General features: G+C 69.7%; 99 protein-coding genes, 2 tRNA genes and 4 pseudogenes (1 of these 105 running past the window's edge). 30 read left to right on the top strand and 75 right to left on the bottom strand.

Annotation, left to right across the window (positions count from 1 at the left end; genetic code table 11):
* The 20 genes and pseudogenes from ACZ4WH_RS19195 to ACZ4WH_RS19100 all read right to left on the bottom strand — a co-directional run.
* Positions 1–194, bottom strand: partial view of a F0F1 ATP synthase subunit B gene (locus ACZ4WH_RS19195; protein WP_468181848.1) — the start only. The gene continues 355 nt to the left of window position 1, outside the view; the window shows 194 of its 549 coding nt (coding positions 1–194); its start codon is at positions 192–194; its stop codon lies beyond the left edge, outside the window.
* Between the two features lie 39 nt (positions 195–233).
* Complete coding sequence (gene atpE / locus ACZ4WH_RS19190; RefSeq protein ID WP_030656107.1) at positions 234–473, bottom strand: ATP synthase F0 subunit C; 240 nt, start codon at positions 471–473, stop codon at positions 234–236.
* A 77-nt stretch (positions 474–550) separates the two neighbouring features.
* Positions 551–1,321: a F0F1 ATP synthase subunit A gene (gene atpB, locus ACZ4WH_RS19185; protein WP_468181858.1), complete on the bottom strand. Its 771-nt coding sequence runs from the start codon at positions 1,319–1,321 to the stop codon at positions 551–553.
* A gap of 273 nt (positions 1,322–1,594) precedes the next feature.
* Positions 1,595–2,032 carry a hypothetical protein gene (locus ACZ4WH_RS19180; protein ID WP_468181846.1) on the bottom strand — a complete coding sequence of 146 codons (438 nt, stop codon included), beginning with the start codon at positions 2,030–2,032 and terminating at the stop codon, positions 1,595–1,597.
* Between the two features lie 300 nt (positions 2,033–2,332).
* Positions 2,333–3,658: an MraY family glycosyltransferase gene (locus ACZ4WH_RS19175; RefSeq protein WP_468181844.1), complete on the bottom strand. Its 1,326-nt coding sequence runs from the start codon at positions 3,656–3,658 to the stop codon at positions 2,333–2,335.
* Between the two features lie 128 nt (positions 3,659–3,786).
* Positions 3,787–5,025, bottom strand: coding sequence for a serine hydroxymethyltransferase (locus ACZ4WH_RS19170; RefSeq protein WP_468181842.1), 1,239 nt, complete (start codon positions 5,023–5,025; stop codon positions 3,787–3,789).
* A gap of 85 nt (positions 5,026–5,110) precedes the next feature.
* Complete coding sequence (locus ACZ4WH_RS19165; RefSeq protein ID WP_468181840.1) at positions 5,111–5,788, bottom strand: arsenate reductase/protein-tyrosine-phosphatase family protein; 678 nt, start codon at positions 5,786–5,788, stop codon at positions 5,111–5,113.
* Positions 5,785–6,432, bottom strand: coding sequence for an L-threonylcarbamoyladenylate synthase (locus ACZ4WH_RS19160; protein WP_014675003.1), 648 nt, complete (start codon positions 6,430–6,432; stop codon positions 5,785–5,787). The genes ACZ4WH_RS19165 and ACZ4WH_RS19160 overlap by 4 nt, the downstream gene beginning before the upstream one ends.
* Before the next feature lie 52 nt (positions 6,433–6,484).
* Complete coding sequence (gene prmC / locus ACZ4WH_RS19155) at positions 6,485–7,330, bottom strand: peptide chain release factor N(5)-glutamine methyltransferase (RefSeq protein WP_468181838.1); 846 nt, start codon at positions 7,328–7,330, stop codon at positions 6,485–6,487.
* Positions 7,331–7,381: 51 nt separating this feature from the next.
* Positions 7,382–8,449: a peptide chain release factor 1 gene (gene prfA / locus ACZ4WH_RS19150; protein ID WP_468181835.1), complete on the bottom strand. Its 1,068-nt coding sequence runs from the start codon at positions 8,447–8,449 to the stop codon at positions 7,382–7,384.
* 104 nt (positions 8,450–8,553) lie between these two features.
* Positions 8,554–8,778 carry a 50S ribosomal protein L31 gene (gene rpmE, locus ACZ4WH_RS19145; protein WP_030944953.1) on the bottom strand — a complete coding sequence of 75 codons (225 nt, stop codon included), beginning with the start codon at positions 8,776–8,778 and terminating at the stop codon, positions 8,554–8,556.
* Between the two features lie 150 nt (positions 8,779–8,928).
* A complete protein-coding gene (locus tag ACZ4WH_RS19140; protein ID WP_468181834.1) occupies positions 8,929–10,062 on the bottom strand; it encodes an LCP family protein in 1,134 nt (377 codons plus the stop codon).
* A gap of 195 nt (positions 10,063–10,257) precedes the next feature.
* Positions 10,258–12,006, bottom strand: a complete 1,749-nt coding sequence (locus ACZ4WH_RS19135) for a trypsin-like serine protease (RefSeq protein ID WP_468181832.1) — start codon at positions 12,004–12,006, stop codon at positions 10,258–10,260.
* A 200-nt stretch (positions 12,007–12,206) separates the two neighbouring features.
* A complete protein-coding gene (gene rho, locus ACZ4WH_RS19130; protein ID WP_468181830.1) occupies positions 12,207–14,207 on the bottom strand; it encodes a transcription termination factor Rho in 2,001 nt (666 codons plus the stop codon).
* A gap of 403 nt (positions 14,208–14,610) precedes the next feature.
* Positions 14,611–15,528 carry a homoserine kinase gene (gene thrB, locus ACZ4WH_RS19125; RefSeq protein ID WP_468181828.1) on the bottom strand — a complete coding sequence of 306 codons (918 nt, stop codon included), beginning with the start codon at positions 15,526–15,528 and terminating at the stop codon, positions 14,611–14,613.
* 345 nt (positions 15,529–15,873) lie between these two features.
* Positions 15,874–16,932, bottom strand: coding sequence for a threonine synthase (gene thrC / locus ACZ4WH_RS19120; RefSeq protein ID WP_468181826.1), 1,059 nt, complete (start codon positions 16,930–16,932; stop codon positions 15,874–15,876).
* A gap of 6 nt (positions 16,933–16,938) precedes the next feature.
* Complete coding sequence (locus ACZ4WH_RS19115; protein ID WP_468181856.1) at positions 16,939–18,228, bottom strand: homoserine dehydrogenase; 1,290 nt, start codon at positions 18,226–18,228, stop codon at positions 16,939–16,941.
* Between the two features lie 159 nt (positions 18,229–18,387).
* The gene (gene lysA / locus ACZ4WH_RS19110; protein ID WP_468181824.1) at positions 18,388–19,779 is read right to left on the bottom strand and encodes a diaminopimelate decarboxylase; all 1,392 of its coding nucleotides are present in this window, start codon (positions 19,777–19,779) and stop codon (positions 18,388–18,390) included.
* Positions 19,780–19,832: 53 nt separating this feature from the next.
* Positions 19,833–21,350, bottom strand: coding sequence for an ArgS-related anticodon-binding protein NrtL (gene nrtL / locus ACZ4WH_RS19105; protein ID WP_468181822.1), 1,518 nt, complete (start codon positions 21,348–21,350; stop codon positions 19,833–19,835).
* 485 nt (positions 21,351–21,835) lie between these two features.
* Positions 21,836–22,375, bottom strand: a pseudogene (locus ACZ4WH_RS19100) (response regulator); the annotation flags it as partial.
* 118 nt (positions 22,376–22,493) lie between these two features.
* Between ACZ4WH_RS19100 and ACZ4WH_RS19095 the strand changes: the two are divergent.
* A tRNA-Arg gene (locus tag ACZ4WH_RS19095) sits at positions 22,494–22,565 on the top strand.
* A gap of 257 nt (positions 22,566–22,822) precedes the next feature.
* Here ACZ4WH_RS19095 and ACZ4WH_RS19090 read toward each other — a convergent pair.
* The 8 genes and pseudogenes from ACZ4WH_RS19090 to ACZ4WH_RS19055 all read right to left on the bottom strand — a co-directional run bounded on the left by ACZ4WH_RS19090 (position 22,823) and on the right by ACZ4WH_RS19055 (position 28,328).
* A pseudogene (locus tag ACZ4WH_RS19090) lies at positions 22,823–24,198 on the bottom strand (tyrosine-type recombinase/integrase).
* Entirely contained in the window at positions 24,195–24,407 is a 213-nt protein-coding gene (locus ACZ4WH_RS19085) for a helix-turn-helix transcriptional regulator (RefSeq protein ID WP_398726797.1), read from the bottom strand. Before ACZ4WH_RS19085 ends, ACZ4WH_RS19090 begins: the two are co-directional and overlap by 4 nt.
* Positions 24,397–25,767, bottom strand: coding sequence for a replication initiator (locus tag ACZ4WH_RS19080; protein WP_468181820.1), 1,371 nt, complete (start codon positions 25,765–25,767; stop codon positions 24,397–24,399). The genes ACZ4WH_RS19085 and ACZ4WH_RS19080 overlap by 11 nt, the downstream gene beginning before the upstream one ends.
* Positions 25,764–26,024, bottom strand: coding sequence for a hypothetical protein (locus ACZ4WH_RS19075; RefSeq protein WP_468181818.1), 261 nt, complete (start codon positions 26,022–26,024; stop codon positions 25,764–25,766). Before ACZ4WH_RS19075 ends, ACZ4WH_RS19080 begins: the two co-directional genes overlap by 4 nt.
* Positions 26,025–26,128: 104 nt before the next feature.
* Positions 26,129–26,419, bottom strand: coding sequence for a hypothetical protein (locus ACZ4WH_RS19070; RefSeq protein WP_468181816.1), 291 nt, complete (start codon positions 26,417–26,419; stop codon positions 26,129–26,131).
* 32 nt (positions 26,420–26,451) lie between these two features.
* Positions 26,452–26,646 carry a hypothetical protein gene (locus ACZ4WH_RS19065; protein ID WP_468181814.1) on the bottom strand — a complete coding sequence of 65 codons (195 nt, stop codon included), beginning with the start codon at positions 26,644–26,646 and terminating at the stop codon, positions 26,452–26,454.
* 12 nt (positions 26,647–26,658) lie between these two features.
* The gene (locus tag ACZ4WH_RS19060) at positions 26,659–27,981 is read right to left on the bottom strand and encodes an FtsK/SpoIIIE domain-containing protein (RefSeq protein WP_468181812.1); all 1,323 of its coding nucleotides are present in this window, start codon (positions 27,979–27,981) and stop codon (positions 26,659–26,661) included.
* Positions 27,981–28,328 carry an SCO3933 family regulatory protein gene (locus ACZ4WH_RS19055; protein ID WP_468181810.1) on the bottom strand — a complete coding sequence of 116 codons (348 nt, stop codon included), beginning with the start codon at positions 28,326–28,328 and terminating at the stop codon, positions 27,981–27,983. The genes ACZ4WH_RS19060 and ACZ4WH_RS19055 overlap by 1 nt, the downstream gene beginning before the upstream one ends.
* 201 nt (positions 28,329–28,529) lie before the next feature.
* On the opposite strand from ACZ4WH_RS19055, the gene ACZ4WH_RS19050 reads away from it, so the two are divergent.
* On the top strand, positions 28,530–29,270 hold the full coding sequence (locus ACZ4WH_RS19050; RefSeq protein WP_468181808.1) for a GntR family transcriptional regulator: 741 nt from the start codon (positions 28,530–28,532) through the stop codon (positions 29,268–29,270).
* Positions 29,271–29,625: 355 nt separating this feature from the next.
* On the opposite strand, the gene ACZ4WH_RS19045 is transcribed toward ACZ4WH_RS19050, so the two are convergent.
* The 6 genes from ACZ4WH_RS19045 to ACZ4WH_RS19020 form a co-directional block, all read right to left on the bottom strand.
* Positions 29,626–32,844: a DEAD/DEAH box helicase gene (locus ACZ4WH_RS19045; protein WP_468181806.1), complete on the bottom strand. Its 3,219-nt coding sequence runs from the start codon at positions 32,842–32,844 to the stop codon at positions 29,626–29,628.
* 119 nt (positions 32,845–32,963) lie between these two features.
* Positions 32,964–33,851, bottom strand: coding sequence for a hypothetical protein (locus ACZ4WH_RS19040; protein ID WP_468181804.1), 888 nt, complete (start codon positions 33,849–33,851; stop codon positions 32,964–32,966).
* Positions 33,848–34,033: a hypothetical protein gene (locus ACZ4WH_RS19035; RefSeq protein ID WP_468181802.1), complete on the bottom strand. Its 186-nt coding sequence runs from the start codon at positions 34,031–34,033 to the stop codon at positions 33,848–33,850. The genes ACZ4WH_RS19040 and ACZ4WH_RS19035 overlap by 4 nt, the downstream gene beginning before the upstream one ends.
* A 452-nt stretch (positions 34,034–34,485) precedes the next feature.
* A complete protein-coding gene (locus tag ACZ4WH_RS19030) occupies positions 34,486–34,707 on the bottom strand; it encodes a hypothetical protein (protein WP_468181800.1) in 222 nt (73 codons plus the stop codon).
* 106 nt (positions 34,708–34,813) lie between these two features.
* Positions 34,814–35,140, bottom strand: coding sequence for a hypothetical protein (locus ACZ4WH_RS19025; RefSeq protein WP_468181798.1), 327 nt, complete (start codon positions 35,138–35,140; stop codon positions 34,814–34,816).
* Positions 35,140–35,667 (bottom strand): bifunctional DNA primase/polymerase, encoded by a 528-nt coding sequence (locus ACZ4WH_RS19020; protein ID WP_468181796.1) that lies wholly within the window; start codon positions 35,665–35,667, stop codon positions 35,140–35,142. Before ACZ4WH_RS19020 ends, ACZ4WH_RS19025 begins: the two co-directional genes overlap by 1 nt.
* Before the next feature lie 415 nt (positions 35,668–36,082).
* Here ACZ4WH_RS19020 and ACZ4WH_RS19015 point away from each other — a divergent pair, with 415 nt between their 5' ends.
* Positions 36,083–37,330: a hypothetical protein gene (locus tag ACZ4WH_RS19015; protein WP_468181794.1), complete on the top strand. Its 1,248-nt coding sequence runs from the start codon at positions 36,083–36,085 to the stop codon at positions 37,328–37,330.
* An 18-nt stretch (positions 37,331–37,348) separates the two neighbouring features.
* Here ACZ4WH_RS19015 and ACZ4WH_RS19010 read toward each other — a convergent pair whose 3' ends face one another.
* Positions 37,349–38,278, bottom strand: a complete 930-nt coding sequence (locus ACZ4WH_RS19010; RefSeq protein WP_468181792.1) for a phosphotransferase enzyme family protein — start codon at positions 38,276–38,278, stop codon at positions 37,349–37,351.
* An 89-nt stretch (positions 38,279–38,367) separates the two neighbouring features.
* On the opposite strand from ACZ4WH_RS19010, the gene ACZ4WH_RS19005 reads away from it, so the two are divergent.
* Positions 38,368–38,456: transfer RNA gene (locus ACZ4WH_RS19005), tRNA-OTHER, on the top strand.
* 82 nt (positions 38,457–38,538) lie between these two features.
* On the opposite strand, the gene ACZ4WH_RS19000 is transcribed toward ACZ4WH_RS19005, so the two are convergent.
* The 13 genes and pseudogenes from ACZ4WH_RS19000 to ACZ4WH_RS18940 form a co-directional block, all read right to left on the bottom strand.
* Entirely contained in the window at positions 38,539–39,081 is a 543-nt protein-coding gene (locus ACZ4WH_RS19000; protein ID WP_468181790.1) for a hypothetical protein, read from the bottom strand.
* A 111-nt stretch (positions 39,082–39,192) separates the two neighbouring features.
* On the bottom strand, positions 39,193–40,566 hold the full coding sequence (locus ACZ4WH_RS18995; protein WP_468181788.1) for a tyrosine-type recombinase/integrase: 1,374 nt from the start codon (positions 40,564–40,566) through the stop codon (positions 39,193–39,195).
* Complete coding sequence (locus ACZ4WH_RS18990) at positions 40,563–40,757, bottom strand: helix-turn-helix transcriptional regulator (protein ID WP_353601161.1); 195 nt, start codon at positions 40,755–40,757, stop codon at positions 40,563–40,565. The genes ACZ4WH_RS18995 and ACZ4WH_RS18990 overlap by 4 nt, the downstream gene beginning before the upstream one ends.
* Positions 40,733–42,040 (bottom strand): replication initiator, encoded by a 1,308-nt coding sequence (locus ACZ4WH_RS18985; protein WP_468181786.1) that lies wholly within the window; start codon positions 42,038–42,040, stop codon positions 40,733–40,735. The genes ACZ4WH_RS18990 and ACZ4WH_RS18985 overlap by 25 nt, the downstream gene beginning before the upstream one ends.
* Before the next feature lie 144 nt (positions 42,041–42,184).
* The gene (locus ACZ4WH_RS18980) at positions 42,185–42,433 is read right to left on the bottom strand and encodes a SpdD protein (RefSeq protein WP_451210085.1); all 249 of its coding nucleotides are present in this window, start codon (positions 42,431–42,433) and stop codon (positions 42,185–42,187) included.
* A 175-nt stretch (positions 42,434–42,608) separates the two neighbouring features.
* Complete coding sequence (locus ACZ4WH_RS18975) at positions 42,609–42,800, bottom strand: mobile element transfer protein (protein WP_364825160.1); 192 nt, start codon at positions 42,798–42,800, stop codon at positions 42,609–42,611.
* On the bottom strand, positions 42,800–43,000 hold the full coding sequence (locus tag ACZ4WH_RS18970; protein ID WP_468181784.1) for a hypothetical protein: 201 nt from the start codon (positions 42,998–43,000) through the stop codon (positions 42,800–42,802). Before ACZ4WH_RS18970 ends, ACZ4WH_RS18975 begins: the two co-directional genes overlap by 1 nt.
* A gap of 18 nt (positions 43,001–43,018) precedes the next feature.
* Complete coding sequence (locus ACZ4WH_RS18965; RefSeq protein ID WP_468181782.1) at positions 43,019–43,642, bottom strand: DUF2637 domain-containing protein; 624 nt, start codon at positions 43,640–43,642, stop codon at positions 43,019–43,021.
* A 297-nt stretch (positions 43,643–43,939) separates the two neighbouring features.
* Positions 43,940–45,313 (bottom strand): annotated as a pseudogene (locus ACZ4WH_RS18960) (FtsK/SpoIIIE domain-containing protein); the annotation flags it as partial.
* Between the two features lie 5 nt (positions 45,314–45,318).
* Complete coding sequence (locus tag ACZ4WH_RS18955; RefSeq protein ID WP_058081256.1) at positions 45,319–45,669, bottom strand: SCO3933 family regulatory protein; 351 nt, start codon at positions 45,667–45,669, stop codon at positions 45,319–45,321.
* A gap of 126 nt (positions 45,670–45,795) precedes the next feature.
* Positions 45,796–46,524 carry a GntR family transcriptional regulator gene (locus tag ACZ4WH_RS18950; protein WP_468181780.1) on the bottom strand — a complete coding sequence of 243 codons (729 nt, stop codon included), beginning with the start codon at positions 46,522–46,524 and terminating at the stop codon, positions 45,796–45,798.
* 89 nt (positions 46,525–46,613) lie between these two features.
* Positions 46,614–47,051 (bottom strand): ATP-binding protein, encoded by a 438-nt coding sequence (locus ACZ4WH_RS18945; protein ID WP_468181778.1) that lies wholly within the window; start codon positions 47,049–47,051, stop codon positions 46,614–46,616.
* Positions 47,052–47,326: 275 nt separating this feature from the next.
* Positions 47,327–48,067: a GntR family transcriptional regulator gene (locus ACZ4WH_RS18940; protein ID WP_468181777.1), complete on the bottom strand. Its 741-nt coding sequence runs from the start codon at positions 48,065–48,067 to the stop codon at positions 47,327–47,329.
* A gap of 81 nt (positions 48,068–48,148) precedes the next feature.
* On the opposite strand from ACZ4WH_RS18940, the gene ACZ4WH_RS18935 reads away from it, so the two are divergent.
* On the top strand, positions 48,149–49,243 hold the full coding sequence (locus ACZ4WH_RS18935) for a DUF1152 domain-containing protein (RefSeq protein WP_468181775.1): 1,095 nt from the start codon (positions 48,149–48,151) through the stop codon (positions 49,241–49,243).
* 393 nt (positions 49,244–49,636) lie between these two features.
* Here ACZ4WH_RS18935 and ACZ4WH_RS18930 read toward each other — a convergent pair whose 3' ends face one another.
* Entirely contained in the window at positions 49,637–52,309 is a 2,673-nt protein-coding gene (locus tag ACZ4WH_RS18930) for an ATP-binding protein (RefSeq protein ID WP_468181772.1), read from the bottom strand.
* Between the two features lie 46 nt (positions 52,310–52,355).
* Positions 52,356–53,540, bottom strand: a complete 1,185-nt coding sequence (locus ACZ4WH_RS18925) for a hypothetical protein (protein WP_468181770.1) — start codon at positions 53,538–53,540, stop codon at positions 52,356–52,358.
* A gap of 564 nt (positions 53,541–54,104) precedes the next feature.
* On the opposite strand from ACZ4WH_RS18925, the gene ACZ4WH_RS18920 reads away from it, so the two are divergent.
* The 3 genes from ACZ4WH_RS18920 to ACZ4WH_RS18910 all read left to right on the top strand — a co-directional run bounded on the left by ACZ4WH_RS18920 (position 54,105) and on the right by ACZ4WH_RS18910 (position 56,317).
* The gene (locus tag ACZ4WH_RS18920; protein ID WP_468181768.1) at positions 54,105–54,833 is read left to right on the top strand and encodes a hypothetical protein; all 729 of its coding nucleotides are present in this window, start codon (positions 54,105–54,107) and stop codon (positions 54,831–54,833) included.
* 45 nt (positions 54,834–54,878) lie between these two features.
* On the top strand, positions 54,879–55,238 hold the full coding sequence (locus ACZ4WH_RS18915; RefSeq protein WP_468181766.1) for a hypothetical protein: 360 nt from the start codon (positions 54,879–54,881) through the stop codon (positions 55,236–55,238).
* A 623-nt stretch (positions 55,239–55,861) separates the two neighbouring features.
* Positions 55,862–56,317: a GNAT family N-acetyltransferase gene (locus ACZ4WH_RS18910; RefSeq protein ID WP_468181764.1), complete on the top strand. Its 456-nt coding sequence runs from the start codon at positions 55,862–55,864 to the stop codon at positions 56,315–56,317.
* 461 nt (positions 56,318–56,778) lie between these two features.
* On the opposite strand, the gene ku is transcribed toward ACZ4WH_RS18910, so the two are convergent.
* Positions 56,779–57,891 carry a non-homologous end joining protein Ku gene (ku, locus tag ACZ4WH_RS18905; protein ID WP_468181762.1) on the bottom strand — a complete coding sequence of 371 codons (1,113 nt, stop codon included), beginning with the start codon at positions 57,889–57,891 and terminating at the stop codon, positions 56,779–56,781.
* A gap of 54 nt (positions 57,892–57,945) precedes the next feature.
* Here ku and ligD point away from each other — a divergent pair, with 54 nt between their 5' ends.
* The gene (gene ligD / locus ACZ4WH_RS18900; protein WP_468181760.1) at positions 57,946–58,833 is read left to right on the top strand and encodes a non-homologous end-joining DNA ligase; all 888 of its coding nucleotides are present in this window, start codon (positions 57,946–57,948) and stop codon (positions 58,831–58,833) included.
* A gap of 105 nt (positions 58,834–58,938) precedes the next feature.
* Here the strand turns inward: ligD and ACZ4WH_RS18895 are convergent, their stop codons facing one another.
* Positions 58,939–59,742 (bottom strand): nuclease-related domain-containing protein, encoded by an 804-nt coding sequence (locus ACZ4WH_RS18895; RefSeq protein WP_468181758.1) that lies wholly within the window; start codon positions 59,740–59,742, stop codon positions 58,939–58,941.
* Between the two features lie 100 nt (positions 59,743–59,842).
* Between ACZ4WH_RS18895 and ACZ4WH_RS18890 the strand changes: the two genes are divergently transcribed.
* The 5 genes from ACZ4WH_RS18890 to ACZ4WH_RS18870 all read left to right on the top strand — a co-directional run bounded on the left by ACZ4WH_RS18890 (position 59,843) and on the right by ACZ4WH_RS18870 (position 65,409).
* A complete protein-coding gene (locus ACZ4WH_RS18890) occupies positions 59,843–60,349 on the top strand; it encodes a protein-tyrosine phosphatase family protein (protein WP_468181756.1) in 507 nt (168 codons plus the stop codon).
* 81 nt (positions 60,350–60,430) lie between these two features.
* Positions 60,431–61,156, top strand: coding sequence for a hypothetical protein (locus ACZ4WH_RS18885; RefSeq protein WP_468181754.1), 726 nt, complete (start codon positions 60,431–60,433; stop codon positions 61,154–61,156).
* Positions 61,156–62,400 carry an ATP-binding protein gene (locus ACZ4WH_RS18880; protein WP_468181752.1) on the top strand — a complete coding sequence of 415 codons (1,245 nt, stop codon included), beginning with the start codon at positions 61,156–61,158 and terminating at the stop codon, positions 62,398–62,400. The genes ACZ4WH_RS18885 and ACZ4WH_RS18880 overlap by 1 nt, the downstream gene beginning before the upstream one ends.
* A gap of 157 nt (positions 62,401–62,557) precedes the next feature.
* Positions 62,558–63,919 carry an FtsW/RodA/SpoVE family cell cycle protein gene (locus ACZ4WH_RS18875; protein WP_468181750.1) on the top strand — a complete coding sequence of 454 codons (1,362 nt, stop codon included), beginning with the start codon at positions 62,558–62,560 and terminating at the stop codon, positions 63,917–63,919.
* Between the two features lie 32 nt (positions 63,920–63,951).
* Positions 63,952–65,409 (top strand): penicillin-binding transpeptidase domain-containing protein, encoded by a 1,458-nt coding sequence (locus ACZ4WH_RS18870; protein ID WP_468181854.1) that lies wholly within the window; start codon positions 63,952–63,954, stop codon positions 65,407–65,409.
* Between the two features lie 3 nt (positions 65,410–65,412).
* Here ACZ4WH_RS18870 and ACZ4WH_RS18865 read toward each other — a convergent pair whose 3' ends face one another.
* Positions 65,413–66,243, bottom strand: a complete 831-nt coding sequence (locus tag ACZ4WH_RS18865) for a hypothetical protein (protein ID WP_468181748.1) — start codon at positions 66,241–66,243, stop codon at positions 65,413–65,415.
* A 53-nt stretch (positions 66,244–66,296) separates the two neighbouring features.
* A complete protein-coding gene (locus ACZ4WH_RS18860) occupies positions 66,297–67,406 on the bottom strand; it encodes a ferritin-like domain-containing protein (protein WP_468181746.1) in 1,110 nt (369 codons plus the stop codon).
* A 123-nt stretch (positions 67,407–67,529) separates the two neighbouring features.
* On the opposite strand from ACZ4WH_RS18860, the gene ACZ4WH_RS18855 reads away from it, so the two are divergent.
* The 4 genes from ACZ4WH_RS18855 (at position 67,530) to ACZ4WH_RS18840 (ending at position 70,678) form a co-directional block, all read left to right on the top strand.
* Positions 67,530–68,468 (top strand): AurF N-oxygenase family protein, encoded by a 939-nt coding sequence (locus ACZ4WH_RS18855; RefSeq protein ID WP_468181744.1) that lies wholly within the window; start codon positions 67,530–67,532, stop codon positions 68,466–68,468.
* 93 nt (positions 68,469–68,561) lie between these two features.
* Complete coding sequence (locus ACZ4WH_RS18850; RefSeq protein WP_468181742.1) at positions 68,562–69,212, top strand: TetR/AcrR family transcriptional regulator; 651 nt, start codon at positions 68,562–68,564, stop codon at positions 69,210–69,212.
* A 10-nt stretch (positions 69,213–69,222) separates the two neighbouring features.
* Positions 69,223–69,525 (top strand): hypothetical protein, encoded by a 303-nt coding sequence (locus ACZ4WH_RS18845; RefSeq protein ID WP_468181740.1) that lies wholly within the window; start codon positions 69,223–69,225, stop codon positions 69,523–69,525.
* 112 nt (positions 69,526–69,637) lie between these two features.
* The gene (locus tag ACZ4WH_RS18840; protein WP_468181738.1) at positions 69,638–70,678 is read left to right on the top strand and encodes a C40 family peptidase; all 1,041 of its coding nucleotides are present in this window, start codon (positions 69,638–69,640) and stop codon (positions 70,676–70,678) included.
* Here ACZ4WH_RS18840 and ACZ4WH_RS18835 read toward each other — a convergent pair.
* The 6 genes from ACZ4WH_RS18835 to ACZ4WH_RS18810 all read right to left on the bottom strand — a co-directional run bounded on the left by ACZ4WH_RS18835 (position 70,675) and on the right by ACZ4WH_RS18810 (position 76,963).
* Positions 70,675–71,184 (bottom strand): hypothetical protein, encoded by a 510-nt coding sequence (locus ACZ4WH_RS18835; protein WP_468181736.1) that lies wholly within the window; start codon positions 71,182–71,184, stop codon positions 70,675–70,677. The genes ACZ4WH_RS18840 and ACZ4WH_RS18835 overlap by 4 nt on opposite strands.
* An 87-nt stretch (positions 71,185–71,271) precedes the next feature.
* On the bottom strand, positions 71,272–72,525 hold the full coding sequence (locus ACZ4WH_RS18830) for a styrene monooxygenase/indole monooxygenase family protein (protein ID WP_468181734.1): 1,254 nt from the start codon (positions 72,523–72,525) through the stop codon (positions 71,272–71,274).
* A 41-nt stretch (positions 72,526–72,566) separates the two neighbouring features.
* The gene (locus tag ACZ4WH_RS18825) at positions 72,567–73,223 is read right to left on the bottom strand and encodes a GTP-binding protein (protein ID WP_468181732.1); all 657 of its coding nucleotides are present in this window, start codon (positions 73,221–73,223) and stop codon (positions 72,567–72,569) included.
* Positions 73,204–73,629: a DUF742 domain-containing protein gene (locus ACZ4WH_RS18820; RefSeq protein ID WP_468181730.1), complete on the bottom strand. Its 426-nt coding sequence runs from the start codon at positions 73,627–73,629 to the stop codon at positions 73,204–73,206. The genes ACZ4WH_RS18825 and ACZ4WH_RS18820 overlap by 20 nt, the downstream gene beginning before the upstream one ends.
* Positions 73,626–74,129: a roadblock/LC7 domain-containing protein gene (locus ACZ4WH_RS18815; protein WP_468181728.1), complete on the bottom strand. Its 504-nt coding sequence runs from the start codon at positions 74,127–74,129 to the stop codon at positions 73,626–73,628. The genes ACZ4WH_RS18820 and ACZ4WH_RS18815 overlap by 4 nt, the downstream gene beginning before the upstream one ends.
* The gene (locus tag ACZ4WH_RS18810) at positions 74,126–76,963 is read right to left on the bottom strand and encodes a sensor histidine kinase (RefSeq protein WP_468181726.1); all 2,838 of its coding nucleotides are present in this window, start codon (positions 76,961–76,963) and stop codon (positions 74,126–74,128) included. Before ACZ4WH_RS18810 ends, ACZ4WH_RS18815 begins: the two co-directional genes overlap by 4 nt.
* A gap of 384 nt (positions 76,964–77,347) precedes the next feature.
* Here ACZ4WH_RS18810 and ACZ4WH_RS18805 point away from each other — a divergent pair, with 384 nt between their 5' ends.
* Entirely contained in the window at positions 77,348–78,136 is a 789-nt protein-coding gene (locus tag ACZ4WH_RS18805; protein ID WP_468181724.1) for a protein phosphatase 2C domain-containing protein, read from the top strand.
* Positions 78,137–78,284: 148 nt separating this feature from the next.
* Here ACZ4WH_RS18805 and ACZ4WH_RS18800 read toward each other — a convergent pair whose 3' ends face one another.
* Positions 78,285–78,776 (bottom strand): MarR family winged helix-turn-helix transcriptional regulator, encoded by a 492-nt coding sequence (locus ACZ4WH_RS18800; RefSeq protein ID WP_468181722.1) that lies wholly within the window; start codon positions 78,774–78,776, stop codon positions 78,285–78,287.
* A 255-nt stretch (positions 78,777–79,031) separates the two neighbouring features.
* Between ACZ4WH_RS18800 and ACZ4WH_RS18795 the strand changes: the two genes are divergently transcribed.
* Together ACZ4WH_RS18795 and ACZ4WH_RS18790 are read left to right on the top strand one after the other, a co-directional pair.
* Entirely contained in the window at positions 79,032–79,883 is an 852-nt protein-coding gene (locus ACZ4WH_RS18795; protein WP_468181720.1) for a lysozyme, read from the top strand.
* Positions 79,884–80,025: 142 nt separating this feature from the next.
* A pseudogene (locus ACZ4WH_RS18790) lies at positions 80,026–82,421 on the top strand (SpoIIE family protein phosphatase).
* 103 nt (positions 82,422–82,524) lie between these two features.
* On the opposite strand, the gene lon reads toward ACZ4WH_RS18790, so the two are convergent.
* Positions 82,525–84,945 carry an endopeptidase La gene (gene lon / locus ACZ4WH_RS18785; RefSeq protein WP_468181718.1) on the bottom strand — a complete coding sequence of 807 codons (2,421 nt, stop codon included), beginning with the start codon at positions 84,943–84,945 and terminating at the stop codon, positions 82,525–82,527.
* 183 nt (positions 84,946–85,128) lie between these two features.
* Entirely contained in the window at positions 85,129–85,929 is an 801-nt protein-coding gene (locus ACZ4WH_RS18780) for a rhomboid-like protein (protein WP_468181715.1), read from the bottom strand.
* A 194-nt stretch (positions 85,930–86,123) separates the two neighbouring features.
* Here ACZ4WH_RS18780 and ACZ4WH_RS18775 point away from each other — a divergent pair, with 194 nt between their 5' ends.
* From ACZ4WH_RS18775 to ACZ4WH_RS18760, 4 genes are all read left to right on the top strand, one after another.
* The gene (locus tag ACZ4WH_RS18775; RefSeq protein ID WP_468181713.1) at positions 86,124–86,801 is read left to right on the top strand and encodes a spermine/spermidine synthase domain-containing protein; all 678 of its coding nucleotides are present in this window, start codon (positions 86,124–86,126) and stop codon (positions 86,799–86,801) included.
* 112 nt (positions 86,802–86,913) lie between these two features.
* A complete protein-coding gene (locus ACZ4WH_RS18770) occupies positions 86,914–87,654 on the top strand; it encodes a response regulator transcription factor (RefSeq protein WP_014674952.1) in 741 nt (246 codons plus the stop codon).
* Complete coding sequence (locus tag ACZ4WH_RS18765; protein ID WP_468181711.1) at positions 87,651–88,775, top strand: HAMP domain-containing sensor histidine kinase; 1,125 nt, start codon at positions 87,651–87,653, stop codon at positions 88,773–88,775. The genes ACZ4WH_RS18770 and ACZ4WH_RS18765 overlap by 4 nt, the downstream gene beginning before the upstream one ends.
* A 302-nt stretch (positions 88,776–89,077) precedes the next feature.
* Entirely contained in the window at positions 89,078–92,899 is a 3,822-nt protein-coding gene (locus tag ACZ4WH_RS18760; protein ID WP_468181709.1) for a multifunctional oxoglutarate decarboxylase/oxoglutarate dehydrogenase thiamine pyrophosphate-binding subunit/dihydrolipoyllysine-residue succinyltransferase subunit, read from the top strand.
* A 154-nt stretch (positions 92,900–93,053) separates the two neighbouring features.
* On the opposite strand, the gene fxsT is transcribed toward ACZ4WH_RS18760, so the two are convergent.
* From fxsT to ACZ4WH_RS18720, 8 genes are all read right to left on the bottom strand, one after another.
* Complete coding sequence (gene fxsT / locus ACZ4WH_RS18755; protein ID WP_468181707.1) at positions 93,054–96,056, bottom strand: FxSxx-COOH system tetratricopeptide repeat protein; 3,003 nt, start codon at positions 96,054–96,056, stop codon at positions 93,054–93,056.
* Positions 96,057–96,140: 84 nt separating this feature from the next.
* Positions 96,141–97,472 (bottom strand): aKG-HExxH-type peptide beta-hydroxylase, encoded by a 1,332-nt coding sequence (locus tag ACZ4WH_RS18750; RefSeq protein ID WP_468181705.1) that lies wholly within the window; start codon positions 97,470–97,472, stop codon positions 96,141–96,143.
* A complete protein-coding gene (locus ACZ4WH_RS18745) occupies positions 97,469–97,747 on the bottom strand; it encodes a hypothetical protein (protein WP_468181703.1) in 279 nt (92 codons plus the stop codon). Before ACZ4WH_RS18745 ends, ACZ4WH_RS18750 begins: the two co-directional genes overlap by 4 nt.
* 92 nt (positions 97,748–97,839) lie before the next feature.
* On the bottom strand, positions 97,840–101,691 hold the full coding sequence (locus tag ACZ4WH_RS18740; RefSeq protein WP_468181701.1) for an SAV_2336 N-terminal domain-related protein: 3,852 nt from the start codon (positions 101,689–101,691) through the stop codon (positions 97,840–97,842).
* Positions 101,692–101,698: 7 nt separating this feature from the next.
* Positions 101,699–102,712, bottom strand: coding sequence for an AAA family ATPase (locus ACZ4WH_RS18735; RefSeq protein ID WP_468181852.1), 1,014 nt, complete (start codon positions 102,710–102,712; stop codon positions 101,699–101,701).
* A gap of 186 nt (positions 102,713–102,898) precedes the next feature.
* Entirely contained in the window at positions 102,899–105,385 is a 2,487-nt protein-coding gene (locus ACZ4WH_RS18730; RefSeq protein ID WP_468181850.1) for a VMAP-C domain-containing protein, read from the bottom strand.
* A 14-nt stretch (positions 105,386–105,399) separates the two neighbouring features.
* Positions 105,400–105,810: a CU044_2847 family protein gene (locus ACZ4WH_RS18725; protein ID WP_468181699.1), complete on the bottom strand. Its 411-nt coding sequence runs from the start codon at positions 105,808–105,810 to the stop codon at positions 105,400–105,402.
* A gap of 100 nt (positions 105,811–105,910) precedes the next feature.
* The gene (locus ACZ4WH_RS18720; protein WP_014674941.1) at positions 105,911–106,090 is read right to left on the bottom strand and encodes a DUF6104 family protein; all 180 of its coding nucleotides are present in this window, start codon (positions 106,088–106,090) and stop codon (positions 105,911–105,913) included.
* 196 nt (positions 106,091–106,286) lie between these two features.
* Between ACZ4WH_RS18720 and ACZ4WH_RS18715 the strand changes: the two genes are divergently transcribed.
* Positions 106,287–107,240: a DUF4097 family beta strand repeat-containing protein gene (locus ACZ4WH_RS18715; protein ID WP_468181697.1), complete on the top strand. Its 954-nt coding sequence runs from the start codon at positions 106,287–106,289 to the stop codon at positions 107,238–107,240.
* 1 nt (position 107,241) lies between these two features.
* Complete coding sequence (locus tag ACZ4WH_RS18710) at positions 107,242–108,276, top strand: PadR family transcriptional regulator (RefSeq protein WP_468181695.1); 1,035 nt, start codon at positions 107,242–107,244, stop codon at positions 108,274–108,276.
* Positions 108,277–108,600: 324 nt separating this feature from the next.
* Here the strand turns inward: ACZ4WH_RS18710 and ACZ4WH_RS18705 are convergent, their stop codons facing one another.
* The 4 genes from ACZ4WH_RS18705 to ACZ4WH_RS18690 form a co-directional block, all read right to left on the bottom strand.
* On the bottom strand, positions 108,601–109,185 hold the full coding sequence (locus tag ACZ4WH_RS18705) for a Clp protease N-terminal domain-containing protein (RefSeq protein ID WP_468181693.1): 585 nt from the start codon (positions 109,183–109,185) through the stop codon (positions 108,601–108,603).
* Positions 109,185–109,394 carry a helix-turn-helix domain-containing protein gene (locus ACZ4WH_RS18700; protein ID WP_030339104.1) on the bottom strand — a complete coding sequence of 70 codons (210 nt, stop codon included), beginning with the start codon at positions 109,392–109,394 and terminating at the stop codon, positions 109,185–109,187. The genes ACZ4WH_RS18705 and ACZ4WH_RS18700 overlap by 1 nt, the downstream gene beginning before the upstream one ends.
* A 118-nt stretch (positions 109,395–109,512) precedes the next feature.
* Positions 109,513–110,478 carry a zinc-binding dehydrogenase gene (locus ACZ4WH_RS18695; RefSeq protein WP_468181691.1) on the bottom strand — a complete coding sequence of 322 codons (966 nt, stop codon included), beginning with the start codon at positions 110,476–110,478 and terminating at the stop codon, positions 109,513–109,515.
* 237 nt (positions 110,479–110,715) lie between these two features.
* The gene (locus ACZ4WH_RS18690; RefSeq protein WP_468181689.1) at positions 110,716–111,939 is read right to left on the bottom strand and encodes an NAD(P)-dependent malic enzyme; all 1,224 of its coding nucleotides are present in this window, start codon (positions 111,937–111,939) and stop codon (positions 110,716–110,718) included.
* Between the two features lie 566 nt (positions 111,940–112,505).
* Between ACZ4WH_RS18690 and ACZ4WH_RS18685 the strand changes: the two genes are divergently transcribed.
* The 3 genes from ACZ4WH_RS18685 to ACZ4WH_RS18675 are packed head-to-tail and all read left to right on the top strand — an operon-like array spanning position 112,506 to position 115,241.
* On the top strand, positions 112,506–113,465 hold the full coding sequence (locus ACZ4WH_RS18685; RefSeq protein ID WP_468181687.1) for an ABC transporter substrate-binding protein: 960 nt from the start codon (positions 112,506–112,508) through the stop codon (positions 113,463–113,465).
* Positions 113,466–113,502: 37 nt separating this feature from the next.
* Positions 113,503–114,438: an amino acid ABC transporter permease gene (locus ACZ4WH_RS18680; RefSeq protein ID WP_468181685.1), complete on the top strand. Its 936-nt coding sequence runs from the start codon at positions 113,503–113,505 to the stop codon at positions 114,436–114,438.
* Entirely contained in the window at positions 114,435–115,241 is an 807-nt protein-coding gene (locus tag ACZ4WH_RS18675; protein WP_468181683.1) for an amino acid ABC transporter ATP-binding protein, read from the top strand. The genes ACZ4WH_RS18680 and ACZ4WH_RS18675 overlap by 4 nt, the downstream gene beginning before the upstream one ends.
* Positions 115,242–115,343 lie beyond the last annotated feature (102 nt).

Genomic DNA, 115,343 nt, shown 5'->3' with positions numbered 1-115,343 from the left:
TCGGCCTCTTCGATGCCGCCTTCGATCGCCGCGCGACGCTCCTCCAGAACCTTGTTGATGTTCGGAAGCAGCTTCTTCCAGAAGAAGAAGAACACGATGGCGAAGGCGATGGTGCCGACGAGCAGCTCGGGACCAGCCGGGACGAGCGGGTTCTGCTCCTCCTCGGCCGCCAGCTGTACCAGGTTGGCGATCACATCAGTGCCTTTCGTCGATTCGTGCCAGGTAAGGGGTGATTACTTACCGAACACGAACGGCATAACGATGCCGATGAGGGCGAGCGCCTCACAGAACGCGAAGCCCAGGATCTGGTTGGCGCGGATCAGACCGGCGGCCTCGGGCTGGCGGGCCAGGGCCTGAGTACCGTTACCGAAGATGATGCCGACGCCGATGCCGGGGCCGATGGCCGCGAGGCCGTAGCCGATGGAACCGAGGGAACCGGAGACGCCGGCGGCGAGGTCGATGGCAGCGGACATGCCGTTTCTTCCTTCTCTTTTACGGACCGGTGGGGGTTGGCCACCGGACGACTGGGGGTTGGGGCGGGTGGTTCGGCTCAGTGGTGCTCGGCGAGAGCGCCCTGAATGTAGGAGCAGGCCAGCAGTACGAAGACGTACGCCTGGACGGCCTGCACGAAAAGCTCGAAGCAGATCATGGCCATGGTCATCACGAAGGAGACACCGGCGGCCGGGATCATCCAGCTGTTCAGCAGGTACCAGGAGGCGACGGTGAACATCACCAGCATCAGGTGACCGGCGAACATGTTGGCGAAGAGTCGCACCGCGTGCGTGAACGGGCGGACGATCAGGTTCGAGAGGAACTCGATGACCATGACCAGCGGAAGGACCGCGCCCAGCGACTTGTCGTAGCCCGTGACGTTCTTGAAGAAGCCGACGAAGCCGTGGCGCTTGAAGGTCAGCCCGACCCAGAGGATCCACACGAGCGCGGCCAGGACGACCGGGAAGGCGAAGACCGACGAGACCGGGAACTGGGCCAGCGGGATCACGGACCAGATGTTCATGATCCAGATGAAGAAGAAGAGGGAGACCATGAGCGGCACCCACTTCTCGCCCTCGCGCTTGCCGAGGGTCTCGTACACGATGCCGCGGCGGACGAAGTCGTAGCCGGCCTCGCCGATCATCTGGAGCTTGCCCGGGACGACCCTGGCCTTGCCGAAGGCGACCGAGAAGAACAGAACGACGAGCAGCGAGGTGACGAGCGCGAGCAGCATCACCTTGTTGAACTCGAAGCCCCCCACCGTGGCGAGCGGCTTGAACAGGAAGGAGTGCAGGCCCGGAGCCGGGAAGCCACACCCGTTGTCGGACATGATCCGACAACTCCAGTCGAAGGCGAGCTGGGTCTGGTCAGCACTCACCGCGGGCTCCTTCGGCGTGACGCATGGGTTCGGCAACCTCGTTGTGTCGGCGCGGCACACGGCCGCGGATCGGCACCGGACTGGTGTTACGGATGTGGGGGCGGCTGGGGGGCATCGAGCCTCGCGATCGAACAGGCGTCAGCTCAGATGCCCGCGCCCGCGATGCCGCAGTTGGCACCGGACGATAGCAGGAGATCTCACAAGCCTTTATCCCGCCCCTACTCCTCACGACTTCGGCCCTGTCTTCTCGGGCTTCTCACTCTTCGCGGAGTCCGGGTCGATGTAGAAGATCTTGGCCTTCATGTGCGCGCGTGCCTGCGCGGCCATCCACACGACGGTCGCGACGACGAGCGACACGGCGAACGTCTTCGCGTTGAAGAGGGAGGTGTCCTTGAAAACAGCGACGAAGATCAGGAGGAGCAGCAGCTGGGCGACGTAGAGCAGCAGCCCCATCGCCTGGAACAGCTGCGGGAGCGTTTTTGCCGTCCACTGGAGCACGTAGAGGCCGATTCCCATGAACAGGATGGCCAGCACCGTGCCGACGACCGCGCCGAGCGCGCCCTTGCCCCCCGCGACCGCGGCGCTCACGGCGACGGCGATCACGCCGGCAGCCGCTGTGGGCACAGCGATCTGCGCAAGGTTCCGGACGTCATTGGACGGCATGGCGGCAACTCCGCTTTCACAGGGGGGCAGGTGTCGTCATGGACGAGCGTAGTCCCGGGCTGAGTGATCGAGACCTCACACCAATGGACCGTCGCACTCGGGTCCTTCGGCTCTATCCGGGGTTCTCGTGAACCGTATCACAAACTATTTGATGAGGTCTTTACCTGGTGGGTGTGCTTGCTGTCACACATGAGAGTGACAGTGCGCGTCTGTGCAAAAACCGCGCCCACTTGTCTGGTATTAGGGGCCTTTGTTCCCCCACGAGTTGGCAATGCTCTAGTCAGATTCTTACCTTGGCCGTCAACGGCGATCGAGGAATCGTGACCTGGCGCCGATCGCGGTCGCCCCGTTGACGCCCGAGACACCCGCCGTGACCGGGGACCGGTCCCCGCTGTCCGGAGCCTCCGGTTCCGTGGCGGTGGCGCTCTCCGTCGCCGCGGCGGCCTCCAAAGCCCGGCGCCGCCTCCGGTACCGCGGCGGCACGAACCGCTGGGCCCACACCGGCACGCGCGGGGTGAAGCGCGGGAGCAGCAGCAGGACCAGACCGACCGCGCTCAGGAAGACCACGCCCAGCACGATCCACATCGACGCCGAGTTGACCGAGTACGCCAGCGCCCCGAAGCCGATCAGCGCCGACCAGAAGTACATGATCAGCACCGCCCGGCTGTGCGAGTGGCCGATCTCCAGCAGCCGGTGGTGCAGATGGCCGCGGTCGGCGGCGAACGGGGACTGACCGCGCCAGGTGCGGCGGACGATCGCCAGCACCAGGTCGGCGGCCGGTACGGCGATGATCGTCAGCGGGAGCAGCAGCGGGATGTAGACCGGGACCGTCTGGTGGACCGCCGCCTTCTCCGAACCCGTGAACAGCGCCAGCGCGTCCGGGTCGACCTGGCCGGTGATCGAGATCGCGCCGGCCGACAGCACCAGGCCGATGAGCATCGAACCCGAGTCGCCCATGAAGATCCGCGCGGGGTGCATGTTGTGCGGCAGGAAGCCCAGGCACATGCCCATCAGGATCGCGGCGAACAGCGTGCCGGGGGCGGCGGCCTCGATGCCGTACGAGTACCAGATCCGGTAGGCGTACAGGAAGAACGCGGCCGCCGCGATGCACACCATGCCGGCCGCGAGGCCGTCCAGACCGTCCACGAAGTTCACCGCGTTGATCGTGATGACCACCAGGGCGACCGTCAGCAGCGTGCCCTGCCACTGGGTCAGCGCGACATTGCCGACGCCCGGGATGGGCAGCCACAGGATCGTCAGACCCTGCATGACCATCACGCCCGCGGCGATCATCTGACCGCCCAGCTTGATCAGCGCGTCGATCTCGAACTTGTCGTCCAGGACGCCGATCAGCCAGATCAGGGCCGCCCCGGAGAGCAGCGCCCGCGGCTCGTTCGACTTCGCGAAGACCTCGTTGAGGTTGGTCAGGTGGTCCGCGACCAGCAGGCCCGCGCACAGCCCGAAGAACATCGCGATACCGCCGAGGCGCGGAGTGGGTTCCCGGTGCACGTCCCGTGCCCGGATCTCCGGCATCGCCCCGGCCACGATCGCGAACTTCCGTACCGGCCCCGTCAGGAGGTACGTCACCGCAGCCGTGATGCAGAGCGTCAGGAGGTATTCACGCACGGGCTTCCCCACAGGTCTCGCTGGCCATCACAGCCCCACACCCTAGCGACGGACGCATATGGATGAGGACTTCCGGGTAGCGACGATGGTTGCACGGGTGGCTGTGCACCCTGGTCGCCTACCCCGGTTCAGCCGGGATACGGCGGAAACTGGCCGGTGAGCGCGCGCACCTCCTCCCGCGCCGGGGCCGGCGCCGTCTCGCCGCGCAGCACGGCCGCCAGCAGCGCCGCGATCCGCACCATCTCCGGCTCGCCCATGCCCTGGGTGGTCACCGCGGCCGTGCCCAGGCGCAGGCCGCGGCCGTCGCCGTGCGGCAGCGCGCAGCAGTCCAGCACCAGGCCGGCCGCCAGCAGCCGGCCGCGCGCGGTGCGGCCGTCCACGCCGAGCGGGGACGGGTCCGCGGTGATCAGGTGGGTGTCGGTGCCGCCGGTGGTCACGACCAGCCCCTCCGCGGCCAGATGACCGGCCAGCACGCGCGCGTTGGCGACCACCTGATGGGCGTACACGGTGAACGCCGGTGTCGCCGCCTCGCCGAACGCGACGGCCTTGGCGGCGATGGTGTGCATCTGCGCGCCGCCCTGGGTGAAGGGGAAGACGGCCCGGTCCACGCGCTCGGCCAGCTCGGCACCGCACAGGATCATCCCGCCGCGCGGGCCGCGCAGCACCTTGTGGGTGGTCGCGCACACGATGTCCGCGTACGGCACCGGGTTCGGCGCCGCTCCCCCGGCGACCAGCCCGATCGGATGCGCCGCGTCCGCGATCAAATAGGCCCCGACCTCGTCGGCGACCTCACGGAAGAAGGCGTAGTCGATGTGGCGGGGGTAGGCGATGGAGCCGCAGACGATGGCCTTGGGCCGGTGGTTGCGGGCCAGGTGGCGCACCTGGTCGTGGTCGATCAGCCCGGTCTCGGCGTCGACGCCGTAGCCGACGAAGTCGAACCAGCGGCCGGAGAAGTTCGCCGGTGAGCCGTGGGTGAGGTGGCCGCCGTGGGGCAGGCCGAGCGCGAGCACGGTGTCACCGGGACGCAGCAGGGCCGCGTAGGCGGCCAGGACGGCCGAGGAGCCGGAGTGGGACTGGACGTTCGCATGCTCGGCGCCGAAGAGGGCCCTGGCCCGGTCGATGGCGGCGCGTTCGGCGACGTCGACGATCTCGCAGCCGCCGTGGTGCCGGGCACCGGGGTAGCCCTCGGCGTACTTGTTGGCGAGCGCGGACCCGAGGGCGGCGAGCACGGCCGGCGAGCAGAAGTTCTCGGCGGCGATCAGCTGGAGCGTGGTCGACTGCCTCTCCAGCTCGGTCAGGAGGATCTCGGCCATCGCCGGGTCCTGCCGGCGCAGGACGTCGGTCTGTGGGGGATGGGTGACCGACATGGCGGGCTCCCGGGGCGGTCGACGGTGACGTATCCCCAATGTAGGCCGGGGATGTGCGGGACGCCCGGTATTGCGGCCACGCGCCCTACGTCCGTGCCGGAACCCCGGTCAGCGCCGTCACCACCGGGTCCAGGGCGTCCCGTATCTCGTCACCGATCGACCGGAAGAAGGTGAGCGGGGCGCCGTACGGGTCGTACACCTCGTCCGCCTCGGCGGTCGGGGCGAGCAGCCAGCCGCGCAGCGCCGCCGCCGCCCGCACCAGCGCCCGGGCCCGCATGACCACGCCGTCCTCCAGGGGCGGCAGGGTGGCCGGATCTATCGCCCGGACCAGCCGGGTGAACTCCTTCAGGGTGAAGGTGCGCAGGCCCGCCGAATGGCCCATGGAGATGACCTGGGCGCGGTGGTCGCGGGTGGCGGTCAGCACCAGGTCGGCCCTGATCACGTGGTCGTCCAGCAGCTCGCGGCCGACGAAGCCGGAGGCGTCCGCCCCGAACTCGCCCAGCACGGTCTCCGCGTGGGACTCCATGGGCGCGCCCTCGTGACCCCAGGTGCCGGCGCTCTCCACGATCAGCCCGCCGCCGAGTACGCCGAGCCGCTCCGCGACGAAGTGGCGGGTCAGCCGCTCGGTGATCGGCGAGCGGCACACGTTGCCGGTGCTGACGTGGAGGATGCGGAAGGTGTCGCGGGGGAACCCGAACGTCGTCGTCTCCTCCGCGCTGTAGCCCCCGCCGCCTATGCCACGCCCCGCTTCAGGGGCCGTCAATTCGCCACCTCAAGGTCGGGTACGACCTTGCGCAGCTCCTCCGCGGACAGCGCGCCCGCGCGGAGCAGCACCGGCACCTCGCGGGAGACGTCCACGATGGACGACGGCACGTTGCCCGGGGTGGGGCCGCCGTCGAGGTAGACGGAGACGGAGTCGCCGAGCATCTCCTGCGCGGCGTCGCAGTCCTCCGGCGCCGGGTGGCCGGTGAGGTTGGCGGAGGACACGGCCATCGGGCCGACCTCGGTGAGCAGTTCGATGGCGACCGGGTGCAGCGGCATGCGGACGGCGACCGTGCCGCGGGTGTCGCCGAGGTCCCACTGGAGGGACGGCTGGTGCTTGGCGACGAGCGTCAGGGCGCCCGGCCAGAACGCGTCGACCAGCTCCCAGGCCAGCTCGGAGAAGTCCGTGACGAGGCCGTGCAGGGTGTTCGGGGAGCCGATGAGGACAGGGGTGGGCATGTTGCGGCCCCGGCCCTTGGCGGCGAGCAGGTCGGCGACGGCCTCCGAGGAGAACGCGTCGGCGCCGATGCCGTACACCGTGTCGGTCGGCAGCACCACCAGCTCGCCCCGGCGGACGGCGGACGCGGCCTCGCGCAGACCCGTCACGCGGTCGGTCGCGTCGTTGGTGTCGTATCGCCGTGCCATGTCTAGCTGGCCTCCTCGTACACGTACTGCGGGGTTGAAGACTGCGGGGTGCTCACGGCAGCGCCTTGCGGGCGGTGGCGAACCGCGGGCGGTTGTTGAGGTCGGGGTGGTCGGCCGCGTCGGCCCAGCCCCGCTCCTCGGTGAAGATCCACGGCACCTGGCCGCCCTGGGTGTCGGCGTGCTCGATCACGACGACCCCGCCCGGGCGCAGCAGCCGGTGCGCGGTGCGTTCGATGCCCCGGATCAGGTCGAGGCCGTCCTCGCCGGAGAACAGCGCCATCTCCGGGTCGTAGTCGCGGGCCTCCGGGGCGACGTACTCCCACTCGGTGAGCGGGATGTACGGCGGGTTGGAGATGACCAGGTCGACATGGCCGTCGAGGTCCGGGAAGGCGGTCAGCGCGTCGCCCTGGCGCAGGTCGACGCGGGAGCCGGCCACGTTCTTCCGGGTCCACACCAGGGCGTCCTCGGACAGCTCCACGGCGTGCACGCGCGAGCGCGGGACCTCCTGGGCGAGGGCGAGCGCGATGGCGCCGGAGCCGGTGCACAGGTCGACGATGCAGGGCTCGACCACGTCCATGGCACGCACGGCGTCTATGGCCCAGCCGACCACCGACTCGGTCTCCGGCCGGGGCACGAACACCCCCGGCCCTACCTGGAGCTCCAGGTACCGGAAGTAGGCCCGCCCGGTGATGTGCTGGAGCGGCTCGCGCTGCTCGCGCCGGGCGATGACCTCCCAGTACCGGGCGTCGAAGTCGGCGTCCTTCACGGAGTGCAGTTCGCCGCGCTTCACGCCGTGCACGAACGCGGCCAGCTCCTCCGCGTCGTTGCGCGGCGAGGGCACGCCGGCGTCGGCCAGCCGCTGGGTGGCCTGGGCCACCTCCGCGAGCAGCAGGTTCACGCGAGTCCTCCGTGTCGTACTCGTACTCGTGCTCGTGCGTGCGTACGGCTCTTACGCGGCGGCGAGCTTCGCCGCCGAGTCGGCGTCGACACAGGCCTGGATCACCGCGTCGAGGTCGCCGTCCAGGACCTGGTCCAGGTTGTACGCCTTGAAGCCGACGCGGTGGTCCGAGATGCGGTTCTCCGGGAAGTTGTAGGTGCGGATCTTCTCGGAGCGGTCGACGGTGCGGACCTGGCTGCGGCGGGCGTCGGCGGCCTCCCTCTCCGCCTCCTCCTGCGCCATGGCGAGCAGCCTGGAGCGCAGGATACGCATCGCCTGCTCCTTGTTCTGCAACTGGCTCTTCTCGTTCTGGCAGGAGGCGACGACTCCGGTCGGGATGTGCGTGATGCGCACGGCGGAGTCGGTGGTGTTGACGGACTGGCCGCCCGGGCCGGAGGACCGGTACACGTCGATGCGGAGATCGTTGGGGTTGATCTCCACGTCCACCTCCTCGGCCTCCGGGGTCACGAGGACACCGGCGGCGGAGGTGTGGATACGGCCCTGGGACTCGGTGGCCGGGACGCGCTGCACGCGGTGCACCCCGCCCTCGTACTTCATCCGGGCCCACACGCCCTGGCCGGGCTCGATCTGCCCACGGGCCTTCACCGCGACCTGGACGTCCTTGTAGCCGCCCAGCTCGGACTCGGTGGCGTCGATGATCTCGGTCTTCCAGCCGACGCGCTCGGCGTAGCGCAGGTACATGCGCAGCAGGTCACCGGCGAACAGCGCCGACTCGTCACCGCCGGCGCCCGCCTTGATCTCCAGGATGACGTCCTTGTCGTCACTCGGGTCACGCGGGACGAGCAGCAGGCGCAGCTTCTCGGTCAGCTCCTCGCGCTGCTTCTCCAGCTCCTTGACCTCGGCGACGAAGTCGGGGTCGTCGGCGGCGAACTCGCGCGCGGTCTCGATGTCGTCGCCGTTCTGCTTCCAGGAGCGGTACGTGGCGACGATCGGGGTCAGCTCGGCGTAGCGCTTGTTCAGCTTGCGCGCGTTCGCCTGGTCGGCGTGGACCGACGGGTCGGCGAGCTTCTTCTCCAGGTCGGCGTGCTCGGCGACGAGTTCCTCGACGGCCTCGAACATCTTGGGCTCCTGTACTGCGGTGAGGGGAAGGGCGGCGACCAAAAACGCCGGTCCCGGGCACACCCCCGCGAGGGCGTGACCGTGGACCGGCGAAATGGGGCTCGCTACTTCTTGGAGCCGGCGGCAGCCTTGCCGAAGCGGGCCTCGAAGCGGGCCACACGGCCACCGGTGTCGAGGATCTTCTGCTTGCCCGTGTAGAACGGGTGGCACTCGGAGCAGACCTCGGCCCGGATGGTGCCGGACGCGATGGTGCTGCGGGTGGTGAACGACGCGCCGCAGGTGCAGCTGACCTGCGTCTCGACGTACTCGGGGTGGATGTCGCGCTTCAAGGTGTCTCCTAGGTTCGGGAGGGCGCCGGGTCGCTGCCGCGGGATGCGGAGGCGTGAACCGGAGCCGACGTACCAGTCTGCCAGGACTGGGGCCATCCCCCAAAACCGGGGGTGCGGTTGTTCTATTCCGGCGCGCGGCCCCCCGCGTCCCTAACCGGCGCTGACGACGCCCTTCGCCCCGCCCGTGGCCGTTCCCTTCGTGGCCGAGGCCGGGATCGGCCGGTCGTTCTTCAGGGCGTTCCACACCAGCTGGGCCTTGGTCTTCGCCAGGAGGACCCGGTTGGGGTTGGCCGGGTCGTACTGGACCGGCATCGTGACCATCTTCATGTGGGACGAGCTGATGCCCTTGAGACCGTCGGCGAAGTCGATCAGGGAGTTGACCGAGCCCAGCTCGGAGTCGGTGGTGACGGCCTTGGTGGCGGTGTCGGCGAGGTCGTACAGCTTCTTCGGGTTCGAGAAGACGCCGACGTGCTTGACCTGGTCGATCAGGGCCTTGACGAAGGCCTGCTGGAGCTGGATGCGGCCCAGGTCCGAGCCGTCGCCCACGCCGTGCCGGGTGCGGACCAGGCCGAGGGCCTGCTCGCCGTTCAGGGTGTGGGTGCCGGCCTTGAGGTCCAGGTGGCTCTGCGGGTCGTCGATGTTCTCGGTGGTCGTGACCTGGACCCCGCCCAGGTCGTCGATGAGCTTCTGGAAGCCCTCGAAGTCGACCTCCAGGTAGTGGTCCATGCGGATGCCGGTGATCGACTCGACGGTCTTGACCGCGCAGGCGGCGCCGCCGGTGGAGTACGCCTCGTTGAACATCACTCCGGAGGCGGCGGGGTGGGTGGTGCCCTTGGTGTCGGTGCACCGGGGGCGGTCCACGAGGGTGTCCCGGGGGACGGAGACCACGCTGGCCCGCTTGTGGCCCTCGTACACGTGGACGATCATCGCCGTGTCGGAGCGGGCGCTGCCGTCGTCCGTGCCGCCGCCGAGCTTCTTGTTCCTGCCGGAGCGGGTGTCCGAGCCGAGGACCAGGATGTTCTGGGAGCCGTTGTCGATCTTCGAGGGCCGGTCGGTGCCGAGGGCCTGGTTGATGTCGACGCTGTGGAGGTTGCCGTTGAGCTTGAAGTACAGGTAGCCGGCGCCCGACCCGCCCAGCACGACCACGCCGGCCGCCGTCCAGGCGGTCGCGCGCAGCGCCCTGCGTCCCGTGCTGGGCGCCTTGCGGCGGCGGCCCTTGCCCCGGCGGCGCGAGGTCGTGCCCGGCTCGGTTATGGCGGGCTGAGGCGTGCTCTCGGCGGCCACATCGCTCCTAGGTCTCGTCGGTCGGTTACCCCCTGCGGTCAGGGTCAGGCACGGTCGTCACCGCTCCATCGTCGCTCCGCCCGGTCAGACGGAGAAACCCGGGAAAGGGTTGCACAACGCACAGTGCCCATCGCGTACAGCGATGGGCACTGTCTGTAGTCACTCAGTACGGATTCACCGCGCTCACCTGCGGGTTCAGCCCCACAGGTCGTACGCCTGGAAGCCGGTGCCCACGGAGACCCTTGTGGCAAAGATCTCGCTTGTGGCCTTTGCGGTCCCCTTGTACAGGTACAGCGTGCCGCCGGAGGTGCGGGCCAGGAAGTCGGCCTTGCCGTCGCCGCTCACGTCGCCGACCGCGTCGAAGGCGTTGTAGCCCGTCCAGGCGCTGCGCACCTTGATCCGCGCCGAGAAGGCGCCGGTGCCGGACCTGCCGGTGCCCTTGTACAGGTACAGGTCGCCGGTGCTGGACTTGCGGGCGAGCAGGTCGGCCCTGCCGTCGCCGGTGAAGTCGCCGTGCCCGCGCACCATGTTGTACTGGTTCCAGCCCGTGCCGACCTGCACCCGGGAGCCGAAGGTGCCGTTGCCCTTGCCCGGGTAGATCCACAGCGCGCCGGCGGAGTCCACGGAGAGCACGTCGGGCAGGTAGTCGCCGGTGACGTCGCCCGGGGTGATGATCCGGGTGCGGGTCTTCCAGCCGGTGAAGATCTTCGTCGACGCCCAGGAGCCGCTCGTACGGGCGCTGTTGAGCACGAAGTGCTCCCAGTAGACGTCACCGGTGGAGCTGACCCGGTAGATCAGGTCCTGGTAGCCGTCCCGGTTGAGGTCCGTCTGGAGGACCAGGTTGACGCCGCTCCAGTCGCCCCAGGAGGCCCGGGCGCCGAACGAGGTACCGCTCGAGTCCTTCTCGTAGCCGGTCTTCGTGGAGGAGGCCCGCACGAACAGGTCGGCCTTGCCGTCGGACTTGTTGTTGAAGAGGCTCAGGTTGGTGTCGTCGATCTGCGGATAGGCGGAGCCGACGTAGGCGCCGACCCTGGTGAAGACGCTGTAGTAGCCCTTCTCCACACAGTCCCGGATGCCCCAGGAGACCACTCCGGCGATACGGCCACCCACCACGAGCGGGCCGCCGGAGTCGCCGTTGCAGGTCGCGGTGGTACCGGTGTCGCTTCCGCTCTGCGTGCCCGCGCAGACCATGCGCCCCGCGACGTAGGCGGAGTCGTAGACGCCGGAGCAGGTGCTGTCGGACCGCAGGGTCAGCGTGGCCGACTTGAGCGTCTGGGAGATGTCCTGGCCGGTGGAGCTGGTACGGCCCCAGCCGTAGACCTTGGCCTGGGTGCCGGCGGCGTACGAGGCGGTGTCGCCGGAGGTGACCATGCGGATCGGCGTGGCCTTGACCGGGACGGCCAGGGTGAGCAGGGCGAGGTCGCTCTCGTACTTCCCCGCCTCCTTGTCCACCGGGTCGTACCCGGGCTGCCACCACTGGCGCAGCACGGCCGTGGCCTGGCCGCCGTGCAGGTCCGCGGCGCCGGTGGAGTCGGTGGTGGGCAGCTGGTCGGTACCCGTGACGACGGCGCCGTGGGCCTGCCAGTCGTAGTTCCTGTTGTCCTCCCTGACACAGTGCGCGGCGGTCAGGATCTTCGTCGGCGAGACGACCGTGCCACCGCAGAAGAAGTTCACGTCGTCGCTGGTGTCGGTGGTGTTCCTGGTGTCGTGGTACCAGAGCTGGGCCATCCAGGGCGCCGAGGAGATGGTGGTCCCGGTGCCGCCGATGATCTTCGGCGAGACGGCGGAGGGGCTGCTGCTGCTCGCCGTCCCGTCGGCGGCGAGGGCGCCCGCGATCCGCTTCTCCAGGGTCGCCTGGGAGGGCTGGCTGACAACAGGAGCGGCGCTCGGCTTCGGCAGCGCGGTGGCCGCACCGGCGGAGGTGGTCAGGAGAGCCGCGGTCACGGCGCCGGCGACACCGACGGCGGCGAGCGGAAGGGCAAGACGTGTCCGACGTCTGTGCCGCCCGGACAGGGGCGTGCGCAAGAGAGTCCCCCAGGGAGAGGTGAGAAGGAAGGGACTTCTGAGGCGTCCCGTATCTCTCAGCGCCAAAAGCCCGCCCCCCGTCACTGTGGACGGGGGGCGGGCTTCTGTTGAAGGAACCGTCAGTCGCCGTTGCCGGGCGTCGGCGTCGTCTTCTGGATCTGCATCAGGAACTCGGCGTTCGACTTCGTCTGCTTCATCTTGTCGAGGAGCAGTTCGACCGCCTGCTGCTGGTCGAGGGCGTGCAGCACCCGGCGCAGCTTCCAGACGATGGCGAGCTCGTCGGGGGCGAGCAGGATCTCTTCCTTACGGGTGCCGGACGCGTCGACGTCCACCGCCGGGAAGATGCGCTTGTCGGCGAGCTTCCGGTCGAGCTTCAGCTCGGCGTTGCCGGTGCCCTTGAACTCCTCGAAGATCACCTCGTCCATGCGGGACCCGGTGTCCACGAGAGCCGTGGCCAGGATGGTCAGCGAACCGCCGTCCTCGATGTTGCGCGCCGCACCGAAGAACCGCTTCGGCGGGTAGAGCGCGGTCGAGTCGACACCACCGGACAGGATGCGGCCGGAGGCGGGCGCCGCCAGGTTGTAGGCGCGGCCCAGACGCGTGATCGAGTCGAGCAGCACGACCACGTCGTGACCCAGCTCGACCAGGCGCTTGGCCCGCTCGATGGCCAGCTCGGCGACGGTCGTGTGGTCCTCGGCCGGACGGTCGAAGGTCGAGGAGATGACCTCGCCCTTGACCGACCGCTGCATGTCGGTGACCTCTTCCGGACGCTCGTCGACCAGGACGACCATCAGGTGGCACTCGGGGTTGTTGCGCGTGATCGCGTTGGCGATCGCCTGCATGATCATGGTCTTACCGGTCTTCGGCGGGGCCACGATCAGTCCGCGCTGGCCCTTGCCGATCGGCGAGACCAGGTCGATGATGCGGGTGGTGAGGACACCCGGGTCGGTCTCCAGACGGAGCCGATCCTGCGGGTAGAGCGGGGTCAGCTTGTTGAACTCCGGGCGGCCACGGCCGTGTTCGGGCGCCATGCCGTTGACGGAGTCCAGGCGGACCAGCGCGTTGAACTTCTCGCGGCGCTCACCCTCCTTCGGCTGCCGGACGGCACCGGTGATGTGGTCACCCTTGCGCAGGCCGTTCTTGCGGACCTGGGCGAGGGAGACGTACACGTCGTTCGGGCCGGGCAGGTAGCCGGAGGTCCGGATGAAGGCGTAGTTGTCGAGGATGTCCAGAATGCCCGCGACCGGGATCAGGACGTCGTCCTCGGCGACCTGCGGCTCGGCGATCTCGTCGCGGCCACGACGGCCCCGGCGGTCGCGGTAGCGGCCACGACGGCCGCGACGGCCGCCCTCGAAGTCGTCCTCGTCCTGCTGGCGGTCCTGCCGGCCGCCCTGCTGCTGGCCCTGCTGCTGACGCTGCTGGCCGCCCTGCTGCTCGTCGCCCTTGTTACGGCGGTCACGGTCGCGATCACGGTCGCGGTCACGGTCACGGCCGCGCTCGCGGCGGTCCCGGCGGCCACGGCCCTCACCGTCGGCGTCACCCTTGGCCTCGCCCTGCGGCTGCTGCTGCGCGGGCGTCTCGGCCTTGGGCTCGCTCTTGGCCTCGGCGGCGACGGTCTCGGCGCCGTTTCCGGCCGGGCTGCCCGCCTCGGCGGTGGCGCGGCGGCGACGGCGCTCGGTCGGGGCGTCGTCGGAGGCCGGCTGGCCGGGGATCTCGATCTGCTGCTGGGCCACGGCCTTCTCGGCGGGCGCCTCGGTCTTGGCCTCCGCCTTCTTCGCCGTGCTCTCGCCGCTCTCGGCGGACTCGCCGGTGCGGGCCTTGGAGGTGGCCCGGCGCTTCGGCTTGGTCTCGGTGGCGGTGTCGGCCTTGGCGGCGGGGGCTCCCCCGGCGGCCTGCGCCTCCTTGATGACCTCGATCAGCTGGCTCTTGCGCATCCGCGCGGTGCCCCTGATCCCGAGGCCCGAGGCAACCTGTTGCAGCTCGGCCAGCACCATGCCCTCGAGGCCGGTACCGCGGCGCCGCCGGGAGCCGGCACCGGTGGCAGGCGCGGAGGCGTCCGTGGCGGGCGCGGCAGCGGTCTCCTCGACACGTGCGCCCATCAGATCGGTGGTGTCGCTCACGAAGGGTCCTTCCCTGGAGCGGACGTCGGCCTGTCTGGCTCGGCGACCGGTTGTGCTGTCCGGCTACGGTTCTGTCTTCTGTGAACCGTGCCGGGGCGGTGGTCCGCCAAAGCGGCGGAGGAAATGTGCGGTGATGGCGCTTCCGCGAGCCGTGGCACCCAGTGTCACGTGGCGTGGTAGCACCGATTCCGAAGCGTGCCCGGCGGCCCGCTCAGTGCCCGCATACGACGTACTGCCCAGGTACGGCGCAAGGAACACGGAGTGGCGCGGGAGGCTCCCGGAAGAATGTCTGTCCCGGACGGGGACACGAGGCACCTCGCCATGGTGAGGTCGGGTGCAGACTTGAGATTAACACTACCGGATCCAACAAACATTCCCCCTCTCCAAATCCGGCAAGCGTGTGTCAGGTCGCAAGCGGCAGCACGCTCGCTCCCTGGACGTCCAGGTCCAGCCGGTTGGCGGCCCAGCCCTCACCCGCGAGGTGGGACACCTTGTCGGCGCTGTCGGCGTCGGCGAGCGCCATGACGGTGGGCCCGGCGCCCGAGATCACGGCCGGAATCCCGTCGCCGCGCAGCCGCTCCACCAGCGCGGCGCTCTCCGGCATCGCCGGGGCGCGGTACTCCTGGTGCAGACGGTCCTCGGTGGCGGGCAGCAGCAGCTCGGGGCGCCTGGTCAGGGCCTCGACGAGCAGGGCGGCGCGGCCCGCGTTGGCGGCGGCGTCGACGTGCGGCACGGAGCGCGGGAGCAGGCCGCGCGCGGTCTCGGTCAGGACCGGCTTTCCAGGCACGAAAACCACCGGAACGATGGAATGATGCGGCTCCATCCTGATGGCCCGGGCGGCGCCGGCCTCCATCCAGGACAGGGTGAAACCGCCGAGCAGACAGGCGGCCACGTTGTCCGGGTGGCCCTCGATCTCGGTGGCCAGCTCCAGCAGCGCGGCGTCGTCCAGCCGGGCCTCGCCGCCTATGGTCACCGCGCGGGCGGCGACGATGCCGGCGCAGATGGCGGCGGAGGAGGAGCCGAGGCCGCGGCCGTGCGGGATGCGGTTGGCGCAGACGATCTCCAGGCCGCGGGGCTGTCCGCCCAGCAGGTCGAAGGCGGTGCGCAGGGAGCGGACGAGGAGGTGGCTCTCGTCGCGCGGCAGGGTCTCGCTGCCCTCTCCCGCGATGTCGATGTGCAGCCCGGAGTCGGCCACCCGGACGACCACGTCGTCGTACAGCCCCAGCGCGAGGCCCAGGGCGTCGAAACCCGGACCGAGGTTGGCGCTGGTGGCGGGAACGCGCACCCGGACGGCGGCGGCGCGGAACGCTGGACCGGCCATCGCTCGTTGACTCTCCTTGAGCTGCGTGACTGTCGAAGACATTCGATACGTACGGGAGACCCTCAGGCCGCGCGGCCGGCGCGGCGTCGCCCATGTGCGAGGGCATGTGCAACGGGCGGGGTTCGGTACAGCCTATCGAAGGAAGGTTCTGTGGCGACATAGGGCGCACAGGAGGCGCACGATGCGTGTCGTAAGCCCCCTGTGCACCCTGTCAGGGATTTCCCGGCCCTGGAGCGCTGTGCCCGGCGTGGAGCGCCGTGCCCGGCCGCTCAGGCTCTGGCGCCGGAGCGCTCAGCCCAGGCGCCAGGGCTCTCAAGCTCCGGCTCCGGCTCCGGTCCGGCCCGCTCAGGCGAGGCCGAGGCGCTCGGCCGCGGTGGCCGCGTCGACCGGGACGGTGACCGGCTGCGGGGCACCGGCGACGGCCCAGTCGGGGTCCTTCAGGCCGTTGCCGGTGACGGTGCACACGATGCGCTGGCCCGGGTCCACCTTGCCCTGCTCGGCGGCCTTCAGCAGACCGGCCACGGACGCGGCGGAGGCGGGCTCCACGAAGACGCCCTCCTGCGCGGCCAACAGCCGGTAGGCGCGCAGGATCTCACGGTCCGTCACCTCGTCGATGGCGCCGCCCGACTCGTCCCGCGCGGCCAGGGCGTACTGCCAGGACGCGGGGTTGCCGATGCGGATGGCGGTGGCGATGGTCGACGGGTCCTTGACGACCTCGCCCCGCACGATCGGGGCACTGCCGGACGCCTGGAAACCCCACATACGGGGGGTTTTGCCGGCGATGCCGTCGGCGGCGTACTCCTGGTAGCCCTTCCAGTAGGCCGTGATGTTGCCCGCGTTGCCGACCGGCAGGACATGGATGTCGGGCGCGTCACCGAGCATGTCCACGATCTCGAAGGCGGCCGTCTTCTGGCCCTCGATGCGCACCGGGTTGACCGAATTCACCAGCGCCACGGGGTAGTTCTCGCTCAGTGCGCGCGCGAGGGTGAGGCAGTCGTCGAAGTTGCCGTCGACCTGGAGGATCTTGGCGCCGTGCACGAGGGCCTGGCCCATCTTGCCGAGGGCGATCTTGCCCTGCGGCACGAGGACGGCGGAGACCATGCCGGCCCGCACGGCGTACGCGGCGGCGGAGGCGGACGTATTGCCCGTGGAGGCGCAGATGACGGCCTTCGCCCCCTCCTCCTTGGCCTTGCTGATGGCCATGGTCATGCCGCGGTCCTTGAAGGACCCGGTGGGGTTGGCCCCCTCCACCTTCAGGTGGACCTCACAGCCCGTGCGCTCGGAGAGCACCTGCGCGGGCACGAGGGGCGTGCCGCCCTCGCGGAGCGTCACGACCGGCGTGGTGTCGGAGACCGGCAGCCTGTCCCGGTACTCCTCGATGATTCCGCGCCACTGGTGGGTCATTGCTGGTTACTCTCCTTCAACCCGCATGATGCTGGCGACACCCCGCACGGTGTCGAGCTTGCGCAGTGCCTCGACGGTCCCGGAGAGGGAGGCGTCGAAGGCCCGGTGGGTGACGACGACGAGGGAGGCCTCGCCGTCCTTGCCCTGCTGCCGAACGGTGTCGATCGACACGCCGTGCTCGGCGAAGACGGTGGCGACCTGGGCGAGCACGCCCGGTTTGTCGGCCACGTCGAGGCTGATGTGGTAGCGGGTGACGACCTCGCCCATCGGGGAGACGGTCAGGTCGGCGTACGCCGACTCGCCGGGCCCGGTGGCGCCGTTCAGCCGGTTGCGGCAGACGGCGACCAGGTCGCCGAGGACGGCCGAGGCCGTGGGTGAACCGCCGGCGCCCGGGCCGTAGAACATCAGCTGCCCAGCGGCGTCGCTCTCCACGAAGACGGCGTTGTACGCGCCGCGCACGGAGGCGAGCGGGTGGCTGAGCGGGATCATCGCGGGGTGCACGCGCGCGGTGACGGACGTACCGTCCGCGGAGCGCTCGCAGATGGCGAGCAGCTTGATGGTGCAGCCCATCTCCTTGGCGGAGCGGAAGTCGGCGGAGGTGACCTCGGTCATGCCCTCGCGGTGGACGTCGTCGAGGCGCACGCGCGTGTGGAAGGCGATCCCGGCGAGGATGGCGGCCTTGGCGGCGGCGTCGAAGCCCTCGACGTCGGCGGTCGGGTCGGCCTCGGCGTACCCGAGGGCGGTGGCCTCGTCGAGCGCCTCCTGGTACCCGGCCCCGGTCGAGTCCATCTTGTCGAGGATGAAGTTGGTGGTGCCGTTGACGATGCCGAGCACGCGGTTGACCTTGTCACCGGCGAGGGACTCGCGCAGCGGCCGGATCAGCGGGATGGCACCGGCGACGGCGGCCTCGTAGTAGAGGTCGCGGCCGTGCTCCCCGGCGGCGGCGTGCAGCGCGGCTCCGTCCTGGGCGAGCAGGGCCTTGTTGGCGGAGACGACGGAGGCACCGTGCTCGAAGGCGGTGGTGATGAGGGACCGGGCGGGCTCGATCCCGCCGATCACCTCGACCACGACGTCGATGTCCCCCCGTTTGACGAGGGCGGTGGCGTCGGTGGTGACGAGGGAGGGGTCGATGCCCTCACGCACCTTGGCGGGCCGTCGTACGGCCACGCCCGCCAGCTCCACGGGCGCCCCGATCCTCGCGGCGAGGTCGTCGGCGTGCGTCGTCATGATGCGCGCCACCTCTGAGCCGACCACTCCACAGCCCAGCAGCGCCACCTTCAGCGGACGCGTACGCATCATCCGACCTCGTTTCCTCTTACCGTCTACGGTTGGACCAGTCTCACTCACCGGACGGGAGTTTCTACCCTTCGTCCGGATCGTGAGACATCTATTTCATTTGTACGGGACCGCAAGACCGCAGATCTTCCGGGCCCTCTCCCGGGGCGGCCGTCCGGGTCACCCGACGTCGAGACGCAGGAGGTCCTCCTCCGTCTCGCGCCGGACGATCACCCGCGCCTCGCCGTCCCGTACGGCGACGACGGGCGGCCGGAGCACGTGGTTGTAGTTGCTGGCCATGGACCGGCAGTACGCGCCCGTGGCCGGTACGGCGATCAGGTCGCCCGGCGCCAGGTCCGAGGGCAGGAACGCGTCCTTGACGACGATGTCCCCGCTCTCGCAGTGCTTGCCGACGACACGGGCGAGCATCGGCTCGGCGTCGGACGCGCGGGACACCAGGGCGACGCTGTACTCGGCGTCGTACAGCGCGGTCCGGATGTTGTCCGACATGCCGCCGTCGACGGAGACGTACGTACGCAGCCCGTCCAGCGGCTTGACCGTGCCCACCTCGTAGAGCGTGAAGGCGGTGGGGCCGACGATGGCGCGCCCGGGCTCGACGGAGATCCGGGGCGTGCGCAGCCGGGCGGCCTCGCACTCACGCGTGACGATCTCGGTGAGCGCCTTCGCGATCTCGTGCGGCTCCCGGGGATCGTCGTCACTGGTGTAGGCGATCCCGAGCCCACCCCCGAGATCGATCTCGGGCAGCTCGACCCCGTGCTCGTCACGAATGTCCTTCAGCAGCCCCACGACCCGGTGGGCGGCGACCTCGAAGCCCGACATGTCGAAGATCTGCGACCCGATGTGGGAGTGGATCCCGATCAGCTCCAGTCCGTCGAGCTGGAGGGCCCGCCGTACGGCCTCGGCGGCCTGCCCCCCGGCGAGCGGAATCCCGAACTTCTGGTCCTCGTGGGCGGTGGCGATGAACTCGTGGGTGTGCGCCTCCACCCCCACGGTGATCCGGATCTGGACCTTCTGCCGCTTGCCGAGCGACTGCGCGACATGGGCGACCCGCACGATCTCCTGGAAGGAGTCGAGCACGATCCGCCCGACACCGGCCTCGATGGCCCGGGTGATCTCCGCGACGGACTTGTTGTTGCCGTGGAAGGCGATGCGCTCGGCGGGCATCCCGGCGGACAGCGCGGTGGCCAGCTCACCACCGGAGCAGACGTCCAGGTTGAGCCCCTCCTCGTTCAGCCACCGCACGACGGCCCGGGAGAGGAAGGCCTTCCCGGCGTAGAAGACGTCGGCGTCCGGCCCGAACGCGGTACGCCAGGCACGCGCGCGGGACCGGAAGTCGGCCTCGTCGAGGACGTAGGCGGGGGTGCCGAACTCCTCGGCGAGCCGGCTGACCGGAATCCCGCCGACGGTGACCACGCCGTCGGCGTCGCGCGCGACGGTCTGGGCCCACACCTTCTGGTCCAGGGCGTTGAGGTCGGCGGGCGGCGCGGAGTAGTGCCCCTCGGGCAGGACGTCGGCGTGGCGGGGCCCGGCGGGATGGGCGGAACGGCTCATGACGTGACTCTCAGACTCTCTGTCTCTCTCCGGGGCGCATCTGCTCGCGCGCCTCAGAGGTGTTCGGGTGCGTCGATGCCGAGCAGGGACAGGCCGCCGGCCAGCACCGTCCCGGCAGCTTCGGCGAGGGCCAGCCGGGCACGGTGGGCGGCCGAGGGTTTCTCCTCGCCGACGGGAAGCACGGAAGGCAACAGAGCCAGCACGGCATCGGCGACGGTGACGAGATGCCGGGCAAGCCGATCCGGGGCACGACGGGTGGCGGCCACGGCGAGGATGCGGGGGTGGGCGGCTAGGGGGGTTAGGAGGGGGGTGGGGTGGGTGGTGAGGGTCTTAGGGGCCGGCGTGGTGTGGGGGCTTTCGGGGCTGACGGCGGTGTGGGGGTTTGCGAGGGCGGGGGCGTCGGCGGAGGTGTTTGCGCGGGGGTCGAGGGGGGTGGCGCCGGGCGGGGTGAGGGGCGCGAGGGGGGTGGGGATCGCGGAGGTGGTTAGGGGGGTGGCGAGGGGGGCGGCGCCGGTGTTCGCGGAGGCGAGGAAGCCGGTGTCGGCGTTCCCGGGGGTGACGAGGGGGGCGCCGTCGGCGTTCGCGGAGGCGAGGAGGCCGGTGTCGGCGTTCCCGGGGGTGGCGAGGGGGGCGCCGTCGGCGTTCGCGGAGGCGAGGAGGCCGGTGTCGGCGTTCCCGGGGGTGACGAGGGGGCCGGCATCGGCATGCGCGAGGCCCCCGAGAAGGCTGCGGCCACCGGCGCTCGCGGAGGTCCCGAAGGGGTCGGCGTCAGCCTCCGCGGGAACCCCCGGACGGCGAGGACCACCATGTGCACGGGTGCCGAAGGGGCCGAGGGGGCCGACACCGGGATGCGCGACGATTCCGATCGGGCCGGGCTCGGCGGAGAAGCCGAGGCGGGCGGCGTTGCGACTGAGGGCGCGGATGCGGGCGTGGGCGTACCGCACACGGAACAGCGGATTGCTCTCCCGCTGGAGCAGGTGATCGGCGGTGATGCGGGGCCGGTCGTGCGGGGCGGGGTAAAGGAGGGCCCACTGGGCGGCGTCGGGCCCGAGCGGGGCGGGGTCCTCCGGCGCGGGCACGGGCCGTAGATTGACGGGCTCACCGTGCTCGACGGTGGCGCGCCCGCCCTGGGTCCCCACGAGGCGTACGACGGCGTCGGCGACGACCTCGGCCCGCACCTCGTAGGGCACGCGCAGCGCGACGACCTGCCCGGCGAGGGCGTCCCCGTATCCGTACCGGGCGCCCTTCTCCCGGATCTCCCGGACCAGCCCGGCGACGGGATCGACCTGCTCGTCGAGGCTGATGTTGAGGAACCCGGGCCCGGTGACGACGACGTCCCGGATGCCGTCGGCCTCGGCGAGCCGGGCGCGCAGAATCTCGGCGACGCGCAGCGCCGGCTGCCCGGCCGGCCGGGCGAGCTGGAGCGCGATGGTGGTGGCGAAGTCCCCGCATCCCCCGGGCCCCGGCTCGGTCACCACGGCCCGCTCGGGCACGGTCACATTCAGCTCCCCGTCATCGACAGCACGACGCACCGCGTGCAGCACGGTGCCGGAGAGCTCGACGGGGGTCACGGGACAAGCGTAGGGGAGGAGTGGGGTGGGTATGCGAGGCGGTTATCCCACCACCGGCCGACCTACCCTCCGAAGGACATCCCACCCGCCACCCCATCGGAGAGACCACCGTCACGAAAGCCCCGACGGTCGGACACACCGGAACCACTGACGCTCCCGGAATCATCGGAGGACGGGGGGCGGGGGGTGGGTCGGTGAGCGGGGGTGGCTCCGTGAGCGGAGGTGACGCCATGATCCGAAGCGCAGCCGTGAGCGGAGGCGGAGCCGTGAGCGGAGGCGGAGCCGTGAGCCGAGGCGGCCCCATCAGCCGAGGCGGAGCCGTGAGCCGAGGCAGCCCCATGATCCGAGGTGGCTCCATGAGCGGAGGCGGCCCCACGAGCCGAGGCGGCCCCATGATCCGAGGTGGCTCCATGAGCGGAGGCGACGCCGTGAGCAGGCGAGCCCCCGTCACGATCGATCTCCCCCTCACCACCCCCACCCCGATCTCCGCCACCGGGACCTCCCCCACCGGGATCTCCACCGCTGCGGTCTCCCCCACCATCTCCCCCGAAGCCCTCAGGCCCGCCAGATCCCTCGCGTCCTTCATCGCTCCCGGGCCCGATCCGCCGCTCCATGAGCTGCTTCACGAGCCGTACCAGCTCGGCGGGCTCAAAGGGCTTGGCGAGGAAGGCGTCCACGCCGACATCGAGGCCGGTCTCGACCTCGTACTGCGTACACGCGCTGATGATGGCGAGGGGGAGGTGGTGCGTACGGGGATCGGCCCGGAGGCGAGCGGCGGTGCGGAGGCCGTCCAGCCGGGGCATGACGACGTCGAGCGTCACGACGTCGGGCCGCACCTCGTGCACCACGTCCAGACACTCGGCACCATCGGCCGCGGTCACGACCTCTAGCCCTTCCAGTTCGAGGTTGACCCTGATCAGCTGCCGGATGACCTTGTTGTCGTCCACAACAAGCACCCGACCCGAAGCGCCTGGCACAAGTCGAGAGTAGGTCCGGACCGGCCACCGCGTCCGGGTTTTCCCCACTTCCACCCCGTACAGGGGACCCGCCGACCCCCACCCGGGGAAACGGGTTCCTGATCACCCCGCCGGACCTGCTAATGTTCTACCCGTCGCCGCAAGCAAGAAGCTCAGCGCCCGACACGCCCCCGTAGCTCAGGGGATAGAGCAACGGCCTCCGGAGCCGTGTGCGCAGGTTCGAATCCTGCCGGGGGCACTTCGCATGAAGTGCCTAAAGACCCCGCCACCAGCGAGTTAGCTGAGTGCGGGGTCTTCGCGTATGCGCAGGCGGATGCCGCCGGAAGCAGCCGTTTGCCAGTGATCACGTAATGACGACGTAATGATCTTGATCGGCTTCGCCGCAGGTCAGATGGCGTCTCGCGCCCCTCCGAGCGTAGCCGCGTGGACCACCTGTGGACAGGCCGAAGCCCCGGACCGGTAGTCCGGGGCTCCCCTAGTCGAGCAGTTGTTGTGTCAGTTCGTGGTCTCCTCCCCGAGACCCTGCATGATCCGGTCGTTCATCTCCTGCTCCTGACCGTCGATGCACTTGGCGTAGATCTTCAGCAGGACGTCCACCGAGTGGCCTGCCCGAGCGGCGACCTCCGGAGCCGGCACACCCGAGTTCAGCCACTGGGAAACTCCCTGAGGTCGTACGGCCGGAAGGCCAGAACCGAGGCCACCTGGTCCGGCACGAGCGCCAGTTCCCGAGCCTGCTTCCAGGCCCGGGAGTACGACGAGGCAGCGATCACGTTGCCCCGCTCGCTGGCGAACAGCCGGCCGTCCTTCGCCGTGCCGAACTCCCTGAGATGCTCGCGGAGCAACCGCACCAGCGGAGGCGGAATCGGCACAATGCGCACCTCACCGTGTGCCCGCTGCTTCAGGCCACGCCGGTCGTGCGCCTCACCGGAATCCGTCCATGCCTTACCCGCCGTGGGACGGGTCTCCGCCAGCTCGATACGGCCCCAGCCCGACTCGGGAAGCGTGCAGTCGGACCGGCGAAGACCGAGCGCCTCCCCCGGCCGCATGGCCGCGTAGTAGAGGCACCCGAAGAACGCACGGAGCCGCCGCCCGCTCGCCCGCTCGTAGCCGCCCACGTACGTGAGTGCGGTCATAAGCTCCCGAGCCTGCCGAGGGTTGACCACCACTCGGCGGTCAACCTCCTGCAACGCCCGCTTCCCCCGCTTGCGCCGGACCCGGCTCAGCGGGTTAGAGGGAAGAAGCTCCAGCTCCACCGCGTATTCGAGCACGTTGAAGACCACGGCGCGCCGCCGCCGGTACGTCTGCGTCGCCGCAGGCTTGCCGTCCAGCCTTCGACCCAGCGCATCGATCAGGTCATGCACCCTGGTGATCTCTTGCAGTTCGGCCACCGGCAGAGACGCCTTCTCGACCCACTTCACCGCCGCGGCGATCTCCTCCGGCCGCTCCCGCTCTCGGCGAGGAACCGGTAGGACGTACGAGCGCAGCGCCCGCCGCAGTACCTCAGGGCCAGGCCGACCCCGCCCCGGCTTGACCAGGACGGGAACGACCGTCGCCAGCGCGTCCGTCATGCTGTCCCGTTGCTTGGCCGACGCCTCCGCCCACCGGGCGTCCACGTACTTCACCGCCAGGTCCAGGAACGACAGGGCAGCTTTGCCACCGCGCAGCGAGTCGGGCAGGCCGGTCACGGTGTCGAAGGGCTCGCCCTTGTCCGCAGCCCTCAGTAACTGAGACCGGAAACGGTCGGCCAGGGCTTTGGTCTTGTAGGACTCGTGGAACGGCTGGCCGTCCACAGTCCAGCGGACGAGATGGGTGGGCTTCTTCGCCGAGCGGTTGACGCTGAGCTTCCAGACGACCACCTTGTACGACTTCACGATGCCGCCCCCTCAGCCCGCTCCTCCAACCACTCGTTGAGCACGTCCCGACGAATCCGCAGCTCCCCGTTCGGCAACCGGATGCAGGCGGGAGCGAGCCGCAGTTCCCGCCACCGGTAGAAGGTCCGCCGAGAAATGCCGCCCAGTTCGTCGAGCACCTGCCGCACCGTGAGGAGTTCGGTCGTCTTCGCACGGCTCTCACGCGCCATGGAGACCACCGCCCTCCCGCACCGAGGCAGCCAGGAGAGCTGCTTCCGGCGAGTAGCCGCGCCCGGCGTAACGCCACTCGCCGACCGTGACCGTGGGGTGGTCGGTCAGGCCGAGGGAGGCCCGCTGCTGCTCCGCACGGTGGTCGGCACGGGCCCGCCGGAGCGCGGTCAGCGTGGTCGAGTACCGACGTGACTTGGTCGAGAAGTGGCCGCCGTACCCGAGCATGTGGGCCCAGCGACGCAGCCCGAGCGGCTCGAACTCCGGCAGACCGCCGAGCCACCAGCACGTACCAATCATGCGCAGCACATGCGCGCGCACCGGCAGCATGACCATGTCCCGCGCGTGGTGAATGCGGCCGTCCACCGCGCCGGCGGACTCTGCCCCCTTGGTGGCGTACTTGGCGATGTAGCCCGCCACAGCCCCCGCAGAAGCAGGCCGCTCCCCCGCATCCCGCCGGTACGAGGTGACCGGCCGTACGTCGACCTGCGGTCCGAAGCGCAGCACCCGCGGACCGACGACGTTCGCGCCCGGAGCGGTCAGCCGCACTCGACCGACCACGCCCCGCACCGCGTCCACCAGGAGCGGCACGGTTGCCCAGCCCGGCGGGACCGAGCCGGGCCCGTCCGGACCGTCGAGCCTGATCACGGCATGGAAGTGGACCAGGCCCCGCCGCTGGTACTCGGCGACTTTCGCGTACGAGAGCCGGGCGACCTCCCCGAACTCTGTCCACGAGAGCCCGGCCCGCCGGGCGACCTCCCGCCGGAGCTCCAGCCCGAACCGGTGCCAGAGCCGACCGGCGAACGCGTGCCAGAGCACGGCCCCCGCGTAGTCGTAGCAGCGCGGGCAGAGCGGTTCACCGAGGCGGGGATCATCCGCCGGGTGCCGCTCCCGGCATCCGGTCGGAGTCCCGTGGGGGCAGCACTCCCCCGCTCGGCGAGGTCGACAGGCCCGCACGCTCCCGTCTCGCTCACGGCGCGTGTGGACCAGGCCGAAGCTGGGAGCGGTGAGCGTGGCGAACACGCGCGGATGCCCGCTCACCGCCTCCGGGATGCTCTTGCCTCCGACGAGGCCGGCCCGGACGAGTTGGTACGTGTCCGCCCGGTACACGCCCGAGCAGGCCGGGCAGACCGTCGCCCGCCGGTTGCCGCACGAGGTGAGCAGGCGACCGCCGTAGACGTCCGAACCGTAGGAGAGGAGAGCCGCGCCGGTCGTCGTGTCGTAGACGGTTGCCGCACCGACCAGATGGATGGGATTGGTGCAGCCACCGAGGCGGACGATGTTCCGGCGCCAGGCGGCGAAGTCCGGCTCCGCCGCCCGGGTGACCAGCGCGGCAGCGCCGGCCGCAATCGCCGTGGTCATCGGCGACCACCCCCGCGCCCGAACGCCTGCCTCATCGCGGTCGAGATTCCCTCCGGCCGGGTCTTGGCGCTGAAGCGGAGCGTCGGGTCCGTGAGCCAGAGCGCGGCAGCGTGCGCAGGGCACAGGCGCTGCTCGGCTCCGTCGAGGCCGACGAGGACGATCTGTTCCCGCCCGTCGCAGGTCGAGACCTGCGCGTCACGCTGGCTGAGTTCGCAGTCGGGCGGCGGGGATTTGCGCGAATGATGCGCGGTGGACAAAGTGTGAGTGCTCCTTTCACTGCTCACGTGGCGGATGGAGTGGGTTCCTGACGGGGTCGGGTTTGGCGACTTCGCGCCCCGTCGGGAGCCCGTCGTACAGGCGATCACTGCCGGTCCTCGGGCGGCACACCGACGACGCCGAACGAGACCGGGCCGAAGTCGCGGCGTGCGTCGAAGTAGCCCAGGCCGATGTCCTCCGTCGGCACGCCGAGCGGAGCGGCGACGGTCTCCACCCCAGCTCGGCGGGCAGCAGGGTCAGCAGCGTCGACCAGGACGATGACGGACGCGTGACGCGGCACGACGACGGCCGGGTTGGCGGTCAAGAAGTCGACCAGCTCCCGCAGACCGGCCAGGAAGGCGATGCGGTCACCGGAGCGGATCACGTAGTTGGACACAGAGAGTTCCCTTCTCTGGAGAGCGGGTGTGTTCAGAAGCGGAGCTGGCCGAGGAAGCCGTTCACGCCGTCGAGGAAGACTTGAACGAGCGGCGCGGCCACGGTCCGGGAGAGCAGGAAGCCGAAGGCCCCGCAGATCAGCGCGTCGGCCCACCTCAGGTAGCGGATGCGCAGGAGGAACCAGATCAGCAGCCCGAGCAGCAGTACGGCGGACATGGACACCAGCACGGCAGTCCCCTTTCACGGCGCTTCGACGTGCAGTTCGGACAGGGCAGGAGTCAGGTGCGCGTACTCGGCGGCGACGGCTTCCGCCTCTGACTCCGTGATCAAGTGGGACCGGGCGCGTTCCCAGCCGTCACCGGAGGCGAGGACGGCCGTACCGGCCTGTTCCGGGGTGATGGCCTGCGCCGCCTTCAGCGCATCGGGGTTCAGATCTCCGAGCGCCATTTCCGCCGTGCCGGGATCGGCAACCCGATGACACACCCGTCCGCCGAGCTGTGCCCGCAGCGCGGTGACACCAGGCCCCAGGTCGGACCCGACGCGTTGGCCGGCGACGACGAGGAAGACCCCGAGAGCCGCTCCCAGTTGGGCCAGCCGGATCAGTGCAGTTCCGGCAGCCTGCGCTTCGTCCTTCTCGTTCCGGCTCGCGACGAGGAACAGTTCCGCGATCTCGTCGACGATCACCACGACGGGTACCGGGCGTTCCTTGTCCGGCAGACCCCAGATGTTCCGGACCCGAGCCGCCCGGCAGACGGTCATGCGGTCGAGGGTCATGTCCACGAGGGCCGCCAGCAGCCGGACAGCTTGCTCCCGGTTGGTCGCGAGGGCGGACAACCGCGGTTCGTAGAGCGACAGTTCCATGCCGCCCTTGCAGTCGATGCCGACCAAGGCGACGGGTTGCGGAGCGAGGCCCGCAACGAGTGCGTTGATGAGCGTGGACTTGCCTGACCGGGTGGCCCCGACGATGAGCCAGTGCGGCACGCGCCGCAGGTCGAGCACCCACGCGGCGCCGGTCTCCAGCACGCCCACGGTCACGCGCAGCAGATGACCGGGACCCCGCTGCTTCGGCACGCGAGGCGCGGCCAACGGGTCAGCCGCCGAGGCGACGATTCGTACGACTCCCGGCTTCCAGGAGGTCACGCGCACCGCATGCACTTGCCACCCCTCCGCCAGGGCGGGCGCAGCCTTGACGAAGTCCTCCGGTACCTGTCCGGGTAACAGCCGCACCAGGAGCAGGAAGCCGCGGGAGGTAGGCCGTATGAGGCCACAGCGAGGTACGCGAGGTTGGGGCGGCGGCGCTCCCTTGCCAACGAGCCCGGAGACGACCGTCAGCGCCGGCCGACGGCTCAAGGCGAGCCCGCATCCGGCCATCAGGGGCCGCCAGGTGTGGATAACCCGGAGGACCACGGCCGGGAAGCCGAGTAACAGCCACCAGGCCACGGGGTAGCGACGGCGCAGGGCCGGGCCCCCAAGAAGCAAGCCCGACACCAGCACTGCGGCCACCACCAGAGCCCAACTCGGCCCGATCACACCGGCCGAAGTGGTGGAGGAGGCCACAGTCATCACTGCCCGGCCCCCTTACCCGCCGAAGCGGGAGCGCTCAGGGGCCGGATCTCTGCTGCCCGAAACGCGATGCCGTGCCGCCCCTCGTTCTCCCACGGGGTGGCGACCAGGTCCCGCACGGCCACCGGCATGCCGAGCTGCACCCCGGCCGGCTCACCGGCCACGCTCACGGTCACGACGTCGGCCGACGCACCAGCCATCAGACAGAGACCGACCTGGTACACGGTCTTGCCGGTTTCTCGGTCCACGCGGAGCTGACCGGTCTCACGGCTGGCGACCCGCGGAGCCGGGGGCACGGCACAGATGATCCCCGTGAACTTCGCGGTGTCGATCGGAAGGCTTGCCACTGTTCGGATCTCCTTATCTCTGTCACCTGAAGGCCATCCTTCAGGTTGCTAGACAACCCGTAATACGGGTGCCGAGTACAAGAGTGGCCACCCGTAGTACGGGTTGTCAACCGACTCGCGATAGGGGAAGCTGTCCACGAACGTGGGCACGTCGTCTACGAGGACGAACAGCCGCAGAGACCACGGCCATGGAGGGCCCGCATGCCGCCGAAGGGCACGCAGCCGAAGTACCGGCAGATCGCCGACTACCTGCGCGATGGCATCTTGGACGGCACGTTCCCGGCCGGCCAACCACTCCCGTCAGAGGAGGCGTTGGCCAAGCAGTTCGGCGTGACGCGCCCCACGGTCCGTCAGGGCCTCAGCGAACTCAGGGCGTCGGGCCTCGTCGAAGCCATCATGGGCCGCGGCACCTTCGCCCGCTCCCCGCACAGCCGTCCCAGCCACACGCGCCCGCGCGGCGTACGCCGGACCGCGGAGGGCCGCTACGTCGAGGCAGACGGCATCACCTGGACGGACGCCGAGCCGCCAGTAGCCACTCGCACCGATGCTCCGCTTGCCCTCGCGGACCTGCTCCGCATCCCCCCAGGCGAGCCGATGTTCACGTATGACGCCCTACAGACCGCAGACCACGGCCGCCTGCGCCAACTCCACCGGACGTACATCCCGTTTTCGGTACTGATCGACACGAAGTACGAGGAAGAGGCCCCACCGCCAGCGCCTGAGCTCTACACCGCACTCACCGACCTGGGTCACGAGCTCCACTTCACGGAGTACGTCCGCACCCGCATGCCCCTGCCCGACCAGGCTCAGGCGCTACGGCTGGCCGACGGGGTCCCGCTCCTCCACATCATCCGCGTCACCCTCACCGAGTCAGACAAGCCCCTCGCCCTGGAGGAGTTCCACCTCCCGGGCGACGAGTTGGAGCTGTCGTTCCGGCTGTAGCTCAGGCCGGTTGGCTCAGACTTTCTCTACGTCATCAAGGCGGCTCGCTCCGCTCACCGCGCGCGGCCCGGCCCCCGGCCGGGCCTGCGCTCCTGTCTCCGCCCCCCTCCAGCCCGGCCGACGCCCGTGCCGCGCTCTAAGCGTTCAGCCGCCTGACACCAGAGAAGGGGTACGTCGTGGCTGGGGCGGTCGGCTCCACGGCTTTACGGAGCCACTTTGGCGCGAGCCTCGAAGATCACGGCCCCAACGTCGTGCTTTACCGGGCAGGTCCACAGACTGCCCGACGCGCCGCAAGCTTACGGGGCCATGATCACTCGCGCCAAAGCAGCGCCACCCCAAACCCGCTCCACCGACCTCAAGTAATCTTCCGCGCCGCCAGCATGGCCAGTATTAGCTCTGTATCTTCTACAGAATCCACACTAGCCAGGATGGACTCCGGATACCTGGAAAGCATCCTGGCCGCTATTCTGCGCAACTCTTCATCGTCTGTGAAGTCAGGCAAGAGCGCCAGGTTACTCAATTTGTGAGCTAGCACTCGCGGCCGCGCCCCGGCACGCATCCAAGCGATGGGAACCGGGCCATCGACACCAAAGCGAATAGCGAAGGGAAGCAGATTCAAAGATCGGAGACTTTGTTCGTCGAGGCCCCAAGGTCCCTCTGCTTCTTCTTCACGGCCGGCAGCCACAACAGCCGCGATCGCACCCGCCAAAGATGTCAAGCTGTACCCGAACCCATCATTTACGATGCGGATCATCTTTGGCAGTGGATCGGCCTGCCCACGCCCATTCTTTCCCCGAGCATCTTTGCCTGTCGCAATACTAGCGATGTCTAGTAGCGGTGCCCCCTCCATCCATTTTTGAAGTACAGCGTGAAAGACCTGCCATGCTTCAGTACGAGATGTTTCTGCATCAGCCCATAGGTCTTTAAGTATCGTCCCGCCGTAATCCTCCCGCTTCAAGAAATGCAAGGAATGGAAATCGGCCCCTTCAAGGATGCCGAGAAGATCTGAAGCCCACTCTGAAACGTCTTGAGGGGGCCCCATTTCTTCGAGCCGCTGCCGCAATTCCTTGTAGATGAACACGCATTCCGCTAGCGGGATTCCAGCACGATGCGCAGCCAGAGCGACCCACTCAGGAGATTCAGTTGAGCGCAGAAAGCTAGCCCCTATATACTCCAAGGATTCTGCGACATCGGACGCCCGGTCTGCAGCATTGGCTCGATAGGCTCCCCAGCTTTTTTTGATCACACCTCGTGCATCATCTCGGTTACCCGCAAAGGACAAGAAGGTGAAGGCAGCCTGTTCCGCCGCCGTCATTTCTCCGATGTTGAGAGTCCCGTCCAACGAACCCGTGATAATCCCGTCAAGTTGACTTTTTATTTCACTGGACGCATCCTCCTTGGCTAGAAATCTAGCCTTTCCGATAGCCTGGTTTATGTTTACGTTGCGCCCGAATACAAGTCCACGGTTGGGTACGACGATGGCCAACGACCTCGACGAAACCTGGGCTCGGCCTGCCCGCCCGATCGCATTCAGCAGCTGCGCCTGCGCACGCCTGTCTTGTTCCTCTCTATCAGCATCAGGGTCCCAACCAATCTGCGTTCCGCCAACGATTACTGTGGTGGCAGGAAGATTTAGTCCTTGAGCAAGGGTTCCGGTGGCAAAGAGGACCCTGGAGTGATCTCGCTCGAATGAGATCTCGCTAGCTCGCTGCTCCTCTCTGAGCATGGCACCGGTATGGACAGCAACTCCCTTCGACAGCACACCTCGGAGCAAGGATGAAGCTCCAATTTCTGCGTCCGCGAGTTTCATCAGTGCATCGACATCAGCGTCTGCAGAGGCGTTCGCACCTGCTGAGAAGCCGTCAATTTGCAAGGCGCAAGAGAAACTGTCATGCCTGCTTCGGGGTAGGAATACTAGAATCCTTTGATTCTTTTCACCTAGAGCCTGAGACAGTGACTTGACTACTCTATTGCAATAGCTGTCATCAACCGTTCCAACTCCCCGCTTATATATCAAACCCGCCCTGACATTCGTATGCATGAGCTTGTAATCGGACAGGTCGTTGGACTGCCAAGCACCTTGAAGTCCAACAAGCAAAGAGATAGGGACGTCAAAAGGGTAATTGACTCGCCTGGGCGGCAGTTTTTCAAGTGCCTTTTTAGCCTCACTCTCCAATGCCGAAGCTTCATGTGCATCGAAGCCTACAATGGCCCTCAGTGTCCTTGTTGGGCGCCAAGGCGGATTTATTACGAGTGATTCTCTTCCGGTGGCACCTCGCAGCCAGGCCGAAATATCGCCTGGGTTCGCGAGTAGGGCGGAGAGCATTAGGATTTTGACATCGGGCGCTCGATGTAGAACTTCAGCGACCACCAACTCGGCAATGATTGCTCGAGAGTCTTGCGCTCCGATCATGTGCGCTTCGTCAACGATACATAGGGAGAGGTCAAGAAAAATTTCAGGAGCTTGACGAAGAGCGAGAGAGCACTTTTCGGGAGTCATAACGAGAATTGAACGACCCTCGATATCCCGTATCATCTCACCGGTCAGCTCCGTATACTCTGACCCACCAAGGAATTCCCTGACTTTTACCCCATCGTCGGCACGAAAGACCTTTCCTATCTCGCGCCTTATCTGACCAACGAGGGCGTTTGTTGGTGCCAGATATAGAACCCATCCATCTCGAAGAGCCTGAGCTATTGCTATCTCAGCAACGGCTGATTTTCCAGCCCCAGTGGGGACCGATACAACAGCGTGAGAATGAGGTCCCGGAAAGGCCCCATTTGCATACTCAAGCACCCCAGGCCACATCAAAGGACGATTCTTTGCACGATACCTTTGATACCGCAGAAACCTTCCTGAATCATCGGCCGGCGGGGGCACGCTTCTCAGCGCTCGTGCCGATGTTTCCTCGATGGCAAAAGTGAGAAGCAAGAGTAGATGATGCAAGTCGATATGACCTGCGGAAATCGGACGTCCTTCTGAGTCATGCTCCATTCTGTAGAGGAGCTGATGCAATTCTTCTAAGTCATTGCTGACCGACTCATCGTAGGTTAGCCAGAGAACGTGATCTCGTACTGATTTTCCAATGGTGCGAAGGATGTTTGCGCGGGCGCGTTCGCTCAGAGCAAGGTCATGCGGCTCTAGGATTGGAAAATCGTCAGCGGAAGGCGAACTGAGCGTTAGAAGCGATCGAACTTGCTTAAGAACCCATTCCTCGGCAAGGCTCATGATGGAGATCGGGGCGAGCATATCCCCAATCCCTTGCTCTGTCAGAGCCGCATTTGAATCATATCCGGCGATCAAATAAAGAAGCGCCGTCTCGACGATCGTGTACCTTGCTTGATTACCGAAAAGCCAGGCGTCCCTCAGCTCATAGGATTCAGCATCTGCCTCTGCCACAATACTCAGCGCTTCGGCGGCGACAAACGCACAAGACCTCCTCACCTCGCGCGGCAGTTCTTCATTCAAAATCGCGTGAGCCTCAAGTGCCGTTGCAAGCTTGCGCAGATCATTCAAATCCCGTTGATGCTCTTCCGATGCCGATAGGCTGTCAAGCGTCTCTGACCTGCTCAAGTCCCGTCTGTCAACACAGTCTGCCCACGCCCGCGTCAGAATTCTGCGGACTGTTGAGGCATCGAGATCTTGCAATGTGGGCAGACTAGAGAGCATTTGATCTATGCCGCTATTGAACATCAGATAACCACTTCCCTGACCGCACTTCTCATTGCATCCGATATATCGTCGAAGAACTTCTGGAAGTCGCGGAGCTTCACTCCGATGACTCGCCTGCGATCTATCGAAGGGAAAAGGCGGCCGTATACGACACGTTTCGCTTTGAGATCGAAGTATGTCTCATGCACTACCATCGGGAAATAGCATCGATGCTCAAGCCACAATGCGTTGGAGACCTTATCTGCCAGGTCTGGATGTATTACCCGCCTTAGGGCGCCCAGCTTGGCCCTCAACTCAGGGCCGTACTTCATTTCATCGATATCTCGAAAGATCGTCGCTGCCTCAGTTAGCTGCGCGCTGCCGTCGTCGCGTGATGCCTTACTTTCCCCGATTGCGACGACTGGGCCCGAGGCGTCGCTATAGATCGCTAGCGCATCCAAGCCTTGCTGTGTCGGGATAGTATGAAGATCGGCCAATGCTTGAACAGGGCCGTCCAGCATGTCGCTTGCAGACCGAGCTCTCACCATCAACAGGGCATGCATGACCCCTTCTGCTATCCAAGCGTTTCTCTTGGTATCGCGAAACGATATTTCAGAGCGTGTCATGAATTGGTTGTTCGTGCCTACCAGTCGATGAACGGCCTGTTCAATTTCTCGTTGGCCTTCAAGTCCGGTCGGCAGCATGGCATCGCACAGGCTTGCATCCTGTTGTATGGCGCCCGCGAGAGCCCCAACCAAATACAGCCCTAGAGATTCAGCCACCCCGGGAGCTTCCAGGCCGTCAGCGACGATCACCGTATGAGTGGGAGCCCCAGGATCCTCGCGTAGGTCTACCTCGGCAGCGAGAAGCGCGAGTGCTTGATCGATCAGCGCAAGTGGACTTTTAGGGCCAACCATCGCACTCGTCACTGGCCCGACACCTCGCGTTTGGTGGCCGTGAAGTCCAGCCGCGTCAGCAGCTCGCTGTGATCCTTCAGCATGGCCCTGACGTACATCTCGAAGGGCTTCTTGTTCCAGAAGATCGCAGTCAAAGCCTCAATCAGGGCAAGGTAAGCGCTTGGGTTCATCGTCTTACGGGCGCTGAACTGCATCGTCCCCCTCCTCGACCGGCCACCGCGACCACACAGTGACTGACCAATCACGGTACCGCGCTACCGCCTGGTGGTCTGCCTGTACGACAGTGATTGGTGATCGCGGGACTGGGGCCCGTGCCAGATCTGTGCCAGACCCTGCGGGGAACCACGGGGAACACCGGGGAACCAATCGACCGCCCGCCGGGGGCCGACACTGCTCCGCCGCAGGTCAGCCCTGGGAGTAAGCCCCAGATGCCCTTAGCTTCCCAAGCTGAGGTCACACGTCGGCCTGCTGCTTCGTCCGGGCTGCGGCGCTGGGGCGCCGGTCCCGGCCGAGCGGCAGGCCGACCAAGTGCGCCAGGGCAGCAAGTAGCCCCGCACGACGGCGCGAGGAGCGATGTCGTGCGGGGCAGGGCCGGCTGATCACAGGAGTACGCTCGGACGGCGAACAAGCGGCGTCCGAGGGCCGTTCAGGCCGCCGGCGTTTCCCGCCGACGTGGGGAGACACTTTTCTCGCTCTCAGGGACGTCCAGCTCCGCAAGCAGTCCGGCCGTGATCAGCTTCGCCAGCAGTTCGGCCGCATCGGGGCGAACGGTCCCAAGCTGCACCAACCCGTCCCCGGAGACGTTCACGTCAGCCATCAGGCCGGGGAAGTCGGATTCCAACCCGAGCAGCACGAGCTGATCTGCCAAGGTGCCGGCGCTTCGTCGTGCGCGTGCCCAGCCACGGACGTAAGGCACTCCGGGGACCAAGTCCTCCGCTCGCTTGGCCACCACTCCTCGCCGGTCGGTCATGGTCTTAGAGCCTTCCCTTGTGCTCTTCGCCTGGGGCCGGTGCATGCTCGTGCTCGTCGCCGTCCGGGTCGCGGCGGAACCCGCCGGCCAATGCCAAGCGGAGGAGTTCCGCGAGGCGCTCGGCGGTGTCGGGGGACACCCGGCCCAGCTCGACGAGGCCGTGCCCGAAGGCGTTCAAGTCCGCGCGCAGGTAGGGGAAGTCCTTCTCCAGACCGGCCCGCACCAGTGCACCCCGCAATGCGGTCGTCGCGTTCCGTGCCGCGTACCATCCCTCACTCTCCAGAGGCGACCACGCCGCCGCGTCGCGCCCATCGGTCGGCTGGTGCGGCATCAGTGATCGCTCTCCTCGGGGAGCGCAGCGACCGCCGCGTACGGAGTCGGGTACTGCTCGTCGAAGCGGTCGATCCTTGCCAGCAGTTCCGCGGAGGCCACCAACGCTGTCGCGAGAGCGACCGGGCGTAGCGGATTGGCCTCCGGTCGACGCGTAGGCGGACGAAGCCACTGGTAGCGGTCGTCGAAGAGCGGGATGGGGCCGGGAACGACTACGGCGGAACCCTCGTCGAGGTAGCGGTACGTCGGAGGAGCCATGGTTTCGCGTTGGAGGTAGTACGTGAAGGCCTCGCGGCTCTGGGAGTTGAGGAAGAACCCGACTCGCTGCGCCTTGCGGTCGACGGCGGTCGGCCCGAACGGCATTCCACTGCGCAAGAGCCGGTCGTACATCTCCAACCCGAGGCGCTGGTCCACGCTCAAGACGTCAAAGAGGCGCCCGGTCGGGAGCAGGACGGGCATCCGTGGGTCGTCGGCCCAGATCTGCTGGCACTCGACCGGGTTTTCCGCCGCTGCGGACAGCCATTCCATGCCCCGCCTGGTCATCCTGTGCACGTCATCTCACCCTCAGTCGGACTACCGTGCGGCCGCGATGCGGCCGTAGGTCCAGATTCACGGCTCAGTACCTGACCAGGGCAGATGACGAGGGGTGACGGGGGATGACGCGTCGACGCATGTCACGTCATCCCCCGTCACCCGCATACAGGCAGACGATCTCCGGTTACTGCCTGCAAGAGGCGATGACCAGCGCGTACATTCGGTCAGCGAAGGGGAGTTGCCACACCGGCGCATGCGCACGGGAGTAAAGGGGCGCCACTCGATGAAGCCGACCAGTGTCCGCTTACGTGAGGCCCGAGCCGGCCGAGGCTGGAGTCAGTCAAGGCTCGTGAGGGAGTTGCGCCAGGTAGCCGCCCAGCGCGGCCATCAGCTCCCGTCGGACGCCAGTGTGAAGCGCCGTATCGCGAGTTGGGAGAACGGCCACAGCAGCCCCGACGACTTCTATGGTCCGCTGCTCTGCGATGCCTTCGCCGCGAGTGCGGCAGAACTCGGGCTGAGCCACGGAGAGCCGAAGGACGCTCCGGTACTCGACGCCGCGTATCCCGCCAGCCCGGATGACGCGATTCAGACGGTCAGCCAGTTGTGGCGTGCGGATCTCAACCAGTACGACCCACTGCTCACGGCGGAGCCGTCGGAGCCCGCCTGGAGCGAGGCATCCCTCCGGTGGCTGGTCGCGCCGGAGCCGGGGGTCCCCCGTCCACGATCCGAGGGAATCCGAGTCGGTCTCGGCGACGTGGCGGCCGTGAAGACCACCGCCGACATGTTCGCCCGACTCGACGACCAGTTCGGCGGAGAGCACGCGCGGCACTCGGTTATCCAGTACCTGAACAATGACGTGGCCCCCCTGCTGCGAGGCCGGTTCACCGAGCAGGTAGGCCGAGCCCTGTTCTCCACCGTCGCGGAGGCCACGCTCCTTGCCGGTTGGATGTCATACGACGCCTGCCATCACGGACTCGCCCAGCGGTATTTCCTTCAGGCGCTCCGCCTTGCCCAGGACGCCAACGACCGCCGGCTTGCTGGCAGCATCTTGTCGGCGATGAGCCACCAGGCGACTTTCCTGGGTCGGTACACCCAGGCCGCCACTCTCGCACGTGCAGCGCTCATGGGCATCTCACCGGTGGCCACCCCGACATTGCGTGCCCAGTTCCACGCGATGGAGGCTCGCGCCCTTGCCCGTACCGGAGATGTCGCCGCATGCCAGGCCGCCTTGAGCGCAGCCATGAAGTCGCTGGAAGGCCGAAACCGCGACGACGAACCGGAGTGGATCACCTACTTCGACGAAGCCGAACTCGCCGCCGAGGCCGCCCATTGCTTCCGCGACGTCAACAGTGCTCGGCAGGCAGTTGCCCACGCCGAGAACGCCATGAGCGGCACCCATGTGCGGAGCGACTTCTTCGCGACCATGGTCCTCGCTGATGCTCACCTCCGCGCCGGCGACGTCGAGGAGGCGTGTCGGGTAGCGCTCGATGCCCTCGACCTGGGCGAGCAGCTCAAGTCAGCACGGTGTGTGAGTTACCTGGCCGAGTTCCGGCAGGGCCTCGCAGCGGTCGGCAGCAGTGCGGACGTGAAAGCGTTCACCGAACAGGTCAGAGAGCACAGGTTGTGGGTAGCCTCTGACGCGCTTGTCAGTGCCTGATCGCATGACAGCGCGTGCTCAGAACGGGCCCCACCTGTCCCGACCCTCCCCCGTGCGAAGGGACCGCACCCGGCGGGCGAACTCAGCGGCAGACCGCTCGCTCGTCGTGACCTGGTGGCCAAGCCACGAGACCATCATCAGCTCACGCAGGTCGGCCAGCGTTGCGTAGCCCGGCCAGTTCATCAGGTCGAAGCCGTACCGGTGCACGAACTCGGCGTACTCCGCCTTCGTGTGCCAGCCGTACCGGTCGTAATAGATCGCCGTCTGGATCAGGTCCCACTCGCGCGGGGCGAGGGCGACGCCGTCCAGGTCGATGAGCACCGCGTGCCCGTCCCTGTGGCGGAGGATGTTCCCGATGCTGGCGTCACCGTGAATCATGCCGAAGGGGAGGACGAAATCGAGGCGGTCGTAATCCTTGGCGAGGGTCGCCGCTCGCTCGTCCAGGAACGCCCGGTCCTCCGCGGATACGCCGTCCAGGCCGGCGAGGGACGCCGCCAGCTTGGCCAGCGGGTCGAAGTAGGGCAGGCCCAGGGATTCGGGCTCCTCAAGCCAGTGCAGGCGCCGCAGGAGATCGGCCAGCTCGCCGACCGTCGCGTACTCCTCGCGGTCCTGGACGCTCTCCCAGAAGGTGACCACCAGGCCATCGACGATGAGCGGCTGCGCGACCGAAGCCGGCACACGCATGGACGGGAAGTCCTGCGACGCGAGCCACCGGGCGACGCTCACAGCACGTTCCATCTCAGCGAGCGTCGACGGATCACGGGCGATGCGCACGATCACGGGTAAGGACGTCAGGCGATAGACGGCGTTCGACCCCAGGCGCAGCAGTTCGGCACCACTGGAGTCGAGTCCCGCCCTCGCGCACGCCTCCCGGAGGACGGGCTCCAGGCCCTCCGCCGTGAACTCCGCGCCGCCGCCGTCCGGTCTCCCGCTGCTGCCCGAGATCATGCTTCGACCATACGGGCCGGACCGACCGCCCGACAGGCCACCCACGTAATAGGGGCGTAATGATCTTGGTCAGAGCAAGCTCTGTCGCCGCCTCCGGAGCAGGTCAGAGCCCGCACGGCCCCTCACTCTCACCTGGGCTCCGGAGCCGTGTGCGCAGGTTCGAATCCTGCCGGGGGCACCCAGCATGAGGTGCCCAAAGACCCCGTCACCAGCGGAAACGCTGAGGCCGGGGTCTTCGCGTATGTGCAGCCTTGTGCCGCTCAGAGCGGGGCTATGTCAGGGTCCGTGGACGAGCTGTGGACGGGATCTTGGCCCATCGTCGCAGGTGAACCTGTTAGCGGGCTCGCACCCCGTCGCACTGCATCAGACCCGACTGAACGCTTGGGCGAAGACCCGCAAGAGGCGGCCTGGCCCGCGGCTTCCCCCCTCGGCGCAAATGCACCCACCAAGGTCTCTGCCGTGTGCTTATCGCTCAGCGCCTGAGCGAGCTGCTCAACAAGCTCCACGTCTTCCGGATCAATACCCCGAAGGATCTTGACCACCTTCCGCAGCCGCTCCGGAATCTCGTCGTTCGGCCGCACTCCGTACCACTGCTCGGCCACCAGCTCTTCCACGCGGCGCTCGCTCAGCTCCAGCGCTCGCGCAAGGTCCGGGATCAATCCGGGCGCAGGCGGCGCGTCGGCACCGTAGTTCGCCATCTGGTTCCACCACGTCACCGAGCGCACGCCTGACAATGAGGCAATCGACTCGTACGAGAGAGACTCTGCCCGATGCAAGATCGCATCACTGAATACATGACTCACGCCGGGCATTGTGATCCCAAATGGTCAGCCGTGTGAGAGAAACGGGAGAAAACCTGGAAGCGACAAGACCCCTGGATAGCTCCAGGGGCCTCGGTCATGAGCAGCTCGCTCTCACTCGTACTCGCGAAGCAGCTCCTCGATACGCCGGTTGGCAACGTCCTGCCGCCCATCGAGGCACTTTGCGTAGCGAGTTAGCAGGACCTCAACGCTGTTGCCGGCACGCTCGGCGACCTCCGTGGGGTCGACACCCGCGTTCAGCCATGTCGACAACGCCGAGTGCCGAAGGTCGTACGGCCTGCTCGCCAGCGGCGAGGCCGCGACAGCCGGCGGAAGCGCCAGGAGACGAGCCTCCTGCCACACGCGGTAGTAGGTCGAGGACGGGACGACCGAACCCTTCTCGCTGAAGAAGAGCCGCCCGTCATCCGCTGTGCCGAACGTGGCCAGGTGCTCGCGCAGCACTGCGACGAGCTGGGGCGGGATGGGTACACGCCGAACGTCCTCAGCCGGTCGGTTCTTGAGCCCGCGGTCGTCGTGGGTCTCGCCCGAATCCGTCCACTGCTTGCCCACCGAAGGACGGGTTCGGTGGAGCAGCGCCGATCCCCAGCCTTGCTCAGGGAGGACAAGGTCAGTCTGGACCAGGCCGACCGCCTCAGCGGGCCGGAGGCCGCCGAAGTACATCGCCGCGAACAACCCGACGAGACGCCGGCCGCGAGCACGCCGGTATCCACCCACATAGGACACTGCCGCCAGGAGATTGCGTGCCTGCTCAGGGTTGGCCACAACGCGCGGATCGACCTGGTTCGAAACCTTGGGCTTCTGCCAGCGAACCGCCGTGATCGGATTCTCCCGCAGCTCCCCCAGGTCGACCGCGTAGTTCGCAGCGTTGACGAGGGTCCGCCGCTTCCGCCGCACGGTCTCGGCAGCTGCCGCGGTGCCGTCAAGCTTGAGCTTCAGCCCGTCGAGCACCGCGCGAGCCGTTGCCGGTTCAGCGAGGTCCGCGAGCGGTCGAGAAGCCTTCGCTACCCAGTGCAGGACGTTCCGGACATTATCCGGGACTTCCCGCTTGTCGGGACCTGGCAGCACGAAGGCCCAGTTACGTAAGGCCTTGCGGATCTCCTCGTCGGACGGTCGCCCTGCGCGCTCCGCGAGCAGTTCCATGGTCACGCTGGTCAGAGATTCGTTGATGCCGTCTCGCGTATTGGGAGCAGCGTGCGGCCACTTCATTGCGAGATACCTGAGGGCGAAGTCGTACCAGGACAACGGCGACTTCTTCTCTTCCATCGAAGCCGGAAGACCAGTCTCCGTGTCGAACTCTTCGCCGCCCCGCATGGCACTCATAAGCTTCGCTCGGTAGTGATCAGCGAGCGCCTTGGTGCGGAACGAGTCAGAGAAGACGTTGCCCGCGACGGACCAGCGGACGCCGTATGAAGGCGTCTTGGTGTCCCGCTTGCGTACGCCCCAGACCTTGACGTCGAGAGACTTCACGCCGCCTCCTCCAGCTGCCGTAGCCATGAGGTGAAATCACTGCGCCAGACCCGAAGCTCACCGTTGGGGAGCTTGAAGGCGGCCGGCCCCAGCCCCAGCTCACGCCAGCGGTAGAACGTCCGGCGAGAAACACCGCCCAATTCGTCCAACACTTCGCGAACAGTCATCAGTTCGTCGCGGCGGGCGTCCATGTCGGCTCTCCTTCCGTTCCGGGTGCGGGTTCGAGGGACGCCGCAAGCCAGGCTTCGGCGGCCGAAAGGCCGGTTCCGGCGAAGACCCAGTGGGCGAGGACGAGCGTGGTTTCGCCCTCCCGCGGTACGACCGGAGCGGCTTGAGCGCGGCGCCATTCGGCGCGTGCCTCGCGGAGGGCGCCGAGAGTGGTGGAGTAGCGGCGGGACTTGGTGGAGAAGTGACCGCGGAAGCCGAGCATGTGGGCCCAGGCCCTCAGGCGGAGGTCTGCCAGCTCCGGGCGTGCGCCCAGGGCCCAGGCCGTGCGGATCATGCGCCGGGCGTGCTCAGTGATCTGCGCTTGCGCCAACTCGGCGAGGAACCGCAACGGCCGGTCGAGGGTGCCCGTCGCCGTCTCGGCGCCCTTAGTGGCGTACTTGGCGACGTACGACGCCACGGCCCGCTCGGTCAGGTCCTGACCGCCGTTGAAGTCGGCGGAGCGGATCGGGCGGACGTCGAGCTGTCGACCGAAGACGAAAGCGTGCGGTCGGCCGTCGATGTCCGGGCCGTCGACACGGGCCACAGTGGCGGCGGCGTAGATGGCGTCGGTCAGCAGCTCAGCCGTGGCCCAGGCCGGGGGCGCAGTCTCGCCGCCTTCCGGGCCATCGAGGCGGATGACCGCATGGAAGTGGACCGCGCCGCGCTTTTGGTACTCGGCCACCTTCGCGAAGGAGACACGGGCATGGTCGCGGAAGGCGCGTTGGGTGAGGCCGGCGCGCTTGGCGACTTCCCGGCGCAGATAGATCGAGAAGCGCCGCCATAGGGCCCCGGCGTGCGCGTTCCACAGCACGGCCGCTTCGTAGTCGTAGGCGTCCGCATCGAGGGGCGTTCCCAGGGCCGGGTCCTGGTCGTCGTGACGGATGCCGCAGCGGCAGGGGCGACCGCTGGAGGGACGATTGTGGACCGGGCCGAAGCTGGGGGCGGTGAAGGTGGCAAAGACGCGCGGGTGTGTGGTGACGCGTTCCGGGGTGCCCTTGCCGCCACGCAGTCCGGCGGTGATCAGGTGGTAGGTGTCGCGTCGGTAGGTCTCGGCGCAGGCCGCGCACCGGGTGGCCCGGCGGTTGTTGCAGCGGACCAGGAGGTTGCCGGCGGGGAGGGTGGCGGAGTCGAGGTGGTGCAGGGCGCGGCCGATCTCGCCAGTCGTCGTGTCGATCTCGTACTCGGTGCGGTGGCCGTCGAGTCGTACGGGGTGGGTGCAGCCCCCCAGGGTGGAGAGTTGCCGGGCCAGCTCGGGCAGGGTGCCCATTGAGGCCAACGTGGAGAGTTCCGCCAGCGGGGGTGGAGTCTGCCGGGTGATGATGGGACTTCCTTTCGGCTGTTTCGGCGGTTGGGAAGGGACGGCCCCGGGGCGGCGGGATGCTTGGCGGCTTGTTGCCGCCCCGGTGGCCGGTCAGCGCTTGTTCGCGCCGGTGACGAGGGAGCGCAGGACCACGGCGGCGATGGCCACGGACACGGCCGAAACGGCGACCGCCGCGAGGAGTGCGGTGAGCACGACGCCGATGACGGCCACCGTGGCGACCGCGCCCACCCACGGGGTGAGGGAGCGGCCGGCCGGGGGAACCGGGGCGTGGCTTTGCTGGGTGCTGACTGCGTTCGAGGTGGGCAGGGTCGGGATGTCGGGCAGCTTGGGGCGGAGCACGGCGTATCTCCTTGTCAGTGGTGGGTGCCGTTGACGACGTCGACGCCGGAGCGGGTGCCAGAGTCGATGGCCGGGGCGAGGAAGGTGCGCGGACGCCGAGGAACTTGACCGCGCCCCAGGCGATGAGGCCCAGGACCAGGACGAGCGGTAGCGAGACGGTCATGGGAACTCCGTTTCAGCGGATGCGGCAGCGGTGGGTACGGGCGGCGAGCTCGGCGGCGGTGCGGCTGTCGTAGTCGGCGGAGAAGCCGCAGCGCGGGGCGGTACAGGCCGCGGCGTGCTTCTCGCGGCCCCGGCCGTCGTAGTACGTGGCGACCTGAACGGGACCGATGCGGACGACGCGGCGGAAGCGCGGGTTCGCGGGCATCAGGGCAGCTCCTTGGAGTCCGGGTGGTTCTCGCTGGTGAAGTTGGCAACGTGGTCGAGCAGCCACCGCCGGATCTCCTCGCCCTCGTACTCGTCGGCGGTGAGGATCACGGGTTCGGCGATGAGCATTGCTTCGGTGAGGCGGTTCTGTCGGGTCAGCTCGGCGGCACGGTTGAGCGCGCGCAGCGTGGACGGACGCACGGTGCGATGTCCTCCGGATCAGGCGATGTGGGCGGCGATGGCTTCGGCGAGCGGCAGCGGAACGCCGAGGCGCGCGCGCAGGGTTGGGGTGTCGATGACGGACCCGGTCCGGGCCCGGTGTTCGTCGGCGACCTTGCGGGCCAGAGCGACGAGAGCAGGTGGAACGGGCGCGGGTGATGGCGCGGGGACACTGGCGGCAGGCAGTTCGGGAGCCGGGTCGGCCATGGCCCCCGGGCCGTCGCTGCCTGCCGGGGCCGGTTCCGGGCACGGCTCCGCTTTGTGTGAGCCATGGGCGAGCAGGGTTCCGCCGAGGAAGGCGACCGCGGGCCATCCGGCGACGAGGATGCGCAGCCAGGCTGGTACGTCGGCCAGGTCGAGGAGGCCGGCGGTTGCGACGTTGGCGCCGAGGGATGCGGTCAGGGCGACGAGGAACCAGCACCAGGCGGCCTGCTTCGGACCGCCGGAGCGGAGCCGATGCCAGGCGGCGACGAGAAGCAGGTCGACGGAGACGGGGTAGGCCCACGCCTTCCATCCGGTCTGTCCCGCGGCGGCGGCGAGGTCGTGGAGGTGCGCGAAGGAGAGGGCCCCGGCGATGACGGCTTGGACCAGGACCGCGTCCGCGCGGGGAGCGGGGCGAGCCATCAGGACGACTCGCCGGGGTAGTCCGGGCCGTCGTTGGGGTTGTAGTCCGGCGGGAAGACGCCGGGCGACAGATCCGGCAGGGACACGGCCAGGCAGGGAGCCACGGCGTTGACGAACGTTTCGTCAGCGCCATACGTGTCGGCGTACAAGGCCAGTTGGCCGAGTAAGAAGACCGTTCGGACGAAGTCTTCGCAGTCGGGGCACATGGCGGGTGCTCTCCCTTCTTCCAGGGATGGCGGGGTAGGGACTCGGCACGGAACGCCGTGCCGGGCGTGGGCGGGAGCGGTGACTCGGCGACTCGGTGACCGGATGAGGAGAAGCCACCGGTGCAGGCGCCTCTACAGGCGCCGTCGAGACCTAGGGGTGGAAGCCGGAGAGGGCCGGTACATCGGGGGCGACGTGGGCCGCAGCGCGGCAGGTGGCCGCCGCGTCGGCGAGGGAGAGATTCGGGGTGCGGATGCGGGACCAGCCACCTGAGGTGTCGCCCGTGACGGCCAGACCGGGCCGCTCGGAGGGGATGGAGCATGCGGCCCAGACGGCTTCCGGGGCGATGTCCCCCAGGGCCATCTTCGCCGAGGCTTCGTCGTTGACCCGGTGACAGACCCGGCCCGTGAGCTGGGCACGGAGCATGGTCGCGCCCTTGCCCAGTTCGGCACCGAAGCGCTGTCCGCACACTTGCAGGTAGATGCCGGCCGCGCGGCCGAGTTGGGCGAGGCGGATGAGCTGGGTGACCATCTCGTCGCGCCGTTCCTCTTCCTTCCGTGAGGCGACGAGGAAGAGTTCCGCCACCTCGTCGACGAAGAGCACGATGGGCGCGGGTCGTTCGGCGTCCGGCAGTCCCCAGATGTCCGAGGTGATCAGTTCGTCCGGGGTGCCAGGGGCGATGCCCTGCCGGGCCTTGATCAGGTCGTATCGGTCCTCCATTTCCTTCACGAGCACCGGCAGCAGTTCGGCCGCCTGGTCGGGGTCGGTGGCCAGTGCGGACAGCCGGGCGGCGAACGGGGCCAGTTCGACCCCGCGCTTGCAGTCGATGCCGACCAGGACGACCGGCTGAGTGGCCAGGCCGGCCAGCAGGTTCCGCAGGTACATGGACTTACCCGAGAGCGTGGCGCCGAGGACGAGTTCATGCGGTACGGCGCGGTAGTCCCGGACGTACGCCGTCGCGTCCTCCCGCAGGGCCACCGGAACGCGGAGCAGTCCCAGGCCCGTACGGCCGCGGGGCATGCGCACCTTCCTGAGGACGTCAAAGCCGACGAGGCGCAGTTCGACAACCCCCGGCTTGACGTCTCGGACGTGCACGGCGTGGACGCCCCAGGCGTGCCGCAACCGTTCCACCGAGGCCGCCACGTCCGCCGGCTCCTGTCCGGGGGCCAGGCGGAGCCGCATGCGCAGGCCGGTCGTGGTCGGGCGGATGAGGCCACGGCGGGGCGGCACCGGCCGGACTTCCCGCCGGGTGGTGGCCCGCACGGCCAGGGCCCTCCAGCGCGGAGGCTCGACCGTCAGGCCGCAGGCATCCATGGTCGAGGGGTACGAGGCCAGCAGCCGGGCCACCGACACCGGCAGCCCGACCGCGGACCAGTACGCCGCGGGGTGAGCGTGCCGGAGGTAGGCCGCGCCGCCTATCGCGGCGAGCGACCCGCCCAACTCGGCCACCGTCACCAGCTCCGTCACGACGATCAGCCCGCCTGAGCCATCGGGAAGGCGCCGGGGGCAACGGCGGTGGCCCGGTAGGCGATGCCGTGCCGCTGCTGTCCGTTGAAGACGCTCTGCCAGGGCCGGGCCACCAGTCCGGGCAGCGAGACCGGGGCACCGACGGTCAGGCCTTCCGTGACCCCGCTCTCGGGGATGGTGACCTGGATCAGCGACGACTCGCCCTCATCGATGTAGACGACGCCGACGGTCATCAGAGCCTCACCACTAACGGCATCCTTGGCGATCTCGCCGGTCTGCCGGTCACGGACCTTCGGTGCCGGCGCTTCGGTGAGCAGGATCGTGGCGGTCGAGGCGTCGACGCGGATCACACGCACTGAGATGTCTCCTTCTGAGTCGACCAACTTGCACCTGACAAGTTGACTTAGCAAGTCCGAAGCTAGAGATGTCAAGTTGACTTGTCAAGCTGGATTGGTGGTTGATTTGAGACGCCGTCAGGCGGCTCAGTTCAGACGGTAGGTGTCTTCCAGTTCGTGCCGGTCAGCAGGGAGAAGCACGTCAGAAACTTGCAGCGCCTGCCCGGACGCGTCACAGGCGATGACAAGGACACTCAGGACGGGGATGCCTTCCGGCAGCCCCAGCAACTCGGCTTCGGTGACATCGGGCAGCCGCGCGGACACCCGCTCCGTCACATGGTCAAAGCGGACCTTCTTGCGCGCCTCCAGGTGCTCACGCACACCGGCGGTCAACGCGGCACCGCCGGCTAGATCGGTCCCCTCGACGAGGCCGACGGGGAAGTACGAGGAGACCAGCTCGACCGCTTCGCCGTCCTCTTCGACCAGGAAACGGCGCCTGACGGCCGTGGCGTTCTTTGGTAGTCCCAGGGCCGAGGCCACGCGCGCCGGGACCGCCTCTTCGCCGACGTCGACCAGGCGCCCGGGACTCCGCGACTCGTCGCGCGTCAGCGTTTCCAGACCTCGCCGGTCCTTCTCCTCGACGACCGCGGGGCGCCCTCGCACGATCGTCCCGTATCCCTGCCGGGACTCCAGCCAGCCGTCCCGCTTCAGCAACTCCAGCGCGCGCACGACCGTGGGTCGGGACATCCCGAACGCCTGCACCAGTTGGTTCTCGCTGGGAACCCGCGTGCCCGGCGCGTACGTGCCGTCCTCGATGCGACGCTGGATCGTTTGCGCGAGGCGCACGTACTTGGGTGCCTCCACTTCATACGCCATGAACGCCGCCTGTCGAGATTGGCCAAGTCAACTGGTCAACCAGACTAACGACAATTCCACTGTGGCAGTAGAAGCAGGACGTGACCCTCTCAGGAGGGCCAGGCATCTGCCATCACGAAGGAGACGACTGTTCCCCCGAAGCGGCTGGGGCCCGAGTGCCACGACTGAGCGATGGAGTCGACCAGGAGCAACCCGCGCCCGTGTGCGTCTTCGGCGTCCGGCCGGCGCAGACGAACACTCGCCGGAAATCCAGGGTTGTGCACCTCTACACGCAGCGAGGTGCCGTCCCGGAACCACTCCACCCGTACGCGCCATTCCTCGTCGGACCGCCCGTACAAGATCGCATTGGTCACCAGTTCCGAGATCATCAGCGTGCAGTCATCGACCGAGCAGGCCGGGTTGTAGGGCGCAATGAACTTCCGGAACCAGCGCCGGGCCCGGGGCACGGATTCGGCGGTTGGATGTAAGGTCATCGCCCCCAGTCGCGGTGACTCCTCGCAGGGGTAGCGGTCGATCATGTAGGTCATCCGCGCTCACTCCTTGCCGCTGCCGTCGCAGTCGAGGCAGCGCCGCTTCGACGCGGCACGGGTGCGGTCGTTGGCGGTGGCAAGGGCCACCGACGTACGCGAACTGACTCGCTTCCAGCCGCGCCCCCGGCATCCCCGGCAAGCTAAGTGCGTGCCCCGATCCGGCCGCTGACTCGTCACGCCCGTGCCCCCTTCCTAAGTGGCATTAGCCACTTCCTGGATAGTGGCATTAGCCACTTGTGGTGCGCAAGCGGTTCACGCGAACTGCCCTGCAATCAGGCGAGGGGGTAGCCCTGCTCGAACGCCCAGCGGTGCGGCGGATAGGTCGCCTCGGAGAATTCCAGTGGCCGATCCTGGAGGTCGTAGACCACGTGGTGAACGATCAACACGGCTGAGTCGGCGTCCAGTTGCAGGTCAGATGCCTCTTCGTCGGTAGCGGTCCGAGCACACATGCGATCCTCGGCGTAACTGCCCTTCCGCCCCGTCATGTTCTCGACGTACATCAGCGTCCCTTCCTGGATCCGTTCCGGTTCCAGGAGCTTGGGCGCGCGCTGACCGACGTCCGGAGCGAACCAAGACGTGGACAGGGTGATGGGCCCGTCCTGGTTATTGGTCACCCGCCGGCGGTGTACCGCCCGACGGTCCTTCGCCAGCCCCAGGGCCTCGGCGACGTGATCGGGTGCGTCCATCCACCCGGCCGACGTGATCACCGCGTACTCGCCGGACGTGTAGATCTTCCCTGTCTGGCGCGCGCGGCCGTACAACTCCCGTGCACGCCGGTTCACTTCGAGGCTGCGCACATAGGTACCCGACCCTTGGCGCTTCTCGACGAGCCCTTGATGGCTCAGCGCCTCCAGTGACCGGGCGGCCGTAGGCCGGGAGACCTTCCAGTCCGCCGCCAACTGCCGTTCCGAGGGGACCTCGTCCCCCGCCCGCAGGTCTCCCCGAAGGATCTGATCGCGGATGTAGTGCGCGATCTGCAGATACTTCGGCTGAGCCTCCTCGATCTGGGGCATGTCCCCTCCTTCTCAAAGTGGCTATGGCCTCTAGCCACTATAGGGTGAGTGGCCAATATCAGAGCCCGTAATGTGGAACACATGACGCGGTTGATCGTCGCAGCAGGAGGAGGGGGCGACGCAGTCGCCGCCGCAATGCTTCACGCCGGCCTGTACGGCGCCGAGCACCAGGCGGTGATCCTCACCTACGCCTGGGACCGCCTCTTGGTCGACCCGCTCCCGGGCCCCCGAGGAGCCGGCAGCTTTACTGGGCTGGAATCCGTCACTCGCTCCGTCTGGTCGGTGCCGGCCGAGGCCCAGCCGATCCCACCGGCAGGCTCAACACTGCCCCGACTCGCGGCGCAGCTCCCCCACACCTTCGCCTTGCTCGACCCGCACCACGGTGCCGAGGGCATCACGCGGCAGCTGGAAGAGCTGGTGGACCACCTGGCCCCCACGTCGATCGATCTGCTGGACGTCGGCGGAGACATCCTCGCTCAGGGCGACGAACCCACGCTCAAGAGCCCGCTTGCCGACGCAATCACACTCGCCGCCTGCTGCCAGGTAAACGCCCCGATCCGCTTGCTGATCGCAGGCCCGGGACTGGACGGCGAGGTCCCACCCGACGACCTGCGCCCCGTGCTCGGCACCCTTGTCCATACCTTCACGTCGAAGGATGTGGAGGTGGTCGGTACCGTGCTGGAGTGGCACCCCTCAGAAGCGACCGCGATGCTCGCCGCAACAGCTCGGGGAGTCCGCGGCATCTGCGAGGTACGCGATGCCGGCCTTGCCGTACCCCTCACCGACGAGGGAGCCACAGTCCACGAAGTCGACATGGACGACGCGGTCAGCCGCAACAGCCTGGCCCGTGCCGTCATGGCGACGGCCACCCTGGACGAGGCCGAGGCGTACAGCCGGGAAATCTGCGGCTTCTCGGAAATCGACTACGAGCGCAACAAGGCAACCTGGCTCACCGAGCGGACGCCCGCGAAGCTCGATCCCGCCGACGTGCTGTCCCGGCTCGACCAGTTCCAGGCTGAAGCCAAAGCCCGCGGAGTCACCCACACGACGTTCCGCCGTATCACCGAGGCCCTTAACCTCAGCGGCTCCCAGCGCGAAGAGCTACGCCAACTCCTCATCAGTAGCCGCCCAGAGCAGTACGCAGCTCCCTTGTGGCGCATCCCAACCACGGACTGAGTTACAACCTTCTCTACGGGTTCAAGGCCCGCGCACGGCGCGGGCGCGCGCCGCCTCTGCGGCGCGGCCTGCCTCCTGTCTCCGCCCCGGCTGGCCGCGCCCGGCGGCGCGCTGCGTGCAGCGGGCAGAGGTAGGAAAACCCTCTATGGCTGAGGCCGGTCGGCTCCACGGCTTTAGGCAGCCACTTTGGCGCGAGCCTCGCAGATCATGGCCCCAACGTCGTGCTTTACCGGGCAGGTCCACAGACTGCCCGACGCGCCGGAAGCTTACGGGGCCATGATCACTCGCGCCAAAGCAGCTCCAGCCCAAAGCCGCTGCACCGACCTTGAAGGGACGCACCCGCCCTCCGGGCAACTTGCGCGTTACATATAGCGGCCAAATTTTCAGACTGCATTATTCTGACGCCTGAGGCATGGAGGAAAGATACGGAGCAACCATGCCTCCGTCCTCGTAAACCTCCAATGACGCACGAATCTCCCCATACAGTGCCTCTATCGAGGAATTCAGAGCAATATAGCCATCCTGGTAAAAGAAAGAAACCGGTGCAAGAGCATGCAGACCTCGAACCAAGCCCTCTAGCTCGATCTCCGTTCCGGTCCATTCGTCTGCGATCATCCAGGCATGGAGATGCTGAATCTTAGTTGCGACCGGCTTATCGCTGTACTTTTCAAGGACTTGAACCAGCCGGTCGATCCGAGGGCGAGGAACTGAAACGCTCCTTTCCTGCTGCTTAATCCAATCAGCAGTGTCCGCCGGCGAACGAAGGTCGAATAGCGGCCTGATCGAAGCAGGAGACAAACCCTGCAGCGGAAACACCTCAACTAGCTTCGCTAGGTCGGCAACACGGATGGGAACGATGTCGTCGTTCTCACAAACTTTAGCCAACAAAGCTTCGGGATCCTCGGCACCTTGAAAGTCTGGAGCGACGACCACAGTAAAATCGGGCTTGATTTCGACGGAGGCATCCTTCGCCAGGCTCTCGCGATGCACTCGGAGGATTGAAGTCCTCGCCGTGTCGGCCCTGATCTTAGCTACCTTAGAGGTGTTTTCTATAGGGATCTCAACACCGTCGTCGTCCAGGTGAATCACAACCGATTCACCACTTGACTTCGCATCATAAGTAAATGCGTAGCTAGACGATTGAGCATTTTCCTGACGCCGCCCAAGTCGAGCAGTTACGATGCCGTCCGTCCCATGAGTTGCACCTCCACGTTTCACTACATGGAAGCCCAGGATGGAAAAAGCATCGGCGACCGCATCTTCCAGGTCATCTTTTCGGTTGCGTGCGTCATTCAGGTGCTGGGCTATCACCGTAGCTGACCGCGGATATCGCTTGACCAATGCCCTAAGGAACGAATCCCGCCGTCGCATGACACGCTCAACGATTTCTGGCGCCACGTTCTCGTCAAGCATGTATGCCTCAGTTAGAAGCTCGGTTAGGCCGAGCAGACGGAGCGGTTCATCAACCTTTTTGGCATCCTTGTAATTTGCTACAAAGGGGTGTGATTCGTTGAGAACTACAGTTTTCCGTGCCGGATCATACGAGACGAAACGCGCGCTAGACACCTGCGGTTCCATGACGATCTTTTCCACTAGATCGTCTTTGCTCTCTACCGCATTAGCCATTTCCTCTTCTTGAGAGGGAACAATGCCCAGGCTCTCCTGAACAAGGCTGTCACCCTCTGCCGCACGCCTTAGCATTCGACGTAGCGGTCCCTGACTCAGCGCCAGGGGTGGATCGGCTAGCCTGTTATCTTTTCCAAGTCGGCCAAGCTGATCGTCCCGGTCCTTCTCCTGAGCTATCGTGCGTGCTCTATTGAAAACCGCCTTAAGGTAAGACTTGACCTCATCTAGGGCCAAGGACTCCTTGATGCTTTCTCGTGCACTGGCCACCCCTTCATCGAGCCCATCGGCCCAAACTTCCATGAAGAAGCGACTCAAGGTTCCATGCCGCAACTCGACATCTAGATCGAAGTCTGCCGCCTCGACCCCTAGATTAATCAGCCTTCCCCGCACCCGGACGAAGAAGCCATGACTCCTCTCAATCCGTTCACTCTTACCTACGTTGATGAGATCCTTGAAAAGGATGGCCCTGCCGGCAATTGGGCCCGCATGAGGCAATTGGAGCGCGCTGGCAGTGGAACCGTCCGGAAGCTCAATCTCAGAGCTCGGCAATTGCGCCCACTCTGACTTCTTCCCCTTCCCGCGACCAGGAAGTTGATCCTCATCCTTACCAACCACAAACTCCCAGAGCCTCTCCTTGTCTGCCTTGGTGGACTCCAAGTCCTCAGAATTGTAGTAGAGCTTGAAGTCCGGATGTAGCGGCAATGCGGTCCGGAGAATCCACCTGAGCCTGCCGAGCTCAATTTCTGTCGCCGCAGGCTTTAGGTCAGCAAGAATGGCCGCTGTCCAGTGTTCCGGCTCTTCATTTCGAATCGACTCAAGGAACGCCTTGTTCTCACCCAGGGAACTGAAGGCGTTTTCCAGCGTCGAGAGGACATCCTCTCGACTAAGTTCCACCATGTCCAAACGAAGGTCGACTGTATTCAGGAGCCCAGTGGGCGCATTCTCCAGCAGAGAGAAATCCATAGTGATAGCCCTATAGGTCCCTCCCTGATACACCAAGTATGTAAGAGATCGCGCAAGAACATACGTAGCGAGTTTGCCGATTCCGAACTTACCAACAGGGTTTTTACGTCCGGCCGGCGGCCTCTGCGTCCTCTTCTTTGACTCACCAATCTTCCAGAGGTCGTGAAGATCGCTCTGCCCCATTGACTCGCCGTCATCACCAACCACGACGACTGCGCCCGCAGCTGCCAGGTCATTCGGAAGTGCTACCCAAACGCGCTTGGCACCGGCATCGTACGAGTTAGTGATCAGCTCTTCAAAAGCCTTATTCGGAGAGCTGTAAAGGCCTTCCGAGAAACGTTCAATGATGCCAAACGAAAGTTGAAGAGGAACCCGGTCTACTAGCGACCCGCCACTGATGAGTGTCGAGACGGGAACGAGGTATTCCTCCTCAGCTTGTGGAGTAGGTTCATTCGACTGCCGAGATTCTGCGGTCACAGGTATTCCCCCCCGGGATATGCATGATGCCTGTATGCCAGCGCTACTAACGCCCCGTTGGGCGCTCAACCGTCAAGACTACCTCTTTGCGCATCCGCTTCGTCATTGATGATGACGGATTAGCTGATGACACCGGAAGGTACCTACGATTCTCTGGTAGAGCCCTTTCCGTTTGGTCCACCACTCGAAACCCCGATGCCTCATACGCAAGGCCCACAAGGGAGTCATTCTGAATATAGTTCCCACGCAGAGTCGAGTTACCGATCACCGTGACGACCGTAGCGCCGGGCTTGCTAACACGATGCAACTCATCCCCGAACATGCAAAGATCCCGTGCATACCTTGTGATTGTTGCAATTGGTAGGAGGTCAGGCTTAGGGACGGACGCCTTGATTGACTCAACCATTGCGTCAACTCGCTCACTCGACGGCTCACCCAACGCCCGCTCCGCACCGATGCTGCCAGATCGAATCTTTCGCAGTTCAGGAATTGAGTATCCAAGCCAAATGAGCGAAAGTTTATGTCCACGGAGATAGTCAATGGCATTTAGATAGGGAGGGGAGGTGATGACCAGATCAACCGACTCATCCTCTAGTTGCAATGAACGAGCGTCGCCTCGCCCCACTCCTGCGGAACCTCGAACCTCGCGCTGGTCAAGGAGACGTTTTAGCTCCTTAACTGATTTACTGAAGCCGGCCAATACGTCGTAGGCCGATTCCTGCATGACCTTGTGAGGACGGCTGTGTGACGTATCGGCGGCGAGGGAAGCCTTCGGCGACTTTGTCACAATTGTTCGACTAAGGGCAATCTGGAGTGCTTCTCGAACCGGAACGTCTTCAAGGTTGTTAATCACCCTGGAAATTCGATTCAATTGCGTTCGCTGACCATGACCGAACCAGTACTCAGCAAACTTAGCGGTTTCCGCGTCGGACCATGGCAACGACTTAATGCGGGAGCGCTCAGCCAAGGAGATCACGCGTTCTGCTTCTTCAAGCATTTTCGACGTGTCAACGTGCTGGGTAGCAACCTTACTCATCAAGACTGCGAGCGGATCTACGTCAAATCCCTGCGCCCGATGCCCATTCGCTGTTGCAGCCGCCAACACAGTGCCCGATCCGCACATGGGATCCAATACAGCTAGCGAGCCGCTCGCGCCGTCGCCCTTAAGATGATTGATGGCGATATCAGGAGCCATCCGAGCTGGGAAGGGATGAATGGTTCGGGCGCTCAAGCTGCACTCCTCCGTGTTGCCTGGGCGGCACGGTCAAACGTGCTGCAGGCATTCAATCAGTGTCGATCTTTCCAGTCAACACGCCGTTACGACTAGTTAGCAAGGCTTCGCATCTCGCCGAGACTGCTGCGCTCCTCGCACCAAAGACTGAGCCGGGCAGGCCAGTTCGATCGATGCACGGAGTGCAGCCTTAGACTGGCACACTCCGACCACGATCCCCCTCTTTGCGACGCGCGCCGAGATGACGGGAATCGCCCGAAATCGCCCAATTGATCCGCGGCAAACATTCCCTCGCGGGCGATAGGTCGCATCCAGTCGAGCAAGCCTTGAAGAGCAATCAACGTCAGCGAGTGCGCCACGCAGCGCCCTGCCGGGGTGCCTGCGACGAGCGCACCGTGTCACGCTGCAGGGCCGTTGCGGAGGTGTGCTACGCCCGAGCCACCTGGTACAGCGCCGTCTGTTCGACCTAGTCGGGGCTAGCAGCGGTAGCAAGCGAGGTTCGCGGACCGTGCCCACCGTCCGGGCTCAACGTCTCTGGACGAATGCCGACTTGATCACTGCAGCATGGCACCAGATCAGAGTGTCGTGGTTGAGAATGTCTGGGTGACTCCCAATCCGCTGAGCATCGCTGGGTTCACCGCCCCTGGAAGACCCGAGTGTCTCGTTTGCGACCAGGTGCATCCCCTGTGGCCTGACCAGGCCCTCTACCCGCCGTTCGCAGACCTCGAGCTAGACCCCTTCGCCGCGGGCCTCGTCATGCGCACGCTGGCAGCAGCAGGTGATGGGTCTCCAGAGTGCAACACCGAGCTGCTCTACGCGCCCGTTGCCGCCTACAGCAAAAGCCTTGTCAATCTCCGGACCAATGAGCGGCAGCGCCGCAGAAATACAAAAGAACGCCAAAGGGGAAAAGCTCCCGCGTTGACCCATGAGCTGACCTTCTACACTTTCAACGTCATGACATTCATTTGGTCGCTCGGGATCGCGAAGAGTACGGGAGGCAACGTGGCAAACACGTTGCAAGAAAAGGTCATCTTTCCCGCGAACGACATGATCAAGGACGTTCCGCAGGACCTTGTGGTCATGGCGGGCGCGGTATTTCATGTGGCGCTCAATTCCAAGTATCGGGACACAGAAAGCCTGTTCCGGAACTTGTTCCGGGAGAGCATGAACCTTGAGGTGCTAGCAGAACGACAACGCCCAGGAGACCTGTTTAATGGCATGCATGGGATGTTGATGACCGCCGCGAGCTATGCAATCTACGCTGGGGCCATCCTCACACGTGCTGCTCCCTGATCACTCAGTAGCAGAGCTTATGGGCACCACCGATAAGGGGAGGACATGCCGCGGGGAGATGAAAGCCGTGTACAAGCGGCATTCGAGCAATGGCTAGTCAGCCGTGGATGGACTCTGCGCGCCAAATCTGAGCGCGGTGATGTGGACGTCAACGCGGTCCATCCAGACGGACGCCACCTCCTTGCTGAGGTCAAGGGTGAGACCAGTGCGCCAGGCCTGGACATCGACACCGCGTACGGGCAACTTCTGCGCCGCATGACGAGCAAGGAGGCGACGACGTACGCCGTGGTCGTACCCGAGCGTGGCGTCACCGCGGCGCTGCGCGTGCCTCAGGCCGTGCGCGATCTACTCGCTGTAGAAGTGTTTGCCGTGAACCAGGAAGGCGAGGTTCGCTTCGTGGCGTGACGCTCACCTCTGGGCGGTGGGTTCCGGCCGGCCACGCCACGCCCGGCGGCAGACGCCAACGGCACTCGACAACCCACCACAGATCGAGCTGTCGGGCCTGCTGACAAACTTGTGCTGCGTCAAGGGTAAGCACTACGAAGAGGCCGACTGGCTCTGGACTATTCGTGGACAGATCACCGGCAACCTTGACTCGAAAGCCCTCTGACCAGCAAGTCGTCCATAAGCTGAAGGGCCCTCCGGAGCCGTGTGCGCAGGTTCGAATCCTGCCGGGGCACCTCGAAGAAGGAAAGACCCCGTCACCAGCGGAAACGCTGAGGCCGGGGTCTTCGCGTCTGTGCAGGCGTATGCGGCCCGGAGCGGCCGTACGACGGGGTCTGTGGTTATTCGTGGACAAGATCTGAGCGCGTCTGCCCAGGTCAGAGCAGCTAGCTCGGAGCGCCCACAGCCCGGCGTGCCGGTCCCGCTCCGGATCCGTGGGGTCGAATACGCTGCGAGGACGTCCAACCTGGCGTCCTCGATAGTGCGTGCACACAACTGACTGCCGCACGGCGGCGGCTCCTCACGTCGGCCCGGCCGGCGCAGCCGCCGCATGAAGGAAGGGGTGTGGCATGAGGCCTCCAGGCGTGCACCTGCGGGAGATCACCGACGACAACCGGGATGCTGTTCGTGCCCTCCGCGTCCGACGTGATCAGAAGCAGTTCGTTGCCTCCGTGTCCAAGTCGCTCAAGCAGGCGGCCCAGCACCCGGAGGCCAATCCCTGGTACCGCGCCGTGTACCTCGGTGACGAGCCAGTCGGCTTCGTGATGCTGTCGTGGAAGCCGCCGGCTGGTCCTTACGAAGGGCGGCACTTCATCTGGCGCCTCCTCGTCGACAAGCGGCACCAGAGGCGAGGGATCGGCCGAGAGACTCTCACACAGATCGCCGACCTGGTTCGTGCGGACGGCGCCACCGAGCTGCTGACCAGCTACGATCCCGGCGACGGCGAACCGTGGCCCTTCTACCAGAAGTTCGGATTCGAGCCCACCGGGGAGATCGACGATGGCGAGATCGTTCTGCGGCTCACCTTCCCCGCTCAGTAAGCTCGTGTGGGAAACCACAGACAGTTTCCGGTAGCCACCTGACTAACAATTTGGCGGGCTCTGGAATTCGACCAGCGGCCGACGCCCTTCGACCGGGACACGACGAAGCCCCCGGCCGCACGCGGACCAGGGGCTAATGGCCATGTTCCTCGCCACTCCTATTCGTGCAGCAACTCTTCGATCTTGCGGTTGGCGATTTCCTGCGGTCCATCAATGCATTCGAGCCCAACGCGGTCGTGAACGCGGCCAGCAAAGTGGCCGTCGAGGCAGCATCCATCCTCGCCATCCATCCTCGCCGGCGCCCGGGCAGGCGCCTCCCCCCTTCGTGTGACCAAGACCCTGAGCGCAGGTTCGACAGGGGAAGGGGTCTGCGTAAAGAGCGCGAATCGGACAGGGTTGCCCGGTGGATGGGCGTACGTCCGTCCACCAGCTTCCGGTCGCTTTGTCCAATACCGCACCCCTCACGCCGGCCTCTTCCGTGTGGCCGTCTTCTTCGCCGTCGTCTTCTTCGTCGCCTTCTTCGCGGCCGTGCTCTTCGCAGCCGCCGTGCTCTTCGAGGAAGCCGTACTCTTCCCGCTCGCCGCCCTCTTCACCCCCTCCCCCGCCTTCGCCGCCCCCTCCCCCGCCCCGGCCGTCGACTCCCCCGCCCTGGCCGTCGACTTGCGCGCAGGCGTCGCCCTCTTAGCGGCGGCCGTCTTCTTCTCCGACGTCGACTTCTTGGCCTCCGTCTCCTTGGGTTCCGCCCGTCCCCGTCGCAGGGGTCTGATCTCGGCCTCCTCCTCGGAGGTCGGGGCGGCGCCGCGGGATTCGCGGGCCGCTCGGACGCTGTTCTCCAGGGCGGCCATCAGGTCCAGTACCTTGCCGCCGGCGGCGGGCTCCGGGGTCTCGGGCGGGACCTCGCCGGAGGCCTTCGCGGCGATGACCTCCTCCAGTGCCTCCCGGTACTCGTCGTGCAGGTCCTCCAGGTCGACCTCGCCGAGGGTGTCCATCAGGGCGTCCGCGAGGTCGAGTTCCTTGTCGCGGATGGTGACGGCGGTGTCGGGGGCGAGGCCCTCCGGGGTCCGGACCTCGTCCGGCCAGAGCAGGCCGTGCATGGCGATGGCGTCGCCGACCACGCGGAGCATGCCGAGGCGTTCCCGGCCGCGCAGGGCGTACTTGGCGATGGCGATCTTGTTGCTGCGTTTGAGGGCCTCGCGCAGGAGGGTGTACGGCTTGGCGGCGGGGGCTCCGCTGGCGGCCAGGTAGTACGCCGCGCCCATCTGGAGCGGGTCGATCCGGTCGGCCGGGACGAAGGCGACGATCTCGATCGTGCGGGCGGTCGGGATCGGGAGGTGGGAGAGGTCCTCGTCGGTGATCGGGATGATCGAGCCGTCGGCGTCCTCGTACGCCTTGCCGATCTCGGCCTGGCTGACCTCGCGGTCCTCCAGTTCGCACACCTTGCGGTAGCGGATGCGGCCGTTGTCCTCGGTGTGGATCTGCCGGAAGGAGATGGCGTGGCTCTCCGTGGCGTTCACCAGCTTGATCGGGATGCTGACGAGCCCGAAGGAGATGGCGCCGTTCCATATCGATCGCACGTGCCGCATCCTTCCCTTTGCCGATTTTTCCGGTTCGTCTGGGATTGTCATCTTATGACGCCTATCACAGAGGTGGAGGGGCGCCGGGTCGCGCTCAGCAACCTGGAGAAGGTGCTGTATCCGGAGACCGGCTTCACCAAAGGGGAGCTGCTGCACTACTACGCGACCACCGCCACGGCCCTGCTGCCGCATCTGCGCGACCGGGCGGTGTCCTTCCTGCGCTATCCGGACGGCCCCGAGGGCCAGCTGTTCTTCACCAAGAACGTGCCGCCGGGTACGCCCGAGTGGGTCACCACCGCCGAGGTCCCGCGGTCGTCGGCGGACAGCCCGGCCCGGATGGTCGTGGTGCAGGATCTGCCGAGCCTGGTCTGGGCGGCGAACCTGGTCACCGAGTTCCACACGCACCAGTGGCTGGTGCAGCGCCCGCAGGAGGCGGATCGGCTGGTCTTCGACCTCGATCCGGGCGCCCCCGCGACGGTCGTGCACTGCTGCGAGGTCGCGCTGTGGCTGCGGGAGCGGCTCGCGGCGGACGGGATCGAGGCGTACCCGAAGACCGCCGGGTCGAAAGGGCTGCATCTGCTGGCGGCGGTGCGCGGGAGTTCCTCCGAACACACGTCCGACTACGCGAAGGCGCTGGCGGTGGAGGCCGAGCGGGCGATGCCCCGGCTGGTGGTGCACCGGATGACGAAGAGCCTGAGGCCGGGGAAGGTGTTCGTCGACTGGAGCCAGAACGCGGCCCGCAAGACCACGGCCACCCCGTACACCGTGCGCGCCCGCCGTGTCCCCCTGGTGTCCGCGCCGGTGACCTGGGAGGAGGTGGCCGGCTGCCGGCGCCCCGGGCAGCTGGAGTTCCACGCGGAGGACATGGCGCCGCGCTTGCGGGACCACGGGGATCTGATGGCGCCGCTGCTGGACCGGGGGTCGGCGGCTCCGTTGCCGTGACGGCGGGTCACGGCTGGGCGGTATGCCCGTACGGGCCAGCGCGTGGGAGGCGGCGCGCAGCTGGCCCATGACGGCCGCCACTTCCTCCCTTGTGGGCTGCCTCCGCTACAGCCTCCCCCACGTGTTCCGGTCCCGGGCCATCCCGTGCAGCGCCTCCACGTCCGCCGGCTTGAGCACCCCGCCCAGCCGGGCCAGAGCCGCCAGCTCGGTCTCCGTCATGATCCGCACCCTGCGCGGCGACGCCGTCACGGTCACCTCGGACGGGCCGACCAGGGCCAGCAGCGGGCGGACCTCGGCGGTCAGGGCGTACGCGGCACGGTCGGCGTCGGCGCGCAGCCGGCGCAGCAGCGGCTCGGCCTCGCGGCGGCCCAGGGTGACCATCGGGTCGGCGACCAGGACCCGGGTCCTGCGGGCGTACAGGGCGTGGACGGCGAACAGGCCGCCGGGGCCGATCACCAGGTGGTGGATGCGGTCGCCGCCGGGCAGCGGGAGGGAGTGCAGGGTGTGCCAGCCGGCCCCCTCCAGGCCGTCCAGGGCCTCGCCGACGGTCTGCTCGGCGGTCAGGGCGCGCCGGCGCGGGTCGGGGCGCAGCCGGTGGGCGGGGCCGGGGTCGCGGTCGAGGGCGACGAGCAGGGCCTCGCCGGGGCGGTTGGGGGCCAGGTCGTCGTCCGGGTGCAGGGTGAGCCGGGCGAGTTCGGCGGGGGTCGGGACCGGGGGCGGGCCCACGGTCACCGGGCCGGTCAGGAAGGGTTTCAGGGCGTGGAGCACAGCGTCCCCGCTGTCCTCGGCGAGCAGGTTGACCCGGCCTGTCTCACGGTCGTACCAGGCGATATTGCTGCCGTCCTCGCGGCAGACGTACAGCCGCTCCCGGCCGTGCCGGAAGGCCGGCACCACGCGCAGTCCGCTCATGCGCCATCACCCCTCGACCATGGGAACAGGCGGGGTGCTCCCGGGGCAAGACCGGTTACGGTGGAGGGCGGCCCGGTGAGGGGGAGTTGGGGAGGCGCCGTTGCGGACCCGCGGAAAGCAGCCCGACATACCGGCTCCGGACAGCCCGTGGAGCGAGATCGTGCCCGGCCTGTGGATGGGCGGGCACGAGTTCCGGGGCCGGACCGGACGCCTGGAGTTCGCCGTCGTCCGTGACGAGTTCGATGTGGTGCAGTCCTTGCTGCGGCTGCCGGGGTACGGCCCTGATCCGGGCGTGGAGCACCATGTGTGGCCGATCCCGGACGGCCCGCTGGACGGGACGCAGCTCGCCGGGGTGATCCGGCTGGCGCGCGCGGTGAACGAGGCGCTGGACGCCGGCCGCCGGGTGCTCGTGCGCTGTTACCACGGGTACAACCGCTCGGGGCTGGTGATCGCGCACGCGCTCGTGCAGCGGGGTGACTCGGCCGACCAGGCGATCCAGCTGATCCGGGCCCGGCGCTCGGCCTGGGCGCTGCACAACGAGCTGTTCGTGGAGTACCTGCGGGCGGGCCTGTCGACCGTGCGGCTGCTGGAGGAGCTGGCCGAGTAGTCTCGCCCGCGCCCGCAGCACGGACAGCCTCGCCAGGCACCCGCGAAGCAGCACAAAGCTCACTTCCGTCAGAATGTGACCATGCCAGTCCGCCGTCCCGCGCGCACCGCCCTCGCCGTGGCCGCCGTCGCCCTGCTCTCGGCGACCGCGACGGCCTGCGGGGACACCGGTGAGCTGCGCGGCGCCGGGCCGACCCCCACCGCCGTCAGCCCCGCCAGGCTCTGGCCCGGTCTGCGCCCGGCGTCCAGCCCGGCCTACCCGTACGACGTGGCGACCCGGGCGACCGTGAAGGGCGTCACGGTCCCCGATGACGACATCCGGAAGGTCGATCCCGTGGACGTCGTCGAGGCGGAGCTGAAGGCGCACCCCGACGACTACGGGTCGAAGGGCGCGTACCACGGGACCGTGGACCGGATGAAGGAGTGCCGGCCGGGCGGGAACCGGGCCCGGTGCCCGCTGCTGAAGCCGTACTACCGGGACCTCACCGGGGACGGCCGGGCCGATCTGACGCTCGGCTTCCGGCTGTACCCGACCAACCAGACGGCGGTACGGGTCTACACCGTCGAGGGGCACACGCTGGTGCAGGTGCTGGCCGACAACGACGCGATCATCGGGGTGGAGCTGGCCGGCCGCGCGCTGATCGAACGCTCGCCGGCCGACATCTCCGGCTACGAGTACCGCACCACCTGGCTGTGGGACCCGGGCCAGCGCGCGATGGTGTTCTCGCGCGACGAGTACCTGCACGTCGGCGACGGCCGGCACAGCACGACGCCGTCCCCGTCGCCCTCCCCCGCGCAGACCCCGTGATGAGGCTCGCGCTCCCCCAGTGGGCCGGGGCCCTCGCCGTCAAGGCCGCCGCGTTCATCACGGTGATGTGCTGCGCGCTGGCCGCGCTGCTCGGCATGCTCGTGCATGTCTCGGTGACGAACCAGACCGTCGGCCAGGCTCGTGACCTGGCGCTGTCCCGGCTCGCGGACGCCACCGAGGCGTACGAGGCCGGGGACACGCTGCTGCCGGGTGCCGGGGTGGACCCGGAGGGCCTGCCCGCGTCGCTGCGGGCGCTGGCGGTGGCCGGGAAGCGCGGCACGATGGTCGCCACGCACCGGGGGCGGCCGACCATGTGGGCGGCGGGACCGGCGGCCGGGCACCGGGCGCTGGCCGTGGAGGTCGACTACTCGCAGCAGTCCCGCACCATCGCCGGTCTCGACCAGTCGATCCTGTGGTCGTCGGCGCTGGCGATCGGCGCGACCGTGCTGGTCGGCGTGTTCGCGGTGACGCGGGTGACCCGGCGGCTGCACGGCACCGCGCGGGTGGCCCGGCGGATCAGCGCGGGCGACCTGGACGCCCGGGTGAACGACCCCCGGACGAAGGACCCGACCCGCCCGCAGGACGAGGTGGCGGCGGTGGCCGCGGCCCTGGACTCGATGGCGTCGAGCCTCCAGAGCAAGCTGCTGAGCGAGCAGCGGTTCACCGCGGATGTCGCGCACGAGCTGCGCACGCCGCTGACCGGGCTGCACGCGGCGGCGGAGCTGTTGCCTCCCGGGCGGCCGACGGAGCTGGTCCAGGACCGGGTGGCGGCGCTGCGCACGCTCACCGAGGACCTCCTGGAGATCTCCCGGCTGGACACCGGGCGGGAGAAGCTGGAGGTCGACGCGGAGGAGCTGGGCGCGCTGGCCGAGCGGGTGGTGCGGGCGTCCGGTACGGACACGGAGGTGCGCGTTCTGCGGGACGCGCGGGTGGAGACGGACCGGCGGCGGCTGGAGCGGGTGCTGGGGAATCTGGTGGCCAACGCGCACAAGCACGGGGCACCTCCGGTGGTGTTGACCGTGGACGGGCCGGTGGTGACCGTGCGGGATCACGGGGGCGGGTATCCGGGGTATCTCGTCGCGCACGGGCCGCAGCGGTTCCGCACCGAAGGCGGGGCCAAGGGGCATGGGCTGGGGCTGACCATCGCGGTGGGGCAGGCGGAGGTGTTGGGGGCGCGGCTTTCCTTCGCCAACGCGGTGGAGGGGGGCGCGGTGGCGACGTTGAGGTTGCCGGTGGCCGAGTAGGGCTCGGGGCCACAGGTGGTCTTCGGGCTGCCCGTCGTGTGTGGTTGATCGCGCCCGCGCGGCGGAGCCGCATGGCGATACAGCCCCGCGCCCCTTTCGGGGCGCTGTCCCCGGGCGGCGCCACGCACAGGACGCCCTATTTAGGTAGGTTCCGGGCATGACGAAGGCCGGAACCACCCTGGCGGCGGCTTCCGCTCCCGCGCGTGCCGTACGCCTCCCCCGGCGTCGGGGCGTCGAGCTGTCCCTGCTCGTGCTGGCCGTCCTGTTGTCCGTGTACGGGTACTGCGCGGTGGGGCTGGCGCGGGCCGGTACCGTGCCGCCCGGTGCCGTCGGTTACGGTGCCGGGCTCGGCGTGCTCGCCCTGTTCGCCCATGTCGCGGTCCGCATCCGGGCGCCGTACGCCGATCCGCTGCCGCTGCCCATCGGTGTGCTGCTCAACGGGCTCGGGCTGGTCCTGATCTACCGGCTGGACCTGGAGACACCGGGCGACCAGGCGGCCCCCACCCAGTTGGTGTGGTCCACGCTCGGGGTGGGTCTGTTCATCGCCGTCGTGCTGGTGCTGCGCGACCACCGGGTGCTCCAGCGGTACTCGTACGTCTGTGTGGTCGCCGCCCTCGTCCTGCTGGCGCTGCCGATCCTGTTCCCGCCGGTGAACGGTGCCCGGATCTGGATCCGGATCGCCGGGTTCTCCATCCAGCCGGGCGAGTTCGCGAAGGTGCTGCTCGCGGTGTTCTTCGCCGCGTATCTGGCCGCCAACCGCAGCGCGCTCGCGTACACCGGGCGCCGGCTGTGGCGGTTGCAGTTCCCGACCGGGCGGGTGCTCGGGCCGATCCTGACGATCTGGCTGGTGAGCGTGGGCGTCCTGGTGCTGGAGCGGGACCTCGGGACCTCGCTGCTGTTCTTCGGGCTGTTCGTGGTGCTGCTGTACGTGGCGACCGGACGCACCGGCTGGATCGCGGTCGGGCTGCTGCTGGCCGTGCTCGGGGCCTTCGCCGTGGGGCGGCTGGAACCGCATGTGGGCGGGCGGATCGAGGACTGGCTGCACCCGTTCGCCACCATCGAGGCCGGGCAGGGCCCCAACCAGCTCTCCCAGTCGCTGTTCGCCTTCGCCGCCGGCGGGTTCCTCGGCACCGGGCTGGGGCTCGGCCACTCCATCCTGATCGGCTTCGCCGTCAAGTCGGACTTCATCCTGGCGACCGCCGGGGAGGAGCTGGGCCTCGCGGGCCTCGCGGGGATCGTACTGCTGTACGCCCTGCTGGTGGAGCGCGGCTACCGGGCGGGCCTCGCGCTGCGCGAGCCGTTCGGGCGGCTGCTCGCGGTCGGGCTCGCCTCGATCGTGGCGTTGCAGGTGTTCGTGATCGCGGGCGGGGTCACCGGGCTGATCCCGCTGACCGGCATGGCGATGCCGTTCCTCGCCCAGGGCGGCTCCTCGGTGGTCACCAACTGGGCGATCGTGGCGCTGCTGGTCCGGGTGAGCGACTCGGCGCGCAGCCAGTACGACGGCCGGGAGGCGCCGTGACCGAGTACGGCCTCCCCGACGGCGGGCGCCCGATGGGGAAGTACATCCGGCACGCCTGCGTGTTCTGCGCGCTGCTGCTGGCGGCCCTGCTGGCCAACGCGATGCGGGTGCAGGTCGTGCAGTCCGAGGAGTACGACGGCAATCCGGCCAACCGCCGGGCGACGATCGCCCGGTACCAGCAGCCGCGCGGGAACATCCTGGTGGGCGGCGAGCCCGTCACCGGCTCCGTGGACACCGGCGAGCAGCTGCGCTACGAACGCACCTACCGCAACGGCCCGTTGTACGCGCCGGTCACCGGCTTCTCCTCGCAGAAGTACGGCACCACGTACCTGGAGCAGGCCGAGGACGGGGTGCTCTCCGGCACCGATCCGATGCTCGCGCCGCTGCCGCTGTGGAACGACGTGACGCGGGCGCCGAACCGCGGCGGCGATGTCGTCACGACCCTGAACCGGCAGGCGCAGGAGGCCGCGTACCGGGGGCTCGCCGGGCGGAAGGGCGCGGTGGCCGCGATCGAGCCGGCCACGGGCCGGGTCCTGGCGCTGGTGAGCAGCCCGTCGTACGACCCCGCGGAGCTGTCCGGCAACAGCGAGGCGGTGACGTCGGCGTGGGCGCGGCTCAACCACGACCCGGAGAGGCCGATGCTCAACCGGGCGGTTCGGCAGACCTATCCGCCGGGGTCGACGTTCAAGGTGGTCACGGCGGCGGCGGCGCTGGACGCGGGCGTGGTCACGGACCTGGACGAGCGCACCGACTCCCCCGACCCCTACCGGCTGCCCGGCACCACCACCCGGCTGACCAACGAGGGCGACGGCTGCCGGGACGCCTCGGTGCGCGACGCCTTCGAGTGGTCCTGCAACACGGTCTTCGCCAAGCTGGGCGTGGACGTGGGGGTGCGGGACATGGCGACCACGGCCCAGGCGTTCGGGTTCAACGACACCGGCGTGCGCATCCCCTTCGCCGTGGCGCCCAGCACCTTCGACACACGGGTGGACAAGGCGCAGCTGGCGCTGTCCTCGATCGGGCAGTACAACACGCGGGCCACGCCGTTGCAGATGGCGATGGTCGCGGCGGCGGTCGCGGACGGCGGCCGGCTGCGTCCGCCGTATCTGGTGGAGCGGACCACCCGGCACGGCGGCGAGACGGTCGCCGGCAGCGCGGCCCGGCCGGGGCGGCAGGTGATGCGGCCGGCCACCGCGGCCCGGATGAAGGAGCTGATGGCGGGCGTGGTGCGGGAGGGCACCGGCACCAACGCGGCCATCCCGGGCGCGCTGGTCGGCGGCAAGACCGGCACCGCCCAGCACGGGATCGGCAACGCCGGGGTGCCCTACGCCTGGTTCGTCTCCTGGGCGCAGGCCGAGGGCGTGCTGGAGCCGCAGGTGGCGGTGGCGGTGGTGGTGGAGGACGCCTCGGCGGACCGGGGCGAGATCAGCGGCGGCGGGGACGCGGCGCCGATCGCGCGGGAGGTGATGCGGGCGGTGCTGGGGCGGTGAGGGTCAGCCGATCGGCTCGCGCATCTCCGAGCGGATCGTGAGGGTCTTGCGCGCGAACGCCTCCAGGTCGACGTCCGACGGGTCCTGGTTCATGGCCGCCGTGGCCACCTCAGCGACCGTGGCCCCGGTGTTGCCGTCGGCCCACGCGCACACCGGCACGGTGATCTTCGTGCCGAGGTTCTCCTCGGTCATCACCTCGCAGCTGATGGTGACGCCGTCCAGCTCGAACTCCTTCGCCGGTACGGCGATCGTGGCACCGGCGCCCTCGCCGGCGCCCTTCATCATGTTCTTGCGGGCCTCTTCGGTGTTCTTGAACCGGCCGTACATGCCGGACACCACCAGGGTGCCCTTGGCCTCGTCACCGCCGGGGCTGTAGGTGCCGACCACGCCGCGGGTGTCCTTGGCGTCCCAGGCTCCGTCGGCCTCCTCGCTGATCTTCTTGCCCTCGGACCCGGAGAGGTCGTCGACGAGTTGGTACTTCCCGTCGAGCAGCTTGCCAGGCAGGGTCAGCTTGTTCTCCGCCGCGGGGAAGCCGCTCTCGGCCACCGTCCCGAGCACGATGAGAAGCACCACGACGGCCGCGACGACACCGCCCACGATGCCGAGCACCAGACCGATCCGCCGCTTCTTCGGGGGCGGGGCCATGGGCGGCACGCCCCAGCCGGGGTACGGCTGCTGGGGCGGGTAGGGCTGCTGCTGCGGGTAGGGCTGCTGGGGATACGGGGAGCCGTACGGTCCCGGGGACTGCGGGGGCTGCTGGCCGTACGGCCCCGGGTTCTGCGGCGGCTGCTGGCCGTAGGGGCCCGGGTTCTGCGGCGGCGGAGGCATGGACACGCCAGCACGCTACTGCACCCGGGTGACGAACCGGCACCGCACCGCGCGCCCGGTCAGTCCTCCGCCGCCCCCGACTCGATCGCCGTCTCCACCTCGGCGACCCGTTCCCGCTCCTCGGCGGCGAAGCGCTCGGCGTCCAGCCGCTCGGCCAGTTCCTCGTCCTGGGCCATCAGCAGGTCCAGGTCGGAGTCGCCCAGCTCCAGAACACCCATGTCCACATAGGCCTGCTGGAGCCGCTTGCCCCACAGGCCGATGTCCTTGACGCACGGGACGATGCGGCTGAACAGCAGCTTCCGGAACAGCCGGAGGAACTCGGACCGCTCGCTCAGCGCCTCCGCCTCGGCCTTCGGGATGCCGAAGTTCTCCAGCACCTCCACCCCGCGCAGCCGGTCGCGCATCAGATGGCAGCCCTCGATGACGAACTCCTCGCGCTCGCGCAGTTCGGCGTCCGTGAGCTGCTTGTAGTAGTCGCGCAGCGCCATCCGGCCGAAGGCCACGTGCCGGGCCTCGTCCTGCATGACGTACGTCAGGATCTGCTTGGGCAGCGGCTTGTCCGTGGTGTCGCGGATCATGCCGAAGGCGGCCAGCGCCAGGCCCTCGATCAGCACCTGCATGCCGAGGTAGGGCATGTCCCAGCGGCTGTCGCGCAGGGTGTCGCCGAGCAGCGACTGGAGGTTGTCGTTGATCGGGTAGACGAGGCCCATCTTCTCGTGCAGGAACCGGCCGTAGATCTCGGCGTGCCGGGCCTCGTCCATGGTCTGGGTCGCGGAGTAGAACTTGGCGTCCAGGTCGGGCACCGACTCCACGATCCGCGCCGCGCAGATCATCGCGCCCTGCTCGCCGTGCAGGAACTGGCTGAACTGCCAGGAGGCGTAGTGCCGGCGCAGCTCGCCCTTGTCCTTCTCCGAGAGCTTGTCCCAGTACGGGGTGCCGTACAGGGACATCGCCTCGTCGGGTGTGCCGAGGGCGTCGTAGGGGTCGACCTCCAGGTCCCAGTCGATCCGCGTCCGCCCGTCCCACTGCTTGTCCTTGCCCTTCTGGTACAGGGCGAGCAGGCGGTCGCGGCCGTCGTCGTACTCCCAGCTGAACCGGGCCGCACCGGCGGCGGGCACCTGCCAGGGGGAGTCTCCCGGCTCGTCGGCGTAGAGGTCATGCGTCGGCATACCCCGCAGGCTCACACGTAGACGGCGAGTCAACAAGTCATGCGCGAGGGATTGACGGCCTTGCTGACAGGCAGTCTCATAAGAGGCAGGACGACTACCCCCGGGTAACGAGGTGAGGGAGCCATGACGACCCTGACGGAAGCGGACGCGCTGGACGGGCTGCGCGATGCGCTCGGCCTGCTCAAGGACCGGGAACAGGTGGCCGAACGGCTGCTCGTCTCTTCCGCCAAGCACTCCTTCGACCCGGACAAGGAGCTGGACTGGGACGCGCCCTTCGAGGAGGGCAAGTGGTTCTGGCCGCCGGAGCTGGTGTCGCTCTACGACACGCCGATGTGGAAGCGGATGAGCGAGGAACAGCGCATCCTGCTCTCCCAGCACGAGGCCGCCGCGCTGGCCTCGCTCGGCATCTGGTTCGAGATCATCCTGATGCAGCTGCTAGTCCGGCACATCTACGACAAGGCGGCGACGAGCGCGCATGTGCGGTACGCGCTCACCGAGATCGAGGACGAGTGCCGGCACTCGAAGATGTTCGCCCGGCTGATATCGCACGGCGGCACGCCCTGGTACCCGGTGAGCCGCGCCCACCAGAACCTGGGCCGCCTGTTCAAGACGATCTCCACGACCCCCGGTTCCTTCACCGCCACGCTGCTCGGCGAGGAGGTGCTGGACTGGATGCAGCGGCTGACGTTCCCCGACGAGCGGGTGCAGCCGCTGATCCGGGGCGTCACGCGGATTCACGTGGTGGAGGAGGCGCGGCATGTCCGGTACGCCCGTGAGGAGCTGCGGCGCCAGATGGTGACCGCGCCGAAGTGGTCCCAGGAGTTCACCCGTGTCACGTCGGGCGAGTTCGCCCGCGTCTTCTCGGTCGCCTTCGTCAACCCGGAGGTCTACACCAACGTCGGCCTGGACAAGCGGGAGGCGATGGCGCAGGTGAAGGCCAGCGGGCACCGGCGGGAGGTCATGCAGACGGGCGCGAAGCGGTTGACGGACTTCCTGGACGACATCGGGGTGCTGCGGGGTGTCGGACGGCGCTTGTGGAGGTCGTCGGGCCTGCTGGCGTAGGTCGGCCGCAGCGCCCCGAAGGAGCCGCGAGCAACCACTGCGTACCCGCAGGTGAAAGACGGCCGAAGCCGCGCGGCGATTAGGCTGCGGTGCATGACCCCGTCGGCCACCCCCGCATACCGTCGGCTCAGCGTCGAGGAGCGACGAAGTCAGCTCCTCGACGCCGCCCTGAGCCTCTTCGCGCACCGCGCGCCCGAGGAGGTCTCCCTGGACGACGTGGCGGAGGCGGCGGGGGTCTCGCGTCCGCTGGTGTACCGGTACTTCCCGGGCGGCAAGCAGCAGCTGTACGAGGCCGCGCTGCGCTCCGCCGCCGACGAACTCCGGCAGTGCTTCGACGAACCCCGCGAGGGGCCCCTGCTGCCCCGGCTGTCCCGCGCCCTGGACCGCTATCTGGCCTTCGTCGACGAGCACGACACCGGCTTCAGCGCGCTGCTCCAGGGCGGCAGCGTGGTGGAGACCTCCCGCACCACCGCCATCGTGGACGGGGTGCGCCGGTCCGCCGCCGAGCACATCCACCAGCACCTGGGCGTCGCCGATCCCGGCCCCCGGCTGCGCATGACCGTCCGGATGTGGATCACGGCCGTGGAGGCGGCCTCCCTGATCTGGCTGGACGAGGACAAGCAGCCCCCGGTGGAGGAGCTGCGCGACTGGCTGGTGGAGCAGTTCGTGGCCGTGCTCACGGTCACCGCGAGCCGCGATCCGCAGACGGCCGCGCTGGTCACCGCGTTGTCGGCGGATGGCTGAGACTGGACCTGTGAAGAGCCAGGACACCCCCTTCGAGGGCGGCCCCATGGACGGGCGCGTGCTGCCCGTCCTGGTCGGCCCCACCGGGCACCCCCCGAAGACGTACCGCATCCCCGTCCCGGACCCCGAGGGCGGCCCGCCCACTGTGCTCGTCTACCGTCGTGTGCCTCGGGGGCACAGCAGGAGGCTGGGGCTGATCCAGGGCTGGAAGTACCGGTACGACCCGGACGACAGGTCCGGCGGAAAGCTCCGCTGGCCCTGGTCGAAGCCGGACGCCACGCCGTCCGGCAAGCCGGACGACGCGAACGGGTGAAACCGCTGCGCCGAACCGCGCACGCTTCGTATCCAGCAGGCACCGACACCTCTGATTATCGGGTTGCGTCGGGAAGCGGAGATTCCGCTTCCCTCGCAGCGGAGGTGATGACGTGTCAGGAAGGCTTCTGCGTCTGGCCTGTACGACGGCGGTGGCGGCCCAGGCCGTCCTCGTGCCCGTACCCGCCGCGGCCGCGCCGGACCCGCAGCGGTCCGTGGCACAGCTGCTGACGGACCTTCAGCAGCTCTACCGGAAGACCGAGCAGGCCACCGAGACCTACAACGCCACGACCGAGCAGCTGGAGCGGCAGCGCGCAGAGGTGGCCCGGATCGACGGCGAACTCGCCCGCGCCCGGCTCACCCTCCAGGGCAGCCGCACCGAGGCCGGGCGCCTGGCCCGGCAGCAGTACCAGAACAGCGGCGGCCTCGGCCCGTACGTGCGCGTGCTCCTCGCGCCCGACCCGCAGCACGCGCTGGACGAGGGCCATGTCCTCGGCGAGCTGGCACGCGAACGGGCCCGTACGGTGGCCCGGCTGACCGCCGCGGAGCAGCGCAAGGACACACTGGCCCGCGCGGCCCGCAAGGCCCTCGACACCCAGCTCGGCCTGGCCGGCCGGCAGAAGCGGCAGCGTGACGACGTCCTGGCGAAACTCGCCGACGTGGAACGCCTGCTGGCCGGTCTCACCCCGGCCCAGCTCGCGGCCGTGGCCCGGCTGGAACAGCAGGGGGTCACCGCGGCCCAGCAGCGCCTGACCACCGCGGGCGCCCTGCCCGCCGACCGCGCGGCCACCCCGGCCGGCGACCGTGCCGTCCGCTACGCCATGGACCAGCTCGGCAAGCCGTACCAGTGGGGCGCGCAGGGCCCCGACGCGTACGACTGCTCGGGCCTGACGTCACAGGCGTGGTCCCACGCGGGCACACCGATCCCGCGCACCAGCCAGGAGCAGTGGGACCGGCTGAAAAAGGTCCCGCTGAACCAACTCCGGCCGGGCGATCTGGTGGTGTACTTCCCGGAGGCGACACACGTGGCGATGTACGTGGGCGGCGGGAAGGTCGTGCAGGCACCCAGACCGGGCGAGAAGGTCACGGTGTCACCGATCGCCGGCTATCCGGTCCTGGGTGCCGTACGTCCCGGTGCGGGCGGGCGCGGTTAGTCCTTGCAGAATCGCTTCGCCGCGACCTCGGCACCCGCCTTGTACCCGGATTCCCAGTTCGGGTCGGGGGCGGTGACCCCCTGGTTCTTCCGGTTCTCCTTGCAGTCCTGCCTGACGTCGGCGAAGCCCTCCTTGAAGCCCTGCCGGAACTGCTTCCGGGCGTTCTTCTGCTCCCCCTGCTCGGCCGTGCCGCACTTGACCTCGGGGCCGCCGACCTGCTGGGCGCTGACGGTGCCGCTGGCGTCGGTGACGGTCAGGGAGAAGCTGCCACTGGCGTCGGCTTTCGCGGTGCCCTCGGATCCGTTGGCGGACTCCACGGCAACGGCCTTGTTCGGCTTGAAGTCCTTGCCGCTGACCTGGAGGTTCTTCGGATCGTTGGTGCTCCTGACACCACAGGTTGGCGATGCAGCCGTCGCCGTGGAGGCGGTGAACGTCACCGCCCCCAGCGCGAGGGACGACACCGCCAGGGGTGCCAGCACCGCCAGGCGTACACGTCGACCGTTCATGGAAACTCCTCCGTGATGCGTCCCCCCTTCAGCCCCGCCTCCCAGCGTCTCTCCGCCGACAAGGGGTGTCAAAAGGGGACGAACACGTCAGGCTCCGGTGACCGATCCCAGGTACGCGGCCGTCTTCTCCGGGTCGTAGAAGAAGTTCTCGAAGTCGGCAGGATCGTTGAACGCGTTGGCGAATCGATCCGCCACCGGCTGCAACTGCCCGGCCGCGCCGATGAGGTTCAGGACGTGCTCCGGCGGCGGCGCCAGCATCGCGTTCGTCCACTTGGTGACGTGCTGGGCAGTGGCCCAGTACCGGTCGAACGTCTGCCGCATCCACTCCTCGTCGAACGGCTTGTCACCGTGCTCCAGGATCGACGCGAGGTACGCGGCGGCGCACTTGGACGCCGAGTTGGAGCCCTGGCCGGTGATCGGGTCGTTGGCGACGACCACGTCGGCCACGCCCAGCACCAGCCCGCCCGAGGGCAGCCGGCCGACGGGGTTGCGGACGGTCGGGGCGTAGCGGCCGGCCAAGGTGCCGCCGGCGTCCGTGAGTTCGACCTTCGTGGCCCGCGCGTACTCCCACGGCGTGAACTTCTCCATGAGTTCCAGGGTCAGGGAGAGGTGCTCCGCCGGGTCCTTGACGCCCTGGAAGACGTCGAGCGGGCCGCCGGGTATGCCCTCCCAGAACAGGATGTCGGCGCGGCCGGACGTGGTGAGCGTCGGCATGACGAACAGCTCGCCGACGCCGGGGACCAGGTTGCAGCGGACCGCGTCGAACTCCGGGTGCTCCGGACGCGGGCCCAGCCCGTGGACGTACGCCACCGCCAGCGCGCGCTGCGGCTCGCTGTACGGGGAGCGCTCCGGGTCGCGGGCGAACATCGAGACCAGCTCGCCCTTGCCGGCCGAGACCAGGACGAGGTCGTAGGTGCGGGAGAAGTAGTCCAGGTCGCCGACCGCCGCGCCGTGGATGACCAGCTGGCCGCCGCGCTGCGCGAAGGTCTCCATCCAGCCGGCCATCTTCACCCGCTGGTCGACCGACTGCGCGTACCCGTCGAGCCTGCCCACCCAGTCGATCGCCCGCTGGGTCGGACCCGGGTCGTGCGAGCCGGGCGCGGCGACCGAGACGCCGAGTCCTTCGATCTTCGGGGCCTGGGACTCCCAGAAGTTCAGCTGGAGGTCGCGCTCGTGCTGGAGTGCCGTGTGGAACATGCACTGCGTCGACATGACCCGGCCGGAGCGGATCTCGTCCGCGGTCCGGTTCGACATCAGGGTGACCTCGTAGCCGTGCGATTGCAGGCCGAGGGCGAGCTGGAGGCCGGACTGGCCGGCTCCGACGACGAGTATCTTCCGCATGCGGGTGGTGCCTCCTACGGGATGAGGACTATGGATGAGGACTACTCGGGGGTTTCGTCCAGCGCGTGGGCCACCAGGGCCAGGAGGGTCTCGATCACCGAGATCCGCCGCCGCGCGTCCATGATCATGACAGGGATGTGCGCCGGTATCGTCAGCGCCTCCCGCACGTCCTCCGGTTCGAACCGCTCGCTGCCGTCGAAGTGGTTGACCGCGACGACGTACGGCAGTCCGCAGCTCTCGAAGTAGTCCAGCGCCGGGAAGCAGTCCTTCAGCCGGCGGGTGTCGGCCATGACGACGGCGCCGATCGCGCCGCGCACCAGGTCGTCCCACATGAACCAGAACCGCTGCTGGCCCGGCGTGCCGAACAGGTAGAGCACCAGGTCGTCGTCGAGCGTGATGCGGCCGAAGTCCATGGCCACGGTGGTGGTGAGCTTGCCCGGGGTGGCGGACAGGTCGTCGGTGCCCTCGCTGGCCTCGGTCATCAGCGCCTCGGTCTGGAGGGGCGTGATCTCCGAGACGGAGGTGACCAGGGTGGTCTTGCCGACGCCGAAGCCGCCCGCCACCACGATCTTCGTCGCGATGGGGGCGCGCGTCCGGTCCGTCTGCCAGGACTTCAGGTCGTCGTCCGGTTCGGTGAACCCGGCGACGAGGGGGGTGCCCCCGAAGGAGGCGGTGGCGTCAGAGACGGCGGAGTCCACTCAGCACCCTTTCCAGCAGAGCGCGGTCCGGGCGGCCGGTGCCGTGACCGGTTCCGGTGCCGTACACACGGATCTTTCCCTGGTCCGCGAGATCGCTCAGGAGCACGCGGACCACGCCGAGCGGCATCTTCAGCAGCGCGGCGATCTCGGCCACCGTGCGCATACGGCGGCACAGTTCGACGATGGCCCGCATCTCCGGCATGACCCGGGTGGTGAGGGACCCGTTCGTCAGTTCCTTGCGCTCCTCCGGGGCCTCCAGCGCCGCCACGAACGTCTCCACGAGGAGGACGTGGCCGAAGCGGGTACGGCCGCCGGTGAGCGAGTAGGGCCGGACGCGGGCGGGTTTTCGGTCGCCGCCGCGGACCGGGAGCTGCTGTTTCCCTGGCTTCTTCGGGGTGCCGGTCATCGGTCGCTCCCCGTCGACTCGGCTTCCAGGTTCTTACGGAGTTCGCTGCGCAGTTCGGGCGTCAGGACGTGGCCGGCGCGGCCGACGAAGAGCGCCATGTGGTACGCCACGACGCTCATGTCGCACTCGGCGGAGCCGTGCACGCCGAGCAGCGAGCCGTCGCTGATCGACATCACGAACAGGCTGCCCTCCTCCATCGCGACCATCGTGTGCTTGACCCCGCCGAAATCCATCAGCTTGGCGGCGCCCACGGTGAGGCTGCCGATGCCGGAAACGATGGTGGCGAGGTCGGCGGAGGAGCCCCGGGGGCCGGTCCGCTTGGTGTCGCGGGACTGGCGGGCCTCCTCCGTGTGACCCGGGTCGGACGACAGCAGGAGCAGCCCGTCGGAGGAGACCACGGCGACGGACTGGATGCCGGGTACTTCCTCGACCAGGTTGGTCAACAGCCAGTGCAGGTTGCGGGCTTCACTGCTCAGTCCGTAGGTAGTGGGCGCGGTCAACTGCTTGCCTCCTCGGCTGTGCCCCCCGTGGATTCTTCGGCGTGTGCGCGGCTGGTCGGCCGCCGGTGGTTGGCCGTCTGTTCGGCGATCTCCGCCTCTACGTCGCGGTAGCCGGCCTGGGCGCCGGTGCGGAAGCCGCCGAGCCTGCGGCGCAGGGCCTCGGCGTCGACGCTGGTGCTGCGCTGGCGGGGCGGGGTGGTGGGGGCGGTGATCTTCGGTGTGCGCTTGGGGAGACCCTTGCTGGTGAGCCGCTCCTCCTCCTCGGCTTCGCCGGCTGCCTGCGGCGCTGCGCCGGGTGCGTGCGCCTCGGCTTCGCCGGCTGCCTGCGGCCCTGCGCCGGGTACGAGCGCCTCGGCTTCGCCTTCGGCGTCCGCGTTCCCACCCGCACCACCCGTGCGGGTCTCGTCGTCGGGTGCGGGTGGCCCCAGTGGGGCGTTCTCGCCGTCGGCGGCCGCCGGAACGTCCGGGAGCAGTAGCTCCATCGTCGTCTCGGCGTACGTCTCCGTCGGGGCCTTCGGGCGGGTCTCCGTGTCCTGGGTGGGCTGGGTGGCCTGCTCGTGGGCCTCCCGCGGTGACTCCCCCGGTTCGGCGGAGGCGTCCCGTACGGCCTGTTCCGCCAGGGTGACCAGGGGGTCCTGGTGCTTGGTGCGGGTGGGCAGGACGTTGGAGTTGGCCTCGGCGTCGGCGCCGGGGAGGGTGAAGGTGCCCGTGGCGCCGGGGGCGGCGGTCCGGGGTGGGAGGGCCGTGGGCGGGGCCTCGGTGAGCAGGGAGGCCGGGAGGACCACCACCGCCGCGATGCCGCCCTGCTTCTGCGCGCGCAGCTGGACGCGGATGCCGTGCCGGTGGGCGAGGCGCGCGACGACGTACAGGCCGAGGCCGAGGCCCTCCTCGCCCTCCTGGTCGTAGAGGGACTCGGGGTCGAAGTCGGTGAGGCGGGCGTTGAGGGTGTCCAGGCGGTCGGCGGTCATGCCGATGCCCTCGTCCTGGACCGACAGCATGACCTCGCCCGACTCCAGGAGCCAGCCGGAGACCTCGACGGGCAGGTCCGGCGGGGAGAACGAGGTGGCGTTCTCCATGAGTTCGGCCAGCAGGTGGGAGAGGTCGTCGGCGGCGAAGCCCGCGACGTGCGCGTGCGGCGGGAGGGCCGCGATGCGGACACGCTCGTAGCGTTCGATCTCGCTGACCGCCGCCCGGACCACGTCGACCAGCGGCACCGGGCCGGGGTGCTGCTGGACGTGCTCGGTGCCGGCGAGGACCAGGAGGTTCTCGCTGTGCCGGCGCATGACCGTGGCGAAGTGGTCCAGCTTGAACAGCGTGGCGAGGCGGTCGGGGTCCTGCTCGCGGTCCTCCAGGCCCTCGATGACCGCCAGCTGGCGCTCGACCAGGCCCAGGGTGCGCAGGGCCAGGTTGACGAAGGTGGAGCCGATGCTGGTGCGCAGCCGCTCCAGCTGGGCGCTGGACTCGGCGAGTTCGGCGCGCAGCTCCTCGCGGGCGTCGGCCATCTTCTGACGCTGGCCCACCAGGTGCTTGCGGTCGGTCTCCAGGGTGGCGACCCGCTCGTGCAGTGCCACCGCGTGCGCGTGCAGGGCGTTGACCGAGCGGACCACCTGGGCGAACTCGTCGTTGCGGCCCGTGAAGGCGATCGGCTCCTGGGCCGCCGGGTCCTCGGCCCCGGCGAGGCGGGCCGAGCCCCGGCGCAGGACCGACAGCGGGCGGGTCAGGGTGCGGGCCATGGCCGTGGCGATGCCGACCGCGACCAGCATCAGGACGCCGAGGACGGCGACGCGGATCTCCAGGGCGGTGACGTCGTCGTCCCGGAGCTTCGCGAGGTCCTTGGTGCGGTGGTCGTAGAGCGCGGACTCGGCGCCGCGCATCAGGTCGACGCGGGCGGACAGGGCCGCGTCCAGCTTCTTGGTGCTGGTGGTCAGCTCGCTGTCGGCGAGCGTGGGCTGGTCGGTGAGCGAGGCCAGGTACTTGTCGGCCGAGTTGACCTCGGGCCCGGTGACCGTGGAGTCGTAGGAGTCCACGGCCGCCTTGGGCGCGGTCTCGCGGAAGTCGGCGAGGGACGCGTCGGCGCGCAGCCGGGCCTGCTGGGCGGCGGCGGTGAGCGCCTCGCGCTGTTTGCGGTCGGCGTCGCTGCTGGTGTTCGTCGTGGTGGGCAGACCGGTGGTGGGGTCGATCACCGTCTGGGTGCTGGACGGGATGTTCAGCGCGGCCAGCAGCAGTCCGCGTGCGGCGGCGGACTGCTGGACGGCGGAGTCCAGTTCGGCGAGGGCGTGGGCGCCGGAGCCGGCCCGTGGGGGCGTCTGCTCGGCCAGCTGCTCGGCGAGCCGGTGCAGCGCCGTGATCGTCGCCGAGTACGCCTGGTGGGTCTGGAGGGCGGTGGTCTTGCCGGTGAGGGCGCCCCGGCGGAGCGCGTCGATGCCGTCGAGGGCGGTGCGCAGGCTCGCCGGGAGGTCGGTGTCGGCGCGCAGCTCCTCGACCTGCCGGTCCACGCGGGCGCTGCGGTCCTCGGAGGGCGCCTTGGCCTTGGGGCGGCCGGCCGCGACGTAAGAGGTGACCTCGTCGCGTTCGTCGGCGAGGGAGTGGGCGAGGGTGAGCGCGTCCTGGGTGCGGGCGGCGAGCGTCACCAGGTCCTGGGAATCGCTGACGTCCTGGGACGCGGTGAGCAGCGCGGGCGCGCCTGCTCCCGCGACGGCGGCGGCCACCACGGCCACGGCGACGATCAGCCGGGTGCGCACATGGGTGGGGCGGCCGGAGCCCACGGGGGTCTGGGGAACGGTCCCCTCGGGGGCCGTCTGCCTGCCTGTGCGCCGAGGCCGCTTCTTCTGCACCGGTGCTCGCATTCCTGAACTCGTCTACCCAGGGGCCCGGGTGGCGCCCCGTCAGCTCGGTGCCAAGTGGTGCGTACACCCGGTTCGTACGGTTCCCGACCCTCCCAGCGCCGGTGGGCAGTGGTCGCGCATCACCTGACCCGCCACCCGAAGGAGTGAACATCGGAGGGGAGTTGGCGGGCAAGTTCCCCTGGCGCGTGCGACGCTCTTGCGCGGCGGGCCGGTTGGACGCGCGCGGCAGGCTTTGGCAGTATTCGCCGCCACGCCTTCCCGGAGTGGATCATTCCCGCCCAAACCAGGCGCCTGACCTGCGGGGTCGTGAGAATTCACCGGCAGGTGCCAGCCTTTGGCGCAGCGTGTGAAGGGCTCGTGCAGACTGGCTGGATGCGCACTGATCTCGTTTCGGAACCCGGCGACGCGTCCCGCCCCAACGAGGACTTCGCCGGTGTCGGACTACCCGCCTCCGGACAGGGAGGTTGCGTGGTCGTCCTGGACGGAGTGACTCCGCCCAGCGGCGGAACGGGCTGTCTGCATTCCGTCCCCTGGTTCACCGCGCGGCTGGGCGGTGCGCTGACCGAACTGACCGTTTCCGGCCGAGATCTGACGCTCTCGGAGATTCTCGCGGTGGCGATCCGGCGCACCGCCGACGCCCATGCGGACACCTGTGAGCTTTCTCACCCGCGAACCCCCCAGGCAACCGTCGTCCTGACCCGCTGGTCCGCCGACGCGGTCGAGTACCTGGTGCTGTCCGACTCCGCGCTGCTGGTGCGGGGGCCCGACGGCACGGTCACCCCGGTGCTGGACGACCGGCTCGCCCGGCTCCCCCGCTCCGCGCTCGCCACCGACGCCCTGGTCGACGCGAACCTGCGCAACAAGGAGGGCGGCTTCTTCACGGCCGCCGCCGATCCCGCCGTGGCCGCCCGGGCGGTCACCGGCACCCTGCCCCGGCGGGAGGTCCGGGCGCTGGCGGCGCTGACGGACGGCGCGACCCGCTGGACGGAGACGTTCCGCGAGGGTGACTGGACGGCCCTGCTCGACCTGGTCGCCAAGGAGGGCGCCCGGTCGCTGGTGGAGCGGGTGCGGGAGCTGGAGACGGCGGACCGGGAGGAGCGGGCGTTCCTGGGGCGCGGCAAGACCCACGACGACGCGACGGTGGTGTACGTGGAGCTGTGACGGGCCGGCGGTACGGGCCGTTTCCTCACGCGGGCCGCGGCGCCGGGGCCGTGGCCGGCTGCACGCCGATGCCGGGCTGGACGCCTGTGCCAGGCCGTACGCCGGTGCCGGGCTGTTTCGGCATGCCGGGCCGCGGCGCCGGGGTCGGCTATTTCGCCATGACGCCGTTCAGCTCGTGCAGCAGCCGGGCCAGTTCGGCGACCTCGCGGCGGTCCCAGTGGGAGAGCTGGCGGACGTAGCGGGCGCGGCGGGCCTCGCGGACCGTACCGACCCGGCGGCGGCCCTCGTCGGTGAGGGTGACGAGCCAGGCGCGGCCGTCGGCCGGGTCGGGCTCGCGGGCGATCAGGCCCAGGTTCTCCAGGGCGCGCAGCTGGCGGGACATGGTGGCCTTGCCGACCCCGATGTAGGCGGCGAGTTCCGTGGCCCGCTGGCCGCCCAGTTCGTCCAGCCGGATGAGCAGGCCGTACGCGGAGGACTCCAGGTCGGGGTGGACCTCCCGGGCCATCTCGCCCTGGTTGGCCCGGGCACGCCGGAGCAGCACGGTCAACTCGCGCTCCAGCGCCAGGAATTCCTGGTCTGCACCACTGGGCGTCATCTGCCCGACGGCGCCGTGCGCGCCGCCGCTTCCGTCCTCGTGCACGTCAGCACCCCTGCTCGGTTTCGCGGTCCTGAAAGTTTCTGTCAAAAGTCGTCATTGCCGCAGCTCTGCCAGTATTTCGCAGGCGTAGACCAACGGCGTCGTCCGGACCCTCTTCCCACGCCGTCATCTACGTGCGTAGCTTCTTTACCACGTCATTAATGGCATGCCCACGCCAGTGGGCCGACGGTCGGTGTCACAGTCCCCGCGTCACTCCCCCCATGTCACTCCCCCCACGTCACTCCCCGGAGGCACGTCATGCCCGTGCTCAGACCCGGCTCCACCCGCTCCGTCCGCTCCCCCCTGTCGTTCCGCCCGCGCCCCCTCGCCGTCCTCCTCACGGCCCTCCTCGCGGCGCTCTCCCTGACGCTTCCGCTCACCTCCGCCCAGGCCGCGAGCACGCCCAGCCGAGGCTCCGCCTACATGGGGATGGGCGTCCTCGGCCACGACGGCCAGGACGGCACGCCCAGCACCGGTGACGTCACCCAGACCGAGGGCGTCGACGTCTCCGGCCACCAGGGCAACGTCGCCTGGTCGACCCTGTGGAACAGCGGGGTCCGCTGGGCGTACACGAAGGCCACGGAAGGCACGTACTACACGAACCCGTACTTCGCCCAGCAGTACAACGGCTCCTACAACGTCGGCATGATCCGCGGCTCCTACCACTTCGCCACCCCGGACACCACGAGCGGCGCCACCCAGGCCAACTACTTCGTGGACCACGGCGGCGGCTGGTCGCGGGACGGCAAGACGCTGCCCGGCGCCCTCGACATCGAGTGGAACCCGTACGGCGCCGCCTGCTACGGCAAGACCGCGAGCCAGATGGTCAGCTGGATCGCCGACTTCATCAACACCTACAAGGCGCGCACCAGCCGCTACCCGGTGATCTACACCGCCACCAGCTGGTGGACCCAGTGCACCGGCAACTACGGCGGCTTCGCCGTGAACGACCCGCTGTGGATCGCCCGCTACGCCTCCGACCCGGGGACGCTGCCGGCCGGGTGGTCGTACTACACGATGTGGCAGTACACCTCCTCCGGTCCGACGGTCGGCGACCACGACAAGTTCAACGGCGCCCTCGACCGGGTGCAGGCCCTGGCCCTCGGCTGACGGCTGACGGCTGACGGCTCCGCGGTGGCCCCCTGTCGGACGGCAGGGGGCCACCGTGCGCGCCGCGTTGCGTTGGTGCTCCGCGCCGCCCGGGATCATGCTGGTCAGGAGAGCCTGCCGAGCAAGGGCGAGATGAGCGGCGATGGAGCGACAGTCGACGTACACGGCCACGGCCACCATCGATGAGCAGGGCATCCTCACCGGCTGGAGCGAGGGCGCGCGACGGCTGCTCGGCTACGACTCCCCGGCGGTGGTCGGCCGCCCCGCCACCGCGCTGCTCGCCACCGACCGCGCGACGGTCCGGCGGGCGCTGGCCGGCCGGACCCGCTGGAACGGCACCGTCCCGCTGCGCCACCAGGACGGCCGGCTCCTGGAACTGGGCGTCCTCGCCCACCGCCGGACCGCGCACACCGGCGCCGCCGAGTGGCTCGTGGTGAGCGCGGTGACGGCCCGGACGCAGCCGCCGCGCGGCGAACCGCTGGAGGAGTGGACGTTCCTCCAGTCCCCGTTTCCGCTGGCCATCTTCGACGCGGACCTGCGCCTGGTGCGCGCCAACCGCCGGATGGAACACGCCCTCGCCCTGCCCGAGGCGGCGATGCGCGGACTGTGCCTCACCCACATCGCGCCGGGGGCCGTGAGCGAGGAGGCCGACCGGTCGATGCGGCGGGCGCTGGAGTCCGGCCGGCCGCAGGAGGCGCGGGGCCGGCTCGGCCCGGATCTCGGCCGGGCGATCGTCCTCACCCCGCTGAAGGACGCCGACGGCCGGGTACGGGCCGTCTGCCTGTCCGTGCCGCAGCCGGCCCAGGAGACCGCCGACCGGCCGCGCCCGTCCAGCGAGTCCGGCGCGCCCGTCGGCACGGCGGCGGACCAGGCCCGCGCGGCCCAGGAACTCGGCGAGGTCACGGTCCCCCGGCTGGCCGACCTCATGGCGGTCGACCTGCTGGACTCCCCGTGGACCACCGCCGAGGCCGGCGGCCCGCGCCCGGAACAGGTGGTCCTGCGCCGCGCCGCCCTGCGCGCGGTCCCGGACGGCGGCGGGCCCCGCCACGGCACCGGCACCGGCGCCGGCGTCGGTGCCGGTGTGGGCGGGGCTGTCGGTGAGGCGATCGTCTGCCCGGCGGACTCCCCGCCCGCCCGGTGTCTGACGGCGGACCGCCCGCTGCTGTACGACATGGCGGACCCGGCCGTCGCCGAGTGGGCGGCGCTGGACCCGGGCGCCTCGTGGCTGCGCGGGTCCGGGACGCGCTGCCTGCTGGCGGTGCCGATGCTCGTCCAGGGCGGCACGCTCGGCGTGGCCCTGTTCGGCCGGCGCGGGGAGCGGGGCCCTTCGGGCCGGAGGACCTGCGGCTCGCCGAGGAGTTCACCGCCAAGGCGGCCACCGGCATGGAGCAGGCCCGCGGCCACTCCCGGTCCCGCACCACCACCGTGACCCTTCAGCGCAGCCTGCTCCCGCACCCGGTGCCCGACCAGGCGGCCCTGGAGATCGCCACCCGCTATCTGCCGGCCGCGACGCGGGCCGGCGTGGGTGGCGACTGGTTCGACGTGATCCCGCTGTCCGGGGCGCGGGTGGCGCTCGTCGTGGGCGACGTGGTGGGCCACGGCATCCGGGCCTCCGCCACCATGGGCCGGCTGCGCACGGCGGTGCGCACCCTGGCCGACGTCGATCTGCCGGCCGACGAACTCCTCACCCACCTGGACGACCTGGTGCTGCGGCTGGCCGCCGACGAGAGCAGCGCGGACCCGGGCGCCGACACCGCCGGCGGCATCGGCACCACCTGCCTGTACGCCGTCTACGACCCGGTCTCGCGCCGCTGCACCATGGCCCGGGCCGGGCATCCGCCGCCCGCCGTGGTGACCCCGGACGGCACCGTCCGCTTCCTCGACGTGCCCCCCGGGCCGCCGCTGGGGCTGGGCGGGCTGCCCTTCGAGGCGATCGAGACGGAACTGCCCGAGGGCAGCCTGCTCGCGCTCTACACCGACGGGCTGCTGGGGGCCCGCGACCACGACATCGACGAGGCGCTGGACAAGATGTTCATCGCGCTGGGCCGTCCCGAGAAGTCGCTGGAGTCGGTGTGCGACCGGGTCCTCACCGACCTGCTCAGCCACCGCCCCGACGACGACATCGCCCTGCTGGTGGCCCGCACCCGGGCCCTGCACGAGGACCGGTTCGCCTCCTGGGAGCTGGCCGACGAGCCGAGCGTCGTGTCCGTGGCCCGCCGGTACGCCACCGACCAGCTGTCCGCGTGGGGCCTGGACGAGGCCGCGTTCGCCACCGAGCTGATGGTCAGCGAGCTGGTCACCAACGCCATCCGCTACGGCCGCCCGCCCATCCGGCTCCGGCTGATCCACCAGGGCGGCACCCTGATCAGCGAGGTCTACGACTCCAGCGGCACCACTCCGCACATGCGCCGGGCCCGGATCTTCGACGAGGGCGGCCGGGGCCTGCTGCTGGTCGCCCAGCTCGCCGAGCGCTGGGGCACCCGGCACGACCGGATCGGCAAGACGGTCTGGGCGGAGCAGTCGCTGACCGCGCTCTGACGGGCGAAGACCCAGTGGGCGCATGGCGAGGACCCAGGGGCGCATGGCGAAGGCCCGGGCCTCCCTCACGGGACCCGGGCCTTCCCTCATCCGGCAGCGTCCGTCACGCCGCTACCGGAACCTCCGGCGCCGCGTCGCTCGTGGCGGGCGCGAGCGCCAGTTCCAGGACCTGGCGGACGTCGGTCACGGTGTGGACGTCGAGCTTGTCCAGCACCTCGGCCGGGACGTCGTCCAGGTCGGGCTCGTTGCGCTTGGGGATGATCACGGTGGTCACCCCGGCGCGCTGGGCGGCGAGCAGCTTCTGCTTCACGCCGCCGATGGGCAGCACCCGGCCGGTCAGCGAGACCTCGCCGGTCATGGCGACGTCCGTGCGGACCAGGCGGCCGGAGAGCAGCGAGGCGAGGGCCGTGGTCATCGTGATGCCCGCGCTCGGGCCGTCCTTCGGCACCGCGCCCGCCGGGAAGTGGATGTGCACGCCCCGGTCCTTCAGGTCGGCCACCGGCAGCTCCAGCTCGGCCCCGTGGCTGCGCAGGAAGCTCAGCGCGATCTGCGCCGACTCCTTCATCACGTCGCCCAGCTGGCCGGTCAGGGTCAGCCCCGCCCCGCCCGTCTCCGGGTCGGCCAGGGACGCCTCCACGAAGAGCACGTCGCCGCCGGCGCCGGTGACCGCGAGGCCGGTCGCCACCCCGGGGACGGCCGTCCGGCGCTCGGCCGGGTCCTGGGCGGACTCGGGCACGTGGTGCGGCCGGCCGATCAGCCCCCGCAGATCGGCGTCGGTGACGGTGAACGGCAGCTCGCGCTCGCCCAGTTCGTGCTGTGCGGCGACCTTCCGCAGCAGCCGCGCGATGGACCGCTCCAGGGTCCGCACGCCCGCCTCGCGGGTGTACTCGCCGGCGAGCTTGCGCAGCGCGCTCTCCTCCAGCGTGACCTCGTCCTTGTCTAGGCCGGCCCGCTCCAGCTGGCGCGGGAGCAGGTGGTCCCGGGCGATGACGACCTTCTCGTCCTCGGTGTAGCCGTCCAGGCGGACGATCTCCATACGGTCGGCGAGCGCCTCCGGGATGGCCTCCAGGACGTTGGCGGTGGCGAGGAAGACCACGTCGGACAGGTCCAGCTCGACCTCCAGGTAGTGGTCCCGGAAGGTGTGGTTCTGCGCCGGGTCGAGCACTTCGAGGAGGGCGGCGGCCGGGTCGCCCCGGAAGTCGGAGCCCACCTTGTCGATCTCGTCCAGCAGGACCACCGGGTTCATCGACCCGGCCTCCTTGACGGCGCGCACGATCCGGCCGGGCAGCGCGCCGACGTAGGTACGGCGGTGACCGCGGATCTCGGCCTCGTCACGGACGCCGCCGAGGGCGACGCGGACGAACTTGCGGCCCATGGCGTGCGCCACGGACTCGCCCAGCGAGGTCTTGCCGACACCGGGCGGGCCGACGAGGGCGAGCACGGCACCGCCGCGCCGCCCGCCGATCACACCCAGGCCCCGGTCGCCGCGCCGCTTGCGCACGGCCAGGTACTCGGTGATGCGTTCCTTCACGTCCTCCAGGCCCGCGTGCTCGGCGTCCAGCACGGCCTTAGCGCCCTGGATGTCGTACGCGTCCTCGGTCCGCTCGTTCCACGGCATCTCCAGGACGGTGTCCAGCCAGGTGCGTATCCACGAGCCCTCGGGCGACTGGTCGGAGGCGCGCTCCAGCTTGTCGACCTCCTTGAGGGCGGCCTCGCGGACCTTCTCCGGCAGGTCGGCGGCCTCGACGCGGGCGCGGTAGTCGTCGGACTCCTCGCCCTCCTTCTCGCCGTTCAGCTCGCGCAGTTCCTTGCGGACGGCCTCCAGCTGACGGCGCAGCAGGAACTCGCGCTGCTGCTTGTCGACGCCCTCCTGGACGTCCTTGGCGATGGTCTCGGCCACGTCCTGCTCCGCGAGGTGGTCGCGCAGCTGCTGCGTGGCGAGCTTGAGCCGGGCCACCGGGTCGCCGGTCTCCAGCAGTTCGACCTTCTGCTCGGTCGTCAGGAACGGCGAGTAGCCGGAGTTGTCGGCCAGCGCCGACACGTCGTCGATGGCCTGGACGCGGTCCACGACCTGCCAGGCGCCGCGCTTCTTCAGCCAGCTGGTGGCGAGCGCCTTGTACTCCTTGACCAGCTCGGCGACCTGGCCAGGCAGCGGCTCGGGAACGGTCTCCTCGACGCGGGCGCCCTCGACCCAGAGCGCGGCGCCCGGGCCGGTGGTGCCGGCGCCGATGCGGACGCGGCTACGGCCGCGGATCAGGGCCCCCGGGTCACCGTCGGCGAGCCGGCCGACCTGCTCCACCGTGCCGAGGACGCCGGTCTTGGCGTACGTGCCGTCGACGCGGGGCACCAGCAGCACCTTGGGCTTTCCGGGTTCCGAGCGGGCGGCGGCCTGCGCGGCCTCCACCGCGGCCCGCACCTCGGCGTCGCTCAGGTCCAGCGGGACCACCATGCCGGGCAGCACGACCTCGTCGTCGAGCGGCAGCACGGGCAGGTTCAGCGTGAACGCCAGTGACTCAGCAGCCATGATCTCCCCTTCGGCAGTCAACTTGAGCTATGCCGACTCAATGTTCTGGCGCCGTTGATTGTTCCCGGGGTTCTGTTCGCTGTGAGCGATCACGTTTCGCCCAGGGGATGAGCTGCAAGAACGTGCGCGGGTGCGGGGTGCGTCGGAGTTGTTCGCGCAGTTCCCCACGAGTTCCCCGCGCCCCTAGGGCTGCTGGTGCCGGCGTCGGACCAGAGGCCAGGTGGCCACACCGATCGTCAGGGCGATGACGTGGCCCCAGTCGGTCAACGGGTCCGCGTACGCCAGCAGGTCGCTCAGCAGCGCGCCGGCCGCCAGGGTCAGCAACGGCCAGCGCAGCCACGGGCGGAGGAGGCCCGTCAGGGCGCCGGTGCTGGTGGCCACGCCGAAGCTGATGCCGTAGTCGAGGCGGTGCAGCGAGGTGTCGGGCAGGTGGCCCAGCAGGACGGCGAGGCCCACCGGGACCTCGGTGGCGAGGGTCGCCAGGACATGGCCGGCCAGGAACACGCAGGCCGCCCGCGCTCCGCCTATCCGCCGCTCCAGCGCGGTGAGCACCAGCACGAACGCGACCGCGTACGGGGAGAGCATCCCGCCCGCGACCCACAGCGCGCTGGCCAGCAGGACGAGCACGGGGGTGCGCAGCAGATGGGCCACGTCGGTGCTGGAGTCCTGGTAGAGCGTGTGCACCAGACCGGGGTCGGCCTGGGCCGCGATCAGGGAGGTGACGGCGAGGACGGCCGCGTAGGCGAACGTGAACGGGGTGCCGAGGGGGGTCGGGAGCAGGCACCACGGGCGGGGCAGGCGCCGGTACGGCGGTGGGGTGCGGCGCGCCGGGGCGGGGGCCGGGGTGGCGGCGCGCTGGCGGGGCATGCCGTCCAGGAGGCCCGCGAGGACCGGGGGCGGGACGGCGGCCGTGCCGTCCGGAAGGGGCGTGCCCGGCGCGGGCGGGCAGGCGTCCGGCGCTGGGCCCGTCGTGCTCCGTTCCACGGTGAGGCGCTCCTTCCGTCGCGCCCACCCTTCGCGTTCGGCGTGCCGCTGTCTATGACCGACGCCACCCGGGAGCGGATTCACGGCGACCTCTCACCCGCCGGCCGCGTCCGGCCGCCGGCGCGGGCCACCCGTCCGTGGGCGTCATGCGCAATTCCCGTGAATGCCGGGCCCCGTTCAAGCAGGATGGGGTCATGACTGCCGTGTACGACACTCCCGTGGTCCTGGACCGGCGCGACGGCCCGTACGGCGAGGTGGTGCTGCGCAGACACGGTGCGCTGCTCCAGATCATCGCCAACGGCTGCTTCCTGATGGACACCTCCGACGGCCGCTCGGAGCGGCTGCTGGTCGACGCGGCCCGCGCCGCGCTGGACGGGCGGCCCGCGCCCGAGGTGCTGATCGGCGGGCTGGGCGTGGGCTTCTCGCTCGCGCATGCCGCCGCCGACCCGTGGTGGGGGCGGATCACCGTGGTGGAGCGGGAGCCCGCCGTCATCGACTGGCACCGGGACGGCCCGCTGGCCGAGTTGTCCGCCGACGCGCTCGCCGATCCGCGCACCTTGATCGTGGAAGCCGATCTCGTGCGGTACGTCAATGAGACATCGGACACGTTCGACGCGCTGTGTCTCGACATCGACAACGGGCCCGGCTGGACCGTCACCGAGGACAACGACAGCCTCTACTCACCGGCCGGACTCGCCGCCTGCGCACGGGTGTTGAGGCCCGGAGGGGTGCTCGCGGTGTGGTCGGCCCAGCCCTCTCCGGAATTTGAAGGAAGCTTGCGGAATGCCGGGTTCCAGCAGGTGCGTACCGAAGAGGTGCCGGTTGCCCGGGGCGTTCCGGACGCCGTCCACCTCGCCGTCCGACCTGGATAGCGACAGCGCGGTCAGTCACCGTAATGTGCTGCCCTGACGCCGATCATTCAAGCGTCAAACGCAGACATGGGATCACCCCACTGATTCCGGAAAGCAACAACAGGGGCGGGCGATGGAGCAGACACACACCTCCCAGAGCGGCGCGGCGACGACCACCCCGGGCGCACAGCGCCGGGTGCTGGTCGTCGAGGACGACCCCACGATCGTCGACGCCATCGCGGCCCGGCTCCGTGCCGAGGGATTTCTGGTGCAAACGGCGGCCGACGGTCCGGCCGCGGTCGACACGGCCGAGGCCTGGCAGCCCGATCTGCTGATCCTCGACATCATGCTGCCCGGCTTCGACGGGCTCGAAGTGTGCCGGCGGGTGCAGGCGCAGCGGCCGGTGCCGGTGCTGATGCTCACCGCGCGCGACGACGAGACGGACATGCTGGTCGGGCTCGGCGTCGGCGCCGACGACTACATGACCAAGCCGTTCTCGATGCGGGAGCTGGCGGCACGCGTGCACGTGCTGCTGCGGCGGGTGGAGCGGGCCGCGCTGGCCGCCACCACCCCCCGCTCCGGCATCCTGCGGCTCGGCGAGCTGGAGATCGACCACGCGCAGCGACGGGTGCGGGTGAAGTCCGAGGACGTCCACCTGACGCCCACCGAGTTCGACCTGCTGGTGTGCCTGGCGAACACTCCGCGGGCGGTGCTCTCCCGGGAGCAGCTGCTGGCCGAGGTGTGGGACTGGGCGGACGCCTCCGGCACCCGCACGGTCGACAGCCACATCAAGGCGCTGCGGCGGAAGATCGGCGCCGAGCGCATCCGTACGGTGCACGGCGTGGGATACGCGCTGGAGACACCGACCCCATGAGCGCCGGCGGGCGCCAGGCCGCACGGAGGAGCCCCGGGAGCCTCGGTGAGGATCCCTGGGGCGGCGTTCGCCCGTTCTCGATCAAGACGAAGCTGGGTGTGCTGGTCGTCATCTCGGTGCTGATCACCACCGGTCTGTCGATCGTCGCGGTGCACACCAAGACGGAGCTGCGCTTCATCACGGTCTTCTCGATGATCGCCACTCTGCTGATCACGCAGTTCGTGGCGCACTCGCTCACCATGCCGCTGGACGAGATGAACGCGGTGGCCCGCTCCATCTCCGAGGGCGACTACACCCGCCGGGTGCGCGAGAACCGCCGGGACGAACTCGGCGACCTGGCCCAGACGATCAACGTCATGGCCGACGAGCTGGAGGCCCAGGACAACCAGCGCAAGGAGCTGGTCGCGAACGTCTCGCACGAGCTGCGCACCCCGATCGCCGGGCTGCGCGCGGTGCTGGAGAACATCGTCGACGGGGTCACCGAGGCCGATCCGGAGACCATGCGGACGGCCCTGAAGCAGACCGAGCGGCTCGGCCGCCTGGTGGAGACCCTGCTGGACCTGTCCCGGCTCGACAACGGCGTCGTACCGCTGAAGCTGCGGCGGTTCGAGGTGTGGCCGTACCTGTCGGGCGTGCTGAAGGAGGCCAACATGGTGTCCTCCGCGCGCGCGGGCATCGCGTCCGGCTCCGGCACCCACACGCGTACGGACGTCCATCTGCACCTCGACGTCTCCCCGCCGGAGCTGACCGCGCACGCGGACCCCGAGCGCATCCACCAGGTCGTCGCGAACCTGATCGACAACGCGGTCAAGCACAGCCCGCCGCACGGCCGGGTGACCGTGCGGGCGCGGCGCGGGCCGCAGCCGGAGTCGCTGGAGCTGGAGGTCCTGGACGAGGGCCCCGGTATCCCCCGGTCGGAGTGGCACCGGGTGTTCGAGCGGTTCAACCGGGGTGCGGTGACCCGGCCGCACGGTCCGGGCAGCGACGGCGGTACGGGGCTGGGCCTGGCGATCGCCCGGTGGGCGGTGGATCTGCACGGCGGCCGGATCGGTGTGGCCGAATCCGAGCGAGGCTGCCGGATCATCGTCACCCTTCCGGGCCTGACTTCCGCACCAAGTTGACGTAAAGTCCGAGCCGGAACCCCAAGATCCACGTCGGTCGCCGCCGGTCCGCGCAGCTCGACACGTGTGATCAGGGCAGGCCCGCGCCACCCGTCGAACGAAGACGCGCAGGGTCCGGTCCGGCACACCCTACCGACATGCGGAACCACGCTTGTTTCCCGCCATTTCAAGCCCTGAAACAAGATTCTTGATGTGACTTACGCGACGATGACCTTGCTCGACCTGACCTTCCCGGCCGGGGAGGCGTAGCCTTTATTCCCGCTGTCCATCACCTTGTGAAGCGGAAGAGGGCGGTTGCCGCCGTGTCGCCACAGTCCCCCAGTAACTCGAGCATCTCCACCGACGACCAAGCCGGGAAGAACCCCGCCGCCGCGTTCGGTCCGAACGAGTGGCTCGTCGACGAGATCTATCAGCAGTACCTCCAGGACCCGAATTCGGTAGACCGCGCCTGGTGGGACTTCTTCGCCGATTACAAGCCGGGTGCTCCTGCCACCCCGGCTCCGGCGGGTACTGCGGCCACGGGGGCCGCAGAGACCCCCACCACGGCCCCGCAGGCCCGGCCCGCGGCCCCGGCCCCCCAGGCCGCCGCCCCGGCCGCCCCCGCGGCTCCGAAGCCCGCCCCGGCCCCCGCTCAGGCCCCGGCCCCCGCTCCCGCGGCGAAGGCCCCCGCCCCGGCCAAGCCGGCGCAGCCCGCACAGGCGCCCGCTCAGCCGAAGGCGAAGGCCGCTCCGGCTCCGGCCGCCGAGGCCCCTGAGGGTCCGGAGCTGATCACGCTGCGCGGCCCGGCCGCCGCCGTGGCGAAGAACATGGACGCCTCGCTGGAGATGCCGACCGCCACCTCGGTCCGCGCCGTCCCGGTGAAGCTGCTGTTCGACAACCGGATCGTCATCAACAACCACCTCAAGCGCGCCCGTGGCGGGAAGATCTCCTTCACGCACATCATCGGGTACGCGATGGTGCAGGCCATCAAGGCCATGCCGTCGATGAACTGGTCGTACGGCGTCAAGGACGGCAAGCCGACCCTGATCAAGCCGCCGCACGTCAACCTCGGCCTGGCCATCGACCTGGTCAAGCCGAACGGTGACCGCCAGCTCGTCGTGGCCGCCATCAAGAAGGCCGAGACGCTGAACTTCTTCGAGTTCTGGCAGGCCTACGAGGACATCGTCCGCCGCGCCCGTGACGGCAAGCTGACGATGGACGACTTCACCGGTGTCACGGTCTCCCTGACCAACCCCGGCGGCCTCGGCACCGTCCACTCGGTGCCGCGCCTGATGCCCGGCCAGTCCGTGATCATGGGCGTCGGCTCCATGGACTACCCGGCGGAGTTCCAGGGCACCAGCCAGGACACCCTGAACAAGCTCGGCGTCTCCAAGGTCATGACGCTCACGTCGACCTACGACCACCGGGTGATCCAGGGCGCCGCCTCGGGCGAGTTCCTCCGCCAGGTCGCCAACCTGCTGCTCGGCGAGAACGGCTTCTACGACGACATCTTCCAGGCGCTGCGCATCCCCTACGAGCCGGTCCGCTGGCTCAAGGACATCGACGCCAGCCACGACGACGACGTCACCAAGGCCGCCCGCGTCTTCGAGCTGATCCACTCCTACCGGGTCCGCGGCCACGTCATGGCCGACACCGACCCGCTGGAGTACAAGCAGCGCAAGCACCCCGACCTGGACATCACCGAGCACGGGCTCACGCTGTGGGACCTGGAGCGCGACTTCGCGGTCGGCGGCTTCGCCGGCAAGTCGATGATGAAGCTGCGCGACATCCTCGGCGTGCTCCGCGACTCGTACTGCCGCACCACCGGCATCGAGTTCATGCACATCCAGGACCCCAAGCAGCGCAAGTGGATCCAGGACCGCGTGGAGCGCCCGCACTCCAAGATGGAGCGTGAGGAGCAGCTGCGCATCCTGCGCCGGCTGAACGCCGCGGAGGCGTTCGAGACCTTCCTGCAGACGAAGTACGTCGGCCAGAAGCGCTTCTCGCTGGAGGGCGGCGAGTCCGTCATCCCGCTGCTCGACGCGGTGATCGACTCCGCCGCCGAGTCGCGCCTGGACGAGGTCGTCATCGGCATGGCCCACCGCGGCCGCCTGAACGTCCTCGCCAACATCGTCGGCAAGTCCTACGCGCAGATCTTCCGCGAGTTCGAGGGCAACCTCGACCCGAAGTCGATGCACGGCTCCGGCGACGTCAAGTACCACTTGGGCGCCGAGGGCACCTTCACCGGCCTGGACGGCGAGCAGATCAAGGTCTCGCTGGCCGCCAACCCGTCCCACCTGGAGACGGTCGACCCGGTCATCGAGGGCATCGCCCGCGCCAAGCAGGACATCATCAACAAGGGCGGGACGGACTTCACCGTGCTGCCCGTCGCACTGCACGGCGACGCGGCCTTCGCGGGCCAGGGCGTGGTGGCCGAGACCCTCAACATGTCGCAGTTGCGCGGTTACCGCACCGGCGGCACGGTCCACATCGTCATCAACAACCAGGTCGGCTTCACCGCGGCCCCCGAGTCCTCGCGTTCCTCCATGTACGCGACGGACGTGGCCCGCATGATCGAGGCCCCGATCTTCCACGTGAACGGCGACGACCCGGAGGCCGTGGTCCGCGTCGCGCGTCTGGCCTTCGAGTTCCGCCAGGCGTTCAACAAGGACGTGGTGATCGACCTCATCTGCTACCGCCGCCGCGGTCACAACGAGTCGGACAACCCGGCCTTCACCCAGCCGCTGATGTACGACCTGATCGACAAGAAGCGCTCGGTGCGCAAGCTCTACACCGAGTCCCTGATCGGTCGCGGCGACATCACCCTGGAAGAGGCCGAGCAGGCCCTGCAGGACTACCAGGGTCAGCTGGAGAAGGTCTTCACGGAGGTCCGCGAGGCCGTCACGACCCAGCAGGCCACCGGCCCCGTGCCGGACCCCCAGGCGGACTTCCCGGTCGCCGTGAACACCGCGATCTCCTCGGAGGTCGTCAAGCGCATCGCCGAGTCCCAGGTCAACATCCCCGACTCCTTCCACGTCCACCCGCGTCTGCTGCCCCAGCTGCAGCGCCGGGCAGCGATGGTCGAGGACGGCACGATCGACTGGGGCATGGGCGAGACCCTCGCCGTCGGCTCCCTGCTGCTGGAGGGCACCCCGGTCCGGCTGTCCGGCCAGGACTCCCAGCGCGGCACCTTCGGCCAGCGCCACGCGGTCCTCATCGACCGCGAGACGGGCGAGGAGTACACCCCGCTCCAGTACCTCGCCGAGGACCAGGCGCGCTACAACGTCTACAACTCCCTGCTGTCCGAGTACGCGGTCATGGGCTTCGAGTACGGCTACTCGCTGGCCCGCCCCGACGCGCTCGTGATGTGGGAGGCGCAGTTCGGCGACTTCGTCAACGGCGCCCAGACGGTGGTCGACGAGTACATCTCGGCAGCGGAGCAGAAGTGGGGCCAGACGTCCGGCGTCACCCTGCTCCTGCCGCACGGCTACGAGGGCCAGGGCCCGGACCACTCCTCGGCCCGGGTCGAGCGCTTCCTCCAGCTCTGCGCGCAGAACAACATGACGGTCGCCATGCCGACCCTGCCGTCGAACTACTTCCACCTCCTGCGGTGGCAGGTGCACAACCCGCACCACAAGCCGCTGGTGGTCTTCACCCCGAAGTCGATGCTGCGCCTGAAGGCCGCCGCGTCGAAGACGGAGGAGTTCACGTCGGGTCAGTTCCGTCCCGTCATCGGGGACACGGCGGCGGACCCGGCCGCGGTCCGCAAGGTCGTGTTCGTGGCCGGCAAGCTGTACTACGACCTCGAGGCCGAGCGGCAGAAGCGGGGCGTGACGGACACCGCGATCATCCGCATCGAGCGGCTGTACCCGCTGCCGGGTGCCGAGATCCAGGCGGAGGTCAACAAGTACCCGAACGCCGAGAAGTACCTCTGGGCGCAGGAGGAGCCGGCGAACCAGGGTGCGTGGCCGTTCATCGCGCTCAACCTGATCGACCACCTGGACCTGGCGGTCGGCGCGGACGTCCCGCACGGCGAGCGCCTGCGGCGCATCTCGCGTCCGCACTCCTCGTCCCCGGCGGTCGGCTCCGCGAAGCGGCACCAGGCGGAGCAGGAGCAGCTGGTGCGTGAGGTCTTCGACGCGTAGTGCCTCCGGCGGTCAGCCGAAGCTGAGAGCCCGGTGCCGAGTTCCGACTCGGTACCGGGCTCTTCGCCTGCCCGGCGGGGCGGTTGCGGATGGTGCGCGGCTGCGGACCGTCCTCGGTTGCTCGCGCAGTTCCCCGCGCCCCTTGCGGGCGCTTTCAGCCCAGGTACGCCTCGAAGTCCCAGTACGGGCGGACCCGTTGGCGGGCCGAGAGGGTGTGGGGGTGTTGGGCGCCCAGGATGCGGGTGAGGGACAGGAGGGCGTCCTCCTCCAGCTTCCCCGCCTCCTCCTGCTCGTGTGCCGCCCTCAGGTCCGCGGCGAGAGCGACCTGGCACGACAGCGTGAGCGGGTGCTCGTGGCCCAGTGTGTGCCGGGATCGGCGCAGGGTGTCGCGGCTCAGGTCGACCGCGTCCTCGATGCGGCCGTTGAAGTTGCGCGCGCCGGCCGCGTTGAGGGCGCAGCCCAGGACCCAGGGGTGGTCCTGGCCGAGCGTGGCGCCGAGGCCGGCGAGGGCGGACTCGAACATGGACAGGGCCTCCCCCCGCTCGCCGGCCGCCTGCATCACCAGCCCGGTGTTGGACAGCATGCCGGTGGCCACGGGGTGGGCGGGGCCGAGCAGCGACCGGTACCCGGACTCCGCCTCGTCGATGAGGTCGCGGGCCTGGCTGAGGTCACCGTGTTCCCGCAGGTAGTTGCCGTAGTTGGTGAGGAACGCCAGCGTGCGGTAGTGCTCGCGGCCGTGCAGCTGGATCAGCTGGTCCAGCAGGCTGGCCATCCCGGGGCCGACGTCCGGGGCGTGCCCGCCCTCCCGGCGCCGGCACATGGCCAGCTGGGAACGGGCTTCGAGGGTCTGCGGATGCTGCGGGCCGAGCACCTGCACATGGAGCCGTACGACGGGTTCCTGGCGGGCCAGCGCTTCCCGGTAGCGGCCGAGCAGGCGGAGGCTGTGGGTGACCGCGTTGCCGGAGTGGAGGGTGTTGATGTGCCGGGCGCGCAGCACGCTCTCGCGCCGGGCCAGGGTCTCCAGGTCGAGGTCCAGCGCCTCGGCGTACCGGCCCAGCATGCGCAGGGTGACGCCGAGGTTGTGCCGGGCGACCAGGGTGGGCGGCTCGTCCGGGCCGAGGAGCCGTTCGTTGCCGTCGCGGACCTCGCACTGGAGGTCGTACGCCTCCTGGTAGCGGCCCAGGGAGCGCAGGCCGGAGGCGATGGCGCTCTTGCTGACCAGTTCGCCGATCTCGTTGCGCCGGGGCGCGGCCTGGAGCTGTTTCAGCACGCCCCGGTGCAGCTCGTACAGCTCGCGGAACCGGCCGCTGTTGCGGAGCATGTTGCCCTCCTGGGTGGCCAGGTCGAGCATCGGCTGGTCGATCGCGTCCATGAACCGGGACCAGTGCTCGCGCACCTGCTGGGCCAGTTCCAGGCCGCCGCTGTACTCGCCGCTGCGGGTGCAGTACCGCAGACAGTTCAGGACCAGCTCCTGCACGCGCGGCTGCCGGCTTTCCAGGGCGCCGGAGGGTTCGAGGTGGGGCAGCAGTTCGGCGTAGCGCGGCCAGTTGCGGCTGTCGGCGGGGTTGCCTGGGTCGGCCTCGGCGAGCAGGGTGCGCACCGCCCGCCGGTGCAGTTCGTGGCTGCCGTCGCTGGTCAGCTTGGAGACGATGTCGTGGACGAGCCGGTGCATGTGGACCGACTCCTGGTGCGGGCCCATCTCGGCGGCCAGCGGGCCACGGGTCTCCCGGGTGAGCACCGAGTAGTTGACCAGGGTGTCCAGGGCCCGGGTCCAGGCGGGCAGGTCGGTGGACATCCAGCGCAGTTCCTCGGGCAGCTCGGCGCGCGGGTAGGCGCGGATGAGGCCGAGCGGGATGCGCCCCGGGGCGAAGGACGTGCACAGGCCCAGTACCTCGATGGCCTGGGGCTGGGAGCGGCGCAGCCGGTTGAGCAGGATGGCCCAGGAGGTGAGGGAGGACTGCGGGAAGCCCTCGCCGGTGGCGGGTTCGTCGACGGTGGACAGCCGCCGTTCGCGCACCATCCGCAGGTATTCGGCGGCCTCCATGCCGGACTCGCCGAGCCAGGACGCCGCCTGCACCAGCGGCAGCGGCACGTCACCGAACTCGGCGGCCACCTCGTCGGCCTCGCGGGCGGTGATGTGCGTGGCGCGGCGCATCAGGTAGGCGGTGGACTCGGGGCGCAGGAACGCGGGGATCTCCAGCACGTCGGTGTGCTCGCTCCAGCCCCGGTTGCGGGAGGTGATCAGCACATGCCCGGTGCCCTGCGGGAGCAGCGAGGTCACGCCCTCGATGTCGTCCCAGCCGTCGAAGACCAGCAGCCAGTTCGCGTACGGCTCCCCGCGCCTCAGCGCGTTGCGGACCGCGCGGATGCGTTCGCCGGGCTCGCTGCCGATGCGCAGGCCGAGTTCGACGGCGAGTTCGCCGAGGCGGTCGCGCTGGATGGTGCGGTCGTCGCTGTTGACCCACCACACCAGGTCGTAGTCGGTGCTGAAGCGGTGCGCGTACTCGGCGGCCAGCTGGGTCTTGCCGATGCCGGACATGCCGACGAGCGTGCAGGCGGCGGCGCCGCGCTCGGCGTCGGCGAGCCGCTGGTGGAGTTCGCTCAGCAGGTCGTCGCGGCCGGTGAAGCGCGGGTTGCGGCGCGGCACCTCGCCCCAGATCTCGCACCGCTCGTCCGGGTAGCGGATGCGGCCGGCGAGCGCGCGGGGGCGGGCGAGCGGCTCCAGGCCGAGGCGGCGCAGCAGCCGGTCCTCGGCGGCCTCCTCGCTCAGCGCCCACAGGCTGGCCGGTTCCAGGACGGCGGTGGCGGGCAGCAGCGGCCGGTTGGTGAGGTTGACGGCCGCGAACCGCTCGGCGTGCGCGGCGACGAAGCCGCGCAGCGCGTCGTTCCACTCGCCCGGGGGGCGCGGGCCCAGTTCGAAGAACCAGTCGTTGAGGACCAGCAGCACCTTGCCGCTGGCCAGCAGCAGGTCGCCGAGCGAGTCCTCCAGCGCCACCTCGCGCGGCGGGTCCCAGCGCTGGAGGGTGGCCCGGTGTCCGTGCCGCTCCAGGCACTGCGCGATCCACGCCGCCCACGAGCGGTAGTACCCCGGGAAGACCACGAGCACATGCTCGGGGGCCGCCGCACCGTTCGCGCCCGGTCGCCGCTGTTCCGCCATCGCCGCTCCCTGCTTCCACCGCGGCCGCCGGTCTCCTGGGGCAGCCGCACGCATAACGTAACGCAATAGATCGTGAACGGAGCGTCAGCCCGGCGCGTGGGCGCTCCCCGCGAGGCGCGCGTGGTGGCTGCCCATGTGCCGGACGAACTCCCTTCCGCAGGGGGTCAGTTCATCGGACTCGGCCAGTACGGACAAGGCCTCGGCGACCTGCTCCCGGCACGCCTCGAACCGCTCGGCGGCGCGCCGCCGCCACACCCAGGCGGGTCCGGTGCGGGCCCGCCACCACAGGTCCAGCAGCGCCAGATGCGCGTACGCCCCCTGGAGCACGCCCGGCACCGGGCGCGGGTCCCGCCGCCAGCCCACCCGGTGCAGGCTGCCGCCCGGCCGCCACAGCGGGACCAGTTCGTCCAGCACGGCCAGCTTGGTGTGGTGCGTCTCGTGCACCAGCAGCTCGACCAGCTCCCGCCGGTCGGCCGGCAGCTGGGCCAGGACGGCGCCGGGCGCGGTCCGCACGGTGGCGCTCAGCGGCGGCCCGTCGCCCGCCGACGGCACCAGCGGGACGACGGCACGGACCAGCGCCAGGGTCTCGGCGGCCCGGGCGGGGTGCGTCGCGGCCAGCAGGGCGTGCGCGTCACGCCAGCGGGCGGCCCACGCGGCCGGGTCGGAGTACGGGCGCTCGGCCGCCGGCAGCGCCGCCGGCCCTATGCCGCCTGGGGGTACCCGGTAGGGGTCGACGTCGTCGAGTACGGCGGTGCCGCCGGGCAGGGTGTGCAGCGCCGAACAGGCCAGGGTGGAGTCGGCGGTCCACCGGGTGCCGGGTCCGGCCGGGGCGGCCCCGGGCAGCAGCAGCGTCTGGCCCGCGCCGTCGGTGATCCGCAGCGCCCCGGACCGGCCGCTGAGCCGGGCCCGGCCCCGGCCGCAGCGCAGCAGCCCGATACCGGGCAGCGGCAGGGTGCCGGCGGGCAGCACGCGGGTGGTGGTGAAACGGCAGCCGGCGCGCAGGGCGGCGGCGACGGCCACCGCGCCCAGCCCGGCGAGGCCCTCGGCGAAGTCCGGGCCGTCGGGCGCGGCGAGTGCCGTGGCCAGCCAGGCGCCGGTCGTCGGATAGTCGAGGACGGCGCGGACGGACGGGGCGTCGGACCGCTCGGCCCGCTCCAGCAGCGCCCAGTCGTCCTCGAAGCGCCGCCGTACGGCCACGGGCAGGGTGCCGCGCACGCGGTCGAAGCGGACCAGGAGGGACTTCAGCAGCAGCATCCGCCGGGCGTGCAGGGCGGCACGCAGGGCCGCGGTGGCGGCGGGCAGCGGCCGGGTGCGGGCCAGGGCGCCGAGGATCTCGGGCGGCACCGGGCCGGGGGTGGGGGCGGCCGGGGCGGCCGGCCGTATGTCCCCCAGGGGTTCCACGGCTCCCGGGGTCATGCCACGGTGTCCTCGCCGCGTAAGGGCTGCCGCGCGGGACCGGCCGAAAACGCATGCCCTGGCCGGCCCGGCATGATCTCGTCGTCACCGCCGGTGGTGTACCAGACCCGGCGCAGCCCGTCCGGGTCGGCGAGCACCCCGGCGACCGCCGCGAGCACCGCCGGATCGTCCATGGCACGCAGTGTCCGCAGGTCGACGTCGGTGAGGTCGGGCGGGAACACGACCTCTCCGGCGTCCTCGCCGAGGCCGGCCCCCCGTGTCCTAAGCTCCCCCACCCTCGGCTCCTCCCTGCCCTACGCCCGCCCCGCACAGCCGCAGTGGCTGCCCACTTCTTCCCGACAGGCCGGAAACAGAAACCCTGGACGGCTCAACTCCGGTCAAGTTCGCGCGTGTCGGCCCAGTCCTGGGACCACGGCCACCACGGCGGGGCCGTTTCCCGCCAGGCCGGCTCCGGCAGTGACCGGGGGTCCGTGGGCGGCGGTTGCCGCTCCGCCCGCCGGGTCAGTTCGACATCGGCCCAGTCGACCTCGCGCAGCGCCCCGACGAGCCGCTGCCACTGCTCCCGGGCCGCCCGGAACGCGCCGCGCGCCGCGCCGGGCCGCCCCATCAGCGCCAGCACCGCGCCGCAGCCGTGCCGGGCACGAGCGGCCGTCACCGAGCCGGGGTCGCCGCCATGGGCCGCCTCCGCCTCCCGCTCGGCGTTCTCGTACGCCTGCAACGCCTCCATCAGCACCGGCGCGCCCGCGTGGTACCAGCCCTCCAGCCGCACCCGGCCCAACTGGAGCCAGACCTCGGCCCGTACGGCCGCGTCGGTCGCCGCGCGCACAGCCTGGCCGAGCAGATGCCGGCTCTCGAACAGGTCGGGAAGGAAGCCGACATGGCGGAAGCGCTGGGCGAGCGCGCTGCCGACCAGGCCCTGGAGCCGGCCCCGGTGCGCGGACCGGGCGGGCAGCGACTTCAGCGCCTCGCGCAGCACGTACTCGGCCCGGTCCACCACGCCGGCCCCGTCACCGGCGGAGGCCCGCCGCAGCAGCGACTCGCCCCAGGCGGTGAGGAGCTGGACGCGCAGCGGGCCGTCGGCGGGGGCGAGCAGCGCGGCCCGCTCGTACGCCGCGTCGGCCTCCCCGGTCTCCCCGGCCGCGTCGTGGAACGCGGCCAGCGCGGCCAGGCAGGGCAGCAGCAGGGCCGGGTCGTCCCCGGCGGCCTCCAGCGCCTCGCCGAGCGCCCGCCGGGTCTCGGCGTCCTCGGCCCCGGCCCCGCGCAGCGCCCGCGCGAGATCGAGCAACGCGGGCCCCCGTACGGCGTCGGGCACGCGCTCCCTGGCCAACACGGAACAGGCTTCCCGCAGTTCGGGCACGGCGGCACCGGGATGCCGCAGATCGAGCAGAACCCGCCCACGCAACAACAACCGGGCCCGGTGGGCGACCACTTCCCAGGGCACGCCCTCCCGGCTCGCGCCGGACACGGGGACACCGTCCGGCTCCGAATCACCGCCGCTGGGCACGACGCCCCCCACGCCACCGAGACCGTACCCGGAACCGCCACCACCGGTACGGCCGTGGACGGCCCCGGTGTCACCGTCACGGGTACGGCCGTAGGCCACGCCAGCATCATCGCCACCGGTACGGCCGTGGGCCACCCCGGCGTCACCGGAACCGCCGTAGGCGCCCCCGGAGTCACCGGAACCGGCGTGGCCGACCTCGCTGCCACCGGCCCCGTCGCCGCGCACCCCGTCGCTGCGGACGCCGACGCCACCAGACCCGCCTTCGCCGACCCCGACACCGCCAGACCCGTCGCCGCCAACCCCGGCATCGTCGGACCGGTCCTCACCGAGCACCATGCCACCGAGCCCGGCGTCACCGGACCCGCTGTCACCGGACGCGCCATCAGCGAGTTCGCCGTAACCGAACCCACCACCACCGGACCCGCTGCCACCAGGCCCACCGTCGCCGGCCCCGCCGTCACCAGGGCCCCCGTCGGCAAGGCCGCCGTAGCCCGCCGGGCCTCGCCCTCGCCCTGGGATCGTCCCACCACCGCCGTCCCGCGACAGCGCGTTCTCGGCGGCGGTGTCCTCGTCCCGTCCGCCGGAAGTGCCGTCGACCGTGGCCGCGCCCCCGGGTTCCCCGTGCCCGTCCTGCCAGCCGTGTGCGGCCGCGGTGACGCGGGGCCAGGGCGGGATCTCGCCGTCCAGGGTGCCGAGCGCTTCCGTCAGGTGGTCCCGTTCCGCCGTCAGTTGCCACAACTCCCGTCGGCAGGCGGCCAGTTCCAGAGCCGCTTCCGCCCTCGCCCGGCTGTCGGCGGGAGCCGCCCCGTAGGCGGTGGCGAGTTCGGCCGCCGCCTCCCGCAGCAGCCCGGCGCGCCGTCCCTCCGTCCGCGCGCCCGCCGTACCGGCCTCCGCGCGCAGCACGCGGCCGAGGACCAGGCGGGCCCGGGCCACGGGACCGGGACCGTCGGCGCCCGTGCCCGCCGTGGCGACACGGGCCTGTTCCCGGGCCCGGCGCAGCAGTTCCGGGTCGGCCAGCTGCCGCCACCGGTCGAGCAGCCGCTCGGCCTCGGTCAGCGGGTCGGGGGTGACCAGGTCCGGCAGGTAGAACCGCAGCACGCGCGCGGGGATGCGGGCGAACAGCTCGGCCTCCACGCTGCCGCCGTCACGCGCACCGCCCTCCTCGGCGGGGCGCCCGGTGCCGGCGTCCGGGTCGTGGTCGGCGAGCCGGGCCGCGGCCAGGGCGGCGAAGTTGCGGGTGCCCTTGCCGAAGTGCCGTTCCACATAGGCCGAGCAGTGTTTGAGGACGAGCCCGGCGGTGTCCTGGTCGAGGGAGGACAGCAGCAGGTCCTGCATGCGCGGCGAGTACGCGAAGCACGGCTGCTCCTCGGTGCCGGGCAGCTGCCGCAGCAGTCCGCCGAGCAGTACCTCGGCCAGTTCCATGGGGCCGGTGTCGGGCAGCATGGCCCGCTGGACCAGCCGCATCACGGGCAGGGTGAGGGGCGCGGCGGCGAGGTAGACGGCCAGCCGGAGGGCGCCGGGCGAGGCACCGGCGCGGAAGGCGCGCAGCAGCTCCTCGTCGGTGCGCGCCGCCGGTGCGGTGGAGACGGCCGGTGCCGTGGCGGGGTGGGCGTAGCCGGCCCAGGCGTGCTCGCGGGTCGGCCCGGTGCCGGCGAGCAGCCGGGCGAAGGCCGCGAACGCCTCCGGGGTGGGCTGGAGCACCGGCACGGGCCGGGCACCGGGCGGCGGCTCCTCCCACGGCTCGTCCTCGGGCAGGAAGTCGAGGCGCCCGCCGGACTCGCCGGTGCGGAGCAGCAGGCCGGGCTCGGCGGGCAGCGCGGTACGGCTCCACAGCCGGGTCGGCAGCGGTTGGACGACGGCCAGCGGGGCGGTGCGCGGCCAGCCGTGCAGCAGGCGCTGCGCGGTGCCGTTCTGCCACAGGGGGCCGACGCAGTCGCTGATGACGAAGGTGAGCCGACGCCCGCTGGGGTCGTGCAGCTCGTCGGCGGGCCGCAGCCGGGTGCGCCGGCCGGGACCGGCGGTCGTACCGACGAGGGGGGTGCCGGAGTCGTCGGCGTACAGCTGGTGGACGCGGACGGAGGCGAACGCGCCGGACTGCTGGCAGGCCTGGCGCAGTTCCTCGACCATCTCGCCCCAGACGGCCATGGCGGGCCCGGTGTCCATGAGCAGCTGGACGTCGCAGCGCCGGTGGCGGCCGGGCCGGGTGACGGGGAGCAGGATGCCGCTGGCGGCGGCCCGGTCGGCGGTGGCCGCCTCGTCGATCCGCTCGTCCTGGCCGCGTACGGAGGCGGTGCGGTAGCGGCCGAGGGCACGCAGTGCCTTCTGGAGACCGAGCAGTCCGGGCAGGGCGCCGGCGGCGGGGGCGCGGACCGGGAAGGCCGCGGGGTCGCCGTCGGTCCGGCCGTAGGGGGCGGGGCCCGGGGTGTGCAGCGGGACGGCGGGTGCGGGCGCGTCCGCGCGGAGCGCCTGCGGGCCGGCGTGGCCGTCCGGCGGTACGTCCTCGGTGTCCGGTCCGGCGGCACCGCCCGCACCGGAGGAGCCGGAGGAGCCGGGCGGGCCGTCGGGGCCGGTGCCGGGTGTGCCGGTGGGGTCGCCGGGCCCGGCCGCGCCCAGTCGCCGGGCCAGCCAGAGCGCGTCGGCCACGTCCTCGGCGGTCGGCTGGAGCCCGCCCTGGCGCAGCTTGCCGATCAGCTCGTCCAGGCGCATCCCCGGCATCCGCCTCTCACCTCGTACGGTCGAGCGGTTGCATCAGCATCTCGGCGATCCGCTCCCGGGTGAGGCCCTGCGCGTGCGGATCGTGCTGGGTGAGGAACAGGGCGTTGAGGAGCTGGTCCGCGGCGAGCACCTCTCCCGGCTCCCGCTCCAGGAAGCGGCGGATGAAGTCGCTGCCGGCGGCGACGCCGTCCGTGCCGAGGTGTGCCTCGACCATGGCGGTGAGCTGCTCCTCGCCGGGCGGGTCCAGCTCCAGCTGGACGCAGCGGCGCAGCAGCGGGGCGGGGAAGTCGCGTTCGCCGTTGGAGGTCAGCACGATCACCGGGAAAGCGGTGCACGCGATGCGCCCGCCGCGCACGGCGACCCGGTCGCCGTCGTGCGTGAGCACCTCGACGACGGGCTCCCGGTCGGCCAGCCGTTCCAGCTCGGGGACCGAGAACTCGCCCTCCTCCAGGGTGTTCAGCAGGTCGTTGGGCAGATCGAGGTCGCTCTTGTCCAGCTCGTCGATGAGCAGGACGCGGGGCTGCTCGGCGGGCAGGAGGGCGGTGCCGAGGGGCCCGAGGCGGATGTAGGAGCCGATCCCGGAGGCGGCGGGACCGCGGTCGTCCCCGCGGGCGCGCTCCAGCTGGACGTCCTGGAGCCGGGCTATGGCGTCGTACCGGTACAGGCCGTCCTGGACGGTGGTACGGCTGACGATGGGCCAGCGCAGCACCTTGCCCAGGCCGAGTTCATGGGCGATCGCGTACGCCAGGGTCGACTTGCCGGTCCCCGGGTTGCCGGTCACCAGCAGGGGCCGGCGCAGATAGAGGGCCGCGTTGACCGCGTCGACCTCGGCCGGCCGGGGCGCGTAGTTCTCGACCAGACGGCGGCGCACACCGAGCCGGCGGGCGGTGCTGGGGTCCTCCGGGCCGCTGTCGGCGCCGTCCCGGGAGGCGGCGAAGTCGCGCCAGGGCGGCGGCGCCGGCAACCGTCGCATGCCGTCGTGCGGCTGACCCACTCCGCGGTAGATCCGCCAGTCGTTCACCTTGGGCTCCTCCCGGCTCTGGTGATCATGCAGCGGGCCCGGCCGTCCGACGTACGAGGCTACCGCCCGCCGGCCGTGCCCGCCGAGGTTCGCGGCGTCCGGCACCCCCTGCCTCTCCCCGTAACACCCGTACGGCTCAACGGAGTTGACGGAGTGTCCGCCGGGAGCGGCCGACCGCCACGCGGGTCAGCCGCCGGGCGCGGCCAGCGGCGGCGGCCGCATGCTCTCCGTCCCGTACGGCGGCCGGTCCGGCGGCGGGTCGAACAGTACGGCGATCTTGCCGCGCAGGCCGTGCGCCCGGGCGGTGTCCGGGTCGGCCAGGCGGATGCGCAGATCGCGGACCGGGCCGTGCAGCCCGTCCGCGTGCCCGGCCAGCCCCAGCAGGGCGGCGGCCTGCCGATGGAAGTCCCCGCACTCGTCATGATCATGCAGATCGCGGCGCCACAGCACCACCGAGTGCCCGGAGCGCAGCGCGTCCCGCATCGCCGCATAGCCCTCGCCGCTGCCGACGGGGCCGCAGTACACGGGCACGGACGCGTCGCTCATCGCCGACAGGGCGCCGTAGTACGGGTACTTGCCCCCGGCCCCGGCCCCCGGCGGGTGCCCCTCGGCGGCGGGCCGCCCGTGCAGCGTCCCGTGCGCCAGCGGGCCGCGCAGGACGCCCTTCCAGCGCCGGCGCCACTCCGGGGAGGGCGGCAGGCCGTTGCGCCGGACGTCCCGTATGACGACGGTCCGCCGCATCCCGAGCGGCAGGGCCCGCTCGTCCAGGAGGTCGTCGTCCTCGTCGTCCTCGTCGTCCTCGCCGGCTGTGGCGGCGCAGGGGTCGGGCAGCAACTGCCAGTCGTCCACCGGAAGATCGAACAGCTTGCGGGGCAGGAAGACCTCGATCGCGGCGAGATGCTCTCCGTGGTCCCCCTGGTTCAGCGCCCTGGCCAGGGGCTCCCGCAGTACCCGCGCCAACTCCTCGGCCCGTACGCCCCGGTCGTCCCCGTCGACCGGCGTGACGTCCTGCCCGCCGTAGATCAGCTGCACACTCCAGGGATGCCGGCCGTAGGCGGCCGGACCGACCTTGACGAGGACGTCGGTACGCGTGTCCGAGGAAGAGGTGAGCAGGGAGGGGGCGGCGGCCTCCGGCTGTGTCGCAAGGCTGCCCTCGGGCGTGTGCGCGGACCCGGCGGGGAGTGGGGCCGTGCCGGGCTCGGCGGGTGACGGCGTACCGAGGCACTCGACGGTGGACGGCGCGTCGACGGTGGACGGCGTGGACAGCGCGTCGACCGTGGACGGCGCATCCACGGTGGACGGCGTGGACAGCACGTCGGCGGTGAACGGCGCGTCGACGGCACCGACCGGCGTCGGGACGTCGACCGCTCCGCTCTGGGCCGGGACGGCCTGCGCGGGAGTCACGACCGCCCTGTTCGACACGGGCACTCCGCCGGACGGGCCACCGGACATGCCATCGGACGAGCCACCGGGCACGGCGGTGGTCGAACCGTCGGCCCGCCCCGTCCCCTCGGTGCCCTCCAGCAGCGCGCGGATGGCCTCGCCGACCGCCCAGTGCCGGTGGCCGGCGGCCTGCCCGGCTATCCACTCCGTGAACGCCCGCAGCCGCCCCGCGTCCACCTCCCCGGCGTGCTCGCGCGCGGTCCTGCGGGCCACCCGGGCCGCGTACAGCAGTACGGCGTCCAGATCGACCGGTGTGCCACCGCCGCCGCCCGGATCCAGCATGCGCAGCCCGTGCAGCAGCGCGGCGCCCTCACGCCAGGTGCGCGCGTTCCGCAGCACCAGTGACGGCAGCCGTTCGCCGCGCACCTGCTCCTTCACGTCCTCCACGAGGTGGACGACCTCGCCCGCTCCGGCCGGCGGCGGCAGGTGCGCGAGATGGCCGTAGAGCCGTGTGCGCAGGTCGGTGGTGATCCCGGAGACGGAGGGCGCGTGACCGGGCAGGGCGGCCTGGACGGCGGTCCAGTGCGGGTACGGCGAGGAGGCGCCGAGGAGGCTCGCGTGGTGCAGGTCGTGCGCGCGCAGCACCTCGCGCACCGCGCGCCCGGCCTCCCGCGAGTCCAGCAGTTCGTACAGCGCGGTGACCGGGACGGCGACACCCTCCTCCCGCCGGCGCCCTTTGATCACGCCGATGACCGAGCCGTGCCGCAGGTCGAGCACCGGCCCGCCGGAGAGTCCGCCGATGGGCAGGATGCCGGTGAGCAGCAGGGCGCGGGCGTCGGAGCCGGCGAGTTCGCCGCTGCCGTGCCGGATGCCCAGTTCGCCGGTCTGCACCGACCAGCCGTACAGCCCGAGCGGGGTGCGCGGGCCGGCTTCCCGGTCGCCGAGCCAGAGGCAGCGCACCTCGTCGGCGCCGGTCACCCGGACGAGCGCGAGGTCGGGGAACGGCCAGGGGTCGCGCGCCGGTCGCCCGGCCTCGGGCCGGGGCGCGACGACGACGGCCGTCCCGGTGCCGCCGCGCGGTTCCCAGGCGCCGACGGCGGTGCGCTCCTGCCAGGTCACGCTCAGGGCGCTCTCCCCTCGGCACACCGCGGCTCCCCCCTTTCCCACGACGTGGGCGCAGGTCAACAGCCAACCCGGGGCTATGAAGAACCCCGACCCCCAGTACGAGTCACGGTCCGTTGCATACCCGTCACCCGGTGCGCCGATGCGCGCGAGGGAGGGGCGCACCATCTCGTCGAAGGCGCTCATGCGGCGCCGGGGGCCGGGGGCTGTGACGGTACGACCCCGCCGCCCGGCGCCGCCGGGTCCGCGCCGTCCGCCGGCGTGGCCGGTTCGGTCCAGGTCAGGGACACGGTGAGGGAGGAGGTGCCGCCGCCCTCGGCGATGGCGCTCACGATCTTGCCGGACTGCGCCGTCAGTTCGATACCGAAGCTGACGGAGACCTCGACGGGGGACGGTGTGTCCAGACCGGCGCGCAGGGAGCGCACGACACCACCGACCGTGCCGGCCAGTCCCCCCGCCATGTCGATGACCCGGTCGCCGAGTCCGGTGTCCCAGTAGCCGCCCTCGTCCAGCGCCTCCTCGGCGGCGGCGCTGATCCTGGCCCAGACGACGGTTCCGTCGTCCAGGCGTACGCGTTCGATTCCTCCAGCCATGACGCCCCCGTTCGCCGATGGGAGGAGAAGGCTAACTCCCGGGGAGGGAGAGGGGGAGGGGAAGAGGGGTGCCGGCGCGGGATACGGCCGATGATCGCCCCTACTCGTCCTCCTCGTCGTCGAGCCGCGCGAGCCAGGTGGCCAGCCGCTCCACGGGCACCTCGAAGTCCGGGTTCAGGTCCACGAACGTGCGCAACTGTTCCGCGAGCCACTCGAAGGTGACCTCTTCCTCGCCACGCCGCTTCTCCAACTCCTCGATACCGCGGTCGGTGAAGTACATCGGTGCCCATCTCCAGCAGATACGTCAGCCTGACAACAACTCCCACCAGCCTATGCCGCCGCCGGGCCGTGGCCGGGCCGAGCGCCGGCGTCCCCCGAAAGAGCGCCTTGACTTCCCGCAGCCACGATATATCGTGAATCTCAGAGACGCGATATGGCGTGTCGCGACACGTGCCCCGCCCGGCCGAGGAGGCCCCATGTCCGAGTGGTCCGTCACCGAACCCCAGAAGCTGACCTTCGACACCCCCGTGCGCGACCTCCAGGTCCGCATCGTCAACGGCACGGTGAACGTGGTGGGCACGGACGAGGGCGCCGCCCGTCTGGAGGTCTCGGAACTGGAAGGCCCACCCCTGGTCGTCACCCAGAACGGCACCACCCTCACCGTGGCCTATGAGGACCTGCCCTGGAAGGGCTTCCTGAAGTGGCTCGACCGGAAGGGCTGGCGCCGCAGCGCCGTCGTCTCCCTCGCGGTCCCCGCCGACACCCGCGTGGAGGTCGGCGTGGTCGGCGCCGCCGCGGTCGTCTCCGGCATCCGCGGCCCCGCGGTGATCAAGGGAGTGACCGGCGACACCACCCTGGTCGGCGTCTCGGGCCCGGTCCGCGCGGAAACCGTCTCGGGGAGCCTGGAGGCCCAGGCGGTCACCGGCGACCTGCGGTACCACTCGGTCTCGGGCGACCTCACCGTGGTCGAGGGTTCCGGCTCCTCCGTGCGCGCCGACACCGTCAGCGGCTCCATGATCGTCGACCTGGACCCGGACGGCCCCACGGACATCGGCCTCACCAGCGTCTCGGGCGAGATCGCCATCCGCCTGCCGCACCCGGCCGACGCCGAGGTGGAGGCGAACACCGCGAGCGGCAGGATCTCCAACGCCTTCGACGGCCTGCGGGTGTACGGCCAGTGGGGCGCCCACAAGATCACCGGCCGCCTCGGCGCCGGCACCGGCAAGCTGCGCGCCACCACGGTCTCCGGCTCGATCGCCCTGCTGCGCCGCCCACCCCACGACGACGAGAGCACCCCCTGGGACACCGAGCCCCACCCGGCCGGCCACTCCCCCGCCACCCCGGGAGACAATTCCGTCTCCGGCCAGGACGCCACCGGGGACACCACCGGCGACCCGGCCGACGGCACGACCGACAAGAAGGTGCTCTGACATGCCTCCCGTCTTCGCCCACGGCCGCCTCCGCCTGTACCTGCTCAAGCTGCTCGACGAGGCCCCGCGTCACGGCTACGAGGTGATCAGGCTTCTCGAGGAACGCTTCCAGGGGCTCTACGCCCCCTCGGCGGGCACGGTCTACCCCCGCCTGGCCAAGCTGGAGGCGGAGGGCCTGGTCCGGCACACCACCGAGGGCGGCCGCAAGGTGTACGCCATCACGGACGCGGGCCGCGCCGAACTGGCCGACCGCAGCGGCGAGCTGGCCGACCTGGAGCTGGAGATCCGCGAGTCGGTCGCGGAACTGGCCGCCGAGATAAGGGCCGACGTACGCGGTGCGGCCGGCGACCTGCGCCGCGAGGTGCGCGCCGCCGCCTCCGAGGCCCGCCGCGGCACGAAGGCGTCCGGGGCCGAGTACTCCTTCGGGGAGTACGGCGAGATGGGCGACAAGGAGGCCTGGAAGACCGCCAAGGAGGAGATGCGCCGGGTCAAGCAGGAGTGGAAGGAGCAGGCCCGGCGCGCCAAGGACGAGAGCCGCCGGGCCCGCGAGGAGGCCCAGCGGGCCCGCCACCAGGCCCAGGAGGCGCAGGCGCGGGCACGGGCCCAGGCGCAGGAGGAGTTGCAGCGCATCGCCCGCCGCGTCCAGGACCGCGTCCAGGACCACTTCACACGCGGCGACTGGCCGACCGGCGTCCGCGAGGGCCTGACGGAACTGGCCAAGGAGTTCGGCGAGTTCGGAAAGGACTTCGGGAAGGACTTCGGCAGGGACCGGGGCTTCGGCCGCCCCGCCGAGGAACCGCACTACGCCTCTCCCCCGGAGGACTTCCCCGCCGAGTACGAACCCTCCTGGGCCCACGACGACACCACCGGCGACCCGTCCCGCGACCTGGACCGCCTCCTGGACCGCTTCCGAGACGACATCCGCGACGCGGCCCGCGACCACGGCGTCACCCCCACGCAACTCCGCGAGGCCCGCCACCACCTCTCCACAGCAGCGGCCCACATCGCGGCGCTACTCCACACCCCCAAAACCTGACGTCCAAGCCACCCGAGCAGGACGGCCCCCAACCACCGCTCGCCCGAGCAGGACGGGCCCCAACCACCGCTCGCCCGAGCAGGACGGGCCCCAACCCTCCACCCGCCCGAGCCGGGCCGATGCCCCCACCCACCGGACCCAAGCGGAGCGACCGGGCATCCCGAACCCCGAGGCCCCCTCCGGACGCCCACCCTCCAGTCGACCGAGTCGGGTGGGTGGGTGGGCAGGCATTCGGGGTCCGGGGCGGAGCCCCGGGGGCCCGCCTTCCAGCCGACCGAGTCGGGTGGGCGGGTGGGCAAACAGAGGTCAAGGCGAAGCCAGCCCTCACCCCCCAGCCGACCGAGCCGGCGGGCAGACCCTCGACACCCCCTCGAACGTCACCCCGTGATCCGCCAACACCTCCCCCGCCACCCCCGGCAACACGGTGAGCGCCAACAGCAGATGCTCATCCCCGATCCACCGCTCACGCCGAGCCAGCGCAACCCGCAACGCCCGCTCCAACACCCCCTTAGCCCCCCGACCGAAGCTGGGCCGCCGCCTGGCCGGCGACCACCCCGACCAGCCCCCACCCCGCCCCCGGTCGCCGGACATCGCTCCGACGCCGTGCACTTCCTCCACCCGCGCCACGATCTCCGACACATCGATCCCGAACCCGGCCAGCGCGTCCGCGTCGGCCCGGGTCAGCCCCGCCCGCCGCCGGGCCTCCTCCACGGCCCGCCGTACCGGCTCCCGCTCCCGCGGCTCCGCGAGCCCGAGGGCGGCCAGCGCGAAGGAGGCCCGGCTGCCCTCCCGGTCGAGAAGCGCGAGCAGCAGATGCTCGGCATCCACGGACCGCGCCCCGCCCTCCCCCGCGTACACCAACGCTCCCTCGACCACCGCACGGGCGTCCTTGGTGAACCGCTCGAACATCAACGCCTCCCGTACTTCTTGTGCACGGCCTGCCTGCTGACACCCAGCTCCGCGGCGATCTCCTGCCACGACCAGCCCTGATTGCGCGCACTGCGCACCTGTACCGCCTCCAGCTGCTCCAGCAGCCGGCGCAGCGCGGCCACGGCCCGCAGTCCGACCCGCGGATCACGGTCACCGGCGCGCTCGGCGAGATCGGTTGCCTCACTCATGATGTCAATCTAGGTTGACACTCCCCAGACGTCAACCCCAGTTGACAGCCAGGCCACGCAAAAGGCGGGCCCGACACCCCGGACCCGCCCAGCGACCTCTCAGCCTCGCGACCCAACCTCAGGAGTTGGTAAGCACGATCTTCCCGAACTGCTCCCCGGAAGCAAGCCGTTCGAAGCCCTCCCGGGCCCTGTCCAGCGGCAGCTCCTCGTCGATGACGGGCCGTACCCCGGTCGCGGCACAGAAGGCGAGCAGGTCCTCCAGCTCGTCCTTGGTGCCCATGGTGGAGCCGACCACCTTCAGTTCGAGGAAGAAGATCCGGGTCAGCTCGGCGTGCGAGGGCCGGTCCCCACTGGTGGCACCGGAGATGACCAGCGTCCCGCCGGGCCGCAGGGACTTCACCGAGTGGGACCAGGTGGCGGCGCCCACGGTCTCGATGACGGCGTCCACCCGTTGCGGCAGCCGCGCTCCGGGCTCCACGGCCTCCACCGCGCCCAGCTCCAGGGCCCGCTTCCGCTTGGCCTCGTCCCGGCTGGTGGCGAAGACACGCAGCCCGGCGGCCTTGCCGAGGATGATCGCGGCCGTGGCGACACCGCCGCCCGCGCCCTGGACGAGGACCGAGTCACCGGGTCGTACCCCGGCGTTCGTGAACAGCATCCGGTACGCCGTCAGCCAGGCGGTCGGCAGACAGGCGGCCTCGGCGAAGGACAGCTCCTTGGGCTTGGGCAGGATGTTCCAGGTCGGCACGGCGACCTGTTCGGCGAAGGTGCCCTGGTACCGCTCGGTGAGGATGGAGCGCGGCTCGTCGGGGCCCACGCCGTGGCCGGTCTGGCCGATGACGGAGTGCAGGACGACCTCGTTGCCGTCCGCGTCGACACCGGCGGCGTCGCAGCCGAGGATCATCGGCAGCCGGTCCTCCGGGAGGCCGACGCCCCGCAGGGACCAGAGGTCGTGGTGATTGAGGGAAGCGGCCCGCACGGTGATGGTGCTCCAGCCGGGACGGGCCTCGGGAGCCGGACGCTCCCCCAACTCAAGGCCGGTGAGCGGCTGGTCGCGGTCGATTCGGGCGGCGTAGACAGCGAACATGCTGCCGACGATAGGTGGACTGATCAGCCGACGGAACCACACGGCCCTGTGACACTTGCCCTCTTGCAGAAGGACACCCTTGCGGCGCAGCCCGACACAAGCGCCCGCAGGGGCACCTTTCACACCCTTTCACACCACCAGGTTCGGGCCGGTGGGAAAGGAAAACGGCCCCGCCCGAACGGACGGGACCCTTTCCACACGACGTCGGCGACGCGCGACGCCCTCTTCCACCCGACGTCAGCGACGCGCGACGCCCTCGGCGCGAGCGGCAGCCGCGACCGCCGCGGTGACAGCGGGAGCGACCCGCTCGTCGAACGGAGACGGAATCACGTAGTCGGCGGCGAGATCGTCACCGACCACCGCGGCCAGCGCCTCGGCGGCGGCGATCTTCATCCCCTCCGTGATCCGCGTGGCCCGCACCTGGAGCGCGCCCGCGAAGATCCCGGGGAAGGCGAGCACGTTGTTGATCTGGTTCGGGAAGTCCGAGCGCCCGGTGGCGACGACGGCGGCGTACTTGTGCGCGACCTCCGGGTGCACCTCGGGGTTCGGGTTGGCCATCGCGAAGACGAAGGCGCCCTTGGCCATGGAGGCGACGGCGTCCTCCGCGACCGTACCGCCGGAGACGCCGATGAAGACGTCGGCGCCCGCGAGGGCGTCCTCCAGCGAGCCGGTGAGGCCGGCCTTGTTCGTGAAGCCGGCCAGCTCGCGCTTGACCGGGGTCAGGTCCTGCCGGTCGGCCGACACGACGCCCTTGCGGTCCGCCACCGCCACGTCCCCGATGCCGGCCTCGACCAGCATCTTGGCGATGGCGACACCGGCCGCGCCGGCGCCGGAGATGACGGCCCGCAGCTGGCCGATCTCACGCCCGCTGAGCCGCGCCGCGTTCCGCAGCGCCGCGAGCGTCACGACGGCCGTACCGTGCTGGTCGTCGTGGAAGACCGGGATGTCCAGGCGCTCCTGGAGCCGGCGCTCGATCTCGAAGCACCGGGGCGCCGAGATGTCCTCCAGGTTCACTCCGCCGAAGGAGGGAGCGAGCCGGACGACGGTCTCGACGATCTCGTCCACGTCGGTGCAGTCGAGCGCGATCGGCACCGCGTCGACGCCGCCGAACTGCTTGAACAGGATCGCCTTGCCCTCCATCACGGGGAGGGAGGCCTGGGGACCGATGTCCCCGAGTCCGAGCACGGCCGTACCGTCGGTGACGACGGCGACCACGTTGGACTTCCATGTGTAGTCGTTGACCAGCTCCGGCTGCTGAGCGATCGCGGTGCACACGCGAGCGACGCCGGGCGTGTACGCGAGGGAAAGGTCGTCCTTGTCGCGGACCGGCACGGTGGCCTGCACGGCCATTTTGCCGCCGCGGTGCAGCGCGAACGCCGGATCGAAGGAATCGAGGGGCTCCGCCCCGCCGTCCTGGTCCGTTGTGCCGTCGCTGCGAGGATTGACGATCTCCGCTGCCACTTTGTTTTACCCCTTAGGTATGCATGGTTTGAGGGTCGACCACTCCTGGTGAGGGGTGGGCGGGCACCGCGTACGGCTCGATTGCGGATACGTACGAGCTCATACGCGACGGGCGCGCCGCACACGCGCCCTGAGCCCCGGATGAGGGGTGTAAAGAACCTTCTTACCGGACGGACGGCGCCCGCGACGAGTCCATTAGGTGCAAGGTCACATCGCGAAACCGGAAGACGACACGCGGATGACGCGCGACCGACGGACCGCAAGGGCGCGAAAACGCCCAAGGCCGACCGATGGGGCGGGCGGAGGAGTGACCGCATCCTGAGACGCACCGAAGATTTTCCGGCCGGAGCGCTGGATTCCCGCAGATGGTTCGGTGGTGATGGACCAAGGATGTACCGACCTGATGCGGTTCGGGGGTCACCCGTTATCCGATTTTGACATAGCGACGCCCCTGAATGGCGTAGTCCGAATGGCAAGATGCCGTAAACCCACGAGGTCGCGACACCCGAAGGTGTGTGTTTCCGTCGACCCATCGGCAACTCTTCCCATCCGCCGGAGGAACCACGATGACCGCAAGCTCCACCCGTCGTACGACCGCAGCGCGCTCCCGTCTGGCCGCGGCCGGTGCGATCGCGGTCGCAGGGGCCCTGTTGATCACCGGTTGCGGTGACCAGACCAAGGACAAGAACGAGAACTCCGGCAGCGCGTCCACCAGCAGCGCCCCGCTCGCCGACAAGCTTCCGAAGGAGATCCGGAGCAAGGGCAAGATCAGGGTCGGTTCGGACATCGCGTACGCCCCGGTCGAGTACAAGGACTCCGCCGGCAAGGTCGTCGGCCTGGACCCCGACCTGGCGGCGGCCCTCGGCAAGCAGCTCGGGGTGACGTTCGACTTCCAGAACGGCACCTTCGACGCCCTGCTGACCGGTCTGCGCTCGGACCGCTACGACATCGCCATGTCGGCCATGACGGACAACAAGAACCGTCAGGAGGGCGTCGACCCGGACACCGGCAAGAAGGTCGGTGAGGGCGTCGACTTCGTCGACTACCTGACCGCCGGTGTCTCGATCTACACCCGCAAGGGCGACACCAAGGGCATCACGTCCTGGGACGACCTGTGCGGCAAGAAGCTCGCCGTCCAGCGCGGCACCACCTCGGAGGACCTGGCCAAGCAGCAGGCCAAGAAGTGTCCGAGCGGCAAGAAGCTCGCCATCGAGGCCTTCGACGACAACCAGCAGGCCCAGACCCGGCTGCGCTCGGGCGGCGCGGACGCCGTGTCCGCCGACTTCCCGGTGGCGGCGTACGCGGTGAAGACCTCCGGCGGCGGCAAGGACTTCGAGATCGTCGGCGACCAGGTCGAGGCGGCCCCGTACGGCATCGCGGTCTCCAAGCAGGAGACCCAGCTGCGCGACGCCCTCCAGGCCGCGATGAACGCGATCATCAAGAACGGCGAGTACCAGAAGATCCTCGAGAAGTGGGGCGCCCAGGACGGCGCCGTCAAGGAGTCCGTGATCAACGGCGGCAAGTGACCCGCGAAAGCCGAGCGGCCGCTGAGAGGCAATTCCCGTGACTGACATCGACAAGACGGCGGGGCCGGTGGACACGCCCCCGGCCGGCGCGGAGGCCGTCAAGGCCATTCCGGTCCGGCACTACGGACGCTATGTCTCCGCCGTCATCGCGATCGCGCTCCTCGTCGCGATCATCTACGCGTTCGGCCAGGGCAGGATCAACTGGCACGCGGTACCGGACTACTTCTTCGACGACCGGATTCTGACCGGTGTCGGCAAGACCCTCCTGCTGACGGTGCTGTCGATGCTGATCGGCATCGTCGGCGGCATCGTCCTCGCGGTGATGCGGCTGTCGAAGAACCCGGTGACCTCGTCCATCGCCTGGTTCTACATCTGGTTCTTCCGCGGCACCCCGGTCCTGGTCCAGCTGTTCCTCTGGTTCAACCTGGGCCTGGTCTTCGAGTACATCAACCTGATGCCGTTCTACAAGGACTACTGGTCGAACTTCATGACGCCGCTGCTGACGGCGTTGCTCGGCCTGGGTCTGAACGAGGCGGCGTACATGGCCGAGATCTGCCGGGCCGGCCTGCTGGCGGTGGACGAGGGCCAGACCGAGGCGGCCCACGCGCTCGGCATGAGCCACGGCAAGACGCTGCGCCGGGTGGTCATCCCGCAGGCGATGCGCGTGATCGTGCCGCCGACGGGCAACGAAGTGATCAACATGCTGAAGACGACCTCGCTCGTGGCGGCCGTCCAGTATCCCGAGCTCTTCCGTTACGCCCAGGACATCGGCCAGAACTCCGGCGCCCCGGTGGAAATGTACTTCCTCGCCGCGGCCTGGTACCTGATCATGACCTCGGTGCTGAGCGTCGGTCAGTACTACATCGAGCGGTACTACGCCCGCGGCTCCAGCCGTCAGCTGCCGCCGACGCCGTGGCAGAAAGTGAAGACGAACATGCTGTCCCTGGGCCGGCCCAAGGGAGGCACGGCATGACCGACAAGCTGAGCAAGACGCAGGACACCCGACCGCAGGGCACCGTCCCGATGGTCAAGGCGCAGGGCGTCCACAAGTCCTTCGGCCATGTCGAGGTGCTGAAGGGCATCGACCTGGAGGTGAAGCCGGGAGAGGTGTTCTGCCTCATCGGCCCCTCCGGCTCCGGCAAGTCGACCTTCCTGCGGTGCATCAACCACCTGGAGAAGATCAACTCCGGGCGGCTGTACGTCGACGGCGAGCTGGTCGGCTACCGCCAGCAGGGCGACAAGCTGTACGAGCTGCGCGACCGCGAGGTCGCGATGAAGCGCCGCGACATCGGCATGGTCTTCCAGCGCTTCAACCTGTTCCCGCACATGACGGCCGTGGAGAACGTCATGGAGGCGCCGGTGCAGGTCAAGGGCGCGAACCGGGCGCAGGCCAAGGAACGCGCCATGCAACTGCTGGAGCGCGTGGGCCTGGCCGACCGGGCCGGGCACTACCCCTCGCAGCTCTCCGGCGGCCAGCAGCAGCGCGTGGCGATCGCCCGGGCGCTGGCGATGGACCCGAAGCTGATGCTGTTCGACGAGCCGACCTCGGCCCTGGACCCGGAGCTGGTCGGTGACGTCCTGGACGTCATGCGCGACCTCGCCGAGTCCGGCATGACCATGGTCGTCGTGACCCACGAGATGGGCTTCGCCCGCGAGGTCGGCGACAGCCTGGTGTTCATGGACGACGGTGTGGTGGTGGAATCCGGCCACCCGCGGGACGTGCTGACGAACCCGCAGCACGAGCGGACGCAGTCGTTCCTGTCTAAGGTCCTGTAGGCGGCGACAAGGGGCCCTGGGGGGGGGGGGGGGGGGGGGGGGGGGGGGGGTGTGGGGGGGGGGGGGGGGGGGGGGGGGCGGAACCTCGTCCGGGCTTACTCC

The sequence above is a fragment of the Streptomyces sp. NPDC029138 genome, assembly GCF_055564375.1.
This window is presented reverse-complemented; position numbering and strand designations above follow the sequence as displayed.

Bases quoted from the DNA above. Each gene is read 5' to 3' on its own strand.
- ligD (WP_468181760.1), top strand. From the start codon at position 57,946: ATGACGCCTATCACAGAGGTGGAGGGGCGCCGGGTCGCGCTCAGCAAC.
- ACZ4WH_RS18990 (WP_353601161.1), bottom strand. From the start codon at position 40,757: ATGGACGCCCGCCGCGACGAACTGATGACTGTTCGCGAAGTGTTGGAC.
- ACZ4WH_RS18920 (WP_468181768.1), top strand. From the start codon at position 54,105: ATGGCACCAGATCAGAGTGTCGTGGTTGAGAATGTCTGGGTGACTCCC.
- atpB (WP_468181858.1), bottom strand. From the start codon at position 1,321: ATGTCCGACAACGGGTGTGGCTTCCCGGCTCCGGGCCTGCACTCCTTC.
- ACZ4WH_RS18675 (WP_468181683.1), top strand. From the start codon at position 114,435: ATGACCGACAAGCTGAGCAAGACGCAGGACACCCGACCGCAGGGCACC.
- thrB (WP_468181828.1), bottom strand. From the start codon at position 15,528: ATGGCCGGTCCAGCGTTCCGCGCCGCCGCCGTCCGGGTGCGCGTTCCC.
- lon (WP_468181718.1), bottom strand. From the start codon at position 84,945: ATGGCTGCTGAGTCACTGGCGTTCACGCTGAACCTGCCCGTGCTGCCG.
- ACZ4WH_RS18855 (WP_468181744.1), top strand. From the start codon at position 67,530: ATGACGACCCTGACGGAAGCGGACGCGCTGGACGGGCTGCGCGATGCG.
- ACZ4WH_RS18740 (WP_468181701.1), bottom strand. From the start codon at position 101,691: ATGCCGGGGATGCGCCTGGACGAGCTGATCGGCAAGCTGCGCCAGGGC.
- ACZ4WH_RS19025 (WP_468181798.1), bottom strand. From the start codon at position 35,140: ATGCCGCACCAGCCGACCGATGGGCGCGACGCGGCGGCGTGGTCGCCT.
- ACZ4WH_RS18945 (WP_468181778.1), bottom strand. From the start codon at position 47,051: ATGACCTACATGATCGACCGCTACCCCTGCGAGGAGTCACCGCGACTG.
- ACZ4WH_RS18935 (WP_468181775.1), top strand. From the start codon at position 48,149: ATGACGCGGTTGATCGTCGCAGCAGGAGGAGGGGGCGACGCAGTCGCC.
- ACZ4WH_RS18730 (WP_468181850.1), bottom strand. From the start codon at position 105,385: ATGGTGCGCCCCTCCCTCGCGCGCATCGGCGCACCGGGTGACGGGTAT.
- ACZ4WH_RS19020 (WP_468181796.1), bottom strand. From the start codon at position 35,667: ATGGAATGGCTGTCCGCAGCGGCGGAAAACCCGGTCGAGTGCCAGCAG.
- ACZ4WH_RS18875 (WP_468181750.1), top strand. From the start codon at position 62,558: ATGACGAAGGCCGGAACCACCCTGGCGGCGGCTTCCGCTCCCGCGCGT.
- ACZ4WH_RS18770 (WP_014674952.1), top strand. From the start codon at position 86,914: ATGGAGCAGACACACACCTCCCAGAGCGGCGCGGCGACGACCACCCCG.
- ACZ4WH_RS18895 (WP_468181758.1), bottom strand. From the start codon at position 59,742: ATGAGCGGACTGCGCGTGGTGCCGGCCTTCCGGCACGGCCGGGAGCGG.
- ACZ4WH_RS19050 (WP_468181808.1), top strand. From the start codon at position 28,530: ATGCCGCCGAAGGGCACGCAGCCGAAGTACCGGCAGATCGCCGACTAC.
- ACZ4WH_RS19010 (WP_468181792.1), bottom strand. From the start codon at position 38,278: ATGATCTCGGGCAGCAGCGGGAGACCGGACGGCGGCGGCGCGGAGTTC.
- ACZ4WH_RS18750 (WP_468181705.1), bottom strand. From the start codon at position 97,472: ATGACCCCGGGAGCCGTGGAACCCCTGGGGGACATACGGCCGGCCGCC.
- ACZ4WH_RS18720 (WP_014674941.1), bottom strand. From the start codon at position 106,090: ATGTACTTCACCGACCGCGGTATCGAGGAGTTGGAGAAGCGGCGTGGC.
- lysA (WP_468181824.1), bottom strand. From the start codon at position 19,779: ATGAGCCGTTCCGCCCATCCCGCCGGGCCCCGCCACGCCGACGTCCTG.
- ACZ4WH_RS19115 (WP_468181856.1), bottom strand. From the start codon at position 18,228: ATGCGTACGCGTCCGCTGAAGGTGGCGCTGCTGGGCTGTGGAGTGGTC.
- atpE (WP_030656107.1), bottom strand. From the start codon at position 473: ATGTCCGCTGCCATCGACCTCGCCGCCGGCGTCTCCGGTTCCCTCGGT.
- ACZ4WH_RS18835 (WP_468181736.1), bottom strand. From the start codon at position 71,184: ATGAACGGTCGACGTGTACGCCTGGCGGTGCTGGCACCCCTGGCGGTG.
- ACZ4WH_RS18880 (WP_468181752.1), top strand. From the start codon at position 61,156: ATGAGGCTCGCGCTCCCCCAGTGGGCCGGGGCCCTCGCCGTCAAGGCC.
- ACZ4WH_RS19080 (WP_468181820.1), bottom strand. From the start codon at position 25,767: ATGACCACGGCGATTGCGGCCGGCGCTGCCGCGCTGGTCACCCGGGCG.
- ACZ4WH_RS18765 (WP_468181711.1), top strand. From the start codon at position 87,651: ATGAGCGCCGGCGGGCGCCAGGCCGCACGGAGGAGCCCCGGGAGCCTC.
- ACZ4WH_RS18775 (WP_468181713.1), top strand. From the start codon at position 86,124: ATGACTGCCGTGTACGACACTCCCGTGGTCCTGGACCGGCGCGACGGC.
- ACZ4WH_RS18805 (WP_468181724.1), top strand. From the start codon at position 77,348: ATGCGCACTGATCTCGTTTCGGAACCCGGCGACGCGTCCCGCCCCAAC.
- ACZ4WH_RS18700 (WP_030339104.1), bottom strand. From the start codon at position 109,394: ATGAGTGAGGCAACCGATCTCGCCGAGCGCGCCGGTGACCGTGATCCG.
- ACZ4WH_RS18710 (WP_468181695.1), top strand. From the start codon at position 107,242: ATGCCTCCCGTCTTCGCCCACGGCCGCCTCCGCCTGTACCTGCTCAAG.
- prfA (WP_468181835.1), bottom strand. From the start codon at position 8,449: ATGTTCGAGGCCGTCGAGGAACTCGTCGCCGAGCACGCCGACCTGGAG.
- ACZ4WH_RS18695 (WP_468181691.1), bottom strand. From the start codon at position 110,478: ATGTTCGCTGTCTACGCCGCCCGAATCGACCGCGACCAGCCGCTCACC.
- ACZ4WH_RS18850 (WP_468181742.1), top strand. From the start codon at position 68,562: ATGACCCCGTCGGCCACCCCCGCATACCGTCGGCTCAGCGTCGAGGAG.
- ACZ4WH_RS18685 (WP_468181687.1), top strand. From the start codon at position 112,506: ATGACCGCAAGCTCCACCCGTCGTACGACCGCAGCGCGCTCCCGTCTG.
- ACZ4WH_RS18950 (WP_468181780.1), bottom strand. From the start codon at position 46,524: ATGGCGTATGAAGTGGAGGCACCCAAGTACGTGCGCCTCGCGCAAACG.
- ACZ4WH_RS18830 (WP_468181734.1), bottom strand. From the start codon at position 72,525: ATGCGGAAGATACTCGTCGTCGGAGCCGGCCAGTCCGGCCTCCAGCTC.
- thrC (WP_468181826.1), bottom strand. From the start codon at position 16,932: ATGACCCACCAGTGGCGCGGAATCATCGAGGAGTACCGGGACAGGCTG.
- ACZ4WH_RS18915 (WP_468181766.1), top strand. From the start codon at position 54,879: ATGCCGCGGGGAGATGAAAGCCGTGTACAAGCGGCATTCGAGCAATGG.
- ACZ4WH_RS18820 (WP_468181730.1), bottom strand. From the start codon at position 73,629: ATGACCGGCACCCCGAAGAAGCCAGGGAAACAGCAGCTCCCGGTCCGC.
- ACZ4WH_RS18860 (WP_468181746.1), bottom strand. From the start codon at position 67,406: ATGCCGACGCATGACCTCTACGCCGACGAGCCGGGAGACTCCCCCTGG.
- ACZ4WH_RS18965 (WP_468181782.1), bottom strand. From the start codon at position 43,642: ATGGCTCGCCCCGCTCCCCGCGCGGACGCGGTCCTGGTCCAAGCCGTC.
- ACZ4WH_RS19085 (WP_398726797.1), bottom strand. From the start codon at position 24,407: ATGGCGCGTGAGAGCCGTGCGAAGACGACCGAACTCCTCACGGTGCGG.
- ACZ4WH_RS18705 (WP_468181693.1), bottom strand. From the start codon at position 109,185: ATGTTCGAGCGGTTCACCAAGGACGCCCGTGCGGTGGTCGAGGGAGCG.
- fxsT (WP_468181707.1), bottom strand. From the start codon at position 96,056: ATGGCGGAACAGCGGCGACCGGGCGCGAACGGTGCGGCGGCCCCCGAG.
- ACZ4WH_RS19160 (WP_014675003.1), bottom strand. From the start codon at position 6,432: ATGGCACGGCGATACGACACCAACGACGCGACCGACCGCGTGACGGGT.
- ACZ4WH_RS19035 (WP_468181802.1), bottom strand. From the start codon at position 34,033: ATGCAGTTCAGCGCCCGTAAGACGATGAACCCAAGCGCTTACCTTGCC.
- ACZ4WH_RS19170 (WP_468181842.1), bottom strand. From the start codon at position 5,025: ATGTCGGTCACCCATCCCCCACAGACCGACGTCCTGCGCCGGCAGGAC.
- ACZ4WH_RS19060 (WP_468181812.1), bottom strand. From the start codon at position 27,981: ATGACTGTGGCCTCCTCCACCACTTCGGCCGGTGTGATCGGGCCGAGT.
- ACZ4WH_RS18975 (WP_364825160.1), bottom strand. From the start codon at position 42,800: ATGCCCGCGAACCCGCGCTTCCGCCGCGTCGTCCGCATCGGTCCCGTT.
- ACZ4WH_RS18885 (WP_468181754.1), top strand. From the start codon at position 60,431: ATGCCAGTCCGCCGTCCCGCGCGCACCGCCCTCGCCGTGGCCGCCGTC.
- ACZ4WH_RS18725 (WP_468181699.1), bottom strand. From the start codon at position 105,810: ATGGCTGGAGGAATCGAACGCGTACGCCTGGACGACGGAACCGTCGTC.
- ACZ4WH_RS18715 (WP_468181697.1), top strand. From the start codon at position 106,287: ATGTCCGAGTGGTCCGTCACCGAACCCCAGAAGCTGACCTTCGACACC.
- ACZ4WH_RS19180 (WP_468181846.1), bottom strand. From the start codon at position 2,032: ATGCCGTCCAATGACGTCCGGAACCTTGCGCAGATCGCTGTGCCCACA.
- ACZ4WH_RS18985 (WP_468181786.1), bottom strand. From the start codon at position 42,040: ATGGGCACCCTGCCCGAGCTGGCCCGGCAACTCTCCACCCTGGGGGGC.
- ACZ4WH_RS18795 (WP_468181720.1), top strand. From the start codon at position 79,032: ATGCCCGTGCTCAGACCCGGCTCCACCCGCTCCGTCCGCTCCCCCCTG.
- ACZ4WH_RS18870 (WP_468181854.1), top strand. From the start codon at position 63,952: ATGGGGAAGTACATCCGGCACGCCTGCGTGTTCTGCGCGCTGCTGCTG.
- ACZ4WH_RS18940 (WP_468181777.1), bottom strand. From the start codon at position 48,067: ATGCCCCAGATCGAGGAGGCTCAGCCGAAGTATCTGCAGATCGCGCAC.